Source organism: Paenibacillus sp. SAFN-054 (genome assembly GCF_051966755.1).
Lineage (GTDB): Bacteria > Bacillota > Bacilli > Paenibacillales > Paenibacillaceae > Paenibacillus_AQ.
In genome coordinates, this window is record NZ_JBQCKS010000005.1 from 1 (window position 1) to 115,343 (window position 115,343).

Annotated in this window: 99 protein-coding genes, 2 tRNA genes and 2 other annotated features (1 of these 103 running past the window's edge); of the genes, 14 read left to right on the forward strand and 87 right to left on the reverse strand. The window is 52.1% G+C overall.

All coding sequences use genetic code 11. From position 1 onward, the window contains the following. Positions 1-551 precede the first annotated feature (551 nt). The 52 genes from ACTHPM_RS21020 to ACTHPM_RS21275 form a co-directional block, all read right to left on the reverse strand. Positions 552-2,150 (reverse strand): hypothetical protein, encoded by a 1,599-nt coding sequence (locus tag ACTHPM_RS21020; RefSeq protein WP_440398189.1) that lies wholly within the window; start codon positions 2,148-2,150, stop codon positions 552-554. Positions 2,151-2,574: 424 nt separating this feature from the next. Next, a complete protein-coding gene (gene ilvE / locus ACTHPM_RS21025; protein ID WP_440398183.1) occupies positions 2,575-3,459 on the reverse strand; it encodes a branched-chain-amino-acid transaminase in 885 nt (294 codons plus the stop codon). 3 nt (positions 3,460-3,462) lie between these two features. Then, positions 3,463-4,353, reverse strand: a complete 891-nt coding sequence (gene pheA, locus ACTHPM_RS21030; RefSeq protein WP_440398182.1) for a prephenate dehydratase — start codon at positions 4,351-4,353, stop codon at positions 3,463-3,465. Beyond that, a complete protein-coding gene (thrB, locus tag ACTHPM_RS21035; RefSeq protein ID WP_440398181.1) occupies positions 4,350-5,318 on the reverse strand; it encodes a homoserine kinase in 969 nt (322 codons plus the stop codon). Before thrB ends, pheA begins: the two co-directional genes overlap by 4 nt. Further along, positions 5,315-6,385 (reverse strand): threonine synthase, encoded by a 1,071-nt coding sequence (gene thrC / locus ACTHPM_RS21040; RefSeq protein WP_440398180.1) that lies wholly within the window; start codon positions 6,383-6,385, stop codon positions 5,315-5,317. The genes thrB and thrC overlap by 4 nt, the downstream gene beginning before the upstream one ends. A gap of 58 nt (positions 6,386-6,443) precedes the next feature. Beyond that, complete coding sequence (locus tag ACTHPM_RS21045; RefSeq protein WP_440398179.1) at positions 6,444-7,730, reverse strand: homoserine dehydrogenase; 1,287 nt, start codon at positions 7,728-7,730, stop codon at positions 6,444-6,446. 44 nt (positions 7,731-7,774) lie between these two features. Beyond that, on the reverse strand, positions 7,775-8,212 hold the full coding sequence (locus ACTHPM_RS21050) for an ACT domain-containing protein (RefSeq protein ID WP_440398178.1): 438 nt from the start codon (positions 8,210-8,212) through the stop codon (positions 7,775-7,777). A gap of 177 nt (positions 8,213-8,389) precedes the next feature. Then, positions 8,390-9,703, reverse strand: coding sequence for a GTPase ObgE (obgE, locus tag ACTHPM_RS21055; protein WP_440398177.1), 1,314 nt, complete (start codon positions 9,701-9,703; stop codon positions 8,390-8,392). A 13-nt stretch (positions 9,704-9,716) separates the two neighbouring features. Beyond that, entirely contained in the window at positions 9,717-10,454 is a 738-nt protein-coding gene (locus ACTHPM_RS21060; RefSeq protein ID WP_440421676.1) for a Spo0B domain-containing protein, read from the reverse strand. Between the two features lie 286 nt (positions 10,455-10,740). Then, positions 10,741-11,052, reverse strand: a complete 312-nt coding sequence (rpmA, locus tag ACTHPM_RS21065; protein WP_076174421.1) for a 50S ribosomal protein L27 — start codon at positions 11,050-11,052, stop codon at positions 10,741-10,743. Between the two features lie 5 nt (positions 11,053-11,057). After that, positions 11,058-11,402, reverse strand: coding sequence for a ribosomal-processing cysteine protease Prp (locus ACTHPM_RS21070; RefSeq protein WP_440398175.1), 345 nt, complete (start codon positions 11,400-11,402; stop codon positions 11,058-11,060). Positions 11,403-11,417: 15 nt separating this feature from the next. Next, on the reverse strand, positions 11,418-11,729 hold the full coding sequence (gene rplU / locus ACTHPM_RS21075) for a 50S ribosomal protein L21 (protein WP_136608255.1): 312 nt from the start codon (positions 11,727-11,729) through the stop codon (positions 11,418-11,420). A 13-nt stretch (positions 11,730-11,742) separates the two neighbouring features. Next, positions 11,743-11,824, reverse strand: a sequence feature (ribosomal protein L21 leader region). Between the two features lie 57 nt (positions 11,825-11,881). After that, on the reverse strand, positions 11,882-13,126 hold the full coding sequence (locus ACTHPM_RS21080; protein WP_440398174.1) for an Rne/Rng family ribonuclease: 1,245 nt from the start codon (positions 13,124-13,126) through the stop codon (positions 11,882-11,884). Between the two features lie 106 nt (positions 13,127-13,232). Further along, positions 13,233-14,087, reverse strand: coding sequence for a M50 family metallopeptidase (locus ACTHPM_RS21085; RefSeq protein ID WP_440398173.1), 855 nt, complete (start codon positions 14,085-14,087; stop codon positions 13,233-13,235). Then, a complete protein-coding gene (locus ACTHPM_RS21090) occupies positions 14,080-14,916 on the reverse strand; it encodes a peptidoglycan DD-metalloendopeptidase family protein (RefSeq protein ID WP_440398172.1) in 837 nt (278 codons plus the stop codon). Before ACTHPM_RS21090 ends, ACTHPM_RS21085 begins: the two co-directional genes overlap by 8 nt. A 168-nt stretch (positions 14,917-15,084) precedes the next feature. Then, positions 15,085-15,783: an ABC transporter permease gene (locus ACTHPM_RS21095; RefSeq protein ID WP_440398171.1), complete on the reverse strand. Its 699-nt coding sequence runs from the start codon at positions 15,781-15,783 to the stop codon at positions 15,085-15,087. Between the two features lie 12 nt (positions 15,784-15,795). Then, on the reverse strand, positions 15,796-16,698 hold the full coding sequence (locus tag ACTHPM_RS21100; RefSeq protein WP_440398170.1) for an osmoprotectant ABC transporter substrate-binding protein: 903 nt from the start codon (positions 16,696-16,698) through the stop codon (positions 15,796-15,798). Positions 16,699-16,745: 47 nt separating this feature from the next. Beyond that, a complete protein-coding gene (locus tag ACTHPM_RS21105) occupies positions 16,746-17,405 on the reverse strand; it encodes an ABC transporter permease (RefSeq protein ID WP_440398169.1) in 660 nt (219 codons plus the stop codon). 1 nt (position 17,406) lies between these two features. Continuing rightward, entirely contained in the window at positions 17,407-18,570 is a 1,164-nt protein-coding gene (locus ACTHPM_RS21110) for an ABC transporter ATP-binding protein (protein WP_440398168.1), read from the reverse strand. Positions 18,571-19,187: 617 nt separating this feature from the next. After that, positions 19,188-19,703, reverse strand: coding sequence for a DUF2179 domain-containing protein (locus ACTHPM_RS21115; protein WP_440398167.1), 516 nt, complete (start codon positions 19,701-19,703; stop codon positions 19,188-19,190). Positions 19,704-19,907: 204 nt separating this feature from the next. Further along, positions 19,908-20,702, reverse strand: a complete 795-nt coding sequence (minD, locus tag ACTHPM_RS21120) for a septum site-determining protein MinD (protein WP_440398166.1) — start codon at positions 20,700-20,702, stop codon at positions 19,908-19,910. A gap of 3 nt (positions 20,703-20,705) precedes the next feature. Beyond that, positions 20,706-21,362 carry a septum site-determining protein MinC gene (gene minC / locus ACTHPM_RS21125; RefSeq protein WP_440398165.1) on the reverse strand — a complete coding sequence of 219 codons (657 nt, stop codon included), beginning with the start codon at positions 21,360-21,362 and terminating at the stop codon, positions 20,706-20,708. A 78-nt stretch (positions 21,363-21,440) separates the two neighbouring features. Further along, entirely contained in the window at positions 21,441-21,971 is a 531-nt protein-coding gene (gene mreD / locus ACTHPM_RS21130) for a rod shape-determining protein MreD (RefSeq protein ID WP_440398164.1), read from the reverse strand. Continuing rightward, entirely contained in the window at positions 21,972-22,844 is an 873-nt protein-coding gene (mreC, locus tag ACTHPM_RS21135) for a rod shape-determining protein MreC (protein WP_440398163.1), read from the reverse strand. It lies immediately after the preceding gene. A 57-nt stretch (positions 22,845-22,901) separates the two neighbouring features. Then, a complete protein-coding gene (locus ACTHPM_RS21140; RefSeq protein WP_036713014.1) occupies positions 22,902-23,936 on the reverse strand; it encodes a rod shape-determining protein in 1,035 nt (344 codons plus the stop codon). Between the two features lie 39 nt (positions 23,937-23,975). Continuing rightward, the gene (gene radC, locus ACTHPM_RS21145) at positions 23,976-24,665 is read right to left on the reverse strand and encodes a RadC family protein (RefSeq protein ID WP_440398162.1); all 690 of its coding nucleotides are present in this window, start codon (positions 24,663-24,665) and stop codon (positions 23,976-23,978) included. Positions 24,666-24,705: 40 nt separating this feature from the next. Next, entirely contained in the window at positions 24,706-25,308 is a 603-nt protein-coding gene (locus ACTHPM_RS21150; RefSeq protein ID WP_440398161.1) for a Maf family protein, read from the reverse strand. Positions 25,309-25,333: 25 nt separating this feature from the next. Then, positions 25,334-25,576: a DUF4321 domain-containing protein gene (locus ACTHPM_RS21155; protein WP_440398160.1), complete on the reverse strand. Its 243-nt coding sequence runs from the start codon at positions 25,574-25,576 to the stop codon at positions 25,334-25,336. Between the two features lie 188 nt (positions 25,577-25,764). Further along, entirely contained in the window at positions 25,765-27,021 is a 1,257-nt protein-coding gene (locus tag ACTHPM_RS21160; RefSeq protein ID WP_440398159.1) for an SPOR domain-containing protein, read from the reverse strand. Positions 27,022-27,251: 230 nt separating this feature from the next. Continuing rightward, complete coding sequence (murC, locus tag ACTHPM_RS21165) at positions 27,252-28,670, reverse strand: UDP-N-acetylmuramate--L-alanine ligase (protein ID WP_440398158.1); 1,419 nt, start codon at positions 28,668-28,670, stop codon at positions 27,252-27,254. After that, a complete protein-coding gene (locus ACTHPM_RS21170; protein ID WP_440398157.1) occupies positions 28,621-29,991 on the reverse strand; it encodes a bifunctional folylpolyglutamate synthase/dihydrofolate synthase in 1,371 nt (456 codons plus the stop codon). Before ACTHPM_RS21170 ends, murC begins: the two co-directional genes overlap by 50 nt. Positions 29,992-30,063: 72 nt before the next feature. After that, entirely contained in the window at positions 30,064-32,730 is a 2,667-nt protein-coding gene (locus ACTHPM_RS21175; protein ID WP_440398156.1) for a valine--tRNA ligase, read from the reverse strand. 62 nt (positions 32,731-32,792) lie between these two features. Then, positions 32,793-33,078: a binding site (T-box leader), on the reverse strand. A 206-nt stretch (positions 33,079-33,284) separates the two neighbouring features. Then, positions 33,285-34,589, reverse strand: a complete 1,305-nt coding sequence (locus tag ACTHPM_RS21180; protein ID WP_440398154.1) for a LysM peptidoglycan-binding domain-containing protein — start codon at positions 34,587-34,589, stop codon at positions 33,285-33,287. Between the two features lie 226 nt (positions 34,590-34,815). Next, positions 34,816-35,718 carry an RluA family pseudouridine synthase gene (locus ACTHPM_RS21185; protein WP_440398153.1) on the reverse strand — a complete coding sequence of 301 codons (903 nt, stop codon included), beginning with the start codon at positions 35,716-35,718 and terminating at the stop codon, positions 34,816-34,818. Continuing rightward, complete coding sequence (gene hemL, locus ACTHPM_RS21190) at positions 35,715-37,013, reverse strand: glutamate-1-semialdehyde 2,1-aminomutase (RefSeq protein ID WP_440398152.1); 1,299 nt, start codon at positions 37,011-37,013, stop codon at positions 35,715-35,717. Before hemL ends, ACTHPM_RS21185 begins: the two co-directional genes overlap by 4 nt. A 23-nt stretch (positions 37,014-37,036) precedes the next feature. Next, the gene (hemB, locus tag ACTHPM_RS21195) at positions 37,037-38,038 is read right to left on the reverse strand and encodes a porphobilinogen synthase (RefSeq protein WP_440398151.1); all 1,002 of its coding nucleotides are present in this window, start codon (positions 38,036-38,038) and stop codon (positions 37,037-37,039) included. Between the two features lie 50 nt (positions 38,039-38,088). Beyond that, the gene (gene cobA, locus ACTHPM_RS21200; protein WP_440398150.1) at positions 38,089-39,639 is read right to left on the reverse strand and encodes a uroporphyrinogen-III C-methyltransferase; all 1,551 of its coding nucleotides are present in this window, start codon (positions 39,637-39,639) and stop codon (positions 38,089-38,091) included. Between the two features lie 11 nt (positions 39,640-39,650). Next, complete coding sequence (gene hemC, locus ACTHPM_RS21205; RefSeq protein ID WP_440398149.1) at positions 39,651-40,607, reverse strand: hydroxymethylbilane synthase; 957 nt, start codon at positions 40,605-40,607, stop codon at positions 39,651-39,653. Next, positions 40,592-41,257: a precorrin-2 dehydrogenase/sirohydrochlorin ferrochelatase family protein gene (locus ACTHPM_RS21210; protein ID WP_440398148.1), complete on the reverse strand. Its 666-nt coding sequence runs from the start codon at positions 41,255-41,257 to the stop codon at positions 40,592-40,594. Before ACTHPM_RS21210 ends, hemC begins: the two co-directional genes overlap by 16 nt. Positions 41,258-41,263: 6 nt before the next feature. Then, entirely contained in the window at positions 41,264-42,085 is an 822-nt protein-coding gene (ccsA, locus tag ACTHPM_RS21215; protein ID WP_440398147.1) for a cytochrome c biogenesis protein CcsA, read from the reverse strand. A 20-nt stretch (positions 42,086-42,105) separates the two neighbouring features. Then, positions 42,106-43,500 carry a glutamyl-tRNA reductase gene (gene hemA, locus ACTHPM_RS21220; protein ID WP_440398146.1) on the reverse strand — a complete coding sequence of 465 codons (1,395 nt, stop codon included), beginning with the start codon at positions 43,498-43,500 and terminating at the stop codon, positions 42,106-42,108. 228 nt (positions 43,501-43,728) lie between these two features. Continuing rightward, positions 43,729-44,253 carry an S-adenosylmethionine decarboxylase gene (locus ACTHPM_RS21225; protein ID WP_440398145.1) on the reverse strand — a complete coding sequence of 175 codons (525 nt, stop codon included), beginning with the start codon at positions 44,251-44,253 and terminating at the stop codon, positions 43,729-43,731. A gap of 131 nt (positions 44,254-44,384) precedes the next feature. Beyond that, positions 44,385-44,783 (reverse strand): adenosylmethionine decarboxylase, encoded by a 399-nt coding sequence (speD, locus tag ACTHPM_RS21230; RefSeq protein ID WP_244727709.1) that lies wholly within the window; start codon positions 44,781-44,783, stop codon positions 44,385-44,387. A gap of 344 nt (positions 44,784-45,127) precedes the next feature. Further along, positions 45,128-45,715: a non-ribosomal peptide synthetase module gene (locus ACTHPM_RS21235; protein WP_440398144.1), complete on the reverse strand. Its 588-nt coding sequence runs from the start codon at positions 45,713-45,715 to the stop codon at positions 45,128-45,130. A gap of 340 nt (positions 45,716-46,055) precedes the next feature. Next, a complete protein-coding gene (gene yihA / locus ACTHPM_RS21240) occupies positions 46,056-46,688 on the reverse strand; it encodes a ribosome biogenesis GTP-binding protein YihA/YsxC (RefSeq protein ID WP_440398143.1) in 633 nt (210 codons plus the stop codon). A 15-nt stretch (positions 46,689-46,703) separates the two neighbouring features. Continuing rightward, the gene (lon, locus tag ACTHPM_RS21245) at positions 46,704-49,040 is read right to left on the reverse strand and encodes an endopeptidase La (protein WP_440398142.1); all 2,337 of its coding nucleotides are present in this window, start codon (positions 49,038-49,040) and stop codon (positions 46,704-46,706) included. Between the two features lie 88 nt (positions 49,041-49,128). After that, on the reverse strand, positions 49,129-50,898 hold the full coding sequence (gene lonB / locus ACTHPM_RS21250; protein ID WP_440398141.1) for an ATP-dependent protease LonB: 1,770 nt from the start codon (positions 50,896-50,898) through the stop codon (positions 49,129-49,131). Positions 50,899-51,140: 242 nt separating this feature from the next. Beyond that, on the reverse strand, positions 51,141-52,238 hold the full coding sequence (gene ispG / locus ACTHPM_RS21255) for a flavodoxin-dependent (E)-4-hydroxy-3-methylbut-2-enyl-diphosphate synthase (RefSeq protein ID WP_440398140.1): 1,098 nt from the start codon (positions 52,236-52,238) through the stop codon (positions 51,141-51,143). A 124-nt stretch (positions 52,239-52,362) separates the two neighbouring features. Continuing rightward, positions 52,363-53,619: an ATP-dependent protease ATP-binding subunit ClpX gene (gene clpX, locus ACTHPM_RS21260; RefSeq protein WP_440398139.1), complete on the reverse strand. Its 1,257-nt coding sequence runs from the start codon at positions 53,617-53,619 to the stop codon at positions 52,363-52,365. 12 nt (positions 53,620-53,631) lie between these two features. Continuing rightward, the gene (gene clpP, locus ACTHPM_RS21265) at positions 53,632-54,222 is read right to left on the reverse strand and encodes an ATP-dependent Clp endopeptidase proteolytic subunit ClpP (protein WP_440398138.1); all 591 of its coding nucleotides are present in this window, start codon (positions 54,220-54,222) and stop codon (positions 53,632-53,634) included. 380 nt (positions 54,223-54,602) lie between these two features. Next, complete coding sequence (tig, locus tag ACTHPM_RS21270; protein WP_440398137.1) at positions 54,603-55,928, reverse strand: trigger factor; 1,326 nt, start codon at positions 55,926-55,928, stop codon at positions 54,603-54,605. A gap of 141 nt (positions 55,929-56,069) precedes the next feature. After that, the gene (locus ACTHPM_RS21275) at positions 56,070-56,915 is read right to left on the reverse strand and encodes a hypothetical protein (protein WP_440398136.1); all 846 of its coding nucleotides are present in this window, start codon (positions 56,913-56,915) and stop codon (positions 56,070-56,072) included. A 368-nt stretch (positions 56,916-57,283) separates the two neighbouring features. On the opposite strand from ACTHPM_RS21275, the gene ACTHPM_RS21280 reads away from it, so the two are divergent. Continuing rightward, a tRNA-Arg gene (locus tag ACTHPM_RS21280) sits at positions 57,284-57,357 on the forward strand. Positions 57,358-58,041: 684 nt separating this feature from the next. Here ACTHPM_RS21280 and ACTHPM_RS21285 read toward each other — a convergent pair. Then, positions 58,042-58,608 (reverse strand): TetR/AcrR family transcriptional regulator, encoded by a 567-nt coding sequence (locus ACTHPM_RS21285; RefSeq protein WP_440398135.1) that lies wholly within the window; start codon positions 58,606-58,608, stop codon positions 58,042-58,044. Between the two features lie 158 nt (positions 58,609-58,766). On the opposite strand from ACTHPM_RS21285, the gene ACTHPM_RS21290 reads away from it, so the two are divergent. Continuing rightward, entirely contained in the window at positions 58,767-59,708 is a 942-nt protein-coding gene (locus ACTHPM_RS21290; protein WP_440398134.1) for a ketopantoate reductase family protein, read from the forward strand. Positions 59,709-59,832: 124 nt separating this feature from the next. On the opposite strand, the gene ACTHPM_RS21295 is transcribed toward ACTHPM_RS21290, so the two are convergent. Both ACTHPM_RS21295 and ACTHPM_RS21300 read right to left on the reverse strand, forming a co-directional pair. Further along, entirely contained in the window at positions 59,833-61,650 is a 1,818-nt protein-coding gene (locus ACTHPM_RS21295; protein WP_440398133.1) for an ABC transporter ATP-binding protein, read from the reverse strand. After that, positions 61,643-63,388 (reverse strand): ABC transporter ATP-binding protein, encoded by a 1,746-nt coding sequence (locus ACTHPM_RS21300; protein WP_440398132.1) that lies wholly within the window; start codon positions 63,386-63,388, stop codon positions 61,643-61,645. The genes ACTHPM_RS21295 and ACTHPM_RS21300 overlap by 8 nt, the downstream gene beginning before the upstream one ends. A gap of 306 nt (positions 63,389-63,694) precedes the next feature. Here ACTHPM_RS21300 and ACTHPM_RS21305 point away from each other — a divergent pair, with 306 nt between their 5' ends. Next, on the forward strand, positions 63,695-64,477 hold the full coding sequence (locus ACTHPM_RS21305; protein WP_440398131.1) for a class I SAM-dependent methyltransferase: 783 nt from the start codon (positions 63,695-63,697) through the stop codon (positions 64,475-64,477). Positions 64,478-64,552: 75 nt separating this feature from the next. Here ACTHPM_RS21305 and ACTHPM_RS21310 read toward each other — a convergent pair whose 3' ends face one another. The 5 genes from ACTHPM_RS21310 to ACTHPM_RS21330 form a co-directional block, all read right to left on the reverse strand. Continuing rightward, positions 64,553-65,443: an AraC family transcriptional regulator gene (locus tag ACTHPM_RS21310; protein WP_440398130.1), complete on the reverse strand. Its 891-nt coding sequence runs from the start codon at positions 65,441-65,443 to the stop codon at positions 64,553-64,555. A 157-nt stretch (positions 65,444-65,600) separates the two neighbouring features. Continuing rightward, the gene (locus ACTHPM_RS21315; RefSeq protein ID WP_440398129.1) at positions 65,601-66,818 is read right to left on the reverse strand and encodes a CynX/NimT family MFS transporter; all 1,218 of its coding nucleotides are present in this window, start codon (positions 66,816-66,818) and stop codon (positions 65,601-65,603) included. Next, positions 66,811-67,527, reverse strand: a complete 717-nt coding sequence (locus tag ACTHPM_RS21320; protein WP_440398128.1) for a FadR/GntR family transcriptional regulator — start codon at positions 67,525-67,527, stop codon at positions 66,811-66,813. Before ACTHPM_RS21320 ends, ACTHPM_RS21315 begins: the two co-directional genes overlap by 8 nt. A gap of 193 nt (positions 67,528-67,720) precedes the next feature. Further along, positions 67,721-68,392 (reverse strand): phosphatase PAP2 family protein, encoded by a 672-nt coding sequence (locus ACTHPM_RS21325; RefSeq protein ID WP_440398127.1) that lies wholly within the window; start codon positions 68,390-68,392, stop codon positions 67,721-67,723. 147 nt (positions 68,393-68,539) lie between these two features. Beyond that, entirely contained in the window at positions 68,540-69,748 is a 1,209-nt protein-coding gene (locus ACTHPM_RS21330) for an ROK family transcriptional regulator (RefSeq protein WP_440398188.1), read from the reverse strand. Positions 69,749-70,179: 431 nt separating this feature from the next. Here ACTHPM_RS21330 and ACTHPM_RS21335 point away from each other — a divergent pair, with 431 nt between their 5' ends. From ACTHPM_RS21335 to ACTHPM_RS21345, 3 genes are all read left to right on the forward strand, one after another. After that, the gene (locus tag ACTHPM_RS21335) at positions 70,180-71,439 is read left to right on the forward strand and encodes an ABC transporter substrate-binding protein (RefSeq protein ID WP_440398126.1); all 1,260 of its coding nucleotides are present in this window, start codon (positions 70,180-70,182) and stop codon (positions 71,437-71,439) included. Between the two features lie 120 nt (positions 71,440-71,559). Then, complete coding sequence (locus ACTHPM_RS21340; protein WP_440398187.1) at positions 71,560-72,429, forward strand: carbohydrate ABC transporter permease; 870 nt, start codon at positions 71,560-71,562, stop codon at positions 72,427-72,429. A gap of 18 nt (positions 72,430-72,447) precedes the next feature. Then, positions 72,448-73,281 carry a carbohydrate ABC transporter permease gene (locus ACTHPM_RS21345; RefSeq protein WP_440398125.1) on the forward strand — a complete coding sequence of 278 codons (834 nt, stop codon included), beginning with the start codon at positions 72,448-72,450 and terminating at the stop codon, positions 73,279-73,281. Between the two features lie 90 nt (positions 73,282-73,371). Here ACTHPM_RS21345 and pstA read toward each other — a convergent pair whose 3' ends face one another. From pstA to ACTHPM_RS21365, 4 genes are all read right to left on the reverse strand, one after another. Beyond that, the gene (gene pstA / locus ACTHPM_RS21350) at positions 73,372-74,253 is read right to left on the reverse strand and encodes a phosphate ABC transporter permease PstA (RefSeq protein WP_440398124.1); all 882 of its coding nucleotides are present in this window, start codon (positions 74,251-74,253) and stop codon (positions 73,372-73,374) included. Positions 74,254-74,270: 17 nt separating this feature from the next. Next, entirely contained in the window at positions 74,271-75,176 is a 906-nt protein-coding gene (pstC, locus tag ACTHPM_RS21355; protein WP_440398186.1) for a phosphate ABC transporter permease subunit PstC, read from the reverse strand. A 121-nt stretch (positions 75,177-75,297) separates the two neighbouring features. Next, a complete protein-coding gene (locus ACTHPM_RS21360; protein ID WP_440398123.1) occupies positions 75,298-76,152 on the reverse strand; it encodes a phosphate ABC transporter substrate-binding protein in 855 nt (284 codons plus the stop codon). Positions 76,153-76,182: 30 nt separating this feature from the next. Then, positions 76,183-77,625, reverse strand: coding sequence for a stalk domain-containing protein (locus ACTHPM_RS21365; RefSeq protein ID WP_440398122.1), 1,443 nt, complete (start codon positions 77,623-77,625; stop codon positions 76,183-76,185). A gap of 222 nt (positions 77,626-77,847) precedes the next feature. Between ACTHPM_RS21365 and ACTHPM_RS21370 the strand changes: the two genes are divergently transcribed. Then, positions 77,848-78,795 (forward strand): MraY family glycosyltransferase, encoded by a 948-nt coding sequence (locus ACTHPM_RS21370; protein ID WP_440398185.1) that lies wholly within the window; start codon positions 77,848-77,850, stop codon positions 78,793-78,795. Between the two features lie 217 nt (positions 78,796-79,012). Here the strand turns inward: ACTHPM_RS21370 and ACTHPM_RS21375 are convergent, their stop codons facing one another. The 7 genes from ACTHPM_RS21375 to ACTHPM_RS21405 form a co-directional block, all read right to left on the reverse strand. Beyond that, positions 79,013-79,993: a LacI family DNA-binding transcriptional regulator gene (locus ACTHPM_RS21375; protein ID WP_440398121.1), complete on the reverse strand. Its 981-nt coding sequence runs from the start codon at positions 79,991-79,993 to the stop codon at positions 79,013-79,015. A gap of 92 nt (positions 79,994-80,085) precedes the next feature. Next, positions 80,086-83,445, reverse strand: coding sequence for a GH36-type glycosyl hydrolase domain-containing protein (locus ACTHPM_RS21380; RefSeq protein WP_440398120.1), 3,360 nt, complete (start codon positions 83,443-83,445; stop codon positions 80,086-80,088). A 51-nt stretch (positions 83,446-83,496) separates the two neighbouring features. Continuing rightward, positions 83,497-85,680, reverse strand: a complete 2,184-nt coding sequence (gene bglX / locus ACTHPM_RS21385; protein WP_440398119.1) for a beta-glucosidase BglX — start codon at positions 85,678-85,680, stop codon at positions 83,497-83,499. Positions 85,681-86,028: 348 nt separating this feature from the next. Continuing rightward, positions 86,029-87,624 carry an ABC transporter substrate-binding protein gene (locus tag ACTHPM_RS21390; protein WP_440398118.1) on the reverse strand — a complete coding sequence of 532 codons (1,596 nt, stop codon included), beginning with the start codon at positions 87,622-87,624 and terminating at the stop codon, positions 86,029-86,031. A 52-nt stretch (positions 87,625-87,676) separates the two neighbouring features. After that, positions 87,677-88,579 (reverse strand): carbohydrate ABC transporter permease, encoded by a 903-nt coding sequence (locus tag ACTHPM_RS21395; RefSeq protein WP_440398117.1) that lies wholly within the window; start codon positions 88,577-88,579, stop codon positions 87,677-87,679. An 18-nt stretch (positions 88,580-88,597) separates the two neighbouring features. Then, entirely contained in the window at positions 88,598-89,557 is a 960-nt protein-coding gene (locus ACTHPM_RS21400; RefSeq protein ID WP_440398116.1) for an ABC transporter permease, read from the reverse strand. 21 nt (positions 89,558-89,578) lie between these two features. After that, positions 89,579-90,295 (reverse strand): alpha/beta hydrolase, encoded by a 717-nt coding sequence (locus ACTHPM_RS21405; protein ID WP_440398115.1) that lies wholly within the window; start codon positions 90,293-90,295, stop codon positions 89,579-89,581. A 543-nt stretch (positions 90,296-90,838) separates the two neighbouring features. Here ACTHPM_RS21405 and ACTHPM_RS21410 point away from each other — a divergent pair. Then, the gene (locus ACTHPM_RS21410) at positions 90,839-91,750 is read left to right on the forward strand and encodes a serine hydrolase domain-containing protein (RefSeq protein ID WP_440398114.1); all 912 of its coding nucleotides are present in this window, start codon (positions 90,839-90,841) and stop codon (positions 91,748-91,750) included. A gap of 1,286 nt (positions 91,751-93,036) precedes the next feature. On the opposite strand, the gene ACTHPM_RS21415 is transcribed toward ACTHPM_RS21410, so the two are convergent. Further along, positions 93,037-93,110 (reverse strand) — tRNA-Arg (locus tag ACTHPM_RS21415). 154 nt (positions 93,111-93,264) lie between these two features. Here ACTHPM_RS21415 and ACTHPM_RS21420 point away from each other — a divergent pair. After that, positions 93,265-93,558 (forward strand): DUF4870 domain-containing protein, encoded by a 294-nt coding sequence (locus ACTHPM_RS21420; RefSeq protein ID WP_440398112.1) that lies wholly within the window; start codon positions 93,265-93,267, stop codon positions 93,556-93,558. Between the two features lie 107 nt (positions 93,559-93,665). On the opposite strand, the gene ACTHPM_RS21425 is transcribed toward ACTHPM_RS21420, so the two are convergent. Continuing rightward, positions 93,666-93,797, reverse strand: coding sequence for a hypothetical protein (locus ACTHPM_RS21425; protein ID WP_440398111.1), 132 nt, complete (start codon positions 93,795-93,797; stop codon positions 93,666-93,668). Between the two features lie 310 nt (positions 93,798-94,107). Here ACTHPM_RS21425 and asnB point away from each other — a divergent pair, with 310 nt between their 5' ends. After that, positions 94,108-95,952 (forward strand): asparagine synthase (glutamine-hydrolyzing), encoded by a 1,845-nt coding sequence (gene asnB / locus ACTHPM_RS21430; protein WP_440398110.1) that lies wholly within the window; start codon positions 94,108-94,110, stop codon positions 95,950-95,952. 86 nt (positions 95,953-96,038) lie between these two features. Here the strand turns inward: asnB and fucU are convergent, their stop codons facing one another. Next, entirely contained in the window at positions 96,039-96,464 is a 426-nt protein-coding gene (gene fucU, locus ACTHPM_RS21435; protein ID WP_440398109.1) for an L-fucose mutarotase, read from the reverse strand. A 143-nt stretch (positions 96,465-96,607) separates the two neighbouring features. Further along, positions 96,608-97,447, reverse strand: coding sequence for an AraC family transcriptional regulator (locus tag ACTHPM_RS21440; RefSeq protein WP_440398108.1), 840 nt, complete (start codon positions 97,445-97,447; stop codon positions 96,608-96,610). 152 nt (positions 97,448-97,599) lie between these two features. Here ACTHPM_RS21440 and ACTHPM_RS21445 point away from each other — a divergent pair, with 152 nt between their 5' ends. Then, positions 97,600-98,409 (forward strand): histidinol-phosphatase, encoded by an 810-nt coding sequence (locus tag ACTHPM_RS21445; protein WP_440398107.1) that lies wholly within the window; start codon positions 97,600-97,602, stop codon positions 98,407-98,409. Between the two features lie 71 nt (positions 98,410-98,480). On the opposite strand, the gene ACTHPM_RS21450 is transcribed toward ACTHPM_RS21445, so the two are convergent. The 5 genes from ACTHPM_RS21450 to ACTHPM_RS21470 form a co-directional block, all read right to left on the reverse strand. Beyond that, entirely contained in the window at positions 98,481-101,003 is a 2,523-nt protein-coding gene (locus ACTHPM_RS21450) for a discoidin domain-containing protein (RefSeq protein ID WP_440398106.1), read from the reverse strand. A 54-nt stretch (positions 101,004-101,057) separates the two neighbouring features. Beyond that, positions 101,058-102,149, reverse strand: coding sequence for a peptidylprolyl isomerase (locus ACTHPM_RS21455; protein WP_440398105.1), 1,092 nt, complete (start codon positions 102,147-102,149; stop codon positions 101,058-101,060). Positions 102,150-102,275: 126 nt separating this feature from the next. Beyond that, positions 102,276-103,127 carry a carbohydrate ABC transporter permease gene (locus ACTHPM_RS21460; RefSeq protein WP_440398104.1) on the reverse strand — a complete coding sequence of 284 codons (852 nt, stop codon included), beginning with the start codon at positions 103,125-103,127 and terminating at the stop codon, positions 102,276-102,278. An 11-nt stretch (positions 103,128-103,138) separates the two neighbouring features. Next, on the reverse strand, positions 103,139-104,047 hold the full coding sequence (locus ACTHPM_RS21465; RefSeq protein ID WP_440398103.1) for a carbohydrate ABC transporter permease: 909 nt from the start codon (positions 104,045-104,047) through the stop codon (positions 103,139-103,141). Between the two features lie 125 nt (positions 104,048-104,172). After that, the gene (locus ACTHPM_RS21470) at positions 104,173-105,621 is read right to left on the reverse strand and encodes a carbohydrate ABC transporter substrate-binding protein (RefSeq protein ID WP_440398102.1); all 1,449 of its coding nucleotides are present in this window, start codon (positions 105,619-105,621) and stop codon (positions 104,173-104,175) included. 477 nt (positions 105,622-106,098) lie between these two features. Here ACTHPM_RS21470 and ACTHPM_RS21475 point away from each other — a divergent pair, with 477 nt between their 5' ends. Beyond that, on the forward strand, positions 106,099-107,697 hold the full coding sequence (locus ACTHPM_RS21475; RefSeq protein ID WP_440398101.1) for a response regulator transcription factor: 1,599 nt from the start codon (positions 106,099-106,101) through the stop codon (positions 107,695-107,697). Between the two features lie 42 nt (positions 107,698-107,739). On the opposite strand, the gene ACTHPM_RS21480 is transcribed toward ACTHPM_RS21475, so the two are convergent. The 4 genes from ACTHPM_RS21480 to ACTHPM_RS21495 all read right to left on the reverse strand — a co-directional run bounded on the left by ACTHPM_RS21480 (position 107,740) and on the right by ACTHPM_RS21495 (position 111,338). Further along, entirely contained in the window at positions 107,740-108,615 is an 876-nt protein-coding gene (locus ACTHPM_RS21480) for an endonuclease/exonuclease/phosphatase family protein (protein ID WP_440398100.1), read from the reverse strand. Positions 108,616-108,765: 150 nt separating this feature from the next. Beyond that, on the reverse strand, positions 108,766-109,401 hold the full coding sequence (locus ACTHPM_RS21485; RefSeq protein WP_440398099.1) for an XTP/dITP diphosphatase: 636 nt from the start codon (positions 109,399-109,401) through the stop codon (positions 108,766-108,768). A 2-nt stretch (positions 109,402-109,403) separates the two neighbouring features. Further along, positions 109,404-110,162 (reverse strand): ribonuclease PH, encoded by a 759-nt coding sequence (gene rph, locus ACTHPM_RS21490; protein WP_440398098.1) that lies wholly within the window; start codon positions 110,160-110,162, stop codon positions 109,404-109,406. 105 nt (positions 110,163-110,267) lie between these two features. After that, positions 110,268-111,338 (reverse strand): GerMN domain-containing protein, encoded by a 1,071-nt coding sequence (locus tag ACTHPM_RS21495; RefSeq protein ID WP_440398097.1) that lies wholly within the window; start codon positions 111,336-111,338, stop codon positions 110,268-110,270. A gap of 327 nt (positions 111,339-111,665) precedes the next feature. Between ACTHPM_RS21495 and ACTHPM_RS21500 the strand changes: the two genes are divergently transcribed. Beyond that, on the forward strand, positions 111,666-112,232 hold the full coding sequence (locus ACTHPM_RS21500; protein WP_440398096.1) for a phosphatidylglycerophosphatase A family protein: 567 nt from the start codon (positions 111,666-111,668) through the stop codon (positions 112,230-112,232). A 59-nt stretch (positions 112,233-112,291) separates the two neighbouring features. On the opposite strand, the gene ACTHPM_RS21505 is transcribed toward ACTHPM_RS21500, so the two are convergent. The 3 genes from ACTHPM_RS21505 to ACTHPM_RS21515 all read right to left on the reverse strand — a co-directional run bounded on the left by ACTHPM_RS21505 (position 112,292) and on the right by ACTHPM_RS21515 (position 114,689). Beyond that, positions 112,292-113,275, reverse strand: a complete 984-nt coding sequence (locus ACTHPM_RS21505) for an MBL fold metallo-hydrolase (protein ID WP_440398095.1) — start codon at positions 113,273-113,275, stop codon at positions 112,292-112,294. A 16-nt stretch (positions 113,276-113,291) separates the two neighbouring features. Beyond that, the gene (locus ACTHPM_RS21510; protein ID WP_440398184.1) at positions 113,292-114,047 is read right to left on the reverse strand and encodes a class I SAM-dependent methyltransferase; all 756 of its coding nucleotides are present in this window, start codon (positions 114,045-114,047) and stop codon (positions 113,292-113,294) included. A gap of 114 nt (positions 114,048-114,161) precedes the next feature. Beyond that, a complete protein-coding gene (locus tag ACTHPM_RS21515) occupies positions 114,162-114,689 on the reverse strand; it encodes a GNAT family N-acetyltransferase (RefSeq protein ID WP_440398094.1) in 528 nt (175 codons plus the stop codon). A gap of 177 nt (positions 114,690-114,866) precedes the next feature. Here ACTHPM_RS21515 and ACTHPM_RS21520 point away from each other — a divergent pair, with 177 nt between their 5' ends. After that, positions 114,867-115,343 carry the 5' portion of a hypothetical protein gene (locus ACTHPM_RS21520; RefSeq protein WP_440398092.1) on the forward strand. 51 nt of this gene lie beyond the right edge of the window, so 477 of the gene's 528 nt are visible here — the first part of the coding sequence; its start codon is at positions 114,867-114,869; the stop codon falls past the right edge of the window.

A 115,343-nucleotide genomic window follows, 5' to 3' on the forward strand; every position in this document is an offset into this window, starting at 1 on the left:
CCAAGAAAGACCAAACGAAGTTTGGTCGACCGATTGAAAATGGGTCAAACTCGGCTGAGTCGATCATTTTCAATCTTCATCTTCGAAAGAGCGATTCGCTCATTTTGAAACTGACGATATGTTACATCTCATTGTTTTGCTCAATAATCCATTCAGACAGTTGTCATGAACCGGATGATCTCGCGGTCGGTTTCGTTACCGAAACCTGTATCTCACTCGTTGTTCAGTTTTCAAAGATCAAATTCTTTCAAGCTTCTTTCGAAGCTCTCTTTCACTCATCACCGCATCTCAGCGGCAACTTTTATAATATACCATGATTTTTCGAGAATTACAAGCTTTTTTTAAAAATCTTTTTTCTCTCAAACCCGTCGGCACTTACTAGATTTCTTGGCCGGAATAATAATATAACATATATTCAGGTTATTCAGCAAGCAATTTTTAAAAATTCTTTTAGTTAAAGCTCTCCCCCGCTTTTACATGTCGAAAAACAAATGAAAGCAGACATACGCACGTACGCCTGCTTTCGAATTCAACCAACATCTTTGAAAGTGTTAACCCTTAATCCATGGATTCTTGCGCTTTGTAGAAGTCATTTGCTTCTTTGGCTTCTTCGGCTCACTCTTTTCTCGTGAAGGCGTTGTGTTGTTTTTACTGCTGCTTAAAGTTTTAACATTTTGGACGCTATCCTTGACGGGTTCTTCGTTTTTTTCATCTGTCTCTACCGTATGAAAAGAAGCTTCTGTCCCCTGCGCCATATTCACTGTGGCCGTCGGTTCCGTTACAGTCTCCGCAGTTTGTGGCGGATAGGCATAAGCCTGGGTCCGATCCCAATGGGGATACCCCATGCCTCCCCAACCCGGAAATGGACCGTTCGGATCATGGTAAGGTTTGTTGGCTTCATGATATGGCATATTCGGTTCCTGGCCATAAGCAGCTAGCTGGGAATTCGGTGCTGTTCCATAAGGGCTTACCATAGGACCAGGGTATGGATAACACCATGGCGGAAGCGCAAAATGCGGATAACCCCCCGGGTGGTAGTACATCGGTTCCTCATAAACGGGTTCTGGCGCATGATATGCCGGTGAAACACCCGAACAGCCACATGGGTTATAAGGAGGATATGGGGCTTGAACAGGCTCGTAATACATCGGCGAAACGCCCGAAGGTTGGTAGGGCTGATTAGGATGATAGCTTGCAGGAGACTGCATTTGGGGTTCATACGGCACCGGGGACTGATGGTTTTCCCAATGATGACCTCCCAGTCCTCCGCCGGGTGCTTGAGCATAAGGACTTACCAGGGATTGATTCGGCAAATAATCGACGTCCTCCGCGCTCTCGACGATACCTGGATAATGAGATGATTTTCCCGAATAAGGCATGTTGTCGTAAGTATGTTCCGCCTGCAACTCATCACCGCATGGCATGCTGTAAAAAGAGCCCACTTCTTGCGCAGGAGTCGGAAATTGCATAAACGGATGGTGGGCACTACCCACAGAATACTTATCATCACAACCCCAAGGCTCTTCTGCTATAGGCAGAACTTCCATCGGCTTATTCTCTGTAGCCGGCATGATATTCGGTTTCATGTTCGGCATGGTCATCTCCGGCATCACATTCGGCATGATATTCGGCATTGTCATTTCCGGCATCACATTCGGCATGATGTTCGGCATGGTCATCTCCGGCATCACGTTCGGCATGATATTCGGCATGGTCATCTCCGGCATCACGTTCGGCATGATATTCGGCATGGTCATCTCCGGCATCACATTTGGGATCTCATTAGGCTTGATCATTTCGGGCATTACGTTAGCCTCAGGCATCATATTAGACGTATTAGGCATCACGTTCGGGAGATTCGGAAGCATCATTTCGGGCATAATATTCGGGAGGTTCGGCAGTTCAGGGAGCTGCTGTGGCGGCTCTATAGTGGTCGGAGAGGTCATCTCCTCCTTCGGAGCAGTCATTTCTTCCTTAGGACCTGTGTAAGCTTTCCCTCCAGGAAGAACCTTGTCTGGATGTGCATTGACGTTTGCGTTCGTGTTTGCATTTTCATTGGAGTTCTGGCTTCCGCTGGTTTTGGGAATGTTAACGACTTCGCCCACCAGCAGGGCGTTCGGATTCTTGAGCTGGGGATTGGCATCGATCATCTCTTTCAAAGAAACTCCCCATGCTTTCGACAGCTTCCAGAGGCTATCCCCTTGTTTGACGACATGCTTATGGATAATTTGATCATTGCTTGGCACTTGAACGGGCTCGGAAGGGATCTTCACCTTTTGTCCGATCTTCAGCTCATTCGGGTCGGAAATTTGCGGATTGGCGTCGATTATTTTTTGCAAAGGGATATCATACTTTTTGGAAAGCTCATATAAAGTGTCACCACTTTTTACGATGTGTATCTTCACGCGGCAATTACCTCCTAAACTTCTTATAGGCGCATAAATCGTCCGCCTTCGTTACTACATCTTATGCACAGGATAGGCGGATGACATCCCTAATGACAAAAAAATCCTTTCATGAGCTTGTCATGAAAGGATTTTTCGGTAACCAACGCGTTTGTGCCGGGCTATTATTTTACGATTCCCATACCTTGAAGCCGTCTACGCTTACCGCTTTGCGGAACTCTTCGAGCAGTTTCAACGTGACGGGGCCTGCGTGTCCTTCGCCAATGACTCGTCCGTCGATCTCACGGGCAGCAATAACCTCGGCAGCAGTCCCTGTGAAGAATACTTCATCGGCTATATACACGTCATGCATGGTGAACGGTACTTCCTTCAGTGGATATCCCAGCTTCTCGCACAGTTCGATAATGGCCAGGCGCGTAATGCCTTCAAGCGCGCCCAGGTAACATGGAGGCGTGTATACGACACCTTTTTTGACGAGGAAAATATTGTCGCCGGAGCCTTCCGTCACATATCCCTGCGCGTTCAGCATGATCGCTTCATCTGCTTCTGCAAGATTGGACTGGATTTTCACCAGGATGTTGTTCAAGTAATTCAAAGATTTGATCTTCGGATTCAGGGCATCCGGCAAGTTGCGGCGCTGAGAAACGGAAACGGCACGCAGACCTTTCAGGTAAGCCTCTTCCGAGTAAATGGCCAGCTGCTCCACGATAATGAGGACCGTCGGTTTCGGGCAGCGTCTCGGATCCAGTCCGAGATTGCCTGCTCCGCGGGACACGACCAAACGAATATACCCGTCTCGCATATCGTTGCGGCGGATCGTTTCCGCCATAGCTTCGCGCATTTCCTCAAAAGAGAGCGGAATAACCAGATCGATCGATTTTGCGGAGTCGTAGAGACGCTCCAGATGCTCGTCGCATTTGAAGATATTGCCCTGATAAATGCGGATTCCTTCAAAGATGCCATCCCCGTACAAGAAACCATGATCAAAAACGGATACTTTCGCATTTTCCTTGGTTACATATTCGCCATCCAAATAGATCCATTGCTCTGACATGAACTACAGCACCTCCGAAATGAGTTCCTGATACGTATAGCTTGGATAAGACCCGAGAATGCGAACCTGACAACCGAGCGCTTCAATTTCCTCGAACGCTGCGGTCAACAGGACCGAATCCACGGACTCCAGAACATCGATATAAAAATAGTAGCTGCCCAGCTTCTTCTTCGTTGGACGGGATTCAATGCGCGACAAATTCAGCCTTCTCCATGCAAATGTCGCTAACACCTGATGAAGTGCTCCGGCAAAATCCTCAGGGAGCGTAACCAGAACGCTCGTCTTCATCTGCTTTACCGGCTTCGGCAGCTTGGGCAGCTCCTCCTTGCCGATCAAAATAAAGCGCGTGTAGTTGTTGTCATGGTCGGTCACGCGTTCAGCCAGTACGTCCAGCTTATGCGTGGCAGCGCCAAGCGCCGTTCCGACAGCAGCCAGCCCTTGTCCCGGATTAGCCTTCACGATTCCGACGGCTTCCGTGGTACTGCCTGCGTTCACCAGCTCCGCCTGCGGAGCATGCTTGCGGATGAACTGCTGGCATTGAGCCATTGCCACCGGATGAGACATAATGGTCTGGATCCGCGAAAAGTCGACTTCCCCGGATTCCGAGATGAATTCTTCGCGGTCTCCGATCAGATTCTGAATCGATGGATACACCCATTCAATCTGCATCGGAATATCCACTTCGTTAACAAGCCAATCCATATGAAGGCTCACCGAGCCTTCGATCGTATTTTCAATAGGAATGACGCTATAATCCGTTTTGCCATGTACCGTTGACAGGAACACGTCGGAGATCAATTTATGGTACACCAATTCTACCGGTTCATCTCCGAGCAATTGGGCGACAGCCTCGTGTGACACCGACCCTTCAGGCAATAATGCAATTCGTATCATGCTTTTACTTCCCCTTTAATGAATTCCAAGAATGAGCCAGACGGCATACTGCCGATCAGCCGGGTCCCTTCGAGGGACGGATTCAGCCAGCATGCAGATGCGCGAATGCCCTCGGCCTTCATCGTATTCAAAAAGTATGACTTCAGTTCCTCTTTCCGGTCGGAGCACCGGTCAACCAATGCAAGCAGCGTTGGTCCGGCACCGCTAAGCGCAACGCCTAAGGCTCCGTGATTCACACCTTGTTCCAGAATCTCCGTCATTCCGGGTACCAGTTTGGCGCGGTACGGCTGATGAAGACGATCCGACATGGCTCTGCTGATCATATCCAATCTGCCCTGGGCCAACGCGGCAACCAGAAGCGAGGATCGGCTGATATTATATACGGCATCTTTGCGGTCCAGCTGCGCTGGCAGCGCTTTTCTCGCATCGGAGGTCGCCAACTGGAAATCGGGAATCACAACGAGAACTTCCAAATCCCCATGAGGCTCGAGACGGATATAATCCGCCCGCTCGCCGTCCCACACCGCCGTAATCAGCCCGCCGAACAGCGAAGCTCCGACATTGTCGGGATGATCCTCCATAGCGCTCGCCATATCAAAGAGCTTCGCTTGCGAGAGAGGCGAACCAATCAATGCATTCGCTGCAAATAAGGCGCCAACGATGGCAGAAGCGCTGCTGCCAAGCCCCCTCGTCAGCGGAATTTCCGAGTACATGGCGATTTCAAGCTCAGGCACTTGCACTCCCGCTTCGCGGAATACCATTTGGGCTACCTTATACACGAGGTTATTTTTGTCCGTCGGTATTCCTTCCATCTCGGTTCCGTATAACCGGATCACCGTCTCCTGCGAAGCTTTCATGCCGATCCATGCGTACAAGGACAGGGCCATGCCGAGCGTATCGAAGCCGGGACCGAGATTCGCGGTGCTTGCCGGTATTCTTACGCATACGCCATCCGGTTTGATCATGCCCCGGCCTCTTCCAGCTTGGCGATCGCTTCCATGACGGCCGCCTCCGTGTCAGGAACAACGAGCGGATCGGCATTTACCGTTTTGAGAGCGACGTTCGGATCTTTCAAGCCGTTGCCTGTCAGTACGCAGACGACGGATTCGCCGCCTTGGAAATAGCCCTCGCGCTTCAGCTTGAGCACGCCCGCCACGGAAGCTGCGGAAGCTGGTTCCGCAAATACGCCTTCGCGGGAAGCGATCATGCGATAAGCAGCCAAAATCTCCTCATCCGTTACATAATTGATCTGTCCGCCCGATTCCTCTGCCGCTGCCACAGCCGTTGTCCAGCTGGCCGGATTGCCGATGCGGATCGCCGTTGCAATGGTTTCAGGTTCCAGGATCGGCTCGCCTTTGACGATGGCCATCGCGCCTTCCGCCTCAAAGCCTACCATTTTCGGCAGAGACGAAGCTTTGCCTGCTTCGCGGTATTCCTTAAAGCCTTTCCAATAAGCCGAGATATTACCTGCGTTCCCGACTGGGATGGCCAGTACGTCAGGGGCTTTACCAAGCTGGTCGACCACTTCGAACGCTGCCGTCTTCTGCCCTTCGATCCGGTACGGATTGACCGAGTTCACGAGGGTGATCGGATGCTTTGCCGTAATTTCGCGGACAATTTCCAAAGCACGGTCGAAGTTGCCTTCGATGGCGATTACCTTCGCTCCATAAATCATCGCCTGAGCCAGCTTGCCAAGCGCGATATTGTTGTTAGGGATGAGCACAATGCAGTTCAAGCCGGCTCTTGCTGCATACGCCGCCGCCGCTGCGGAGGTGTTGCCCGTGGATGCGCACATGATCGTCCGGCTGCCTTCCTCGATCGCCTTGGCAACGGCCATGACCATGCCGCGGTCCTTAAAAGACCCGGTCGGATTCAATCCCTCATATTTGAAATACAGATCAAGTCCCAATTCCTCCGAAAGATTCTCCGCCCGGATCAGCGGGGTGTTGCCTTCCTTCAGGGTAAGGAGTGGCGTGTTTTCATTGACTGGCAGGTATGATTTGTACGTTTGAAGTAGTCCTTGGTATGACATGGGTATGGCTCCTTTTCGCTTTATATATAGAGATGAATGGGAAATATAACAATATGAGTTAACCCTCTACTCGGTATACGCTCTTGATTTTGCGGATGACCGACAGACCTTCGAAATGCTGGAGCACTTTATCCATGCTCGCTTTAGTCGCATTATGCGTCACGATAATGATTTCCGCTTCCGGATTCAGTTCGTTCGGCTGCTGCACAACCGACTCCAGGCTGACCCCAAACTCGGCGAATACCTGGGTAATCCTGGCGAGCACGCCCGCCTTGTCATCCACATGAAGCAGAATGAAGTTTTTGAAGGAAATCTGTTCGTCATTCTTCAGCTTCTTCGGCTTGTAAGGAACAATGGCCTTCAGACCGTTGACGCCCAGCTTGAGGTTTTTAATCACGGCAACCAGATCCGCTACCACGGACGTCGCGGTTGGCATTTCACCTGCTCCGGCGCCGTAGAACATCGTCTCGCCCACCGCTTCACCATATACATAGACAGCGTTGAATACGCCATTCACGGATGCGATCGGGTGACCCTTGCGCACCATGGTCGGTTGTACGCTGATGCTGACATGATCGTCTTCCCGGTCGGCAATGCCGAGCAGCTTCATCTCATATCCAAGACGCTTGGCGTACATGATATCTTCTTTGGATACCTGAGAGATGCCGCGAACGCTGACATCTTTCAGCTCTACGTTCGTACGGAAGCCCAGCGTGCCGAGAATGGCCATTTTTCGTGCGGCATCCAGCCCTTCCACATCAGACGTCGGATCCGCTTCCGCATAACCAAGCTTCTGAGCCTCTTCAAGCACACTCTCATAGGAGGCGCCTTCCTGGCTCATTTTCGTTAAAATAAAGTTCGTCGTGCCGTTCACAATCCCCATGATTTTCAAAATCCGATCCGACGAGAAGCCCTCGATCAACGTTCGGATGATCGGAATGCCACCGGCAACGCTCGCTTCATAGAATACGTCGCACTGCTTCTCCTGGGCTTTAGCCAGAATTTCCGAGCCATGAAGCGCCATTAGATCCTTGTTGGCGGTAACGATATGTTTGCCCCGCTCGAGCGCCTCCAGAATGTATGCCTTGGTATCGTCGATTCCGCCCATCACCTCGACGATCACGTCGATTTCCGGGTCGCGGATCACTTCCCACGGATCCTCTGTAAGCTTGCTCTTGTCCACTTGGATGCTGCGGGCCTTTTCGCTGTTCTTGACGGCGAGTTTCTCGATAATAATCGGAGAGCCGACCTGACTGCTCAAATCTTCTTGATGCCCCTCCACGATTCTTACGACGCCCGTACCTACGGTGCCAAGCCCCAACAATCCCACTTTTACCGGTTTCATTCCCATACCTCCCGTTTCGTATGATGCATTCTCTTGCTTTCTTGTTAGCCTTGACCGATCAGATTGGCGCGTTTGACGCCGGCGCAATCCCGAAGGCTTTCCAGCATGTCACCCAGCTCATCGCTCATTCTGGATACCTCAACGGATATGACCACATTCGCAATTCCCTGTAAGGGTATGCTTTGGTGTATGGTCAGCACGTTCCCTCCAAATCCCGCAACGAGACTAAGTACTTTGGACAGCATGCCGGAGCGGTGCTCCATATCGATGGAGATCGTCACAATCCGCTCCCTCTCCAGCTGGTTGATCAGGTGGATGCCGTCCTTATATTTGTAAAAGGCGCTGCGGCTCATCCCAACCTGCTCCACAGCTTCATGCACCGTCTTCGCGTCCCCGGCCGCAAGCAGCTGCTTTACCTGCATGGTTTTGACCACGGCTTCCGGTAAAATATCTTCACGGACCAAATAATAGCGTTCTTTCACGAACGTCCTCTCCTCAAAGACTGATGTATTCATATAGTGGACATTATAAAGAAATGTGCCGGATGGGTCAATAGATTTCAGCCTTTTTATCCTGCGAAATCCAAGGAAGCGCTTACGCTGTCTATGTACAAAAAAGCCGCCCAAGGTACATAACCGTACCTTAAACGGCTTTTCGATTTAATAGTAGCTGCTGCCTTCTACGAATTCAAATTCGAAATCGGCAATCCGGACGATGGTGCCTTCCACCGCTCCGCGTTTGCGCAGCTCGTCATCGATGCCCATATGGCGCATCGTACGCGCAAGCTTCAGGATGGCCTCGTGCGAATTCATTTGAATCCGTTTCAGCATCCGCTCGATCTTCACGCTGTGCACGACGTAAGCTTCATTATCCCGCGTAATGGTAAATGCGTTGTCTTCGTCCTTCTTATCCAGCTTGTATACTTTTCTTTCGTTCGTCTCGGCGACTTCCTCGACATGAGTCTCCTGCGGGTTCGCATCCAGAATGTCCGCCGCGCGGTAAAGAAGCTCCTGAACACCTTTGCGCGTAAGAGAAGAGATCGGCATGATTTCAATATCCGGTCTCAGTTTCTGCACCTGTTCACGGAACAGGGCTAGGTTTTCTTCCGCTTCAGGCATATCCATCTTGTTCGCTGCCACTATCTGCGGACGCTCGGCCAGCGCTTCGTTATAAAGCTTGAGCTCCTGATTGATTTTCTCCCAATCCTCAAACGGGTCACGGCCTTCCGATCCCGCCATGTCGACGACGTGAATAATAATCCGCGTGCGCTCCACATGCCGCAAAAACTCGTGTCCCAAACCTACGCCTTCATGAGCACCTTCAATCAGTCCCGGCAAATCGGCCATCACGAAACTGCGGCCATCCCCGACCTCGACCATGCCCAGATTCGGTGTTATTGTCGTAAAATGATAGGCACCGATTTTTGGCTCAGCCGCCGAAACCACAGACAACAATGTCGATTTGCCGACGCTCGGGAAGCCCACGAGCCCCACATCCGCCATTACTTTAAGCTCCATGAGCAAATAGCGCTCCTGGCCCTCTTCACCGTTCTCGGCAATTTCCGGCGCCGGATTTTTCGGTGTGGCGAAACGGGTGTTGCCGCGTCCGCCGCGTCCGCCGCGGGCGACGACAATCTGCTGGCCATGGCGTACCATATCCGCCAGCACCTCGCCTGTGTCATCATCGATCAGCACGGTGCCCGGCGGGATCCGCACGATCATATTCTCCGCATTAGCGCCATGCTGGCTCTTATTCCGTCCCTTTACACCGCGGTCTGCTTTAAAATGCCGCTGGTAGCGGAAATCCATCAACGTCCGCAGTCCTTCATCAACCCGAAAAATGACGTCTCCGCCTTTTCCTCCGTCTCCGCCGGCCGGCCCGCCTTCAGGAACGTATTTCTCCCGCCGGAACGCGACGAGACCGTCTCCGCCGTCTCCGCCTTTGACGTAAATCTTCGCTTTATCTACAAACATGAATTCACCTTCCTCATGACTCACACGGCAAGCGCAGCTGAAATGAAGCCTGGGAGGGATGAAGCTGCTCCGCTTTCATTCGCTTGCCTTGTACCACTTTATAAATTTGCTGCTTTAATAATTCAGGATCTCCCATGGAGCCGTCCTCTTCAAAGCTCACGATCACGTCCGTATCCTCCTGCCGAAGGGTCAGCAGCAGTTTGCGCGTATCCCCCCAGGATACTCTACCGCTATATTGATAAGCACGAACGGTTTGCATGATGACCGCGGCCAGGTCCGCTCCGTCCTCAGGGCTCAGCTTGTCCAGCTGAATATCCGGATCCACCGTAATTTCAAGCTCCAGACTGCTGCCCGATGTCCGAAATGACTGGAGATAGAACACGAGCGAAGGAATGCCGAGCTTCGAGATTTTGCTTTCCTGATTCATCCGCTCTTTTATTCTTTCCACACATTGAACCGCTTTATCAATTTTTCCGAGCTGAATGTATCCGTACAAGATCTGCAGATCATTCATCCAGTCATGCCTATGATGGTTCAGCGTCCGTATCGCCGCCTGCTCAAAGCTTCGCAGCAGTGCCTGCTGCTCCTTCTCATGAAGGCGCGTAAGCAGTATAAAGCCTCCGGCAAACACGGCCGCCACCCAAAGCACCAGCAGAATGCTCCAAACCACCGATCTGTATTGAATCACGAAAAATAAAGGCACGGCCACGGATATAGCGAATATAGCCAATAGGGTCTTCCAGGATTTCAATAGACTCTCCCCGTTCCTGATCACCGATCATTCTTACATCAATTACCAGTATACCACAGCTATCCTTGATTGATCATCCACCAGCTGCAAGAAAAAAGCAATTCTCCTGATCCCGCCGCTGCCGATCCTGGATGGACGCCCGGGGAAAGGCCATATTCCACTCAAAAGAGCCCTATTTGCAATATTCGCTTTCGAGCCTATAGCATACCTGCCTATATATTTAAAAAAAGCCTCCGGCAAGCACTGCCGAAGGCTCTTCTCGTTAATCCAACCCGTTTCGTGAAACTTAAGCTTCCACTGCTGCCGCTACCGGAGCGACATCAACAGGGTAGACGCTCACTTTTTTGCGGTCGCGGCCCCAACGTTCGAATTTCACAACGCCGTCCACTTTTGCAAACAAAGTATCGTCTTTGCCGATGCCCACGTTCGTACCAGGATGAATTTTAGTTCCGCGTTGACGAACCAAAATGCTTCCGCCAGTAACGGTTTGTCCGTCAGCACGCTTCACGCCGAGACGTTTCGCTTGGCTGTCGCGTCCGTTCTTTGTGGAACCAACACCCTTTTTCGATGCGAACAATTGAAGATTCAACTTTAACATGTTGTCTACCTCCTTCTTTGAGTAATAACTTCTTTTATTTGAATATACTTCCCGTATGATTCTGCAATCGAATTCAGCATCACGACCATGGACTCGAGCAGCAGTTGCACTCCGCTTCCTGCATCCCCATTCCCGTCAACGGGAAGGTAGGCGCTTAAAAAGCCATCGTTCATTCTGCTGTCCATAACGGTTCCGGTTAAAGCTTCCAAGGAATTCACAGTTCCGACCGTGACCGTCGATACGCCGGCACACACAATGTCCTCACCATGCTTCGCAAAGTTCGCGTGACCCTTCACCTCAAACCCATGAATGCTGCCATTCTCCTGACGTAGTATGCGCACATTAATCAAATCAAGTGCACCTTCTTACGCCTGGATTTTTTCGATGGTTACTTTAGTGTAAGGTTGACGATGGCCTTGTTTCTTGTGGTAGTTCTTCTTAGGTTTGTATTTGTATACAACAACCTTCGCACCTTTGCCATGTCTCTCCACTTTTGCGGTTACGGCTGCGCCGGAAACCAGTGGCGTACCTGCTACCAAACCGTTGTCATTGGATACGGCCAATACACGATCGAAAGTCACGCTTTCGCCGTCGCCCGCATTCAATTTTTCGATGTACAATACGTCGCCCTCTTGAACTTTGTATTGTTTACCGCCAGTTTCGATAATTGCGTACATTTGCTTGCACCTCCTCATGTCTCAGACTCGCCTGATCCAGGTGGCCGCCCTAAGGCATGCGCTTGACAACCCGACCGGAGCGGTTACAGCATGTGACAAGCATAAATACCGGACACATACTCATAGATATTAACATAGAGAGACTATCCGAGTCAATGGATGCCCAGCAGATTTATTTTACCTGTGCCATCGCAGGCATCGCATGGTTTCGTGAACAGCATGGCGGTATCGTCGCGCACTTTCTTGCGAGTCAATTCCAGCAGCCCAAGCTTCGTCCACCCGACGACATGGCTTTTCGTCCGGTCTTTGCTCATTCCGGCCTCCAGCTTGTCCACCACGTCCTGCCGGTGCTGGTCCTGCTCCATATCAATAAAATCGACAACGATGATGCCGCCCACGTCGCGAAGCCGGATCAACCTGGCGATCTCCTCGGCCGCCTGCATATTGGTGCGGGTCACCGTATCCTCCAGACTGTCTCCGCCAATGTACTTGCCGGTATTCACGTCCACTACCGTAAGAGCCTCCGTCTGATCCCATATGATCGAGCCCCCGCTTTCCAGGATCACCTTGCGCGCGAAATCCCGCTCCAGCTGTTCCTGGACCCGGAAGTGCTTGAATATATGCTCCTGTCCCTGATATACCTTGACAGGCAGATGGCTGCCGTGGGCGATTTCCTCCAGAAAGACTTCCGCTTCCCTGGCCTCCTTGGCGCTGTCGATCTGCAGCTCGTCCTGCTGAGGGTCAAACACATCCCGGATAAACCTCTGCACGATGCTCAGATCCTGATGCAGAAGGGACGGCGCACTGCAGGCTTCCGCCCGCTTTTGGATTGACCGCCACTGCTCCCGCAGCAGACTGAGATCGCCCGCGATCGCATCCGGGTGCTCCTCTTCCGAAACGGTTCTCATGATGATGCCTTCCCCGTCAAGGCGTATCTCTTCGCCCAGCATTTTGAGGCGCCCGCGCTCATGTTCCTTGCTGACCTTCTTGGATACCGCCACGTAATCGGCATTCGGCATATATACCACCCAGCGCCCCGGAAGGGAATAATGCGTGGTGACGCGGGGACCCTTGCTTCCAAGAGGCTCCTTCATCACCTGCACGACAACCTCCTGGCCCGCGCGAAGCAGATTCTCGATCGACGGTTTCTCTTTCGGCTGCTTATCCAGATGAGGATGAAGAACGTCGTCTACGTACAAAAAAGCATTCTTCTTGTGCCCGATATCCACGAAAGCCGCCTGCATGCCTGGAAGCACATTGACGACGCGTCCTTTATAAAAGCTTCCCACAAGACTGTGGTTATGACTGCGCTCAACCGCAAACTCCACCAGCTTGCCTTCCTCCATGAGGGCCATCTGCGTCTGCTTCGGTTCACAATGAACTATCATTTGTTTCATGGCTTCACCCCTGTTAGAAGACATTTCCATTCCATTTTACCATGAAATCCCCTTTTTTAGCGTATCGCTTGCACTTGAATTTCGATCCCATTGTCAATGATGTATGTTATAAATGGTGCCCCGCAAAATAAGCCGAAATGAGGCGCTGCTCCGGAAGCATGGCAACGAGGCTGCCCTGCTTGTTCATCACATAAATGACATGAACCTTCTCTCTTTTAAATAGACGCAAAATACTCTCCAAATGTTTCGTCGGATCTGCAATGATCGGCTGCGCATGCGCGCTCGTCCGGAGCGCCTTTTCATATCTTCTTTCCCGGCTCATGAGGAATCTCGCGAAACGGTAGGGCACGTGCCGATAATCAATCCAATTGGAATATAGCAGAAAAATACCGATCAGCAGCAGATTCAGCTGGATACGCCCTTCCCCCTGCAAAAGCGGCAGCACCGCGAAAAGGACGACGCCCGCGCTCCCCGCGATACTGATTCTGGACGACCAAAGCAGCGTTTGGTGATAAGGGAAAATCAGGCTGGCCGCAGCCTGCAGAACCTTGCCCCCATCCAGCGGAAGCACGGGCAGCAGGTTGAACAGGGCGATCATCATGTTCCCATAAATTACATAGTTCATGAAGGCTTCTCCACCCGGATCCAGCTCACGGCACAGCATGGCTGCCAGGATCATGAGCACATTCTGAAGGGGTCCGGCCAGCGCGATGACCATGTCTTTCCATGCCGTCAGCTGTCCTTGATCCTCCATTTCCACAACGCCGCCGAACGGAAGCATCTGAATGGAGCGGATCCGCACGCCAAACAGCAGCGCTGCCGTCAAATGCCCAAGTTCATGGATAAACACGATCGTGAATAACACGATCAGCTCCAGAAAATGCCCGGTAATGACCGAAAACAGCATCAGAATGACGAAAAAGGGATGAAGTGACAGTTTAATGCCCCTAATATTAATCAAAAGGGATCACATCCGCAGGGTCCACGTAGTCACCGTCCTTTTTCATGGAGAAGAACAAGGTTGGGGTCTCCTCACCCGCCACGGCCTGCACCTGTCCGATCGTATCTCCACCCTCAACCCAGTCGTTCTTTTGCAGCTTTGTCCCCGTTAAATGGCCATAAGAGGCCACCATTTTCCCGGTATGCTGAATGGTTACGGTAATACCCGTTTCAGGCTGGTTTGAAACGTCGATGACGCGTCCTGTTTCTACACTTTTCACCTCAAGCGGGACATTTGAAACTTTGCTTGGAGCAATTTCCACGCCTTTCAGGTTCACGGCAAACGCCTGCACGATTTCTCCCTGCAGCGGCGGAACCATGGATTTGGAGGCATTCACTTTCAAAGGATCAGTCTGATTTTGCTTAAAAATTGGAATGAACGTCGGTGCTTTGCCGAAATGGGACTCGTACCATGCTTCAGCCGCCTGGAAATCCATCTCGCGGTTCAGAGACTGCATCACGTAATCCTGCGCCTTGATGCTCCATGGCTGCGGGAATTTAAACAAGCCCCAGATAAGGCCGAATACGATCACGCTGAAAAATACCCTCCACATAAAGCCCGAAACGAAACGCGTTTTATGATAAAACGGGCCGCTGCCCTTTGCATGCTCTTTTTTCCATATCCTCTCCGGATCCGGCTCAGGCGCAAAAGACTCCGGCAATTTTCCTTTATTCCACAACTGGAGGGGCTCCTGAACGGGCTGCGGCTCCCGCTTGACCGGATCCTCGCGGAGCAATAGATCCCTGATTCTCTCTTCCCGGCGCTGCTTGATGGAGGATTTTGTATCCATGTGGGTTTTCCCCTTTCAGGCTTGTTCTTTTAACGTATTTTATGAGGGGATGTCCCCGGTTTAGAACAAGCCTCTAGCCTTCAGGGATGCTGATGAGCCGGTAAAACGAGTAATAAAAAAAGAAGAACCCCTCACGTCGGAGGAGTCCTTCTTTAGGGCAAGTGCCCATTATAAAATATTTTGCACTTTAGACGGAGCAGGGGCACCGCCGGATTTGCGCTTGGCCAAATCCATCTTGCGCTGCAGCATGCCGAGCACGACATCTGCTACGATGGCAAGCAGGGCAGCCGGTATGGCGCCTGCAAAAATGCGCAGCGAGTTGTTGCTGTTCAGCCCCGCATAAATTTCGCGTCCCAGCCCCCCTCCGCCAACAAGCGGCGCGATTGTAACGACCCCGATCGCGATGACGGCCGCAATGCGCAGCCCGGACATGATATAAGTCAGCGAAAGCGGAAACCGCACCTTAACGAGCAGTTGAAATGCGCTCATGCCAATCCCTTTTCCCGACTCGAGGTAACTGGGATTCACCTGTTTTAACCCGACGTACGTGTTGCGGGCAATCGGGTTGAGCGAATACAGGAACAATCCTACCATTACGGTCTTGGTTCCCAGCCCAAGCCACAGCATAAGCACAACCAGCATCGCAAGGCTTGGTACAACTTGCAGGATGTTGGTGATGAACAAGATGACCTTGGCCGCCCATTTATTTTTGGAGCAAAGAATGCCGAGCGGGATCCCGACGATCACCGCCAGTCCAAGCCCGATCACCACCATCACCAGGTGCTGGATGAAATATTCCCACAGCATGCCGCTGTTACGGGATACGTAGGACAGAAAGTCCGAAAACGTTAAATGTGTATTTTCCATGCTTACCCTCCTTTAGCTTTTCAAGAGGCCCTGCTGCTTCAAGTATGCCAGCGCAACCTCCCTCTCGCTTTTCTTCTCGATGTCTACCTGGTAATTAAGGGATATCATCGTGTCCGCATCCAGATGTCCGATTAAAGGCGCGATGGCATCCTCAATTTCGGGGTGCTTCTTCAGAAGGTCCGAACGCAGCACCGGGCTGGCATCATAAGGAGGGAAGAATTGCTTGTCATCCTTCAGCGTTTGGAGATTGTAAGCTTTCAGCCGGGAATCCGTCGAGTAGGCAAGCACGATGTCCACTTGTTTATTGGCGACGGCGCTGTATACCAGACTGATTTCCATCGGGAATGTTTGACCGAACTTGATGCCATAAGCTTTGGAGAATGCCGGATAACCGTCCGTGCTTCTTTCGAGCCAGGTAGTATCCACTCCAAGCTTCATGTTGGCCATGTCTTTCTTGACGTCGGAGATCTTCGTATAGCCATTCGCTTCCGCAAGTTCCTTGCGCACCGTAAAGGCATACGTATTTTCGAATCCGAGCGGATTCATCCAGGTGAACTGGAATTTCTTCTGAAACCCTTCCTGAGCTTCCTTCAGCACCTTCTGCCGGTCCTTTGTGCCGCTGATCGGAAAATAGTTATTGAAAATTTCGCCGGTATATAACGTTGCCATTTGCACATCATCGCGCTCCATCGCATTGATGACCAGCGAGCTGGATGCCAAATCCGGAATAATATCCACGCTGAGACCGGTACGGTCTTCAATCAGGGCTCTGTACATTTCGGCTAAAATCTTGGATTCGGTATAGGTTTGAGTGCCGATCGTAACCTGGCTCTGGATCCCGCAAGCCGAAGTGATTCCGGCAAGGATGATCGCGCAGGCCAATATCGCTATCCATCGTAATCTTTTCAGTTTCATCACGCCTCCCTCTCTGCGTCTCGGTCGCTGTTTCGGAATGAGCCCGCTCATATGGCAGATTCCCGCGTCTGATGATAATGTCGGCTGAGCCAGCCTTCGAGAAGACCAAGCAAACCGTCAGCGATTAGAGCAAGCAGAATGGCGCCGATGCCGCCGATAAATATCATCTCCGGTTTGTTGACCCCTAGTCCGGATACGATAAGCTGGCCCAGCCCGCCGGCGCCGATCAGGGAAGCAAGCGTTGCCCAGCTGATGATATAAACCGTGGTGATCCGGATGCCTGACATAATGTAGGGAAGCGATAAAGGGAGCTGAATCCTCAGAATGGTCTGAGCGGTGCTGTACCCCATGCCTCTCGCGGAGTTCAGCACGCCTTTATCGACGGAATGGAAGCCGTCATAAGTATTCCGAAGAATTGGCATCAGAGAATATAAAAGCAGAGCCAGAATGGCCGGCTTCGTCCCGATCCCGAGCAGCGGGATCAGGATGGCCAATAACGCCAGACTCGGAACTGTTTGAAACAGGTTGGCAATAAAAAACACAATGCTGTTGACCCAGCCCACACGGTTATACACCAGCAGAATACCGATAGGAACTGCGATGATCGTACCGAGAATGACCGCGGAGAAGGATAAAACGAGATGCTCCTGCAAAGCCTTCAAAATATCCGGATATCGATCCGTGATGAAGCTCCAGAATGCATTCATATCACTCACCCTCTCCGTCCGGCAGCGGAGGGACCATGGTTGGATAGACTTCGGCCAAATGTTTAACTACACTGCCTCTTGTGATGAGCCCGAGAAACCTGTTGTTGCTGTCGATGACGGGGAGGTTGCTCAGCTGATGGCTGTCCATGATTTCGATCGCCTGCGGAAGCGTGCTTCCGGAAGCCACGGAAAAACGGACCGGATGCATCACGTCCGCCACGGTTTTGCCTTCTTCGCCGTATTGATCCAATACCCGATAGATGGAAACCGCTCCCTGCAGCTGCTTGTTGCGATCAACGATCAGCAAAGAGTCCACCCGTTTCATTTCCATCATCTTGATGGCTTCTGCGAGCCCCCTGCTTGGGAAAGCGGTGACCGGATTGGTAATCATGACTTCATCCACCAAAGGAATTTCGTAGGTGCTTTCACTTTCGTCCTGCAGACGCTTCGAACCGATGAAATTACGGACGAACTCGTTAGCCGGGTGGCGCAGGATCGCATCCGGTCTGCCGGTTTGGACCACTTCGCCGTCTTTCATCAAAATGATGGTATCCGCGATCTTGATCGCTTCATCCATGTCATGCGTCACGAAAATGATGGTTTTATGGAGATCCTGCTGCAGCCGAATCAGCTCATCCTGCAGCTGCTCGCGGCTGATCGGGTCGAGCGCCGAGAACGGCTCGTCCATCAAGATAATATCCGGATCGGCCGCAAGCGCCCTTACGACGCCGACGCGCTGCTGCTGCCCGCCGCTGAGCTCCGAAGGATAACGGGTACTGTAGATCGAATGATCCAAACCGACCATATCCAGCAGTTCTTTCACTTTTTGATCCGTCTTGTCTTTATCCCATTTTTTCAGACGAGGGACGACACCGACGTTTTTAGCGATATTCATATGCGGGAACAGACCAACGCTTTGAATGACATAGCCGATATTGCGCCGCAGTTCAACCGGATTCATTTCCGAGATATCCTTACCATCGATCAACACCTTGCCGGATGAAGGCGTGTTAAGCGCATTGATCAGCTTCATCGTCGTCGATTTGCCGCAGCCGCTCGGTCCGATCAGGACGGTAATTTCTCCCTCCTTGAATTCGAGATTAATGTCCTTCAACGCGTGAAAGCCATTATCATAAACTTTGTTCACATGCTCCAGTACTATCATTCAATCGCCCCTTTGCAAGCATTATCCATATTATGCGGAGCATTTGGCATATCATCCATGAGGCAACCAAAAATCTGGCGTAAGAAGCAGCAAAGCTAACGGAAGGCAGCAGCCTTATTATGTAGGAACGGAAATAAAACTAAGTAAGATGGCCTTTAATAACAAATGGAATGGGATTAAGCGCATTTTAGGGTTGTAAACCGATGAAAGAGGAAGCCCTGTGGGGGACTTACGTTTGAAGCCAAAAGTCATCGTTACGGCATTGACTTACATACCTTGAATTCCACCTTTATATGCAATGAAGCTATCCGGAACCTGTGCAATCACCCTGTTCATATCCATGCCATCCATCCGAAACATTCCAAGCCGGACAAGCCCGTGTTCCTATAGAAAAAGGTATGCGCTCTCAAGTGCAACAATCTTCTATATCTGCGAGAAGTTTAAATGTCCATGAATACACTGTTCCATGCTTCTCCCAGCCCAATGGATATATGCAAAATGCGTATGCAGGCAACATTCACCTAAAGGATTAGGTCTGTATACCTGCAATAATATGTTTAATACATTTACCCATTCGGCTTGGGGATGAACCATGCATATAGAAGGAACTGCTGATGTTATCTTTTGGTACCCCGGGTCCAAAACCCTCCATGAAGCAGGACGGGTTCCGTTACAACGATAAAAGCCTTGGGATCCAGCTCCAGAATCGAATTATACAATTTTTTCTGATTTTTGCGCTTCGCCAATACCTCGAAAACCAGCCGGTGTCCGTCCCGGCCGCTTCCGATCCAGGATGTGACCCCATACCCATGATCCCGCAGCCTGTTGGCCATATCGCTTTGCGGGTCGTTCAAGATGACCTTCATCGTAATGTACCCTAGTGCGATACGTCCTTCAATCCAGGAACCGACAAGCACGCCAAGCCCGTAACCTAACGCGTAGACAATAAGGCTGATCGGCTGGTTCACATACTTCAGGACAATGCTGAGGCCTAGCACGTAGATGGTAATCTCGAACATGCTGAGAACCGCGGCCAGATACTTCTGGCCCTTCAGCGTCAAAATCATGCGCAGCGTGAAAAAGGTGACGTAAATAATTTGAATAACAAAAATGGATGCAAGAATTCCTAGCATTCCGGTTCACTCCTTTGTGGGTCTGGTTGATATGGCCTTACGGCTGTGCCGGTCAAAAACGTCCGTATGATGTAACTTAACCGAATTTGAAGCCTCGTTATACATTCCCGTCAGATCAGAGGTGAAGCATTCTCTGACTTTAATGAGTCGTTTATTCCATCTAAAAAAGCCGCTGCTTCTAAGCAGCGGCTTTCGTCGTATGGGTTAACCTATACCAAACAGCTTTTTAAACTTGGAGAACATGCCCTTCTTCTGATCCAGCTGCATCAAAGGCACCGTATCCCCCAGAATGCGGCGGGCGATGTTCCGGTAAGCGATGGCCGCCCGCGAATCGGGATTCATCACCGTCGGCTCCCCGCTGTTCGCGGCTTTGATGACATACTCGTCATCGGGCACGATCCCGATCAGGTCAATATTCAGCACCTGCAGCACATCTTCAATGTCCAGCATGTCCCCGGTTTTCACCATATTGGGGCGAATGCGGTTTACGACAAGCTTCGGCGATTCGATATCCGAGCTCTCCAGGAGGCCGATAATTCGGTCGGCATCGCGAACGGCTGCATTTTCCGGTGTCGTTACGACGATCGCTTTATCCGCCCCGGCAATCGCATTCTTAAAGCCCTGCTCGATGCCGGCCGGGCAGTCGATAATGATGTACTCGTATTCTTTTTTCAATTCAAGTATGATGTCTCTGACCTGCTCTGGCGACACGGCGTTTTTATCCTTCGTCTGGGCAGCCGGCAGCATATACAGCTCATCGAAACGTTTGTCTTTTACAAGCGCCTGATTCAAGCGGCAGCGTCCTTCCGCAACATCACATAAATCGTAGATGATCCGGTTTTCCAGCCCCATGACCACATCCAAATTGCGCAGGCCGATGTCCGTATCCACCAGACAGACCTTTTTGCCAAGCAGCGCAAGCGCAGTCCCGATATTCGCGGATGTGGTCGTCTTGCCCACACCGCCTTTACCGGAAGTAACGACAATAGCCTCTCCCATGTGCTACACCCCTTTAAACACGTTAAAATCGCGCCGTATCCGTACAATGTTGCTAATTTTATCGATTTGCATCGCTCCGTTTTGCAAAAACGCAAATTCCATGCTGGTTTCCCGCGTCTCCCACTCATCCGGCGGACGGCTGATTTGCTCAGCAATCCGCAGCTGTGTAGGAGCAAAATGTGACGCCGCGATGATGGCCTCTTCATTGCCCTCAAACCCCGCATGCGCCATTCCCCGCAAAGCACCCAGAATATAAATGTCTCCCGTGCACAGAATGCTGCCTCCCGGGTTCACGTCTCCTAGAAACAATAAGTCCCCATCATGGTGCAGCACCTGCCCGGAGCGCACCATGCCGCTCATAATCGCGTACACAGGAGCCTGCTTCGGCTCCGATTCAGGAAATTCGACAGAACGGATGAGCAAATTCCCTTTTTGTTTTAAAATGTCGAGCATGTCTTGCTTCTGATCTTCCGTAATACGCCTTGAGCCCATCTTTACATCCACATGAATGATGGGGCCGGTCAAAATATTTTGATGGCTGTGCTCCAGCTTGTAACGGAGTTCAGCCAGCAGTTCCTCATATTCACATTCATCGTCAAGCAGGAATACCAGGCCATCTTTGATGCCCTTGATCGTGACATGATTCGATTTTACTGCCATGCCTGTCCCCCCTATCTCATTACATTTCGTCTTCCAGTGGCAAAGTTCCTGCCGGAAAAGAAAAATGGCGGGCGAGGATTACGCCGCCTTCTCCTTTTTCTCCCGTCTAGCAATCTTTTCAAGCTGCTTGCGGAGAGGAACATATATAATGAGCCCGAATACGAAATGGACGACAAGATCGGGTAATACATGATGCAGCAGATTCCAGTCATACGAAACCTGCGTTAACGAGAATACGCGGTAAATCGCGAAAAGCATGCTGTCAAACAGCAGGCTTCCCAAGATGACGACCGTCATCATCAGCGGCATAGGTGCCCGCGGAACGCGGAAAATAAAACCCATAATGTAAGTAGAAAATCCCATGACAAGGGAATAAGTGCCGATCATGTCTCCATAGTAGACCACGTCATGGATCATTCCGAAGATGATGCCGAGGACGAGTGCCGTATGGCGATGATGATAGACCGATACAAATAACAAGACGATAAAGACCAGGTTCGGACTAATGACGTTCTGCCAGGAGGGCGGCAGCAGCCACGGAACGATCGCCCCTTCCAGGATGAACAGGAGAAACAGCAGCAGCACGAGAACTTGCTTGCGAATCATCATTTACTCCGGTAACTCCGGGGTAAAGACGACAAACAGCTGCTTCCAGTCCTGGAATTCAGCTTCAGGCTTAATGGTAGCCGTCTTTGTTTTGCCGAACTTGCTCACCTGGACATTTTGCACCGTTCCGATTATCAAGCCCCGCGGATACTTATCCGTATCGCCCAGAGAGACGATGGTATCCCCTTTTTTGATCGGGTCCTCCTGCTTGATTTGGTTCATGATCAGCATGCCGGACGCCTCATCATAGCTTTCGACGATACCGAAGGTTTTGTGATTGCTCATGGAAGTAACGGCTATGCCGTTAGAGTTCGGATCCTTCGCGTCCATCGTCGTAATCAGCTTCACGGTGGAGGTGAAATTGCTGACATGGCTGACCACACCGACCATGCCCTTTATAGAAATAACCGACTGCCCAACCTTAACCCCGTCGCGGCTTCCTAAATCAATGACCAATGTTTTGTTGACCGTATCGGTGTTAACGCTGATGACTTGGGCGATATGATAGGAGTAATCAAATTTTCCTTCTTGCTGCCTTGTGAACTTCAGATCTTCCATTAATTCTTTGTTTTGCTTTTCTATGAAATTATAATTTGCTTTTTCGCGCGTATACTGCGCCAGCGCGATTTTTAACCGCTCGTTCTCCTTGTATGTCTCGCGCATATTGCCGATATCTTTAAACAAGCCCGCTACATAGCCAGCGGGCTTATAAAAAATATTCTGGGCAAAGCCGACGGTATCTCTGAGGAACTTCTCGGGCCAGGTGAGCGTAGCTCTGGGCCCGAGCGTGAAACCCATCAGCGCAATAAACATGACAAGGGCGATTAAAATCACAAATAAGCGTTTGTTTCCAAGCAGCTTAAACAGTTTCAACACCCTCTAACTCTACTGATTTCTCTCCCAATATCAGGGGTTGAGCCACAAAAGTCGGCCTTAGCGTTTCGAGCGTACGGCCGAGCTGCTGCGGGATTTAAACAGATGAATGTTCTCAAGCGCTTTCCCTGTACCGATCGCAACACAGTCCAGAGGATTCTCAGCCACGATGACAGGCATGCCCGTTTCTTCGGCCAGCAGCTTGTCCAGGTTGCGCAGCAGGGCTCCGCCGCCTGTAAGCACGATCCCGCGGTCCATAATATCGGCCGCAAGCTCCGGAGGACATTTCTCCAGCGTAACTTTGACTGCTTCGACAATGGCATTGACCGTATCGGAAAGCGCCTCGCTGATTTCATCGGACGTAATGGTGATCGTTTTCGGCAGACCTGTTACAAGGTCGCGGCCGCGAATTTCGCTCGTTTCCACCTGCTCGAGCGGCAGTGCAGAGCCGATTTCCATTTTGAGCTGCTCGGACGTTCTTTCACCAATCATCAGATTGTACTGGCGTTTGATGTATTGAATGATGGACTCGTCCATTTCATCGCCCGCAACGCGAACGGAGCGGCTCGTGACAATACCGCCAAGAGAAATAACGGCCACTTCCGTCGTACCTCCGCCGATATCAACGACCATGCTGCCTGTCGGTTCCCATACCGGCAAATCAGCACCGATCGCAGCCGCAAACGGTTCTTCGATCGTATAAGCTTCGCGGGCACCGGCTTGCTTCGTCGCGTCTTCAACGGCGCGCTGCTCAACGGCGGTAATCCCCGACGGCACGCATACCATGACATTCGGATGGCGCTGGAACATCGAGCGCTGTTTCTGAGCTTGACGGATGAAATATTTAATCATTGTTGCCGTCGTGTCGAAATCAGCGATTACGCCGTCTTTCATCGGGCGAATGGCACGGATGTTGCCAGGCGTGCGTCCGATCATTTTCTTCGCAGACTCACCGACAGCCTCGATGCTTTTCGTATCCGTACGAATCGCAACAACGGAAGGTTCTCTTACAACAATTCCTTTACCACGGACATAGACGAGCGTATTCGCTGTCCCCAAATCAATTCCCAAGTCTTTCGTGAAACTTCCTAACATGCTGTAATCTCCCTTTCTTCGTCAATCTCAACTATTATATTACATCAAGCCTTGCTCCTTCAAACTGACGAATTCCCCGTCACCGATAATCAGATGATCCAGCACTTCGATGCCCACGATTTCCCCTGCTTCCTTCAAACGTGAAGTCAGGGAAATATCTTCGGGACTCGGCGTCGGATCTCCGCTCGGATGGTTATGCGCGCAGACAAGCGATGCACTGCTGCACTTGATGGCTGCACGAAACACCTCGCGCGGATGGACAATGGAGGCGTTCAGACTGCCGATCGAAAGCGTCTCTTGAGCAATAATGTGATTTTTCGTATTTAGAAATAAACAAACAAAATGTTCTTTTTGCAGGTAACGCAGCTGTTCCGTCAGAACTTCAGCCGCATCCCGCGGACTGCGGATAATGACCGGTTCGTCCATACGGGTGCGTGCCAGCCGCTGCCCAAGCTCGATTCCGGCTTTGAGCTGAACGGCTTTGGCGCTGCCGATTCCTTTGATGGCCATCATTTCCTCAATGCTCATGTCCACAAGCCGGCGCATGCTGCCAACCTGCTTCAAGATACGCTGGGCCAAGTGCACGGCGGATTCCTGCCGCGTACCCGTCCGGAGTAGAATAGCCAACAATTCTGCGTGGCTCAGTGCGCCCGCCCCATACTGCAGCATGCGTTCTCTGGGTCTTTCCTGATGGGGGATGTCGCGAAGCATGTACGTTTGCGACTCCATAAGTTCCCCTACTTTCCCTTCACTCAAATCTCATCCACGCTTACAGAACGTCTATGCCAAATTCCGACAGCATGTCGGAAAGCAGCGAAATAGGCAGTCCAACGACGGTAAAATAACAGCCCTCAATCCGTTCCACCAAAGTGGCGCCTAAACCTTGAATGCCGTATGCGCCAGCTTTATCGCCGGGCTCCCCGCTTTTTACGTAAGCATCTATTTTCTCATCAGAAAGCTTCTTCATGGTTACCTTCGTCGAACGGTGGCGTACAAGCGTTTCGCCGCTTGCCGCATCAATGCACGCGATTCCCGTGTACACAAAATGAGTGTTGCCCTGCAAAGATTTCAGCATTCGAAAAGCATCCGCGTCATCCGCGGGCTTGCCGAGAACCTGCTCATTCAGGACAACGATCGTATCACTGCCAACAATGACGGCATTCTCGGAAGGATCCGCTATAAGGGCATAAACCGCCTGCGCTTTGCGAAGCGCCAAGCCCTCTACGATTTGCTGGGGCGTCCAGTCTTCCGGAGTATGTTCGTCTGCATGGCTGGGATGGATCTCGTACGGTATATGTAGAGAAGCGATCAGCTCCTGCCTTCTGGGTGAGGTCGATGCCAGTACGATCCGGCGTGAATGGTTTGATTTCAATGAAAGGATCTCCTTTTTCCGGTAGTTACAGCCTGCGATACAGCCACACGGAGACGATGATGCCGATCAAACTCAGCAGGCTCAGTTTCATTTGAATGGTGATGTCGTAGCTGATAATGTCCAAATTAGCTTGTGGTGACCACTTAATGAGTGTTGATGCAGTCAGAAAAGAAAGGGCTTGTACAGGTTCCAGGGCCTTTGCGATCCAGGCACCCGCCAGCCAGCCAAGCAGTATAAACAAGAGCAGTATTCCTACGTTCTTTTTCATCCTTCTCTTCCCTCGCCATAATTTGACACCCACATTATTATACGGTTATTTGGACACCAATACAAACACAAATCCGGTATGGGGAACTATTTCCAGTTCCATACCGGATATGCATTGACTTACAAAATGAACCGCCATCCGGCCTTCCACCTTCTTCCTGAAAAGGTTCCGGACCCGCGATGATTCGCCTATGCTTTCCCCAATTTCCCGATCAATGCCTTCTGGCCTTTGATGTACTCCAGCATGCTGGACTGCACTTCCCACAAATGCCCTTTCGAATGGTTGCGGTTGTATTCCGTGATCGCCGAAACTGCGCTGTTCATCGACTGCTCCATCCGGGCTCCGAGCTCCTCTTCATCCTGTCCAAGGCCGGTTTGAAGCGATTTGATCGACTCCAGCCAGTGGCTGTGGAGGTCGGTCAGGACAGCGTTGTTATCGGCGTCCAGCGCCGGAGGGTTCTCCTGGCCGAGAAGCTCAGCCGAAATTTGGCTCAGCTTGGATACAAGCTCGGAGCTGACGGCGAAATACTGGTTAACCGTGTCCGCTTCACCGCCAAAATTCATCTCCGTTGCTGCCGGAAGCTTGATTTCTTTGACGTAGAGCTCCAGCCCCTCGCCCTTCATCTGATTGCTGAGGAGCTTGGCCAGGTCGCGGTCCGTGGACACCCCAGCGTATACACGGTTCTCCTGATCCGGATCCCGGCCGGCGGCAACGCCGAGCTGCTGCAGCTCTTTTTGCGCCTGTTCTGCCCGTTCCTGACTGCTGAAGACGCCATACTGAAGCATATAGTATGATTGTCCCTGGACCTGCACCGTGACCGGGGCGGCCTTGGCGGCTTCGGTCTGTGCCTGAGTCACGGATTCCGTGCCCGGACTCCCCGGGAGAATAGAGCCCTCGGAGCCATCCTTAAAGAAGGAAAGAACCACGAATCCGAATAACGCTCCCGTCACGACCGCGCCTGTAATGGTGCCGACAATCTTCCAGAGCGAAGCCGGACGCCGCGGGCGGTAAGATCCGTCCCTAATCTCCGGATAGACGGAGTCGGCGAGATTCATCCCTTCCGCTGCATAATCATCCTTCACGATCTCGCTGCCGTATGCATCGAGATCATAAAGATCCTCAAGCCTGGAATCCGTCTCATTCTTCAAAGGTGGCTGCTGACCGGCCAGCATCTCGCCCCAAGGGTCTTCTTTCTCGAACGGATCCGACCATCCCGGCATCGGTCCGGAAATCACCGTCAGATGATCACGCGTTTTCTTCACGGGTTCATGCAGCTCATAATCATACCGGAAGGAATCCATGATATCGGTATGTCCTTGCCCCTGAGCTTCCATCTCCTGCTTCTCTTCGGCCTGCCGCGGTGCAGTCTTCTGCTCGTCCTGATCAGCCTTAAGCTTGTCGGATCTCTCCTCATTGAACCGGAAAGTCATTCTCGCTTTATTCACCGTCATACACCTCGCCCTTGTCTCATTACAAAGTATATATGACAGATTGTCCGAAGTTATGCCGCAAGAAGTCGGCTTACCTGCTAAAGACTGATTCCATTCCCTTCTCACCTTCTCTGGATTAGAACAAATGACAAGCCAAAAAAAGGATAGTTCCATCCGCAGTCTAACTTGCGGTTGGAACTATCCTCTGAAAGCAGCCTATGTAAGCCGCAGATCTTAATAGAAACCTAAAGCTCTTTCGCCAGCTGATAGCCGACCTTCCAAATATCTCCGGCTCCCATCGTAATGACGAGCGTCCCCGGCTGAATTCGCTGCTTCAGATCCGCCAGGACGTCTTCCTTGGTTGGAAGATATCTTGCGCCGGCATTGCTGTTCTGGATAATCAGCTCCACCAGCTTCGAGGAATGAACGCCTTCGATCTGTTTCTCTCCCGCGGGCGAATAGATGTCAGTAATAATGACTTCGTCCGCTTCGCTGAACGCCCGGCTGAATGCATCCAGCAGGAAGAACGTACGGGTGTACCGCTGCGGCTGGAATACCGCAATAATCCGTTTGCCCGTCGCTTTTGCAGCACTGATCGTTGCCTCGATCTCCGTTGGATGATGGGCGTAATCGTCGATGATGAGCATATCGTTCTTTTCACCGAGCACTTGGAAGCGGCGCTTGGCTCCATGGAACTTCGAGATGCCCTCGGCAATGCTCGCGAACGGAATCCCTGCCAGAAGACAGGAAATCACCGTCGCCATCGCGTTATACACGTTATGGCGTCCCGGTACAGACAACTCGACCGTTCCGAGCGGGTTGCCCTTGTGATTCATCGTAAACGATACGTGCCGGTCTCCAAGCACCAGATCGGTTGCGGTATACTCCGCGTCCGTATCGATTCCGTATGTGGCCACCTGGCAGCGGATGCCCGGAATGATCGCCTGAATGTTGGCATCGTCTCCGCACACCACGGCCGTGCCGTCCTCGCGGATTTGATTCAGAAACTGAACGTATGCTCCCTTCAGCTTCTCGAAGTCGCCGTCGTAGTTCTCCAGATGGTCGGCTTCAATGTTGGTCACGATGCCGAGCCATGGATGATACTGAAGGAAAGAACCATCGCTTTCATCCGCTTCAGCGACGACGAAGTCGCCTTTTCCGGCCTTCGCGTTGGTACCGACGTTCATGATCTCGCCGCCGATAATATAGGTGGGATCCACGCCGCATTCCTCCATGACCAAAGCGATCATGGAAGACGTCGTCGTCTTGCCGTGGGCACCGGCGACCGCTACACCCTTGCGCTCATTCAGCAGTCTCGCCAGCATCTGTGAGCGGTGAAGAATCGGAATGTTCAGCTGCTCCGCTTCCACCCGTTCCACATTGTCTTTGGACAAAGCTGTCGAGTACACGACCAAATCTGCACCGTGCACCTGCTCCGCCGTATGTCCGATATAAATTTTGGCGCCTTTGGCAGCCAATTTCTCCGTTAATTCCTGGGAAGCCACATCCGAGCCCGTGACCTTATATCCCATTTCAAGCATAACCCGTGCGATGGCGCTCATCCCGTAGCCACCAATACCGATAAAATGAACATGTTCCGTATTCAACAGATTTTCACCAACCTTTTTCAGAATCGGTCTGACCCAGCAGAGCGGCCCGCACATCCGATATTAAATAAAGCGTGCCGGATACCACCGCCAAATCCTCCGCTTCTGTCCGTGACTTAAGTAGTTCTAGCGCGTTCTTCCAATCCGGTTCTACGATGATTTGCAAACCTGGTTTGCCGTAGGAATGCTTCAGCCCCTCTGCGATGTCATGCAGCGCAGCGGCGTCCATTTTTTTCCGGAAGTCCGGCTCGGTCAGGATAAGCGTATCCACTATAGGAAGTATATGCTTCAAGTAGGATTCATGATGCTTATTCGACAGCATTCCCATCATCAAATTTAAACGTTCATGCGGATAGTGCCTCTCAATGCTTTTCCGCAGGGATTCCGCTCCCTCCGGGTTATGGGCCCCATCCAGTACGATCCGCGGCGTGGATGGAATTTCTTCCATGCGCCCAGCCCAGAACGTATCGCGGAATCCTTGTAAAATATCCTCTTCATCCATGACGAAGGCCATGTATTGGCGAAGGACTTCTAGTGCCATCAGCGCACCGGCCGCGTTGGCGATCTGATGCTCACCCTTCATGCCGATTTCAATGTCGTACTCACGGAACGGACCCGAAAAGTGGAACGTCTGGTACGGCCCCTTTTCGCCCGTATACTCGTAGCTGAACTTTTCACCCGCCAAATACAGGGTGGTCCGGCATTCCTCCGCTTTTTTGCGGAGCACCTGAATGGCTTCCGGCTGCTGCACGCAGCTGACGACAGGTACACCCGGTTTAATGATGCCTGCCTTTTCAAAAGCGATCTGCTCAACCGTGTCGCCAAGCACGTCCGTATGATCCATGCCCACGTTGGTGATGACCGACACCACCGGGAATACGATATTGGTTACATCCAGCCTTCCCCCAAGCCCGGTCTCCCATACGACGATGTCCGGTACGCATTCCTCTGCATAATACACGATCGCTAGTGCCGTCGACACCTCGAACATGGTAGGCGATCCGAGCTCCGTTGCCGCAATGGCTTCCACGATCGGGTACAGACGGTTTGCAATCGCGAGCAGCGTCTCTTCCGGAATGTCCTCCCCGTTATACTGAAAACGGTTCGTGAATTTGGTGATGTACGGGGAAGTGAAGGTTCCCACCGTATATCCGCTTTGCAGCAGAACCCGGGTTAAAAACGCGCAGGTCGAACCCTTGCCGTTCGTTCCCGCGACATGGACGAACTTCAGGCGCCGATGAGGGTTGTGCAGCATTTCCATCATCTTTTCGATTCTTGACATGCCCGGGCGGATTCCAAAAGGAATCAGCCCGTTAATCCAGTCTACAGCTTCTGTATATGTGTTCAGGTATGCAGAGGCTTCAAATTGATCTCCCATTTACCATTTCACCTTCTGAATTTATTTGGTCGTTGGATGTCGTTGATCCCCGGTCAATCGGTTTGCCGCTAATCAGCCCTTCAATTCCTCGATGCGCGCGATGACCTTGCTTCGCTTATCGGAGTAATCGGCCATCTTCGCCTTTTCCTCCTCAATGACCTTCGCCGGTGCCTTCGAGACGAAGCCTTCGTTGCCGAGCTTCTTCTCGACGCGCTGCACTTCGCCGTTCAGGTTCTGAAGCTCTTTTTCAAGACGGGCAATTTCCTGGTCGATATCGATCAGGCCTGCCAGCGGCAGGTAGAGCTCCGCGCCTGTAACGACCGCAGTCATCGCTTTGTCAGGGGTTTCAAGCCCGAGCCCTGCTTCAAAGCTGGACGTATTACAGAAGCGCTGAACGTAAATTTCGTTGCGGTTTACGATCTGAAGCAGCTGATCATCCCCGGCCTTAAGCATCAGCTCAACCTTTTTGCTCATCGGCACGTTCACTTCGGCGCGAATGTTCCGTACCGAACGGATGACGTCCATCAGCAAGGACATCTCGCGGGCAGCCTCGGCATTCTCAAGAGCAGGATCGAATTCCGGCCAGGAGGCCAGCGTGATCGACTCGCCCTGATGCGGGAGATGCTGCCAGATCTCTTCCGAGATAAAAGGCATGAACGGATGAATCATCCGCAGCGTGCGGTCAAGCACGTAGGAAAGCACCGACTTCGTCGTATTCTTCGCTGCCTCGTCTTCCCCATACAGGGACAGTTTGGAGAATTCGATATACCAGTCGCAGAGGTCATCCCAGATGAAGTTGTACAGCAGGCGGCCGGTTTCACCAAATTCATAGGCATCTATTAGACGCGTGATGTCGCGGGAAGTTTCGTTCAACCGGTGCAGAATCCAGCGGTCAGCCGTGCTGAGCTCGCCGCTTATGTCTATGTCGTCATAAGTGAAGCCCTGCAGGTTCATGAGCGCAAAACGCGAAGCATTCCAGATTTTGTTAGCGAAGTTCCGAGCCTGTTCCACGCGCTCCCAACGGAAACGGAGATCCTGTCCCGGGGTGCTGCTCGTCGAAATCATGTAACGCATGGCATCCGCGCCGTATTGTTCGATCACATCCAGCGGATCTACGCCGTTACCGAGCGATTTGGACATCTTCTTGCCTTCCGGATCGCGAACCAGGCCATGCATCAGCACGTCCTTGAACGGAATTTCCCCGGTGAATTCCAGCGCCGTAAAGATCATGCGGGCCACCCAGAAATAAATGATATCGTATCCGGTAACCAGCACATCCGTCGGATAGAACCGCTTCAGATCCTCCGTCTGGTCCGGCCAGCCGAGGGTCGAGAACGGCCACAGCGCCGAGCTGAACCAGGTATCGAGCACGTCCTCATCTTGGCGAAGCGAGGTCGAGCCGCATTTCGAGCACTTCGTTACGTCCTCATGGGCCACATGGATTTCACCGCAGGATTCGCAGTACCATGCCGGAATGCGATGTCCCCACCACAGCTGACGGGAAATGCACCAGTCACGAACATTTTCGATCCAGTTCAAATAGGTCTTTTCAAAACGGTCGGGCACGAAGTTTACGCCCTTGCCGGATTTTTGGGCTTCGATCGCTGCTTCGGCCAGCGGCTGCATTTTTACGAACCACTGCGTGGACAGATAAGGCTCTACAACCGCTCCGGTGCGCTCGCTGTGTCCAACCTGGTGAAGATGGTCTTCGATCTTGATGAGTACACCCTGATCTTTCAAATCCTGAACGATTTGCTTGCGGCATTCGCTGCGGTCAAGCCCCTCGTATTTGCCCGCCAGCTCATTCATCGTGCCGGTCTCGTCCATTACCGTAATTTGCGGAAGGTTATGGCGCTGGCCTACCTCGAAGTCGTTCGGGTCATGGGACGGCGTAATTTTCACAGCGCCGCTTCCGAATTCCTTGTCAACGTATTCGTCGGCGATCACCGGAATTTCGCGTCCGACGATCGGCAGCACAAGCATTTTCCCGATCATGTCCTTGTAACGCTCGTCTTTCGGGTGAACGGCAACGGCCGAATCGCCCAGCATCGTTTCCGGGCGCGTCGTCGCGACCGTAATATGTCCGCTTCCATCCTTCAGCGGGTACGACAGATGATACAAGTGTCCCTGTACCTCTTTGTATTCAACCTCGATATCGGAAAGCGCCGTACGTGCCGCCGGATCCCAGTTGATGATGCGCTTGCCCCGGTAGATCAGGCCTTTATCGTGCAGCTTGACGAACACCTCGCGCACAGCTTTGGACAAGCCTTCGTCCAGCGTGAAGCGTTCTCTGGAGTAATCGAGGGAGAAGCCCATTTTTGCCCACTGCTCGTGAATGGTATCCGCATATTTATCCTTCCATTCCCATACCTTCTCAAGGAACTTCTCCCGGCCCAGGTCATAGCGGGTCACGCCTTCCTCGCGAAGCTTTTGCTCAACTTTCGTTTGGGTCGCGATGCCCGCATGGTCGGATCCCGGGAGCCACAATGCGTCGTAGCCCTGCATCCGCTTCGTGCGGATCAGGATATCCTGCAGCGTAAAGTCCAGCGCGTGCCCGATATGAAGCATCCCCGTTACGTTCGGGGGCGGAATGACGATGGTGTAGGGCTTGGCGTCTTTGCGCTGGCCTGCCTTGAAAAATTCGCCCTCGATCCAGTATTTGTACCATTTCTCTTCCGCTGCCTTCGGATCATAAGTCGTCGGCATTTCGGTCGTTAATTTGTTGTCCTGCTCTGTCATCTTTCATTCCTCCATCACAAGATCAGCTGTTATTCCGAAAAAAACAAAAAAGCCCTTCGTCCTCAAAGGACGAAAGGCTGTTCTTTCGCGGTACCACCTTTGTTTCGCGTATGCCGATGCAAAAACATCCTCGCCCTCGGCTGGCCACACTTAAGCGGCTGCCTGTACGTACGCGACACTTCATGCAGATAACGGCTGCGGCCGGTCATGCCCTAACCCGATTCAACAGGCTCAAGCAGACAACTCCCGGGCGACTTTTGGCTGTATGCATCCTGCGGAATCTCACAGCGCAGCAATTCCGCTCTCTGAAGGGCATGACATCCTACTCTTCCCGATCATCGTTCTTGACAAAATATATACACATCATAACTTGGTTGTTGACTTAAGTCAACATTACCTGAATGCTGCCGTTTTTCGGAGAATTTACGCTACAGCTATATTATTATCATATGTATCGTTCTTAAACGGGTGTCCCCGGCGAAAACACAAAAAAGCGCCCGGGCTTCTCTGTAAAGCGCCGGACGCCTCCATTTATCGTTTTGTCGGTTCGATGCTCACGGAATATAGAGGACCTGACCTTCCTCGATCGTCTGTTCAGCCAGCCGGTTGTACAGCAGAATTTCACGGGCGCTAAGCTGGTAACGGTCCGCGATGGTCTCAAGCGTTTCCTCCCGCTGTACGATGCAGAGCCGCACTTTGCGGAACTGATTCTTCTCCGAGCTGCTTCCGAGAAACAGATTCTGCCACTGGATATCGTCGCCGGCGGTCGTTTCGCGTTCCGCTTCCTCCCTTTGCGCCTCTTCCGACACCGCCTGCTGCTCCTGCTCCTTAAGGGTACGGCTTGAAGCCAAAAGCGAAGAAAAGCCGATGGCTTCCTGAGGTGCGGACTGCGTTTCCTTCTTGCTGCTGAGCGCAATCCGCGGTTCTCGTTCGTCCGCCGCTTCTTCCTTGTGAACGGATTCCTGCTGGAAGGCGCTGAACGGGAAAGCGGGCTCCGAAGAAGCGGAGGTGAGGTAGATATCCTTCTCCTGATCCTCTTCTTCATCTGCAGGAATGGCGGTGTTCTCCGGATGAAGCAGCTCTGCTTCATCTTCATGCTCAAAGTGCCAGGAATTCGAAGACGCCGCTTTGTTCCCGCTGCGCTCTATGGATTCCTTGTCCGCATGAAACGCGGCTTGTGCAGATACCTCCTCAGGCTCCGGCGCCTTTGCATCTTCCCGCTGCTGGTAAGAAGGCTCGGGTTCCGGCGCAGCCTGCGGCTGGAATTCGGAATTAACGGCTTGGGCGGGCTCAGAAATGGCGTAGCTCTCCGCCGCATAGGCCTGCGATTCGTTATACGCTGAAGCAGTGGCTTCATTCGTTTCCCTGATCTCGGACTCATCCGCGCTTTCCTCCTCCTCTAAAAACGCGGCCAGCACCGGATCCTCCGCCGGATTGTCGGAGGCATGCACGACCGTAAATTCATCCGCATTCCAAGCCCCTGCCGGCTCATTCACCGCCGTTTCAATGCCCCGGAGTGAGAGCACGCCCGTAATGTTCAAGCTTCGCTGAGATAGAAGATCCACGTCGAAGTTCTCGATTTCAACGGCAATCTCGTCCAGAGAAGACACGCGGTTGGTAGGAACGGTGATCTCAACGGGAATAAAATGCTCGAGCCGCTGCGTATCGTCCTCCCCGTCTCCTCTGTATAATCCGCTGAGCAGCAGATGGCCCCGAAGCGCAACCTGATCTCCCTGGCTGATGACCTGAATGTGAGGCAGCAGCTCGATTTCTTCCAGCTCAGCAATACCTGCTACATCTTCCGATAGATGAATTCGTTCATAAATATCAAAGCGCAAACCGTAGGACTGGTCAAACACAGATAATGTCCTCCTTTCGGCATATTTCTAACCGTGAGTCTGCTCACGGCATGAGCCCTTCAATGCGTTACTCATTCTATCTATATGCTCCAAATAGGAGGGCATTCCAGTTTTACTCCAGCCTTAGCGGATTGCGCCAAGATTTTCTTTGGGAAAAGCTAGCAGTACGCTTCCTCAGAACAATTCCGTACTCTACGCTCTTCTGCTTCCCCGTATGCTTATTCGCTTATTGGGTTTGACTCAGCTTGTCCTGCAGGTTCTGCAAATCATCCGGCCAAGGATCATAAATTTCGATCCGCTCTCCCGTGAAGGGATGGTTGAACGCCAGCCGTTCACCGTGAAGCGCCTGCCTCGGAATTAAAGCAGTACTGCCGCCATACAGCGAATCCCCCAGCAGCGGATGTCCGGCATGGCTGAGATGCACGCGGATTTGATGCGTGCGCCCCGTTTCCAGCTCAAGGCGGACCCATGAGGCGTTTCTATAAATCTCCCCGACGGTAACGTGCGTTATGGCATGTTGTCCAGTACTGGACACCCTTCTTCGCTGCTTATGATGCCGATCCTTACCAATCGGCTGATCGATGACGGAGAGCTCGCGGGAGACCCTCCCTTGCACGAATGCTACATAGCTTCGGGCAATACGTTTGTGCCGCATATCTTCATCCAGCTTCAGCTGTGCCCAGTCGTTCTTGGCATACAGGACCGGACCCGACGTATCCTGATCCAATCTGTGGATATGCCGGACGGCAATCTCCTCCCCCTGCATCTGAACATGCGCCGCAACCGCATGATCAAGCGTAGGAACGGTCACGCCTTTGCTGCCGTCAGGGTGGATGTTTATGCCTGCAGGCTTATGCACGACAAGGCAGAAATCATCCTCGTACAAGATCTCAAGCTCCTGCCAAATCGGTTCAATGCCTGCCGGTTGAACGGGAAAGAGGGCCAGCCGAAGCCGGTCCCCCCTCCATTCCATTCCTTTATCGGCACGCAGCCGGTTTAACAGCTTCTCCGGCATGCCAAGCGTGCCCAGCAGCCAAGCCGCCGCTGCCTCGTCCCGATCCGGGGCAGCACTCAAACTTTTTCCGGGAGACAGCTCCAGCCACTGCCCGCGCCGCGTCCAGGTAATCACAGGTTTTTCAGGGCGTTGTAGTTGGCGTCGATAGTCGCATCGATATCCTCGACGCTGTGCGCGGCCGATACAAACATCCCTTCAAACTGGGAAGGGGCTACGCTGACGCCCTCTTCCACCAGATTGGCGAAGTACTTGGTAAAGCGCTGCAGATCACTTGCTTTGGCCGTATCATAGTTCACGACAGGGCCCTCCGTGAAGAACGGGCATACCATGGAACCGACGCGGTTCAATGTCACCGGAACGCCAAGCTCCTTGGCGTTCTTCTCGAAGCCTGCTGCCAGGCGCGAAGCACGCTCTTCAAGCTGCTCGTACACGGCTGGCGTGAGCAGTTTCAAAGTCGTATACCCCGCAACCATTGCCAGCGGATTGCCGCTAAGCGTACCGGCCTGGTAAATCGGTCCGGACGGAGCGATCTGCTCCATGATTTCGCGTTTGCCGCCATAGGCACCGACCGGCAGGCCGCCGCCGATGACCTTGCCGAGGCAGGTCAGGTCAGGCGTGATGCCGAACATTCCCTGCGCGCAGTGAATGTTGACGCGGAAACCGGTCATGACTTCATCGAAAATCAGCAGGCTGCCGTAGCGCGTCGTAATATCGCGCAAGCCTTGCAGGAAGCCCGGGAGCGGAGGCACGACGCCCATGTTGCCGGCAATCGGCTCGACAATGACGCAGGCAATCTCCTCGCCGAAGCGTTCAAACGCTACTTTAACGGATTCCAGATCGTTGTAAGCCACCGTAATGGTGCTCGAAGCGACGCTTTCCGGTACGCCCGGGCTGTCCGGCAGGCCGAGCGTAGCTACGCCCGAACCGGCTTTGATCAGCAGGCTGTCCGCATGGCCGTGGTAAGAGCCCTCGAATTTCAGGATTTTGCCCCGGCCCGTATATCCGCGGGCCAGCCGGATTGCGCTCATTGTCGCTTCCGTGCCTGAGTTAACCATCCGCACCACATCAATCGAAGGGACGCGTTCGCACACCAGCTTAGCCATTTCCGTCTCGATCAAGGTCGGAGCGCCGAAGCTCGTGCCTTTCGCGGCCGTCTCCTGAATGGCCGATATGACTTCGGGATGGGCATGGCCCATAATCAGGGGACCCCAGGAACCGATGTAATCGATAAAGCTGTTGCCGTCGATATCGTAAATCCTCGAACCTTTGGCGTGGTCCACATAAATGGGCGTGAGGCCGACCGATTTAAAGGCCCGTACCGGGCTGTTCACCCCACCGGGCAAATAATGTTTGGCTTCTTCGAACGCGGTGCGGGAAGCCTCTTCGTTACGCTTTCCAGACATACTCATGAAAGTCACTCCGTTTCTATATTTTAGCGCTCCTGCATCCAGCGGGCGGCGTCTTTGGCAAAGTAAGTAATGATGATGTCAGCCCCGGCGCGCTTCATGCCAATCAGCATCTCCTGCACGATCGCTTTTTCATTGATCCAGCCCTGCATTGCTGCGGCCTTCACCATCGAGTATTCACCGCTCACATTGTAAGCAACAAGCGGCAGATCGAACTGATCTTTGAGCGTACGCATAACGTCCATGTAAGCAAGAGCAGGCTTAACCATCAGCATGTCCGCGCCTTCCAGCACGTCGGTTTCCGCTTCCCGCAGCGCCTCGCGTGCGTTCGCCGGATCCATTTGGTACGTTTTGCGGTCGCCGAACTGCGGCGTGGAATCCGCCGCTTCGCGGAACGGTCCGTAAAAAGCGGAAGCATATTTTACAGAGTACGACATAATCGGCACGTTCTCGAATCCGGCTTCGTCCAGACCCGCACGGATCGCCTGTACGAATCCGTCCATCATGTTGGATGGCGCGATGATGTCCGCGCCGGCTTTGGCCTGGCTAACAGCTGTCTTCGTTAGCAGCTCCAGCGATTCGTCGTTCATGACGTCGCCGTATACTTGTCCGTCCACTTCGAAGGTGTGAACCATGCCGCAGTGGCCGTGATCGGTAAACTCGCACAAGCAGGTATCGGCTACAACGAGCAGGTGAGGATACCATTTTTTAATCAGACGCGTGGCTTCCTGTACGATCCCATCCTCAACGTAAGCGGAAGAGCCCACGCTGTCCTTCGTTTCGGGAACCCCGAACAAAAGCACGGCCGGAATCCCCAGCTCTACGATTTCGTCCACTTCGGACTTGAGTGTATCGAGCGAGAAATGGTAGACTCCCGGCATCGATGAAATTTCATTTTTCACGCCTTGACCATAAGTCACGAAAATCGGCATAATCAAATCATTCACGTTCAGTACGGTTTCACGCACAAGATTACGCATACCTGTAGATTGACGCAAGCGACGATGTCTTATAATTGGAAAACTCATATCTATAACCTCCAGTATCGCATTTCATTCATAGTTCAAAAAAAGCTGCATCATTGGTGTTGATGCCGATTTGTCATGTGTGAGCACAACGACTCCACCAAACCGTCAATGGTAGCTTGATCAGCAACCATGCTTACCCTAAGTCCTGCATCGCGGGCCGTCTTCGCGGTTATCTCCCCGATACATGCAGCCTCCGATCGGCTGAGCAGTTGAACCGGATCCTGTACACCCATACGCTTCAGCTTTTCGAGCAAATGGGTCACGGTCGAGGAGCTGGTGAAAGTCACGGCATGTATTGCCCCTTCCGTAAGCAGCCTGATCAGCTCATGATCCTCTTCCTGGCTCATGACCGTCTGATAGGTATCGACAGCCGTAACCTCAAGTCCCATTTCCTCAAGCTTCTCAGGCAGCCAGCTCCGGGCCAGATCACCGCGCGGAAGCAGCACTTTCTGGCCAGGCAGCAGCTCCGCGCCAAGCGTTTCGATCATGCCCTCAGCCTGAAACCTCCCCGGCAGCTCGACGGGAATAATCCCGCGCTCCTTAAGCGCTTGTGCCGTGGCCGGGCCTACGGCAGCAATCTTCGCATGGTACAGGCTTCGTATATCCTTGCCCTGTTCAGACATATGCCGGTAAAAGTATTCAACGCCATTGACGCTCGTGAAGAATACCCAATCGTAGCCTTCAAGCCGGGAAAGGGCCTCCTGAATCCTGTCCAACGTATCCTGGTCCTGCGGATAGACCGTTTCAATGACAGGAAATTCATAGGACTCTCCGCCGAGCTCGTCAATCCGGCTCACAAGCTCGGACGCCTGAGACCTGGTACGAGTCACCAGAATCCGTTTGCCGAAAAGCGGAAGAACCTCCGCCCATTTCAGCTGTTCCCGCTGAAGCACGACATCGCCGACGATGATGACGGCCGGAGGTTGAAAGTTTGCTTCCAACACTCTTTGTTCGATGTCCTCAAGGGTTCCCGTCAGCGTATCCTGCTCGGCGCGGGTTCCCCACCGTACCAGGGCGACCGGCGTATGTCCAGGCCTTCCGTGCTCCATAAGCTGATTTGCGATATATCCGATTTTGGACACGCCCATCATAAAAATGAGCGTCCCCGTCGCGTTCGTGACCTTTTCCCAATCAATCATGCGGTCTAGCTTATCCGGGCTTTCGTGTCCGGTAATGATCGACAGTGATGAAGCGAAGTCCCGGTGAGTGACAGGAATGCCGGCATAAGCCGGAACGCTGATGGCAGCCGTAACTCCGGGCACGATTTCGTAAGCAATCCCGTTCTTCTTCAGCAGTCCGGCTTCTTCGCCGACCCGGCCGAAGATCGTTGGATCTCCGCCTTTCAAACGCACAACCGTGTTTCCTTCAAGCGCCAGATCCACCAGAAGCTGATTGATTTCTTCCTGCTTCATCGTATGGCGATCCGGGAGCTTTCCCACGTAAATTTTACGGGTTCCTGGTTTTACCGCACCAAGGAGCTGCGGCGCGGCAAGACGATCGTAGACAACCACATCCGCTTTTTGCAGGCATTCCAGACCTTTCACGGTTATTAACTTGGCGTGGCCCGGGCCTGCACCAACCAGATATACTTTTCCCGCCATCTCCTCATCCCCTACTCCCTGACTTGTTCGAGAATCTTTTCCGCACCCCGCTCAATCAGCTTTCCGGCTACTTCTTCCCCTAACTTCACCGGATCTGTGCCAAGCAGCGTTTCCTTCAAGATGACATCTCCCTCAGGAGATCCCACCATTCCGGTCAATTCCATAACGTTTTGTCCCGCAAGAGAATGTCCTTCCGGCGCCGTAACCAGGACTGCATGCGCACCGATCGGGACTTGGCAGCCGCCGTTCAACACGCCAAGGAATTTGCGTTCTGCGGCTATGGTCAGCTCGGACTCCTTGTCATTATATAGCGCCAGCAGCTTGCGCAGCTCCTCGTCATCTTCACGGCACTCAATGCCAAGCGCTCCCTGGCCGACCGCGGGCAGGCAGGTTTCCACAGGAAGATAAGCCGTAATCCTGTCTTCCCAGCCCATCCGGAACAGCCCGGCCGCAGCGAGCAGTATCGCTTGAAAGCCTTCGGTCTCAAGCTTCTTGAGGCGGGAATCGATGTTGCCGCGGACCGGTTCCAACTGCAGGTCAGGGCGGTAAGCCTTGAGCTGACTGGAACGGCGGAGACTGCTCGTCCCTACCTTGGCGCCTTGCGGCAGATCATCGATACTCTTCCCATCTAGCGTAATGAGGCAGTCGCGCGGATCTACCCGGCGAGGCACCGCACCGTTCATGAGGCCATCCGGAAGTACGGAAGGCATATCCTTCATGCTGTGTACCGCCATATCGATTTCACCGTCCAGCATCGCCTGCTCAATTTCTTTGACGAACAGTCCCTTGCCCCCAACTTTGGAGAGCGACACATCCAAGATGCGGTCGCCTTTGGTGACGATTCGCTTCACTTCGAAATCGAAATCGAAGCCATGCTCCTTGCTGAGCCTCTTCAGGTCTTCAATGACTTGTCCCGTTTGTGTCAGTGCCAAGGCACTTTGTCTGCTGCCTACTACGATTGTCCGCATTCCCATTCCTCCTGATTGTCGTTGATCCACTTCCTGATTTCTTCCGCATCGCCTGGCTTAAAGCCCCCCTGCCGCACGGAATCAAGAACCTCCGGACCGCTAGCCTTTCGTAATAAGGCTTGCCGCATTGCCGGATCGCTAACCTGCTGCTGGATCATCCTGCGCATTGCATATAAATGATCGAGGTATACCTCGAATTCGTTTCCATAATCGTCCTCCAGCTTTCTGCGGATCGCTCGGGCGGCCAGCGGCCCCGCTCCCGAAGTCGATACGGCGATCACAAGCCGGCCGCGCCGGAGAACGCTGGGATGTATAAAGCTGCCCATCTCGGGCTGATCGGCCACATTGGCAAGAATCCCTTTGGCCTTGGCTTCCGCAGCTGCAAGCCGGTTCGCTTCGGAATCATCCGCTGCGGCATACAGCATAAACGCGCCATTCAGATCGCCTTCGGCATACCTTCGGGGAAGCCACTCCAGCTTGCCCTCCTCATGATACTGCTGTATAGGCGTTGTGACTGTTGGACTGATGACCGTAATGCGGGCTGAAGCCGCAAGCAGCTCCTTTATCTTCCTCTCGGCAACTCGTCCGCCTCCGATTACCACGCAAACCTTGCCTTCGCAGTCCAGCATGATCGGCATGTACACAGCCATCCCGGTTCACTCCCCGCTCCAATGGTGGAAATCAGACCATGTATTCAGCACGAAAATGATAATAATAAATATATACCCCGTTAAAATCCATTTAGCCATCCTCGTACCCGAATGCTGCTGCGAGCGCTTCTTAAAAAGGTAGAAATAATAGAAGCTAAGACCCGCGAAAGTTGCCAGCACCTTCAAATCCAGAAGCAGGTTCAGCCTTCCTTCCGATATTACGGATAAAGCCGCGACGATAAATGAAACCGTCAGCACCGGCGTACCGATAAAAGCCAGCGAGTATGCATATTTATCGAGCAGTTCAAGGCTGGGCAACCGCCGGACCGTGTCCGTCCATTTCTTTCCTTTCAATTTCCGGTGAAGGAAAAGATACATCACCGCAAATACCGCGGCAATCGTATAAATGACGAAGCTAAGATTCGCAAGCGTAATATGCAGAATGAGGAGGCCATGCACCGTCTCCCAGTGCTTAAGCGGATTGTTTCCCGGGGAGAACCACAGCCTGTCCAGCACCTGCACGCTGAAGCCGATGATACTGAGCAGCAGCACGGCGAATTCCGCCCGCTGCAGCAAATGAACAATCAATGAGGCAACGACAAGACTGAAAGCAAGCAGGAGGAGAAAATCAAAAGGCGTAAAGATCGGAAGCGTCCGCTCCTCGACAGCCCTGATGATTAAAGCCCCTCCCTGCAGCATTCCGACTACAGCAAGAAGCCCTGTACCCATCCGCTTCGCGCTCCGATTGCGTCGTATGCAATCCGAGATAAAAAACAGAAGGCTCAGGGCATAGATATAAATACCGGCATCATAAAATCCCGTAAGCATGTCCACTCCCCCTGTCAGCCTTACAGGCCAGCTGGTGTCAGCGAACCTTTAATGGCAAACGGTTTGTTTTCATGCTTCTCTCTGCTGAGTTCATTTTTGGCTGGGGCGGGCGGCTTCATCCGTCCCGGCTCCGCTCCGGCTTCATTCAAATCGTCTTCCAATGCAAAAATCTGTGTGAAGTACTCCAGCGCTTCATTGCCGTCTTTGCCTGCCGTCAGCTCTTTGATCCGGTTAATCGGATCATGCATCATCTGGTTGACGATGCTCTTGGTCAATCGGCGGATGACCTTACGCTGATGTTCGTCCAGTTCCGGCAGCTTGTTAAACAAGCTTTGCAGCGTTTCTTCGTGAATATTCGAGGACTTTTCCTGCAGCGCACGGATCGCCGGTCTTACGCCCAGCGTCTTCAGCCACGTATAAAACTCGTCCATTTCTTCGGAGATCATTGTTTCGATTTTGGCCGCCTCGGCTCTGCGCATCTCCAGATTGCTTTCAACGATTCCTTCCAGGTCATCAATATCGTACAGGAAGACGTTGTTCAGTTCCGCAATGGCTGGATCGATGTCGCGCGGAACGGCAATGTCGATGATAAACAGCGGCCGGGATTGCCGCTTCTTCATGCTCTCGCTGACCTGTGTACGGTCCAGGACGTAATCCTTCGCGCCCGTGGAGCTGATCAGAATATCCACTTCATGAAGACGCCCCAGCGCCTGTTCCATCGTGCAAGGCGTCCCTTTGAATTTGCTTGCCAGCTCCTCGGCGCGGGCGAGCGTCCGGTTGGCCACGATAACTTCTTCCGCGCCGTTTGCATACAAGTGCTTCACCGTAAGCTCGCTCATTTTGCCTGCACCTAGAATCAGTACCTTCTTATCGTCGAACATGCCAAAAATCCGTTTGCCCAGCTCTACGGCTGCATAGCTGACGGAAACGGCGCTTTCGCCGATCGAAGTTTCGGAATGTGCTCTTTTGCCAAGCGTTACGGCCTGCTTGAACAACATGTTAAACCATGTTCCTGTCGCCTTTTCCTGCTGACTTTGCAGAAATGCGGTACGAACCTGACCCAAAATTTGCGTTTCTCCGATCACCATGGAATCGAGTCCGCATGTGACGCGGAAGAGGTGGGAGATCGCCTGCTCGTCTTCATATATATATAAATGCTGGGTGAATTCCTCGCGGGGAATGTCAAACCACTGCTCCATAAAGCTCCGGATAAAGTATCCGCACATATGCAGGCGGTCCACCACAACATATATTTCCGTACGGTTGCAAGTCGCCACGATGACGCCTTCCATCACGCTTTTGGTCAGCATAAGCTGGCTGAGCGCTTCCGGCATTTCATTTTGTTCAAACGTAAAACGTTCCCTTACTTCTACAGGCGCTGTGCGATAGTTCAATCCGACAACGACGATATGCATTTACATGTTCACCTGCCTAAGGTTCATTTCAAAAAAAAAGATCCAATTCAGGATTAACTTTTTTGGTTGCTATTCATTTTCATTATGTTAATTATATCACAGTTGTAAAGTAACCCCGACATATTTTATGAAATGTTTATGAAAATACATCGTTTCGACAAATAGGGTCTTGCATTTTATTATTTTGCCTTAAACATCCCAAGAATATACCGCTTTATTAACCATCTCCTACTCACCTTTAACCAAGGCCTCGAGCCGCTTCCCCGCTGTTTCCAGTTCATCGTTCCTCGAAGCGATCACATGGCCGCTTTCGCTAAGCAGCTGTTGGTACGGTTCAACCACCCCGGAGAATACCTCGCTGTAACTGCCGAGCAGCTCCTTTTCCGCATCGCTTAATGGACGCTTACCGCCGATCTGCCAGGTCGTGAGGGACTCCACCAGCCCGTTTAACGCCGGAAAAGAGTAGAGTTTATCCTTGCCAAGCGATTTCATCAGCCGTTCATGGGTAAAGGCAGCCGAATATGCCGCAAGCTTCAGCGCATCCAAGTCCCCGGTATTTGCCGCATCGGCCGTATCGAGAAGCGATGTATTCAGCACCTGTATTTGGAAAAGCGATACTTCATACAGCATCTGCTTTGCATCGGCATGACTTGCCTGCGGACGCATCATGCGGTATGCCTGGTATGCCAGTATAATGACCAGCAGCGCAATCAGAATTACAAACAGCAGATCTCTTGATTTTCGTCTTCTCATTTGTCCCGGCCCCCTATTTGTCACGAGCTTGTTCCACCCGTATAGTATATGGGACCCCCAAAAAACAAATAACCATGGAGACGGATCTCCATGGTTATGAATTATTTATCAATGATTTAAGCGCCAAGCCTTTATACCAGCTCGACCTGTTTCATTTCCGGCGTTTCCACCTTCAACTCGCCCAAACCGCGTACCAGCTTCTTCGCATACGTTTTTTCAGGTTTCAATACGGATACCAGGTAATCAATAGCCAGTTGTGGATCTACTGTTTCGCCACAGGTGTAGCAATCAATCGCTGCAAATCCTCTCTCGGGATACGTATGAATCGAGAGGTGGCTTTCTGACAGCAACACAAGAACTGTCGCTCCTTGAGGTTCAAACTGCTTGGATTGAACCGACATAACGGTTGCTCCGCACGCTTCCGCAGCCTCAACCATGTGGGCCTGCAAAAACTCGGCGTCGTTCAGCATATCAAAGTCGACTCCCCAAGTATCAACAGCAACGTGTCTTCCGAAAGTTGAGTATTCCATCTTCCGGTTTCCCCCTTCCTAGGAATAAAATGTTTGAAAATTTCATCCGCTAGGACCTACGTCATTCACTTCCCGAGGGAATAATCTCTCGCAACATTCAATGTCCTGAGTGAATCCTGGTTCCTAATATATTCTTTTCAACGAGATTAAAAATAACATCTATCAGGGCGAAATGCAATACTTTTTTACAGGTTTCCGGGTGTTTTATTTTCTCATCTTTGTCCCATCAAAAGTGCGGCTAAAAGCTCATATACACGCTTTTGCATAACTCCTCATTCCTATCCCTTTTCACAAAAAAAGAACTCCTTCATATTTCGAAGGAATTCCCTGATTCATATATGAGTTCAAGCTTCTAATGCAAACCATTTGGCGGCGCTTTGCCGCAATTTTTGATCAATGCGGGCAATTTGCTCCTGGGTTACCGCTTTGTTGCGCTCATCCAGCCAGTAGTTGATATCCTGATAAAGCCGGGATATTTCCTGCTCTACATCGTCGAGCTGATAAACCCGCTGCAATTCACCTGCTGTATGCTTATACTCGTATACCAGCTTGCTCTGGGATGGAGTCACTTCTTCAATTTTTCGAACCGAGCCGTTCTCATAATAATACATCATTGTGAATCCTTGATAAATACGGTTAACAACGCCTCCGCCTTTGCAGGCCACAAACAGCTTGCGCACCAGGTTCGTCATACGGGGGTTCACCAAGCGGCATGACAACTCACAGAAGTACAGGCCATCCTTACTTTCAAGAGGGAAATGAACCTCCTCGCCGCTTTCGTCTTCCAGCACAATTTCTTGTCCTCCGCTGTCCAGCACCTTGACGATCACGTGCATGTGACAGCATTCAGCCGAATGCATAAACTGGTTCAATTGAAGCTCCGTGATTTGTAAAGTGGCTTTAACATACTCCGTGGCTAACCGCTGAGCCATAAAAATCTCCTCAATTCTTTTTTATGATTACAGAACTTCCGCTAAAGCTACCCGGATCGATTCCGTAATCGCAAGAAAAATTTCCGCCGTCAGGCGGTCCGGCTTTTGTGAATGTACGTCCATGACGTTCTGCAAGAATCCTTAGTATTATTATACAGCACAATTCAAAACCATTGCCTGCGGACGAAAGCTTGAATTTTCTTCATATTTCATAAAAAAACGGATTAAGCCGGATTTTTGAGCAAACTTTTCACGGGATGCTCACTTTCCTGCCGGATAAAGTCTGAATCCCTACGCGACACGTCGAAAATCCATCATTCTAATCGACCCGCATGCTCGCTTATTCGGCGGGATGCTCCGATTCGGGCAGCACGTTTTCCTGCTGGTTAAGTCCGGCAATGGATTGGATCTGAGCCCATAATTCTTCTTTGCCCAATCCGGTTTCGGACGAATACATCACAAAAGCGTCTGTCTTGCGCATGAGCAGCGCTTCCTTCATCTGCTTTACATGCTTTGGCCAGCGGCTCTTCGGAATTTTGTCCGCCTTGGTCGCGACCACGCAAATCGGAATGTCATAATGCTTCAGCCAGTCGTACATCATTTCATCGTCTTTCGTCGGCGGATGGCGCAGGTCCACGATGAGCAGCACCATTCGGAGCGTCTCCCGCTCTAGCAGGTATTTCTCGATCATTTTCCCCCATGCCTGACGCTGGGTTTTGGATACCTTCGCATAGCCGTAACCGGGAAAATCGACGAAATAAAGCTCCTCATTGATCCGGTAATAGTTAAGATGCTGGGTTTTGCCCGGGGTGGAGCTCGTTCTTGCTAAATTTTTACGGTTGATCATCCGGTTAATAAGGGATGACTTGCCTACATTCGAACGCCCTGCCAGAGCAATCTCCGGCAAGGCGTCCTCAGGATATTGGTCAGGGCCAACGGCGCTGATTACAAACTCCGCTTGGGTTACTTTCATGTCAATGGTTCCTCTCTAGTGCACTCCCGCCTGTTCCACAAGCGCATGCTTCAGCACTTGATCCATGTGGGCCACAGGAACAAATTCCACTTCATCTTTAACGCTGTCCGGAATGTCTCTCAAATCCCGTTCATTGTCTTTCGGGAGCAATATTTTCTTATAGCCTGCGCGATGCGCTGCAAGCGACTTTTCTTTCAGGCCGCCGATCGGCAGCACCCGTCCGCGAAGCGTGATTTCCCCGGTCATGGCCACGTCCTTGGAAACATGCTTTTTGGTAAGGGCCGAAATGAGAGCTGTGGCGATCGTGATGCCGGCCGAAGGACCGTCTTTCGGGATCGCACCCTCAGGAATATGAATATGAATATCGTTCTTTTCATGGAAATCCGGATCGATGCCGAGCTCCGCCGACTTGCTGCGGGTGTAGCTGAACGCAGCCTGTGCGGACTCTTTCATCACATCGCCCAGTTTACCGGTGAGCGTGAGCTTGCCGGAGCCGGGTACGACCGTGACCTCGATCACCAGCGTTACGCCGCCTACCTCGGTCCACGCGAGCCCGGTAACCGTGCCGATCTGGTCTTCCAGGTCAGCTACGCCATGCCGGAATTTGGCTGCTCCAAGGTAATCCTTGATATCGTCAGGCTCCATCGTTATCGTTTCGTTTTCAGCGGACACGATTTTTTTGGCAGCCTTGCGGCATAACGCCGCGACCTGCTGTTCCAGATTACGGACGCCCGATTCACGCGTATACTCGCGAATCACTTTAAGCAGCGCTTCTTCATTGATCTGAAGCTGCTCCTCCTGCAGGCCATGCTCCCTCTTCTGCTTAGGCAGCAGATAGCGATTGGCGATCTGCAGCTTCTCGAGCTCGGTGTATCCGGGAATGTTGAGCACTTCCATACGGTCCAGCAGCGGCCGCGGAATATTGTGTATCACGTTCGCGGTTGTTATGAACATGACCTGAGACAGATCAAACGGAATCTCAATAAAATGGTCGCTAAACGTGTTGTTTTGTTCCGGATCCAGCACCTCCAGCAATGCCGAAGACGGGTCCCCACGGAAATCCGAAGCCATTTTATCGATTTCGTCCAGCAAAAAGACCGGATTCATGGCACCTGCGCTCTTCATGCCCTGAATAATGCGTCCCGGCATGGCCCCGACGTACGTACGTCGATGCCCGCGAATTTCGGCCTCGTCACGGACTCCGCCAAGCGAGATGCGGACAAACTTGCGATTCAGCGATCTTGCGATGGAGCGCGCAAGCGAGGTTTTACCTACGCCCGGAGGACCCACAAGGCAAAGAATCGGCCCCTTCATCCTTTTGACCAGCTTCTGCACGGCCAAATATTCGAGTACCCGTTCCTTCGGTTCGTCCAGACTGTAGTGATCCTCGTTCAATATCTGCTCTGCTTTGTGGATGTCCAGATCATCCTCGGTTTTATTGCTCCAAGGAAGACCCAGCAGCCAGTCCAGATAATTGCGGATGACACCGCCCTCTGCGGAGCTTGCAGGCATTTTCTCAAGCCGGTCGATTTCTTTGTCAACCTTCTCCTTCACCTTCTCAGGCAGCTCCTGCTTCTCCATCAGTTCGCGAAGCTCTTCCACCTCGCCGGCGCGTCCTTCCTTTTCACCCAGTTCTTTTTGGATGGCCTTCATCTGCTCGCGCAGGTAATATTCCTTCTGCGTCTTCTCCATCTGCTTCTTGACGCGCTGATTGATCTTGCGTTCAAGCTCCAGCACTTCCCGCTCGTTGTTCAGAATATCCAGCAATTTCTCAAGACGCTTGCCGACATCGACGGTCTCGAGAATCTCCTGCTTATCCTTGATCTTAAGCGACAAATGACTGGTAATGACATCGGCAAGGCGCCCCGGTTCTTCAATGTCGGAAACCGCAGCAAGCGTCTCCGGGGTCACCTTCTTGGATAAATTGATATAATGCTCAAACTGGCTTAATACGGTACGCATCAGCGCATCCACTTCCGGATTGTCGCTGTCCTCTTCATGCAGCTCACGGGCGAGGACTTCATAATATTCCTCATTGTCCGTGTACTGAATAATTTCGGCGCGTTCCATCCCTTCCACAAGGACTCGGATCGTACCGTTCGGAAGCTTAAGCATTTGTCTTACGTTGGCAACGGTGCCAATACGGAAAATATCTTCTTGGGTCGGTTCTTCTATGTTCACCTCGGATTGAGAACAAAGGAGAATCAGGTTATCTTCCACCATCGCTTTTTCCAGAGCCTTGACCGATTTCTCCCGGCCTACATCGAGATGCAGTACCATGCTCGGGTAGACTAGAAGGCCTCGCAAAGGCAATAACGGAAAACGGCGGCCTTTCGCTTTACTAAGCCCCATCGCTTTCGCACCTCCAGCCGTTCTCAGGTTATAACATCCGGTTATATTTTAGCAAATGTTCACAGAAAACACCAATAATTAAGCTGCTTCAGCATGTCCCCGCATCGGTAATCTGTCCGGATCGGCCCGGATTAGCCTGCAAATACGGAGCGGAAGGCGACTGAGGGAAGATCTCCGGTGCAGCGCTTTTCTCCAGTGCATCGTTCCGCAGCTCCTCGTGCACATGGATATGCTGGGCCGGCTTCAGCTCGCTGCCGAAGACATGGACGAACACCTCCTGCACGTTTTCCACGGGAATGACCTTCAAACTGCCGAGATCCTCGAACAGCGTCTGCCAGTTCTCTTTTGGAATGATCACCGTCGTTGCTCCCGCCTGGAATGCCGCTTCCACCTTGGCGATGACGCCGCCGATCGGCTTAACCTTGCCGTGGATGCTGATTTCGCCTGTCATGGCGATTCGGTTATCTACAGGCACGCACCGGATCGCGGACATGATGGCCGTGGCCATAGCGATGCCGGCAGACGGCCCGTCAATCGGCGTACCTCCGGGGAAGTTGATATGAAGATCATAGTCACCGGGCTTAAGGCCGAGGGAGCGAAGCACCGTCAGCACATTCTCGACCGACCCCTTCGCCATGCTCTTGCGCCGGAGCGTTCTCGAGCTGCCGCCAATCTCCTCTTCTTCAACGACACCCGTTATATTGTACTTCCCTTCTCCCGGAGCCACCGGTACAGCCGTCACTTCAATTTCAAGCAGGGTGCCCATATTGGGGCCGTACACGGCCAACCCGTTCACAAGACCGATTTGCGGCTGTTCCGGGATCTTCCGGTCCGGACGCGGCTGCAGCTGGCTGCTGCTTGCCACCCACTCCACATCGGATGCCGCCAGCAAATCTCTTTTCTCTGTCAGAGCAAGACCTGCCGCGAGCTGAATGATGTTGACCGCCTCGCGCCCATTCGTCGCGTACTGCTTCACAACCTCGACAGCCTCGGGACAAGGCTTAAGTCCGATCTTCTGGATGGCATCCTCGGCAATCCGCCCGATCTCGTCAGGCAGCAGCGGCCGGAAGTAAATTTCCATGCAGCGGGACCGCAGTGCAGGAGGCAATTCCTGCGGCGAACGTGTGGTAGCTCCCACCAGACGAAAATCCGCAGGCAGACCATTTTGAAAAATGTCATGCACGTAAGCAGGCGTATTGCTGTCCTCCGAATTGTAGTATGCGCTCTCGAGCAGGACTTTACGGTCTTCGAGTACTTTTAACAACTTATTCATCTGGATCGGATGCAATTCACCGATTTCGTCCACGAACAAAATACCGCCATGCGCCTTTGTCACCGCTCCCGGTTTAGGCTGCGGAATACCGGCTACGCCCATCGAACCGGCCCCCTGATAGATCGGGTCATGCACGGAGCCAATCAGCGGATCGGCGATGCCGCGCTCGTCAAAGCGTGCTGTCGTCGCATCGATCTCCGTGAACTTGGCGTCAGCTTTAAAGGGGGAAGCCGGGTTGCGCTTCGCTTCTTCCATGACCACGCGCGCTGCGGCGGTTTTTCCGACCCCCGGCGGACCATAAATAATAACATGCTGCGGGTTTCCGCTGCACAGCGCAGCCTTCAGGGCCCGCAAGCCGTCCTTTTGACCGACAATGTCCTGAAGCGACTGCGGCCTGGTCTTCTCCGCCAGCGGCTTCGTGAGCGAAATGGAGCGAAGCTTGCGCAGCTTATCCATTTCCTTGCGGGACTCCCGGTCCACAGCGGTCCGGTTCGTTTTTTGTCCGCGCAGCAAATTCCAAAAATAAATGCCGATGATGACGGCAAAGAAAAATTGTACAAGCATCATTACCATGCTTAAATTCATTTCAAAACCCTCCCGTTTCTCTTATGCGGCCAGTTTTCCCTTGAACTCTACTTCGGTTATACGACGGGTTAGCCTGATACATGGTAGTATAGCCGTTTCACACCCAGGTAAACGCCTGAAGCAGGATTTATGGTAAGGTTTTTCAAAAAAAATGATAAGCGAACTGGATCAACTACGGATTCTAAATAAAAAAGCTGCATGCCTTATTGAAAGGCAATGCAGCTTGGGATTATGCATTTGATTTAATGCTTGCGACCGGGAATGGTCCCCGTCTCTTCATATACACGTACGATAGAGTCAATTTCTTTTTTGAGCTCCTCTACCATCTCGGCTTCCGGCACCTTACGGATCATTTCCCCGTAGCGGAACAGCAGGCCTTCGCCTCGTCCGCCGGCGATGCCGATATCCGCCTCGCGGGCTTCACCGGGACCGTTCACCGCGCAGCCGAGCACCGATACTTTAATCGGCACTTTCAGCTTCGAAATGTACTCCTCGACCTCGTTGGCGATCGAGAACAGGTCGATATCGAGCCGTCCGCATGTAGGGCAAGATACGAGCGTAGCCGCGTTAGAGATCAGGCCGAAGGTTTTCAGCAGCTCGCGCGCTACCTTGATCTCTTCTACCGGATCCGCACTCAGGGAAATCCGAACCGTGCTGCCGATGCCCATGGACAGCAATGCACCGATGCCTGCAGAGCTCTTAATCGTCCCCGAGAACAACGTTCCCGATTCGGTAATCCCGAGGTGGAGCGGGTAAGGAATGACTTCCGCCGCTTTCCGGTAAGCTTCGATGGCCATCGGCACATCGGAGGCTTTGAGCGACACGATGATATCGTGGAAATCAAGCTCCTCCAGAATGTTGATGTGGAATAATGCGCTCTCCACCATCGCCTCCGGAGTCGGATAGCCGTACTTCTCAAGCAAATGGCTTTCCAATGAACCGGCATTGACCCCGATGCGAATCGGAATACCGCGCTCCTTGCAGGCCTTCACTACCGCTTCAACCTTATCCCGGCTGCCGATGTTGCCTGGATTGATACGTACTTTATCTATGCCGTTTTCAATCGCTTTGAGGGCAAGCTGATAGTTAAAATGAATATCCGCAACAAGCGGGATATGAATGCGTTTCTTGATTTCCTTGATTGCTTCCGCAGCTTCCTTGTTATTGACCGTGACGCGAACCAGCTGGCAGCCGGCTTCCTCCAAACGGAGAATTTCGGCAACCGTCGCCTCCACGTCTGCTGTCTTCGTCGTACACATGCTTTGAATGACGACTTCATTGCTTCCGCCGATCGTCAAATTACCGACTTTAACGGGTCTTGTGTCTTGTCTCAAAAACATGATCTTTTCTCTCCCATAACGCCAAGACTCCACCCCATCCCCTCAAAAAGACGAACAGCCTGAGGGGTGAAGTGGAGAAACGGCAATGAATTTCCGAAAGCCGCCTCACCTTACAATAAAAGGATTAGGCGCTTTCTTCCTGTTTATTATCTTTCTTGCTGATGAGCTCAGGAACGATTTTCTCCTTCACAACCTGTTCCGTGATGACGCAGTCTTTAATGTCATCGCGGGAAGGAACCTCGTACATCACGTCAAGCATGATGCCTTCGATGATCGCTCGGAGGCCACGGGCGCCGGTATTGCGCTTGATGGCTTCTCTCGCAATGGCTTCGAGGGCTTCCGGCTCGAACTTGAGCGCTACGTTATCCATTTCCAGCAGTTTTTGGTACTGCTTGGTCAGCGCATTTTTCGGTTCGGAAAGGATTCGTACAAGTGTCTTCTCATCCAGCGGCTCCAGTGTGGAGATGATTGGAAGACGACCTACGAATTCCGGAATCAGGCCGAATTTCAGCAGATCTTCCGGAAGTACCATGCCCAGGTATTCGCCTGGTTTGAGATCCTTTTGATTCTCGCCCACGGCATTGAAGCCTATCACTTTTTTGCCGATCCGGCGCTTGATCATTTGCTCGAGGCCGTCAAAGGCACCGCCGCAAATGAACAGAACGTTCGTCGTATCGATTTGGATGAATTCCTGGTGAGGATGCTTGCGTCCGCCTTGCGGTGGAACGGAAGCCACGGTTCCCTCCAGAATTTTCAGAAGCGCCTGCTGTACGCCTTCTCCGGATACGTCGCGCGTAATCGACGGATTCTCGGACTTGCGGGCTACTTTATCGATTTCATCAATATAAATAATGCCGCGTTCGGCTTTTTCCACATCGTAGTCTGCGGCCTGGATCAGCTTCAGCAAAATATTCTCGACGTCTTCGCCGACATAGCCGGCTTCCGTCAGAGATGTCGCATCCGCAATCGCAAATGGCACGTTCAGAATTTTGGCCATGGTTTGTGCAAGCAGCGTCTTACCGGATCCGGTAGGGCCCAGCAGCAGAATGTTACTCTTCTGCAGCTCCACGTCTTCGATTTTACTGCCTGTATTGATCCGTTTGTAGTGGTTATATACCGCAACGGACAGCGATTTCTTGGCTTGTTCCTGGCCGATGATATATTGATCCAGAATATCGCAGATTTCCTTAGGCTTCGGAATATCCTTGAGATCCAGCTCTTCGTCATGACCCAGCTCTTCCTCTACAATTTCCGTGCAGAGCTCGATGCACTCATCGCATATATAGACTCCAGGACCGGCCACAAGCTTGCGCACCTGCTCCTGGGATTTCCCGCAAAAAGAGCATTTCAGCTGCCCTTTTTCATCGTTGAATTTAAACATGTAAACACCCCTTTAAGATTTAATCGGTGAAGTGAGAACCTGGTCGATAAGGCCATATGCCTTCGCTTCCTCCGCGCTCATGAAAAAGTCGCGATCGGTGTCCCGCTCGATTTTTTCAAGGGGCTGACCTGTGCGTTCCACATATATTTGATTGAGCTTTTCTCTTGTTTTGATGATCCAGCTCGCGTGAATCTGGATGTCTGCTGCCTGCCCCTGAACTCCTCCCAGCGGTTGGTGAATCATCACTTCGCTGTTAGATAACGCAAAACGTTTCCCCGGCGCACCTGCAGTCAGCAGCAGGGAACCCATGCTTGCCGCCATGCCCACGCAGATGGTTGATACATCCGGTTTAATGTATTGCATCGTATCGTATATACCCATCCCTGCCGTGACAGAACCACCAGGAGAATTGATATATAAATGAATATCCTTCTCGGGATCCTCCGCAGCAAGGAACAATAACTGTGCTATGACGAGATTGGCAACATCGTCGTCGATTGCGCTGCTGAGAAAAATAATGCGATCCTTCAGCAATCTGGAGTAAATATCGTAAGATCTCTCGCCTCGGCTTGTTTGCTCTACAACCATAGGTATCAGACTCATGTGTCCAACCTCTTTTCCGTTTAAAAGATGTAATGCCTGCTTGGATCAGTCTTACAGCATTATTCTAACATGTTCAAAGCATGATGTCATTTTTCACTTTATACCCTGCAATACAGTGTATGAACCTGGCTGCGAAATATAGCCCAAACGAAAACTTCTACTAAAGCGGTCTGTCTTCTGTGAAGGTGTGCTTCGGTAAACGTTTTTTAATATGTATGGAAGAAAAATTTATCCATTTTATACTTTAATTAGGAATAAAATGGATACTTCCAGTTAAAAATAAGGCACGCAATGGAATATACGTGCCTTATCTCTCTATAGATTCATATGTTCGGCCTCACAACCGCGAAGCCTGCATTTGAATGCTTAACTTTTCGTTATTATTCGGCTTTTTCTTCCGCAGCTTCTTCAACACCTTCAACTTCCTTGCTGTTGTCAACGAGGAGTTCAACGGTTTTGCGAAGGGAAATTTCGTCACGCAGGCTTGCAAGCGATCCGTTGGCTGTCAAAATGTTACGGATTTCGTCAGCAGAACGTTTGTAAGCTTCAGCCATCGTTTCGAGTTCCTTGTTGATGTCTTCTTCAGTAACCTCGATGTTTTCTTCTTTGGCGATTTGCTCAAGCACAAGGTTGTTGCGAACGCGTTTTTCAGCGTCATCCTTCATTTGCTCTTGCAGATCAGCCGTTGTTTGTCCGGAGAAGCTCAGGAACATTTCAAGGTTCATGCCTTGGCCGCGCAGACGGTTGTCAAAATCACGCATCATGTTCTGAATTTCACTGTCGATCATCGCTTGTGGAATTTCCACTTCAGCATTTTCGGAAACCTTGTCTACGACAGCGGATTCCTTTTTGCCTTTCGCTTCTTGTTCCTTGCGAGCCAGAAGTTCTTTCTTCAGATCTTCTTTGTACTCGGCCAGCGTTTCAAATTCACTTACGTCTTTTGCAAACTCGTCGTCCAGCTCAGGCAGCTGTTTGCGTTTGATTTCGTGAACTTTCACTTTGAATACCGCTTGCTTGTTAGCCAGCTCTTCAGCATGATAAGTTTCTGGGAACGTCACTTCAACATCTTTGAAGTCGCCTGTTGCCAGACCAACAACCTGCTCTTCGAAACCAGGGATGAACGTGCCACTTCCAAGTTCGAGAGAGTAACGTTCAGCTTTTCCGCCTTCGAAAGGAGTGCCGTCTACATAGCCGTCAAAGTCGATAACAGCGATGTCGCCGTCTTGAGCTGCGCCTTCGTCGATCACGGCGAGTTCAGCATGACGCTCTTGCAAACGGTTCAGCTCTTCGTTCACTTCTTCTTCGGATACTTCCACTTTCTCTGCAGCAACTTCTACGCCTTTGTAGTCGCCAAGCTTAACTTCAGGCTTAACGGTAACTTTGGCTTTGAATTTAAAGGCTTGTCCTTTTGCAAATTGATCGATTTCAACTTCAGGACGGTCTACAGGGAAAATATCCGTTTCGTCAACAGCTTCTGTATATACCTCTGGAAGCAAAATGTCGATGGCGTCTTGGTACAGAGCCTCTACCCCGTAACGAGCTTCAAAAATCGGCCGAGGTACTTTACCTTTGCGGAATCCAGGTACGCTCGCTTTTTTAACGACTTTATTAAAGGCTTTGTCTAGCGCATCGGAAACACGATCCGCCTCTACTTCTACTTCAAGAACGCCAAGGTTCTTCTCTATTTTTTCCCAGGTTGCTTTCATTTTATGCCTTCCCCTCCAAAAATATTTCACATGGTCATTAGTTTTAACACGCACAGAATAACCACTATAGTATAAACAAGATCGCACCCTTTTTCAAGGGCAACCCTCTGGCAAGTCAGCAACCAGAGCTTCCTCTATTTTCTACCCGTTCGTACCGGCTGCGACAAACTGCTTCATCGTGCGGTACGCCTGCTCGAAGCAAAAGCGCATCGTATCCGTTACTCCGTACATGTATCTGATATCTTCATCGCTGCGGCTGCCGGTCAGACTCTCGGAAACAATCTGATGTAGCGATGCGGCCCAGATGTCGATCGTTTCGTCGTTCTCGTCAATGATGGAAAAGTAATCGTCCGTTCCGTAAATGGCCATGATAAATTGCGTCCACAGCTCCTGCGCAAAATAAAACAGCGTCGGTTCCTGGACTTCCGTCTGCCCGGCTACCCGTTCGGTAATCAACCCGACCTGCGGCGGAAATTCCTCCGGGCTCAGTGGCACGGCTTCCACGTCGATGCGAGCCCGTTCCTGTCCGCGGGTAAGTTCGATGTTCCCCTGCATTCCGCGTTTGCGCAGCGTCTGCAAGACTCTGAATTGCAGCAAGGGATGGAGCGGCTTGTCCTGCAGCCATTTGACGAGTGCTTCGTCGATCACAGCACCTTCCAGATAGGACAGCTGCTCCAGCGCAAGCATGTTCTGTTCGCTAAGCGGCTCCTGCATGGCGGTCTCCAGCAGTTTGTCCGCATAGAAACGGTCCTCCGCAAGCCTTGCCTGCACGTTCTGACGCTTCATCTCATCTTCGTCAGGCTCCTCTTCGTCAGACTCCGGCATATCATCAGCGGCCGAATTGCCGCGGTTGTACTGCGGAAATGCAGCTTCGAGCCATTCCAGCAGCGCCTGCCATTCGTCGTAATGCCGCTGATCCTGACCTTGGCACTGCAGCAAAAAACGCAGAAGATCCATGGCTTCCCCGTATCGTTCGTTTTCCAGCATGACTGTCAGCTGAATCTGATAGAAGTCGAGTGTCTTTGGAAATAGGACTAAGTTGTCTTTGGCTGGGGAATTGGAATCATTAATAGGGGGTTCCTCCTTTCTGTCCGGGTATGTTCAATTAATTGTTGATTATAGCATACCCGCTTTGCACATGAAAAAAAACAGCCTGCATATGTACAATCCTCTCTCGTATAATATATAAAGCCGGCCGCAAAATCAGATACAAAAAACATTAATGAAGATTGAATCTATTGAAACAGTTTCGGGAGATTTTGTAGGCGCTGCTGCCCTTTTAATTAACCTTGTTAATTTGTTGTTGTAAAATTTCCACCCATATGCTATGATATTTCTTGCTTGAAATTTTTCATGTCCCAGTAGCTCAGCTGGATAGAGCAACGGCCTTCTAAGCCGTCGGTCGGGGGTTCGAATCCCTCCTGGGACGTAACATAAGCCACTCTTCGGAGTGGCTTTTTAAATTCCTCGGAGGGTTGAGAACCCATCAGGGGTTCGTCGGAGCATATGCATCGGGAGCATACACTTCGCAGTCAGCCCGCAGGGCTGTATCCCTCCTGGGACGTAACATAAGCCACTCTTCGGAGTGGCTTTTTAAATTCCTCCGAGGGTTGAGAACCCATCAGGGTTCGTCGGAGCATCCGCATCGGGAGCATACGCTTCGCAGTCAGCCCGCAGGGCTGTATCCCTCCTGGGACGTCATTAAAGCCACTCATTGCGAGTGGCTTTGTACATTCTTTAAAATTTTTTTTGTAGGTGAACCGCTCCGCAAACGAACCATTCCCCCGATCCTACTGGCCCCCATTTCCCGATTTTTTTCAAGGGTTAAAATTCGGGGACAAAGGCGACCGCTGCCGTTTCTACACCATATCCAGACCTGAATCCGGATTCTCATTTCCAATCCAATATCTCAAAAGCACTCCCCTACTGTTGAAAGTAGCATTAGTGTTTTTAACCTTACAGAAGGAACATGAACATCAAAACTCTGGGAATTGTCAATGGGTTCAGCACGGCCAACAATCCAGTTCCTCAGCTTCCATCCAGCCTCAGTAAGATTGCCCAAGCTATATACGACCGGACTTCCGCAAGCAATACAGTTGAATGGGAATCTCATTTAACATGTTTTGAGTGGAATCATACGATTTATCTCGAGAAGGGACCATAACCGGTCCGTCAATTCTTCCGCAGAACATGGCATGGATTGGTTAAACCACCATTCGATAACGCCGACGATCGCCGAACTCATGAATTGCGCAAATATCGTTTTGCTCAAATCATCTATGTTTATATTGATTTCATTCATATGTACCATGATCTGCTTATTTATCATTCTGTCCAGATGAACCCTGAAGGAGGAAACGTCTTTAATGCTGAGCAAGATCTTATATAATGGAGCGTTTTGTTTGATTTCTTGAATCGTATCAAGCAAGAGGGTTTTCGTCGGAAAAGATTCCGTCATATCCGGGGAGTAACAGCTTTCCATCAAATGAGCCAGTTGGGCTTCTATGAACTTATCCAACAGATCGTATTTATCCGAGTAATGCGAATACACGGTGCCCCGATTGACGTCCGCACGCTCTGAGATATCATTGATCGTTATTTTCTCGAATTCTTTCTCCGTTATCAATTGCATGAAAGCATTCATGATGGCAGCTTGATTTTTTTTGATTCTTCGATCCATGAAAAAGTCCACCTTTATTAAACAATTCATATTCAACTGTTGAAAAACAAACAAAACCGATAAACTTAGCGATTGCTGACCGTTCGGTAGGCTGCTATTTTTATTTTATTCAATGAATGATCAAAAATCAACAGATGTTGAATAAAGGGGATATAAAGATGAGGATATTGGTTTATGGAGCGGGCGTTATGGGCAGTTACCTTGCACATGTATTGGTACGCGGAGGAAATGAGGTTACCCTGCTGGCAAGAGGAAAGAGAGCCATGCAACTGATGACGAATGGGCTTGTTATCCGACATTATTTTCAGCGTCACAACACAGTCGATGAAGTAAACGTTATTCAAGAGCTTACTGCCGACGATCTTTACGATCTCATTTTTGTCGTTATGAAATACAATGATTTCCCATCCGTTCTTTCTTTACTAGCCGCGAATCAGTCTTCCAATATCGTCCTCGTGGGGAATAATGCGGATGCCCGCGGGATGTACAATGAAATTCAAGAAAAGAGTAAAACGAAGAAAAACGTCATTTTCGGATTTCAGATTAGCGCCGGAATCCGAGAGGAGAGCGGACGCATAATCTGCATCCGTGGAGGCGGGCAAATGATATTAGGCAGCTTAGACGGCGAAATTACAATAAAACCTGTCCTGGAGAGCGCATTTAAGAAAGTGAAATATAGAATCGTTTATCATGAAGATATCGATGCCTGGCTTAAAAGCCATATTGTCACGATCGTTGCCTTGAATTCGGTTAGTTATCTATACGACGGCGATTTAAAGAAAGCATCGAAGGACAAGAAACTCTTTAATCAGGCCATTTCTGCAATGGACGAAGGATTTCATCTATTACTGAAGCTAAATTACACGGTTACTCCTGTCAGTCAGGTTAACCTTATCCGTAAGCATAGACGGATCACACATCTGGGTCTAACCTTCATTCACAAATTGCCGTTTATGAAATTGATAGATGGTTCTTTCAGTGAAATTGCAGCTTTGTTCGATTCATTTAACAAACTAAAAAAAAATATACAGATCTCGACACCCTATTGGGATGAATTGGAGAGACAAACGATGTCCAAGTTTGCTGGCCGTTTAAATTAGCACCGCGGCGGAGCGTCGCCCTTCCTTATTAGAGGCATTGTTTTCGCAGAGTGTTACTCTTGCTTAAACCAAAGAACCAGCCATAAAGATGGCTGGTTCGGATTCATGCGGCGTGCATGCACGTCTATTCCTCCTCCGACGCCTGCCGCGCATGATTGTAGAGCTGCTCATAATAGCCATGCATGGCGAGCAGCTCATCATGCGTGCCCTCCTCCACCGCTCTTCCGTCCTTCATGACAAGAATACGGTCGGCGTGCATCACCGTGGATAGGCGGTGGGCGATGATCAGCGTCGTCCGTCCTTCGGATACGGTTTGCAGCGCGTTTTGCACCAGCTGCTCGGTCTGCGAATCCAGATGAGCCGTTGCCTCGTCCAGGATCAGGATCCTCGGCTCGAACACCATGATGCGCGCAAAAGAGATCAGCTGGCGTTCGCCAGCGGACAAGCCGCTTCCCCGTTCGGATAAGAGCGAATCGTATCCCTGTGGCATCCGCATGATCATGTCATGCACTCCGACATGCCGGCACGCTTCTGTCACCTTTTCCCGGGAAATGTCGGTTTGGAACAGCCTTACATTGTCCAGCACGCTGCCCGAGAACAGGAACGGTTCCTGCTGGATCAGGCCCACCAGACGGTGAAGCTGCTGCTGCGGTATGTCCCGGATGTCGATATCGTCGATCCGGATGCTGCCCCGGTTGACGTCATAGAAGCGGTTCAACAGGCTGATCAACGTGCTTTTACCAGCGCCCGTCGTGCCTACGATGCCGACCATTTCCCCGGCGTCCAGATGGAGGTCGAGATGGGGGATAACCGGCTTTGACGATGAATAACCGAAGGTAATGTGATCAAAATCGACTTTACCGCGGGCTTCGTCCACCTTCAGCACGGTTTTCTGCTCAGGCAGCGGGTCTTTGACATCCGGCTCGGTGCTGAAAATTTTCCAGATCCGGTCCATGGACACCATCGTGGATTGGAACGTATTCCACTGCATCGTAATCTGGTTGATCGGCTGAAAAAACTGCCGGATATAGCTCGTGAAAGCGTACAGGACGCCGACCTCCATCGCATTATGGAACACCGCCATGCCGCCGAGCCACACGACCAGCACAAGGGCAAGGTTACCCAGAATATCGAAAGTCCGGTTGAACAGTACGTTAGCCCGTACTTCGCGCATGTTTCCTTCCCAGTAGCTTTGGTTGTGCTCATTAAAGCGCCGGGTTTGTTCCTCTTCCTGCCGGAAGGCCTGAATCAGGCCCATGCCGGAAAGATTCTCCGCAATGAAGCCGATCAGCCGCGAGAGCCGGCTCCGGGTAACCTGATAAGCCTGGCGCAAATAACGCCGGAACATGAAAGCCACGAGGGCGATGACAGGCAAGATGATCAATGAATACCACGCCAGCGTCGTATCCAAACGAAACATGAAATAGATGATCAGGACAAGCGTCATCCCGTCACGGATCAGGCTCAGGAGCACTTGGGTAAAAAACTGGCTGATCGTCTCCGTATCGCTCGACACGTTCGTGACCAGGCTGCCGCGATGGACTTTATCAAAATACGACATGGACATCCTCGAGATATGATGAAACAAATCTTTGCGGATCTTCGCTACGATGCCCTGTCCGGCAAACTGGAGCAGGTTGTTCTGCAGATATGTGAATATAAAGCTGATGAGCGAGATCCCAAGATAAATTCCCGCCATCATGGCGATAAAGCCGAACTCCGCTTTGCCTTTGGCCAAATGGTCGTCAATGACGATCTTGACCAGATAAGGCTGGAGCAAATCCGCTGATATGCCGAGCAGCGCGCAGAAAAAGATGCCTACAAACGTAAGCTTATGCGGCTTGGCGTACTTCAATATATGTTTAAAAGCGTCAAAGGACTTGCCTTTGTCCTCGCCGGACGGCTGATTTGCGGGCAGCGCGGCGGTCTGAATATTAGGCATGCTGCAGTCCCTCCTGTTGCATCCGATATAAGGAAGCGTACAATCCGTCCCTGCGGGCCATAAGCTCCTCATGGCTGCCGCGCTGCACGATCTTTCCTTCATCCAATACGATGATCTCGCTCGCATGCTGCACGCTGCTGATCCGGTGTGCGATGATCAGCGTCGTCTTGCCTTTTCTTTCTTTGACGAGGTTGCCCAGTATGCCGGATTCCGTCAACGTATCCACCGCGCTCATGCTGTCGTCCAGAATCAGCAGCTCGGGTCGTTTCATCAGCCCCCTCGCCAGGCTTGCGCGCTGCCTTTGACCGCCCGAAAGCGTAAGACCGCGTTCTCCGAGCTTGGTCTGAAAGCCTTCCTGGAATGTGTTCACGCTGTCCAGCAGTAAAGCCTGATCCGCCGCGCTTCTGATCTGCTGCAAATTCGCAGACCGGTCGCTGAAGGCAATATTATCCGCGATGTCCGTACTGAACAAAAAGCCATCCTGCGGCACATAGCCGATTTTGCGGCGCAGCGTCTCGAGCGAAACGTCCGTAATATCCTCGCCGCTGACGCGTATGCTGCCCGCAGGCGGCTCATAAACTCGCAGCAGAAGCTTGGCCAAGGTGGACTTCCCGCTGCCCGTTCGGCCGATGAGGCCGACCGTATGCCCTTTGCGAATCGTAAAGCTCACATCCTCGAGAGCTTTCTCCGAGGTACCCGGATAGGAGAAATTCAAGTGACTGATTTCAATATCGCCGATGGAATTCAGCGGGATGGCCGCATCATGATCCCTGACGCTCGGCACCTCGGCGAGCAGGCGGTTGACCCGCTCCAGCGATGCCCCTGAGCGCTGCATCATATTAATGACGTTGCCGATCTGTTGAAGCGGCCCGGTCAGCATCCGCAGGTAAAAGGTCAACGCCACGAAGCTTCCCAGCGTCAAATGGTTCTGAATGGTCATGTAGCCGCCAACCAGCAGCGAAACGACGAGGGATAATGCCCCGAGAAACGGCAGGATAGCCTGAAAAAGGGACGACATCCGCACCAGACGCAGCTGCGAAGCCCGAACCCCATCGACGGTATCATCGAATCGGTGCTGCGCCGTTTCCTCCGTGGCAAAGGTTTTCGTGACCCGAATCCCGCCGATTTGTTCGTCGGCCGATTCCGTCATCGTCGCCAGGTCTTCCTGCACATGCATGGATCTTTCGCGAATGCGCGGCCCGAAGTATATGACCAGAAATGGAATCATGATCAGCGGGCATACGCTTACGACGATTAGCAAAACAGGAATGCCGGTAATCAGCATCATCGCCACGCAGGAAATGACCATGAACACGGCGTTCGTCGTCTGCGTCACCCCAAAGGAAATGGCCTCACGTACCGACGTGACGTCATTCATGACGTAGCTCAGCAGCTTGCCTGTCCCCTGTTTAGAGAAGAAATCCTCGCTCAACCTGGAAAACTGGGTAAAAATCCGGCCACGCGTCAAAAACTCGAAACGCCGCCCCAGCCTCATGATCGTAAATTGTCCAAGGCCGAACATCAAACCGTAAGATACGGCGATCGCCAGCAGAATGAGGCTGTACCGGATAATTCCGTCCCGTCCCAGCGAGCCATCCTTCAGCCCGTCCGTGACCTTGCCCAGCACCTGCGGCAGCAAAGACTGATCTACGTTCGATAAGATGATCAGAACCACAGCCGTCAGATAGAGCAGCTTGTTTTGCTTCACATAACTGGTGAGAAGCTCAAAATTCTTCATCGCGTTCATCCCCTCCTTATGCTGAGACTTCATACTCCCATACCCGAAACGTTATCTAAAATATAGCATATATAACAAAAATCCGCGGCATGCGAAACGGGAACGAAGAGCACAAAACCCTTGTCACATCTGGGTTTTGCACACAATAAAAAAAGGATTTCATCCTTGCTCAAAGTATAAGAAGAGATGGAAAGTCCGCTATTAGTTATAGTTTATTCCTATATGTTCTATATCATTAATATATTTCACATATAAGGCTACTCATGTGACAATAGGGGCAGCCAAATAAACCGGAGGTGTTAGGACATGGATTCCAAAAATCAGTGGCAGCCGGACTCGTATGATCAAAAGTTAGGGTTTGTATCCGAGTACGGAAAAGACCTGTTGTCTTTGTTAAACCCGGGGGAACACGAAGTCGTTCTCGACTTGGGCTGCGGCACAGGCGATCTCACCCGCGATATTGCACGGACCGGGGCAAAGGTAGTTGGAATGGATGCTTCCGCCGAGATGATAGCCCGGGCAAAAGAAAAATATCCCGAAATGGTTTTCCAGGTCGGCGATGCGCAATGCTTCAGTCTGGACATTCCATGCGATGCCGTATTTTCCAACGCGGCACTCCACTGGATGCGGGATGCCGGCGGCGTCGTCCGGAGCGTCTGGAATGCGCTAAAGCCCGGCGGCCGCTTCATTGCGGAGTTCGGCGGAGCAGGAAACGTAGGTACGATCGTCCAGGCCATTACGGAAGTTTTAACCGCAGAATACGGCATTGACGCTGAGGCAAGAAATCCGTGGTATTTTCCGAGTCCGGGGGAATACAGCTCACTCCTCGAGCAGCAGGGTTTTATCGTTCGACTGGTTTATTATTTCGACCGCCCTACCAGGCTCCAAGACGGCAGGGACGGAATGCTCAGCTGGCTCGCCCAGTTCGGGGGCGATTTCTTTCAAGGCCTGAAGCCGGAAGAAATCCAAGAGGCTTGCCGAAAGATTGGAACGAAGGTGCAAGGGGACTTATGGAGGGACGGAGCCATCTACGCAGATTACAAACGCCTCCGGGTTGTAGCCGAAAAGCCTGCGGTCATGGGAGGCTGAGATCTCCCCGATATTTCCCCAGCACTACATTTGCGCCGAAAAAAAGAGCTGCTTCCGCAGCTCTTTTCACGCGCATTAACTCAGCGCGTCAATTTTCCTTTTCGTAACGGGAATCCAGATTTCGCTTTTAAATAGAGGCGAGGTTACATCCTTATTCTCGTTCCACAATATTTCCGGTCCGGGAACCGCCTCATAACTCGATGAAGGAAACCATTCCGAATAGATGCGTCCCCATATGTTCTGGAGCGTAGCCGGAAACGGACCGACCGCTTCGAATACAGCCCAAGTCATGGCGGGCACCTCCAGCTTAGACAGATGTTCCGGACAAGCTTCCGTGGTTGCGGCACCAATATAATGATCGAGCTCTCCCTGCTCCTCCATCCGCCCTTCCGAAAAGTTGACGGACGCGCTGATCAATCCCCGCGGCTCCACGTTGGACAAATCCTTTAACAGCTTGATCTCTTGTTCAGTCAGCCCCTCCCACATGGATGCAATTTCCGGATTGACGCCGCTGAACTGGATCGGCACCCTTTTCTTCAAGCCTGCAATGCGAAATGCGCTTTTCTCAACGATACGGTAGTTCATGCCTTCTCCTCCTTGAATGGACAACTGGAAGGCCATCGGCGGATAAGCTTTGAGCGAGTGTCCATGCTCCCGAGCCTCGGAAGGCGAAATGCCGTGCAGCTGCATAAAGGCCCTGGCAAACGAATCCGGGGATTGATACCCGTATTTCACCGCCGCATCCACCACTCTGACCCGGCTGTCGGCAAGCTCGAATGCGGCCAGTGTCAGGCGTCTGCGCCGAACATACTCGGAGAGCGGGATGCCTGCCAGAGAGGAAAACATTCTTTTAAAATGATATTCGGAGCATAACGCCCTTCTTGCCGCTTCCTTGTAATCCATTTCGCCCGTCAAGTTCTCTTCGATATATCGAAGTGCCTCGTTCATGCTTCTCAACAAATCCATTCCTTTGACCTCCTAATGGCAGCATAACAGGAGAGGAAGACCCCTATCCGACATTCCGTGCACCGATATGCAGGATCGCCTTTAACGCAAACCAAGTCCGCTCGAGAAAAAAGGCAGTCGGAAGGTCGTATGCCGACCCACCCGGGCTGCCCCTTGCTTATTTTTCACCGACGTAGCGGTTATTTCCTGCACCCCAGCCTGCCAACATATAAATGATGCCTGCCGCAATGAGGAGAAGGATCGCAGCGGTCCAGCTCCCCGTCATGTCATGGACTAGGCCGAACAGAAGCGGACCGACCGCTGCCAGCAGGTAACCCACGGACTGGGCCATGCCGGACAGCTCAGCTGCCTGCTGGGAATGGCGGGTACGAAGCACGAAGAACATCGTAACCAGACCAAAGGCGGCTCCCGTGCCCATGCCGATCGGTATGACGGCTGCCGGCACGAGTGCCTGAACGCCTGTCAGCAGCAGCAGAAAGCCGACCATCAAGCATAAGAATGTGAAAAACACCAGCAGGCGCTGATTTTTAAACCGGGCTGCCAGGATCGGTACCACAAAAGTAACCGGCACACTGAACAGCTGCAGCAGCGAGAGCATCCAACCCGCCGTGGACGGGCTCATGCCGCGCTGGGTCAATATTTCCGGCAGCCAGGCCACCACGGAATAGAACACGAAGGATTGCAGTCCCATGACGATAGTTACCTGCCAGGCGAGCTTCGAGCTCCAGATGCTGCTTTTACCCGATACCTGGACACTTGCCGCTTCATGGCGATATCGAAGCTGGGGAAGCCACACGAGCAGCGAGATGACAGCCAGAATGCTCCACATGACCAGCGATCCTCGCCAGCCGGAATGCAAATGGCCTGCCACCGGGACGCTGATACCCGAAGCAATCGCCGCAAAAACGTTCATCGAGACGGAATAAATGCCCGTCATGACTCCCGTGCGGAGCGGAAAGTCGCGCTTGATGAGGCTGGGCAGCAGCACGTTGCTCAGCGCGATGCCAAGCCCAAGCAGAATGGTCCCGCCAAACAAAGCGGTCAACGAAGGAATAAAGCGCAGAATAATGCCTGCGGTCACGGCGCATACGCCAACGAACAAAGCACGTTCCATCCCCCAGCGGCGTGACATTCGCGGAGCAATCGGTGACATGAGTGCAAATGCCAGCAGCGGGAACGTCGTCAGCAGTCCGGCTAACGTGTGGGACATCCCCGTGTCGCTGCGGATCGTTTCAATTAGCGGTCCTACCGCCGTAATCGGTGACCGCAGGGTCGTTGCGATCATAATGATGCCGACGAGCAGCAAAGCCGCCTTCATCCCCGTGGATACGGGGTCGCCGTCCGTCTTTGGTTTTACCTGAGTTACGTTATTCATGATGCCATTCATTGCCTCCTTCAATTTGCTTCAAAAGCATGTCGCGGGATATATCGATATAGCTGCGGACAGCTTCCGCAGAGCCTTCGGCATCTTGCGCGGCAATCGCCTGCATAAGACGTTCGTTCATCTCGGTATGATATTTTAACAGAGCCAGATGGGCGCCGCCGTAAGTAACCACCTGCTGAACCGCCTCACGGATCGATTCGTAAAGGTCGCTCAAGATGGAATTATGGGCCGCTGCGATCACAGCGTTGTGAAAAGCATAATCCGAGCGAATCAAGCGCTCGACTTCCTGTTCCCGTTCAGCACGGCAGTAGTCTTCGAAAGCGGACCGAATGCGGCCCATGTCTTCCGGCGTCCGGCGCAGGGCCGCCAAACGCGCCCCTTCCTGCTCCAAGGCGGAACGAACATCCAGCGTATCGCCAAGCTTGGAGCGTTCCAGCCGGCGCGTCAATGCCGGAGCAAGGCTGCTGGACGAGCATACATAAGTTCCGTCCCCCTGCCTTGTGCGCAGCATGCCGGCATGGATCAGCGCGTGTACGGCTTCACGGATCGTATTGCGGCTGACGCCAAGTTCCTTGACAAGCTCTGGCTCCGCAGGAATTCGTTCCCCCACCTGCCAGGTGCCATTTTCAATCAGCCGTTCCAGTTGGGCTACAATTTGTTCAACCAGCGTTCGTTTTGTCAGACGCTGTAAGTTCGACATCGCAACTCCTCCAAACATCGGATGTTTGGTTCAGTATAGCACAGATTTTACATATGCTTTTGCATTTTCATCAAAAATGTTCGCACGTAAATGTTGGCACCTCCTCAAGGAACACCAAAAAAGCTGCCCTGGAAGGGGCAGCTTTCTCTACTACTATTGAACCTATTTATGCAATGGAAGAATTAATGAAGAATTAAGACTGCAACTCGCTGCGCTGCGACGACGCCGTTTTGTTCCGGTAAAGGGCAGGCATTTTGAAAAATAAAAAGCTGTAAATCTCCACGATCGCAATGGCTCCGATGACATCCATAATGACATGCTGCTTCATAAAGAGCGTCGAAGCGATAATCAAAAGGGACATTCCGCTGATCAGCGTAACATTGATCCGGCTTCGGGCCGGACTTTTCCAGATCATCCGCATCACCATATAGCTGGAGAAGCAGTGGATGCTTGGAAAACAATTGAATGGCTGGTCGCGGTTATAAATAAATCGTGTCAGCTGGTCAAAGGGATCGTTGCCGATAACGACAGGCCGCGGTACAGTCGTCTGGAATACCAGGTAGACGCCGTAGCATGTCAAAGCGCATACCGTATAGATGAGCAGCGAACGGTAATACGACGGCCGGTCACGGAAGAAAAAGTAGACCAGGCAGACGTAAATATAAAATATCCACACGCCGTAGGGCAGAGCGAAGTATTTAATAAAAGGTGTCGCTTGATCGAAAGGCGTCAGGAGGGAGTATACGTTATCCGTCGGCCGGTTAACCAGATGATATAAGCTCCCGAGAACGGGGAAAATAAGCATCAGCAATAAAGGTGCCCAGCGCAGCAGCTGCTTGGGTGCCCTGTTTTTAAGCCATGTCATGTCATCATTACCTTTCTTCTTATCTGCTTTCAGAAATCAGTGCGTCGGCAACGCCCTCAGGCCTTGCCGCTGCCATCCTTGCTGAATCATTGTACCCCGCGATCCTCCATCATTCAACACCAATGTATGTAGAACCTTCTTGAGGAATCAGCTCTCTGCCAGCGAAAACCGGAAAATATGACGCAGAACGACCGCCGCCCCTCCAATCAGTCCTGCATCGGGTCCCAGCAATGACGGCGCGATGACAATACCATCCTTGGAAATACGCATGCCATGTTTGTGAACATGATCACGGACCTGTCCAAGCAATGCCGGATTATCACATACAAGGCTTCCATCCAAGATGATGACGCCGGGATTCAGCAAATTGACCATATTCATGATGCCTGCGCTTAGGTGCCCGGCAATTTCTTCGTTGATGTCTAACGCGAAAGGATCTCCAAGTCGAATCGCTTCTTTATATATAGACGGACGAATCTCCGATATGTTACCCCTGCACAGCTCATTCATCAGCGTGGATCGACCGGAAGAAATCCCGGCTACGATCCTCGAATATACCGCCGGCCAGCTGATCTCATTTTCAAGGCAGCCGACGTTCCCGCATTCGCACCGGATTCCGCTGCGGCTGATACTCGTATGTCCGAATTCCCCCGCTCCTCCGCTGCTTCCTCTCAGAACTTGATCGTTGACCAGAATGCCAGCGCCGACGCCCTCATCAACGACAATATACATCAAATCCTGATGTTCTCCCCAGCCCCCGAATCTCCGCTCCGCAAGCACGGCTGCATTAGCGTCATTCTCGATCCAAGTGCGTAGACCAAAGCGGCCTTCAAGGATTGCCTGCAAAGGAACATGGTCGAGGCGAAGCTTGGAATTATAATTCACGATACCCTGCTCCACGTTGACGATGCCGGGGACGGTAACCGCAATGCCCACGCAGCTATCCAGAGAAACGGTTTCCTTCATAAATAAATCTAGTTCTTCCGTCATAAGCCGAATGACCTGATCACCCTTGGCGCCACCCGTCAGCTTCACGCGCTTGCGTCTTAAACGTGCCTCCAGATTCAGCTCGGCGATCTCGATGGAGCTGTTCGTTACGGCTGCCGCAATGATGAAATGGTTGTCGGGTGCGAACTGCAGCAGGATCGGTTTTCTTCCGCCGCTTGACTCGCCTTCCCCCAGCTCGGATACGTATCCTTCCTTTATAAGCTCCTGTACGGCGGATGCGACGGTAGAGGGGCTGATGCGGCATTCCTTGGCCAGGCTAATCCGGGAAATCGGACCCTTGCTGCGGATTTGGTTCAAAATGATCGAACGGTTCAGCTCCTGGACAAGCTTCAAATCACCTTTCCTCATCTGTTTCAACCATGTTCTCCTCTCTTCACCAGAATACGATCAACACACTTCCATCCTATTCCATTCAGGCCATAAAATATAGTTCGTTCTACACGGATCGCAAGACTTATTCCAATGAGAATAATATGTAAGCTTTTACCGAGTCCCCAAACTCAAACTTATTCCACAAACTGAACTTACCAAATTAATATTTAAACTTTTTTGTAATCGCTTACTTGAAAAAAATATACTGCAAAGCTATAATCTTACGCAACAGATGTCATAGTTTTCCTGAATTGCTATTGTGGAGACAGGAATGAATCATTTTTACTTTTTTCGATGAATGGAATAACTATGACAAAATCATACGGGAAAGGAGGAAGTTCTACATACGAGGCAGCGTTTACTGAAGATTAAATCCGTACTAAAAACTAAATTAGGAGGAAATGTCGATGAGAAAAAGAGCTAGTGTACTCATAACGATTCTGTTCCTGTTTACTACGGTTTTAGCTGGTTGCGGTTCTTCCTCCGGGGATGCAAGCGGAAAAAAGGTCATCAACGTCGCCCTCTGGGATGAAAATGTCAGGGATACGCTCACCAAAACCATCCAGCTGTACAACAAAAGTCATCCGGATGTCGAAGTAAAGGTCACCTATACACCATGGGCGGATTACTGGACCAAGCTCAAAACGAGTCTTGCGGGCAACAGCGGACCGGACGTGTTCTGGATGAACGGCCCCAACTTCTATGCGTATGCCTCGAACGGCTGGATCAAGGATCTTCAGCCTCTGATCGATTCAAGCAAGCTGGATACTTCCGTCTATACCGACGCGCTTGTGGATCTCTACTCTTACAACGACCATCTGTACGGCCTCCCTTATTTCCTCGATGCCGTAGGTCTTTACTATAACAAGGAATTATTCGACAAAGCCGGAATCGCCTATCCGGCCCCAACATGGACGTGGAATACGGTGGAAGAAAACGCGGCCAAATTGACCGACAAAGCAAACGGCACCTACGGGTACGCAGCCCTCATCGACAGCCAGTCGGGATATTACGATCTGATTCACCAGGCTGGCGGCCATATCATTTCGGAAGACAAAAAGAGCTCCGGCTTCAACTCTCCCGAAGCCTTGTCCGCATTCAAGTGGGAACAAAACCTGATGGAACAAGGGTACTCCCCGAGTGCGCAGCAGCAGCTCGAAACGAAACCTCTGCAGCTGTTCGGTTCAGGCAAAATTGCCATGTTCCCTGCCATTTCCGTCAGCGCTCCCGAGCTGTATAAGCTGCTTGGAGACAAGCTTGGCGTCGCCCCGCTTCCTGCCGGGAAACAACAAGCCACGATCGTCCACGGCCTCAGCTGGGCCATGAACGGAAAGACCAAGCATGAGAAGGAAGCCTGGGATTTGATTCAGGTCCTCTCCGGCAAAGAAGGCGAGCAGCTGCTCGCAGACTCCGGATTCAGCATCCCGGCCTACAAAGGAACCGAGGAAGGCTGGCTGAAGTCCATCCCGTCCTTGGACCTCCAAGTATTCGTGGACAGTCTCAAGTTTGCCGTACCGTATCCTGTATCCGAAAAGACCGCCGAATGGCAGGACGTCGAATCGAAGGAAATTCAAGACGCCTTCCTCGGCAAAAAAACGTTTGAGGAAGCGCTCAAAACGATCGCGGACAAAATGGACGGCATTCTCGCCACAGAAGGCAAAAAGTAGCTGGCCATACGAACCCATGACAACGAAAGGAAGGTGCTGCCCGTGAGTTTCCCGGCGGCTTCAGCGAAGCATCAGCCCGACGTCCCATTGAAGAAAAAGCGCAAGGCCTCCAAGCTTTCCATGCGGGAAGCAGCTTGGGGTTACCTGTTCATCCTGCCGGTTGCTCTGGGACTCGCCATATTCTATATGGCGCCCTCTGCCGCATCCCTGTTCCTGTCCTTTACGACCTGGGACGGCATGTCCTCCCCCGTGTTTAACGGACTGGATAATTTCACGCAGCTCGCGGGGGATGAGAAATTTACGCGTTCCCTCCTGAACACGCTGCTCTATACCGTTGCGACCGTTCCGATTTCGATTGCCTTGGCCGTCATTCTGGCCGTGCTTCTGAACCAAAAGATCAAGGGTATGGTCCTGTACCGGACGCTCTACTTCATCCCCGTCATCACGATGCCCATTGCCGTCGGCATGGTCTGGAAATGGCTTTACAATTCGGAGTTCGGTCTCATCAACTTCGTGCTCGGTACGCTGCATCTGCCGCAGCCGAACTGGCTGTTCGACGAGAAATTCGCCCTGTTCTCGATTGTGATCGTGAGCGTTTGGACCAGCATCGGGTATAACGCCGTTATTCTGCTGTCCGGACTGCAGGGCATATCGGCAAGCTACTATGAAGCCGCTTCTTTGGACGGGGCCGGGACGCTCTACCGGTTTTTCCGGATCACGCTGCCCCTTCTGACACCAAGCCTGTTCTTCGTGCTGGTCATGTCCTTTATCAATTCCTTCCAGGTCTTCGACCTCGTCTTTATCATGATGGGACAGCAGACCTCGCTGCTCGATTCGACCCGCACCGTCGTATACAGCATTTGGGAGGATGGCTTCAAATACTTCAATATGGGCTATGCGTCGGCTGAAGCCTTCATCCTGTTTATCGTCATTCTCGTGATTACGGCGTTCCAGATGTATTTCCAGAAGCGCTGGGTTCATTACCAATAGGAAAGGAGGGGCACATCAATGACAAGCTACGCTGCGGACAAGCCCCGCCGGATCGCGGTTCACATTTTGCTGATTGCCGGCGCGGTACTCATGATCATGCCTTTTTTATGGATGCTGTCCACATCCTTCAAATCGTTTCCGGACTCCATGAAGGTGCCTCCGACCTTGCTTCCGACCGAGTGGCATTTCGACAACTATGCGAAGGTGCTGAGCACGATCGATTTCGGAAGGTATTACGCCAATACGCTTATCGTGACCGTGGGCAGGACGGCAGGGCAGCTGCTCCTCTGCTCGCTTGCGGCGTATTCCTTTGCCTGCCTTAAATTCCCGGGCAAGAACGTCATCTTTCTGGCGCTGCTGGCGGTTCTGATGGTTCCGTCCCAAGTGGTCATGATTCCAAGCTTCGTCATTATGCGCGAGCTGAACTGGCTCGATTCGTTCTATGTGCTGATTATCCCCGGCATCTTCAGCGCCTTCGGCACCTTCCTGCTGCGCCAGTTCTTCATGACGCTGCCCAAAGACCTGGAGGAAGCCGCCAAGATCGACGGATGCAGCTATTTCCGCATCTACTGGAACATTTACCTTCCGCTGTCGAAGTCGGCGCTCGTGTCGTTGGCCATATTCACCATTCTCGCCTCCTGGAACGAGCTGCTCTGGCCGCTGATCATGACCAGCTCCGAGGATATGCGCGTGCTGTCCATCGGCATTTCCACCTTCCAAGGCCAGCATTCCACCGATTATCCGCTGCTGATGGCGGGCGCAGTCATGGCGACGCTGCCGATCATCATCCTGTTCATCTTCCTGCAGCGCTATTTTATTGAAGGAATCGCGATGAACGGAATTAAAGGATAAGCCCGATTGGCAGAAAAAAGAAAAAGAACCTTCTTTCCCTTGGGAGAGAAGGTTCTTTCGCGTAGTTTCGTACTGTTGCCGGTCAGTCCGTCATTTCCTGAGCCTGCGGTTATTGATCCAAAGCGGGATACGGAATAGCAGATTGATGAGCAGAACGATGATGACGAGCACGGCTGCCGATCGGTCGGCAATCTGCGCCGCGTCTTCAACAATGGCCTCCGATTGGACGTACCACAGGTGTACGGCCAGCGTCTCGCCCGGCGAGAACAAATTAAAGTCCCACATGTCTCCCGACGTGCTGAGACCTGCGGTCAGCAGAATGACTGCCGACTCCCCGAAAGCGCGCCCCGCCACCAGGCAGATGCCCGTAATGATCCCCTGCAGCGCCATCGGAATGACTGCCGTGCGGATGCATTGGAATTTCGTCATACCAAGCGCATAGGAAGCGTTCTTCACGTCGCCGGGAACCGCCCTCACCGCCTCCTCGGTTACCCGTGCCAGCATCGGCAGGTTCAGGAACGCGAGACTGACGGCGCCGCCCAGAATGGTGAGGCCGATCTGAAAGTATTCGGCGAAGATCGCAAGCCCCAGCATGCCGAATACGATTGAAGGCACCGAGGACAAGCTTTCCACGCAAATGCGCAGCACTTCTGTGAATTTGTTCTCCGGCGCGTATTCCGCCATATAGATCCCAGCCCCTACGCCAATCGGGATGGAGAGAAGCAGCGACAGGAACAATATATAGAAGGAATTGAACAGCACGGGCCCGATTCCGCCTCCGGCATCCATATCCTCGGGGAGATCCAGCAGAAAAGCCGGTGTGAGTCCGGGAAGCCCTTTGCCCAGAATCGTGAAGAGGAGCCACAGAATGAGGAGCGCGACCAATGCTCCGAGTCCGTAAAAAGCGAAGGTTGCCAGCTTGTTATAGATGATCGAGCGCTGCATCTTGCCGCTACGCTTCAGATTCATCATGCCTTGTCACTCCCCTTTCAGCCCAGGTAGCGGATCAACAAAATTAAAACGAACGAGATGACAAGCAGCAGGAAGGCCATCATATGCAGGGCATCGTTCCAGGCGGAATCAAACTCCACATTGGAAATCTGCATCACGATATTGCTGGTGAGCACCGAGGCCGGGGTAAAAAGCGTCTTCGCCAGCTGCGCCGTATTTCCGATAACCATCACGACCGCCATCGTCTCGCCGATCGCACGGGTCATCCCCATGATAACGGCCGCAACGATCCCTCTGCCCGCTGCCGGAATCACCACCCTGAAGATGACCTGAAGCCTTGTCGACCCGAGTGCATAGGCGGCTTCCCGGTATTTCTTCGGTACCATATTGATGGCTTCATCGCTGATGCGGCAAATCGTAGGCAGGACCATCAGCGCCAGCACCAAGGCTGCCGCAAGCAGGCCGTCCCCCAGATTCTCGCCGCTCAGCCTGCGCAAGAAAGGAATAAGGACGGTCAAGCCCAAATATCCATACACGATGGATGGAATGCCAACAAGGAGATCCAGCACGGGTCGGAGCATGTTTTTGATCCACGCCGGTGCGATCTCGGCAATCCATACCGCCAGCGAAACGGCGACCGGAACCGCCAGCACCAGCGTCAGTGCTGTAAGGGAGAGCGTGTTCACGATAATTCCCGCGGCTCCGAAGCGGTTCTCCTCGGGCGTCCAGTCAAACGATAAGAAAAATTCCTTGAAGGAAATATGCTCAAAGGTCAAAAGCGCAGTTCTGCCGATAAAAAAGATGACCAGGCCGAGCACGAAGCATAAGGCAAGAATGCTGGACAAAAAATAATACTTAAAAAACCGGTCTGCCATTCTCGCGCGCATATAACGGCTAAGCCGCCGTTTGCCGGATGGCCTGGAAAATACGAAATCTTCAGGCATGGCCTGCGGGGTGGACGTGCTCACAAGGTTTCCTCCTGTAAAGCAGCCAGCTCCCTATCCGTTCGGGGCTGGCTGCAGCATCAATACGTTGTAACATACAGTTTCATGGCTCTAAAATTTCTTAACGCATCGCGGAGATCGGAATAAATTTCAGCTTCTTGAGCGAACCCTGCTGGAACTTTTGGCTTTGCACATATTCGATGAACGCTTTGGTAGCGCCGGTAGGCTGGCCCTTCGTCATGTAATAGCCGTAAGCCCAAATTTTGTACGTGCCGTTGATGACGTTGTCCGTCGTCGGTGCTACGCCGTTGTGGCTGATGGCTTTGACGTCACTATTCACGTATACAAGGTCGATATAGCCGATCGCGTTTGGCGTCGTGGCAACAGCGGTTTTCATGTCCCCGCTCGAACCGACCTCCTTGTAATTTTTGGACTTCTTGACGATATCGCCGCCTGCCAGTGCCTTCGCCTGGTAGTTGACGCGGGTGCCGGAGCCGAATGCTCGCGTGATGACCACGATGTCCGCATTGTCGCCGCCGACTTCCTTCCAGTTCGTAATTTTGCCCGCATAGATGCCCTTGAGCTGTTCGGTAGTCAAGTTGCCCACCTTCACGTTTTTGTTGGCAATGGTCGCGAACGGTATGACTGCAACCTTGTTCGCTACCTGCCCGTCAAAAGCTTTGAAGCCGGGAACGTCCATGCTGGCGTCCCAGTCGCAGGCGCCGATATCGGCGATACCTTTTTTTACGGCCTGGGGTCCTGTAACCGAGCCTTTGCCGGAAGCTGCAATTTTCACCTTCGGATTCAGCTTTTGAAATTCCTTGGCCGCCTGAAGGGTCAGGGGAAGCAGCGCCGTGGAGCCGTTAACGTTGATTTTGCCGGACAGGTTCGAAGCCGCAGAAGCGGATCCGACAAGGGTGGAGACGGCTACCAGGGATGCGGCCGCCAGCAGCGATACTTTCTTGAATAATTTCATGTGAATAATCTCCTCTCATTTTGCGGTACATTATTTGGTAAGCTGACTTGCCTTGCCGTCTTGAATCAGGAATACCTTCCCATCAGCCAAGGCCGCCACCCGGCTGCCGTCTGCTGAAATCGCGAGATCGGCAATGTCGCCATCCGTGCTGAAGATTTCCTTTTTCGAGCCTGACACAACGCTGTATACCTTCGTGCTTCCGTCTGCCGCGATGCCTGCGGCAACCAGATGCCCGCTCGCGTTAACCGCGCTCAAAGTTACATCGACATCACCGAGCAAATCCTGGATTTGACCATCGGGAAGGATCGCTTTGATAATGCCCCTCGAACTGCTGCTGCCCGGATCAGCGCTCAGATAAGCGACGCTGCCATTGCTGAGAAAAGCCGGATACAGCTTGTTGTCGCCGGTGCTTGTTGCCTTGGCCGGTTTGGCGTCCTTCACGCCAAGGTCAAGCGTATAGATTTGTTCCCCGGCAGCGGAATAATCGATCTGAAGCGATTCTTCCGTGCTGTCCTTGTCGTTTTGGGCCACGCCGGTGATGTTGACGATATATGTGATTTTCTTTCCGTCTGCCGAGACATGAACCTCGGATTTATTTTCCACCTTGTCGGCTACGACCTCAGTGATTTTGCCGGTATCCACGCTTATGTAAGAGACTTTCTCCTGCTTGTCGCCTTGAATGAAATAAATGTGTTTGCCGTCCGCTGTCCATGACAGATCTGTTTTGACAGAGGTGTCGGCGCCGAGTTTAACCGGCTCTGCTGCTCCGCTCCATCCCAGCAGGTAAAGCTGCCCGGTCTCATCCGTGAAAGCGGCGGTGTCGCCGTTCGGAGAAATTGTCATATTGAGCACGCTGCTGCCGGCAGATAATAAATGAGAGCTGTAGTCGGCTTTCAGGCTCAGCAGCTGTGGCGGATCCGCATCATCCTTTACGGCGATCACTTGGCCTTTAGCGTCAAATTTCACGGAGGCGAAGCTTCCGGAAATTCTTTCGGCCGTCAGGATTTGCAGGGTTTGTCCGCCATCCAGCACCTCGCCGCCGAGTGCAGCCACGACCGGCATCCATTCGACGAACGAACGGTTATCCTGAAGAATGGGCGCCACCGTGAACGAATAATCCTCGCCGTCCAGCTTGAATGTTTTGGAGGCTGCTTGAATCTGCAGGATGTGACCGCTGTGTCCAGCGGTGATCGTAATGATTCCCTTGGACGAAGATACGGAGGCGCCGAACGCTTTGACCAGATCGCTTACGGCGATCAATTTTCCGTTACCTGCTTGGATCATACGCACAGGCATGCTCTTTCCGTTTACCAAAATCTGTGCGGTTGCAACCGGGCGTTTTGCGGCAGGCACCTTCGTTACGGTACTTTTGGCAGGGGTTATGGCTGCGGCTGCCTCGATATTGCCTGCTGTCATGGCCGAGGATACAATCGCTGCGGCTGCAATGATCTGGAACATTTTAATGTTTTTCAAATGGCTCACCCTTTTCTCATCGCTTCGTGGATCTAGGCCTATTTTCGTATACGATTGTTAAAAGCGTTCCGTTGGTATGTTATGGAAACATTAAATATTTACCGTTGTCTTTTGTAAAAATAGGTATTATCCTAGTTAGAAATAGAGCTTATCCCAGAAAAATGCCTGATTATGGATGTTACCTTGCAATTCCTTGTTAACTGAAGTTATGGAGGCCAAAAAATCGTGTATGTTATCGGATTTATATTATCGCTTGTCATTGTGCTTGCACTTATTCCGCCGCTGCGGAAGCTGGCGATCCGGGTCGATTTCGTCGACCGGCCGACCAGCCGCAAAATTCATAAGGAGCCGGTTCCGCATCTGGCGAGCATCGCCATCTTTCTTGGCTTCATGATTCCGTACCTGATTCTTTCCCGTCATTGGGACCGCGAAATGGCGGGCATCATCGCGGGCTCGCTGCTGATCGTGGGAATCGGCATGGTGGATGACTGGTACAAAACCCGGGGCAAGGATTTCCCCGCCCTGCCGAAGACGATCGTACAGGTCGCCGCGGCCGTCATCGTGTACTACTCCGGAATATCCTTTGCAGGCGTTACGATCCCTTTTGCCGGCCACATGATCGTATTTCCGGATTGGCTCCAGTTTATTTTAACCATCCTGTGGATTTTCGGCGTAACGACGGTCATCAATTTCATGGATGGACTGGATGGCCTTTCCGGGGGTGTCGCCGGGATTTCGGCATTGACGCTGTTCGTTGTAGCGATCGCTAAAGGCCAATCCCATTCCGCCATCATGGCCATTATTTTGGTCGGCGTTGCGGTGGGCTATCTGAAATACAATAAACCGCCTGCCAAAATTTATATGGGCGATGCCGGGGCAACGTTTATCGGATTCATGCTGGGCATCATCGCGCTGGACGGCGCTTTCAAGCAGGTAACCGTCATTTCCATCCTGGTGCCGGTGCTGGCGCTTGGCGTCCCGATTTTCGACAATATTTACGTCGTGATCAAGCGGTACCTGAACGGACAACCGGTATACAAGGCGGACCGGAGCCAAATCCATTATCGCCTTATATCGTGGGGCCTCAGCCCGAAGCAGGCCGTCGTGTTTATTTATCTGATCAGCGCCTGCCTGTCGCTTTCCTCTATTATTCTGATGCTGCTGAGTTAAGTTTCAAAGTAAATACAAAAAGCTCCACAGACCTGTACCCAGGCAGATGGAGCTTTTTTGATGATTCATTATCTTTTTCAACCGCCGGATGGCTTTACTTCACAGAGAGCTTCGTCCTGAAAGATGTCTGCGGGAAGCGATCTATACATGAAACAAAAGGCCCGAAATGAGGACATCGCTAGGAAGTGTCCCTTTTCAGGCCTTACTTGCCGGTAACTTAATGGGGAATTCTGTTCCCTTTTCCCACGGACTCTCCCGGAACCAGGGTCACGTAAATGCGCTCATGGTCCACCTTTTCCCCTGCGAGGATTTTAATCAGCTGCTCTGAGGCCAGAGCTCCCCATTTGCGCTTGGAGTAGTCAATCGTGGCAAGTCTCGGCTGCATGTACCGGGTAAGCTCGATATTATCAAAGCCGATCAAGTGGATCTGCTCTCCGATGGTATAGTCCGTATCCGCCAGCCGGTTACATAAGCCGATCGCCATCTCGTCATTAAGGCAGAACACGGCGACCGGTTCGGTATACTCCCGGATGATCTGCTCGGCTGCCTTTTCGCCGCCGCTCTTCTTGAAGTCGCCCTGAATTTCAATCCATTCCACGTCGTCAGCCCGGTCCGCCACCATCTTGACGGCTTTCATCCGCTGGTTCGAATCGTATGAGCCCTCAGGTCCGGATACGACATAAATTTTGGAATGACCCTGCTCGACCAGATATTCCGTAGCCAAGGTTGCACCGGCCTTGTTATCCAGCAATACCTGGTTGATATTCGGATGTGCCAGTTCACGGTCCAGGACGACAATTTTATGGTTGCGCTCCGCGTATTTGAGCAGCTCTTCGCTTGAGAATGTATGATCCAGAATGACCGCGCCATCGATCATGCGCTCCGGAAGCATCCGGTGCGATTGTTTGCCGCTGCATACGATCAGGTCATAGCCCTGTGAATTGCAGACTTCCTTCATCCCATCCAGCAGTTCCCCGTACACATCGCCCTTAAAATCCGTCAAGAAGACGCCGAGAATTTTGGACTCTCTCTTTTTCAACGTTCTTGCCGCTGCGTTAGGGACATAGTTCAGTTCCTTGGCGATCGCCAGTATCTTGGCGCTTGTCTCATCCGTTACCTTGCTGCTCCCGTTCAGGGCATAAGATACCGTAGAAATCGAAACCCCCGCTTTTTTAGCGATATCCTTTATACTTACCAATGGTCCTCGCTCCTTACGTTAAACCGATTCGTTCTCTATATGGCAAAATAATTGCTTATGGAAAATGGCGATCCCTAAAGATCGCCTAAAATTTACATAAAAATGTCAATTGTGTTCTGCTGATCGTTCATCGCTTGTTCGAAGGCTTCCTTGGAAATCCGGAGCCCGCCTTCGCGATACGGGTTAGCCAATCTTTCCGCATCCAGCGTCTCTCCGTTCAATACGATCTTGCTGACAGGCGCACCCGTAATATGGTAGACAAACGTTACATTCACCGCGTCATATTGGAAGTCGAAGCGCATCCCGTCAAGGGCAGGCGGCAGCACCGGATCGATGACGAGGCCTTCATGATCCTGACGGATGCCAAGCGCGTTCGAAATCAGCTGATTCATGTAGATCCCCGGTCCGCTGGAGTAAATTCTCCAGCCGCCCTTCACCTGAACCTCGCCGCTGCGAAGCTTGTCAAAATTCGTCTGGGCATCGTACCGGTTGTTAAACTTTCCGTCCGAGCTGCTAAAATAGGCATTGCTCTGCCGGATTTCCGCATTTGGAACGACATTGCGGATACCTACCGGGTTAATGACGTTCAGTCCGTTCCACACATCGTCGGCATGCCCGAGCTTCGCCATCGCTTCCACGAAGCGGATATGCGCGTGCACGTACTGGAGTCCGACCTCGCGTCCGAAGTTCGAAGCCTGCTCCGCCCGTTTGAAATGCGTGCTGACTCCGCCCGCGTATTGGGCAGGACGGTTCATCAGACGGACGCCGTCCGGGAAGAACAGCTTCTCCTTGATCAGCTCGTAATGTGATTTCGCGCGTTCCGGATCCAGGAGCTCGGCAATCATGCTGCGGGTCATTGGCAGCAAACGGTACTGGATGCCGGTCTCGGTATCGGTCGGATGCAGCATCAGCTTGGTGTTCTCCGGATCTTCCATATAGAGGAACCCGGGAATGACGTCCGTTTGCAGCATGTATTCGTTGAAATCCCGTTTGATGCCGGATGCCATCTCCTGAAGCTCGTCCGCAAGAGCAGGCTCCTCGGAGACCAGTATCGCGGAAAGCTGAGTCAGCGTCTGGTACGTGAGCGCAACCGTCCAGCTGCTGACCATATACTGCTTAAGCTGCGCGTTCGCCGGCTGGAGGGTATCATCCCAATCCCCGTCGCCATAAGCAGACAAGTACGTGTCATGAAGAAAATGACTGCGAATGTAGCCGATTTCCTTGTTTACATGCTCCAGCAGGGTATGCTGCTGCTCCGTAAACCGGAAGCTTCCCTTCGTCGTATAGGAAACCTTTTCCTTCAAAATACTGTAATCCTGAGTAGCCGTCAAATAATCGCTGAGCACCTTCAGCGGCCACACGATGATATCGCCATGGCTTTCTTCCTGCTGCACAGGAGCATAATTATCGAACATGAACCATTGCGGCCAGTTACCGTCATCCTCGTACTGATGGGCGTATACCGTCAGCAGAATATCGCGGACTTGTTCGAATTTCTGGGTGGCCAGGAAGTATTCCGAAGGTCCCTGACATACGTCCCGTGTTCCCCAAGCCGCACCGCCATACTGCTCCAAGCCGTGTGGTACCGAGTAATGGACGAGCATGTTGTGGGTATACCACCACGCCAGCGCGTTGACCTTGAAGAAATCTTCCTCTTCTTCCCCGCTTGCGCCGGTAAGGCGGAAATGGTTCATAACCTGCTGATAGAATTCATGGTATTTGGTAATCTCTTCTTCTATATTCTTGCTCGATGCCGGAAGTTCCTCTCCGTCCAGCAATCCTTGTATCGTAAGTGTCCATTCCGGCGCCGATTCGATCTGCATGGTCACCAGCGACGCGCACCCAGCCTGAACACCATCCGCAAGGACGGTTTCATCGCCGATTTCGGCTCCGGCTCCGTCAACCCACATGCGGTACCTCAAATTCGGATAGGCCTCCATCCGGATCGCATCCTGACCGCCAAAGAACGTGAGGACGCCATGATCGTTCTGCATGCGAACCGGCGACTCATACTCGTTCACATCCATGATGACCTGGTTTGTGACCAGGTAACGATAAGCCTTGCCGCTTTCGGAGCGCACGTTCAATCGAACCTCCGGTGTATCGACAGTCGTAAAGTTCGTAATAATCAGCGTATCTGCTTCCGTTTTATAATACCAGCGCACGTAGTTGAAGCCGATCTCATACAGGGAAGGCATCGTCAGCAGACGGTACTGTCCGTCCACTTCCACATAAATCCGTTGTCCGGCTGTTTTCGGCACATTAAGCGCATTGCGGGCATTGCTCATCATTTTGTTGAAGTTGGTGTTGCCTACGACAAAATGAGAGTTGAAAATGCCATACATATAAGAGGTGGTCGTTACGACCTGGGCTCCGAATTTCACATTATTCCCGCTCATGAGAATATGTCCATGCGGACGTTCCACCAGAAGCTCCTTCTCTTTTAAAACGACATGCTCATACTTATCCGTGAAAAAGGCGAGCAGTTGTCCCTCTTCCCGCTCTTCCTGATGACGGGTTTGGCTAGGATAACGTTCATTGATATCCGCTTCGGTCATGGACAGCGTCTGCAGCGGACTTCCCATTACAGGCTTTAGCCGAACAGGCGCAAGCCCGCGAAGCGGCTCTTTGCTGTCCTCCGCCTGGATTTCTTCCCATGCCAGCTGAACCTCGTCCTTGAATTCAAGCTCGGTCACCGCCGCAGCATGGTCTGCCTGAATCAAACCGTAAAATACAAAGCGTGCTTCCCCGTTCAGGGATACCCGTTCGGACTGAAGTGCCGTGTAGGCGAATTCGTATTGATAGATTTCGTTGGCCAGCTTCTCCCGGGTTAAGCAGGAGGGCACATTCGTTTCCTTGTAGGACAAACCGAAGAATTGGAAACCGTCGGTGGAATATCCGGCCGCGCGTGTCAGAGAGCCCTGCTGGATATACGGGAACGCCCCGCCTTGAGGCTGATTCTGACGGGAACAGACGACATAGCCGAGCTGTTCATCCTCATATACAGAATGGTCGATGTATTGCGAAAGATAGGCTTCGTTGCTCCGTACGGCTCCGATATCCGCATTGCCGAGATCTTGACCGTAAATGACGTCGATTTGCACGCCTTCGCCGCGGGTCACAACATCCCAGAACCACACCCCTCGTGCAGACAGCATGAAGGTTACGCGGTAGTCAACGCCCTCTACGCTTCCTTCCCATACCATGCGATTGCTGCTTGCACTGACTTTGCTGTCCGAATGGATGCCCAGCAGCGGATGAAAGGAAATGCCCGAGTCACGGTGAATACGCAGGTATACATTATTTAAAGACCCCTCGAGTGGGCTTGTCATCAGTTGGTTGATCATGGTGCGGCCGCTCACGGCCTGGTACAGATCTCCGCTTTCCCAGAAGGTAAAGCGGAGATCGCCAGCTTGAATACTAAGCTTGGAATTCGTCATCGTGGCTGTCATGTGATTGATTATTCCTCCTATCCAATGAACGAGTCGGCTGCTAGGCCGTCGTTATGAGATGCTTGATTTGACGTCGATCAATTTGAAATGCTGTTCCAGCGTATCGCGGCTGTTCGGGCCTACGAACACCTGGAAGCTTCCCGGATCGCTTCTATAACTGAGATCCGAATGGTGATAACGAAGCTGTTCTTCCGTGATCGCAAAGGTTGCCGTAGCGCTTTGCCCCGGCGCAAGCGTCAGCTTCTCAAAGCCTTTAAGCTCGCGCATCGGGCGCACCACTTCTCCCGCTACATCGCGAATGTACAGCTGGACCGTTTCTACCCCTTCCCGTTCTCCCGTATTCGTCACTTTTACCTGTACCTTCAATGTCTCGCCCGCTTTCATCTCCGGATTTGACACCGTCAAATCGCTGTATTCAAACGTGGTATAGGATAAGCCGAAGCCGAAGGGAAGAAGCGGATCATTCGGGCTGTCAATATACTTGGACACATAGCGTTCTTCGTTCTTCGCCGGATTGAGCGGACGCCCCGTGTTGAAATGATTATAGTAAACCGGAACCTGACCCACCGACCGCGGGAAGGACATCGTCAAGCGGGCCGAAGGGTTGATGCGCCCAACCAAGATGTCCGCAATGGCCGCTCCGCCTTCGCTGCCCGGGAACCAGGCCTCCAGCAAAGCATCCGCTTCGTCAAAGATGCCGCTCAAGTCAAGCGGACGGCCATTGAAAATAACAGCGGCCAGCGGTTTGCCCAGCTTTTTCAGCTGTTTGACCAGCTCAAGCTGTGCTTCCGGGAGACGAATGCTCGTACGCGAACCTCCCTCACCGCTCATCGACGATTCTTCGCCAAGAGCCAGCACGATGACATCCGCATTCTTAGCGGTTGCCAGCGCGGCTTCCAGCTGCTCCGGCGACATGCTGTCCGTGCTGCTGCCTTCGGCAAAGCTGACTTGGCCGCCGGACAGACGGTCTTTCAGCGATTTCCCAAGCGAGGCCGCATCTTCCTTGACGCCTTCACAGGACCACCAGCCCAAAATATCGTCGCTTTGCGCAAACGGTCCGATGAGCGCGATGTTCGCATCCGGCCGAAGCGGCAGGACGCCGTTATTTTTGAGGAGCACGCTTGATTTGGCGGCAAGTTCATACGAAACGTTTCGATGTTCAGTGCAGTAAACAATCTCGCGCTCTCGTTCCGGGTCTGCTGCACGCAGCGGATTTTCAAAAAGTCCGAGCTTATCCTTCAGCTGAAGGATGCGCAGCACCGCTTCATCGATCAGCTTTTCGTCGACTTGGCCGCTCTCGATGAGCTTAGGTAGATGATGGACGTAGCAAGGTGTCATCATTTCGATATCCACGCCTGCACGAATCGCCCGGTAAGCCGCTTCGCGGTCGTCCTCGGCAGCGCCGTGCGCTATCATTTCCCGGATCGATGCCCAGTCCGATATCAGTACGCCGTCAAAGCCCCATTCATCGCGGAGTATTCCGCGCATCAGCTTTTCGTTGCCGGTAGCCGGTATACCGTCCACCGTATTGAAAGAGGTCATCACCATTTCGCAGCCTTCATCCAGCGCTGCCTTGTAAGCCGGCAGGTATTGTTCGCGCAGCTGCCGTTCGGACATATTCACCGTGTTATAATCCCGTCCGCCTTCCGGAGCACCGTATGCCGCAAAGTGCTTCACGCATGCTGCGAGCCGCTCCGGATTATCTTTCAGCTGATCGCCTTGATAACCGCGGACGAACGCTTTGGCAAACAGGCTGTTCAGATAAGGGTCTTCCCCGGTCGTTTCCATCACTCTGCCCCAACGCGGGTCGCGAACCAGATCCACCATCGGCGCGAACGTGACATGAATCCCCGAAACCGCCGATTCCTTGGCGGCGATTTCCGCGCTTTTCTCAGCCAGCTGCACGTCCCACGAGCAGCCGATCGCAAGCGGAATCGGGAATATCGTCTTGAACCCGTGGACGACATCCGCCATGAACAGCAGCGGGATGCCAAGACGGCTTTTTTTCAAATATGCATTTTGAACATCTATAACAGCCTGGGCTCCCGAAAGGCCGAGTACGGAACCGCTGGCGGTTACCATGGACTCGGTAATCCCCATTTCCTCCATCGGACCTGTCACTTGTCCTTCGTGATCCGTGCCTTCATGAAAATGGGCGGTAAGCTGCAGCAATTGGGCGATTTTTTCTTCAAGCGTCATTTGGGCTATCAGACCTTGTAATTGCTGATTGTCCATACAGTTCCCCTCCACAACCTATTAAGATTCTGATCCAGAATCAAAGAGAAGCACTTTCTCTTTCCCTTTTATTCTTTCTCCTTTCTCAGGAGCTTGCACAAAGTCTTCCATCATTCAATGGATAGAATCGAAGCCTCTTGCTTCGCCTTTTGTGCAAATTCCTCATTCAGAAGAATCCTGCTGACTCCTCTTCCTTATGGAACAGGACCGGTCCTTGGGAATCAAAGCTCGATCCTGAACACATGTTTGGAAGAGAAGAACCCGGCGGCATCCAACATCCTGCACACCGGGTTCCATGAACCAGGACTGAGGCATAACCTTTCGTCCGGTCCGTTTGAAGCGGTATCCTTACTTGGCAAATTTGCTGTTCAATTCATCCAGTACCGGTTGAACGAGGGATTGCTTGCTTTGTACCCATTTCTTCCAGTTCGCTTCCAAGTCGCCATTTTGGAGAATCAGGTTGGCATACTCGTTTTGGTACTCGAAAGATGCCTGGCTCTTGGCTTTGGAATCATACAATTGAACGTCCCAGTCATACGTAGCCAGCTTGCCGCCTTCTTTACCCAGCTTCGCTTTGTCTTGGAAATGTTTCACTGCCGTATCCCGGTATTCTTTCTTGATCGCCGGATTCACGACACTGAAGTCATCGCCCAGGACGTACATGCCTTCAAAGCGTGCAGGATATTTTTCTTCGAGCGTCTTGCCTTCCGGAAGCAGGCTCACCAGCTCTTTATTCTCATTATACTTCCAGTCTTTTCCTTCAAAGCCCATATTCACGAGCAGTTGTCCTTCTTCGCTAGTCGAGTAGTCGATCAAGTCCATGATGCGCTCGAATTTCTCTTCACTGATGTTCGGCGAGAAGATCAGGGACGACCAGAAGTTAACTTGCTCCAGGTTGCGATACTTGCCGTCGTCGCCGACAACGATCGCGGTATGAACCAGATCATCGCTGTTTACGCCGAGGTTTTTCTTCATATTCGTATCCATGTCTTGTCTGTAGGAAGCCAGGCCGCCGAGGGACGTAATGCCCGCCACGCCTTTAACTCTGAAGTTGTCGCTGCCTTCGTTATTCTTCCAGGTGTAGAATTCCGGATTCAGCAGTCCTTCTTTGTACGCTTTTTGCATCAATTTCAGGCCTGTAAGCGTCTCGGGATCTGCTGGACCCCAGTGGAACTTGCCGTCTTCGCCTTTATAGAATGCGGATTCCACGCGGGAGTGCTCGCTGTTGGCCATGATGATGTTGGTCAAAGCGTCGTCAGCGTTATAGGACATTGGAACAAGCTTCGAACCCACTTTGCCAGGGTCCTTTTCTTTGATCAGCTCTGCGTATTTCATGAGTTCGCTTGTCGTGTACTGATCTTTGAGTTCAAATCCGACCGCTTTCGCCCAGTCCTTGCGCAGCGCGATAACGCCGATTTGGTTCACCAGCGGATCAGCAGGCTTGTTCTGGTAGTACACCGGTTTTGGCAGAATGTATGTGCCGCCCGTCAGTTCTTCCAGCTTGTCGCCAAGGCCTGTCAGCTTATAGGCTGCAGCGACGTTCGGCCAGCGTTCCTTCCAGTCGTCAGGGAATTTATACAACAGTCCTTGGTCCACGTAGTTCATGAAATCGCCATGCACGTAGTTCCAGCTCGCTACGTCCGGCAGGTCCCCCGAGTTGATCCACAGGCGAAGCTTCTCTGCCCAGGAATCCCACTGGATATAGTTGTAGTCCCATTCGATATTGAATTTGTCCATCCAGAACTTGTGGAACTCGTTGTTCAGTTGGCCGTCCTTCAGTTCCGTCGTTTGCGCGAAGGAAATCTTGAGTTTGTCCTTGTAGTTTCCATCCGCGTCCTTTTCGTTGCCGCCAGATGCCGAATCTTTGGAGCAGGCAGTAACCGTCAGCATAACCGCCGATAATGCGACAGCCAGAAGAGGTTTAAGCAGCTTTCTCGTTTTCATGTTTTATCCCCCATGTTGTTCAGATTTTTGGATTAAAAATCTATTGCATTAATCAGGTCTTGATAGCCCCTGTCAATACCCCTTTAGCGAAATGCTTTTGCAGCAGTGGGAAGAAGCACATAATCGGTACCATCGATACGAATACAGACGCCATTTTCATCCCTGTCGAGAAGCCGCCTTTGTTGAGGGAGTCGACGCTCGCGGCGTTCGATACGTTCGTCGTCGATTCCACGATGATGGTCCTCAGAACATTTTGCAGCGGCAGCATTTCCGATTTTCGGAGGAAGATCATGGCATCATACCATCCGTTCCAGAAGGCGACGCCATAGAACAGCGTTATGGTCGCCATAATCGGCGCAGCCAGCGGCAGCACGATGGAGAAAAGGATTTTCCATTCACCTGCGCCGTCGAGCCTTGCGGACTCCATCAGCGATTCCGGCAGGCCCTGGAAGTAGTTCATCATCAGGATCATATTGAAAGCACTGAAGCTTCCCACCAGAATGACGGACCATAAGGTGCCGGTCAAATGCATCGATTTCATGACCAGATACAGCGGCACGATCCCGCCGTTAAAGATCATCGTGAACAGTACCAGGAAAAAGATCAGTTTTTTGCCCGGGAATTTGTTGCGGCTCAGGCCATAGGCCATCGTGCTTGTCAGGAACAAGCTGAGCGGCAGCCCGACCACCAGAATCTTAATCGTATTCCAGAAGCCCGTAAGGATCCGTCCGTCATTGAACAAGGCCTTGTAAGCTTCCAGCGTCGGATGTTTCGGGAACAGCATCATCGGATTATCCGCATATTCCTTTTGGGAAGCGAATGAGATCATAATGACGTTCCAGAACGGGATGATAATCATCAAAGACAAGATAATCAGCATCACCAGGAGGATGTAATCCAGGATCGTCATTTTGCCGACCCGGTATTTATGCTGTTTCACAGCTTTGGTACTCATCTGTTTGCACTCCTTTCCTTAACGGAATAAACCGTCTCCGCCCATCAATTTGGCCACTCTGTCGGCAGCCAGCAGTAGAATCATATTCACCAGCGAACGGAACAAGCTGACAGCCGTCGAGAACGAGAAGTCCGTGGAAGACTGGAACGTAATCCGGTAAATATATACATCCAGTACCTGGGACACGTTTTGCGTCGCCGCGTTGGCCAAGTTGAAAATCTGGTCAAAGCCTGCAGACATGAGTCCGCCTACATTCAGGATGAACATAACGGTTACGGTTGGCAGAATGTTCGGCAGCGTGACCTTGAAAATTTGCTGCATGCGCGAAGCGCCGTCGATCTGCGCCGATTCATACTGGTCCTGGTCGATCCCGGAAATGGCGGCCAGGAAGATAATCGCGCCCCAACCGGTCGATTTCCAGACATCCGTCAGAATCAGCATCGGCAGGAACATTTTCTCGGAGCCGAGGAAATTGATCGTCGGCAGTCCGAACAGCTGCAAAGCGCTGTTCAGCAGTCCGTCATAGGAAAGAACGTTGATGACGATCCCGGAAACGATGATCCAAGACAAAAACTGCGGAAACGTAAATACCGTTTGAAACAGCTTTTTCGTCTTCTTCATCCGCAGCTCGTTCAGCAGCAGGGCCAGAAGAATCGGGAATGGGAATGTGATGACGAGCTTGATGATATTAATGTACAGCGTTCTCCACACCGCTTGCGCAAAGGTAGGATCCCGAAATACGTATTTAAAATTTTCAAATCCTACCCAAGGACTGCCCCAGATGCCCTCGTTGGCCTTGTAATGCTTGAAAGCCAGGGATAGGCCGCCCATCGGCAGGTAAGCGAACAAGATCAACCAGATCAGACCGGGTATTAGCAGTGTGTAGGTCATCCGGTGCTTCCAGATTTCCTTGTACCAGGATCCGGAACCCGAACTTCCTTTTAATTTTTTGTCAGGCCCTAAGGCTGCGGGTTTCAATTTGCATCGCCTCACTCTACTTTAATTCTTTTCGTCAAACAGGAAGCTGAAAGCCGTTTTCAAATGCTTTTCCCAAAAAAGCCAATCATGCGTTCCCGGACCCTCCACGTATTCGAAGTCAAACGGCGTTTGCCGCATGTAGTCCGCGAATTCGCGGTTCATCCCGATAAACGGGTCTTCGGTTCCGCAGCAGCACAGCACCGGGGGCAGTGAACCGCCCTCTTCGATTCGTTTCGCAGCAAGCGCATATAAATCCTGATCCGGCTTGATCACAAGCTCCGTCCCGAATACCGCCTGCATCTCCTTCGCCATCCCCGGTTCCATGTTCGGATCGCGAAGACGCTGCTGGATATCGGTTACACCGGATAACGACACCGCCTTGGCATATTGCTTCGGATATGTCAGTGCCGCCTTTAATGCTCCGTACCCGCCCATCGACAACCCTGCTATGAAAGTCCGACCCGGATTGTCGTCTAACCGGAACAGGCGACCACAAATTTCCGGAAGCTCCTGTGTCACGTAGTAGAAGTAATCGAGTCCGTATGCCATATCCGTGTAATAGCTTCGGTTTGCTTCCGGCATGATGACCGTACATCCATACTTCGCCGCGTACTGTTCAATGGTCGTCAGACGGTGCCATGTACTCGCGTTATCGCCTGCGCCATGGAGCAGATACAGTGTGCTGCTGGTCGGTTGGCCGGTATCTACGGGAGAGACCACATGGACACTTGTTGTCATTCGCAAAGTAGGCGATCCTGTGTCTATCGTGATATGCGCCATTTGTAACCCCTTTCATATTGAGCGTTTTCCGGTAGGTCTGAGAAGTAGTTGCTACATATATACCATCGAAGCGCAGGATTGAAACGAAACGTTTCTTTAATTTCCATAAAAAAACGAAGAGGAAGAAAAATCAAGCCTTATCGCTTATAACATGTGGCCTTATAGCCTATACGCTTAAGTAATAAAATTATAAACTCGGTCTCTTTCTTCACCTTGTAAGCGATTAATTCGAATCGTTTCGATAACATCATAATCCTCGTGACAAAACATGTCAACTATGATTTCGAAATTGCTGACATGTGCCGGTGCAATGTTCACTTTTTCGCAGAAATTTACCCTTTTAATCCCAAAACTGTGATAGGAAAACGCTTCCAAGTAAAGGTTGACATGAAAACCGAATTGTACTACATTCGAGGATGTAAAGAAAATCATGGAAACGTTTCTATTGGGTGAGGACAATAAAATAAAAAGAAGAACAGAAACAGAAAGAAGGTTACTTCGATGTCTATCTCATTGAACGGGTTTGTGCAGCATGTGGCCGCGCAGAACTTGAATGTCCTGTCCGCCCGCGTTCTGCAAAAGGGAGAGCCGCTGGCCACATGGGATCTGACAGTGGACGAACGCAGGCTGCAGCATTCCGTCAGTAAATCCTTTACATGCATGGCGGTGGGCTTGGCCATTCAGGAGGGTAAACTTTCTTTGGACACGAAGCTCAAGGATTTATTTCCCGAGCATGCGAAGAACAATTCGTCCGAGGACCTCGCCCTTCGTCCGGGAGAGCTCACGCTCTACAATCTGCTGCGTATGGCTTCAGGCCATGACTCCCCTCCGCTGTGGGCGGAAGAACGAGCCTCTCTTCAGGAGAAGGACTGGGTAAAGTACTATATGTCCCTGCCTTTGGACAGGTCTCCCGGGGAAATGTTCACATACAGCAGCGGGGATACGTTCATGATCTCCGCGCTGGTGCAGGCCGCGGTCGGCGAAACGGTGAAGGACTATCTGACACCGCGTCTGTTCGAGCCGCTCGGCATGCACGACGTAAGCTGGGAGACTTCCCCGCTTGGCGTGACGCTCGGCTGCGCCGGGTTGTCCATCAGCAACGAAGAGCTGAGCCGCTTCGGCCAGCTGCTTTTGCAGAAGGGCATGTGGGAAGGCAAGCCGCTCATTCCGGCGGAGTGGATCGATTTCGTGACCCGGAAACAGATCAACAATCAGGGCAGCCCGGATTGGAGTCAGGGATACGGCTGCCAGTTCTGGATGTGCAGGCATGAGGCGTACCGCGCGGACGGTGCGCACGGCCAGCTGTGCATTGTCATTCCCGGCAAAGAGGCCGTCATTGCGGTGAACAGCCAGGAGGATAATATCCAAGGCATATTGGATGCGGTGTGGGCGGAGATTTTGCCTTTGCTTTAGGTTTTAATCCGTGCTGGACGCTCCTCTCCCTCCGATCGCTGTTGTTTGACGCTCTGCATGCGAATCATCCCTCCGATCGCTGTTGTTCCCGGATTTATTTGAATGATCAAATTCAATGTTCAAATCCGGGAACAAAGGCGACCGCTTCGCTTCTTCGGGATTGATTCGCCTGCTCCGCTGCTTCGATGTTTTAAAACCAAACGCAAAAGCAAAAGCCACTCCGCGGGGTGGCTTTTTACGACTTACAGGCTGCGCTACTTCCAGTCTTGATTATTATACCTCTAATTATTGTCATCGTTGTGAACACGGTGCCGCTGCAATGTTTGCTCTATTGGCAACCTGTGTAGGAAGGCTTGTGGTCAGTTACCAACTTTATGGGAACCGAGAAAATTGCCGACAATAGTTCTGTTATTTTTAAAGGGAATTCGGATTTTATGGTGGTCATACCAGTAGTGAACGAAATGTGGTTGATTGGTTTAATAACCATATTACTGAAGGCTTATTATAGGGGACAACTAAAGCCAGCCAATTCTGTATGAGAATGACTGGCTTTTATTCATTTGGAGTTGCGATCCATTTTTCTCCCCATTCGCGCATTTGAAGGAGTATTGCCCTAAAACTTAAAGTTATGGAGTAAGAAGTTATATAACTATGTCAACTTCGCTCAACGCTTTAAATGCCTCGGTGGAGACTTTCAAGAAGCTTTTGTGGGTAAACCGCTCCGCTAACGAATCATTCCTCCGATCGCTGTTGCCCCAAATTTTCTGAATGTTTTTTCAAGGGTTAAAATTCGGGGGCAAAGGCGAGCGCTGCCGCTTCTTCAGAATTGATTCGTCCGCTCCGCTTCTTCGTAGGAAGGATCAAACAAAGCCACTCACATGAGTGGCTTTGGACGTCCCAGGAGGGATGCAGCCCTGCAGGCTGACTGCGAAGCGTATCCTCTCGATGCTTATGCTCCGACGAACCCCAGTGGGTTCTCATCCCTCCGAGAAAGCCACTCACATGAGTGGCTTTGGACGTCCCAGGAGGGATACAGCCCTGTGGGCTGACTGCGAAGCCTATCCTCCCGATGCCGATGCTCCGACGAACCCCAGTGGGTTCTCATCCCTCCGAGGAAATTTAAAAAGCCACTCGTAATGAGTGGCTTTAATGACGTCCCAGGAGGGATACAGCCCTGCGGGCTGACTGCGAAGCGTACCCTCCCGATGCCGATGCTCCGACGAACCCCAGTGGGTTCTCATCCCTCCGAGGAAATTAAAAAGCCACTCACAAGGAGTGGCTTTGGACGTCCCAGGAGGGATTCGAACCCCCGACCGACGGCTTAGAAGGCCGTTGCTCTATCCAGCTGAGCTACTGGGACTTAGTATGTAAGCAATTCATTTATTAAAAATGATGCGTTTATTATTATAACTGATTCCTTCCAAAATTCCAAGAGGAATTTTATAAAATGAATCATCGCAAGGAGCCGGGGGTAATATGATAACACCATACATCATTGTAAAGGAGCGTGTGCTATGCGTCAATTGTTGTCTGCATTATCCTACTTCAGCATATTTTTTGCTCCATTCCTCTTTCCCTTGATCGTTTGGATTGCTTCCGGAGACCGTTATGTCGCCATGCATTCGAAGCGAGCGCTGCTATCGCATATCCTTCCATTCGCTGCTGCGGTGCCCCTGCTGATTCTCACCTTCGGAGCAGACAATCCCGGCTCGGTATTCGGCTATATCCTTTTGTTCGTCATCATCTATTTCGGGACGTTCATCTACAATATCGTTAAGGGCATTCAGGTTTTGCGCGAGTATGCCTAAGTCCATAAAAATAAATCTCTTCCATTATATGTAACAATCAATCAGGTGCAGAGCAAGTGATAAACCTCCGGGCAAACCGGAGGTTTTGTCATTTAGGGGTTACTGGTTTACTTGTTGCCAAAACGCCGCGGGCTTTGCGGAACAGCCATATTCTTGTCGTTTTTGCTCAGGACCTCTTCAGCAAATTCAGTCTGGTGGGCATACTTGTTGCCTTTCGTCTTTTTGTACGTGTTTGCCACTTTCGCTCACCCCCCCTGAAGGATAGTATGGGACGTATGCCGAGTCGTTATAAGCCATAATTATTGGCTTCGTCCAACCAATGAGAAACGTCGTTCAAATTGAGAACAGACACCCACGTTCTATGAAAGGTTCATGACAGCATCCCCCTATCTTGTGACAAGTTTCCTCAAAGGGTCTTCGCCTTCGGACAGACATTTTCTGCCCATCTTCGGCATATAACTGTATCACTTTCACAAATGCAATTCGGCAGTATCCCGAGCAGGGATGGATAGCAGTGGATAAAAAGACAAAAAGAAAGGATGACCCGTCATGTGCGGAATAACCGGTTTTGTTCAGTGGAGCGGCGATTTGACGCAGCATTCGCAAACGCTCACCAAAATGACGGAAACCTTGACCCCGAGGGGACCCGATGCCTATGGAACCTGGATTTCGGGCCCATGTGCCTTCGGCCATCGGAGGCTTAGCGTCATTGATCCGGAAAACGGGGCGCAGCCCATGCTTGTATACGATGATGAGGATTTATACACCATAGTATATAACGGGGAATTGTATAATGCGGCAGAACTCAAAGGGGAGCTGCTGAAAAGAGGTCACCGCTTCCGCACGAATTGCGATACGGAAGTTCTGCTGGTCTCCTACATCGAGTGGGGACCTGCATGCGTCGACAAATTTAACGGCATTTTTGCCTTTGCGATTTGGGACAGCGTGCGTGAGCAGATCTTCATGGCACGGGACCGGCTGGGCGTGAAGCCCTTCTTTTACAGCCTGATCGGAGGCACGCTGATTTTCGGCTCCGAGCCCAAGGCACTGCTCCAGCATCCGAAGGTTGAGCCTGTCGTCGGCGCGGAAGGATTGGCCGAGGTATTCATGGTCGGGCCTGCGCGCACCCCCGGGCAGGGCGTATACCGCGATATTAAGGAACTGCGCGCCGGGAATGCCATGTTGTTCACCCGCGGCGGTTTGAGGTCCTACGCTTACTGGAAGCTCGACAGCTACCAGCATGAAGACGATACGGAAGCTACGGCAGCGCGGCTTCGGGAGCTGCTCCAGGATACGCTCGAGCGTCAGCTCGTCTCGGACGTCCCGGTCTGTACACTGCTGTCCGGAGGCCTGGATTCCAGCGCATTGACGGCACTGGCCGTTCAATATTACAACCGAACCGGACAGGGGCAGATCGACACCTACTCGGTCGATTACGTCGGCAACGACAAGCATTTCAAATCCCATGCCTTCCAGCCCGGTGCCGACGGTCCCTGGATTCAGCGGATGGTGGAAGAGCTAAGAACGAACCATCACTACATCGAGTTCGATACGCCGGAGCTGATTGAGTCTCTGAACCATTCCACCTTAACGCGGGACCTGCCCGGCATGGCCGATGTGGACGGCTCCCTCTACCTGTTTTGCAAGGAAATCAAGAAAGGTGCCACCGTTGCGGTATCCGGTGAGGCGGCGGATGAAATATTCGGCGGCTATCCCTGGTTCCACCGTGAAGACATGTTGAACTCCGGTACCTTCCCCTGGGCGGTGGCCACGGAGATGCGCGCAAGCTTGCTCGCTCCCGATATCCGCGAATGGACCCGGCCGATCGACTACTTGGGAGACCGGTATGCCGATGCCGTACGCGAAGTGCCAAAGCTGCGCGGCGAAGACGGCAAGCAGGCACAGATGCGCGTCATGTCTTATCTGAACATCACCCGCTTCATGCCCACCCTTCTTGACCGGAAGGACCGGATGAGCATGGGCGTGGGCCTTGAAGTCCGCGTTCCTTATTGTGACCACCGTCTGGTCCAGTATGTATGGAATATCCCCTGGGAAATGAAAATGACCGGCGGCCGCGAAAAAGGGATCCTGCGTAAAGCACTGGAAGGCGTACTGCCGGACGATGTACTGTACCGCAAAAAAAGCCCCTATCCGAAAACCCATAACCCGGATTTCCTTACCGCCGTGAAACAGCAAATGCTGGATATCCTTGATGATTCCTCTGCGCCGATTCTCCCGCTGATTAACCAGGAAAAGGTGCGCGAGATCGCCGCATCTCCCGAGGCTTCCTCCAACCTGCCTTGGTTCGGCCAGCTGATGTCCGGGCCACAGCTGTTCGCCTACCTGGCACAGGTGAACAACTGGCTGAAAACCTATAATATCGTCATTAAATAAAGTGATTTCGTCCATCAAAGAACCCCATCTCTCCTGAGACGGGGCTCTTTGTGCTTCGGGATGCGATTCTTCGCAATTCGCAGTTCTTAGGCGATAACGCCTTTGGACAGAATCAGATTTCCGTACAATGCCTTCTCGCCTGTGGCGATGACGGCATAAGCCTTTTTCGCACGCTCATAAAATTCAAAACGCTCAAGTTCAGCGAACTCAATTCCCGCTTCCGCTTGGTCCACCAAGCTCCGGTACACATCCCATACGGGGGTCTCTACCGGATCGCCGGGCACCACCTGCATCAGCATCACGGGATGCGTCAGATACCGGTTCAGCGGAAATAATTCGAGCGTGGCCGCAAGCAGCTCGGGAATGCCGTGGCCGTCAGCGCGGACGAGCCGGTTCGCCATCGAAACCGAAGGGAAATTCGCGTCAGCAAACACGATTTCGTCTCCATGTCCCATTTCGCACAAAATTTTGAGCAGCTCAGGGGACAACAACGGGGAAATACCTTTCAGCATAATGAATCCTCCTTTACATCTCCACATTTCTTATCTACTAATTACGACATCGTCCGAGGCAATCCTGCCCGAACCGTCAATTAAACCTTATTCCGTCGCATCCTGGCATGAAAAAAGCCCGGGCAACAAGTCCGAGCTTCCATTCAAGGGCTATGCTGTTGACGGTATTTCAATGGCGATACTCCCGTCAGCTCTTTGAAAATGCGTCCAAAATGGGTGAGGCTCTCGAAGCCTACCTTCTCCGCAATGACTGCGACTTTGTCGGTACCCCCGGCCAGAAGCGCTTTGGCCTCTTTGACACGCACATTGTTCACATACTCGGTGAACGTAAATCCCGTGCTTTTCCGGAACATTTTGCAAAAATACGATGGGCTGATATAAAAACGGCTGGAAATCTGCTCGATGGTAAGCCGCTCCTCGAAATGGCGGTTGATGTAATCGACGATCTCGAACGTTTTCTTGTGAATGGAGTGGACCACGGTTTGCTCTGCGGCAGCACATAAGGACATCTTGCGGTGGATGAACAGCAGCAGCTGGAACAGAAGGGTCTGCAGGCATGCCTCATATCCCTCCGGCTTTTTTGTGAATTCCAGAATCATTTGGCCCATCTGCCTTTCCACAAAGCTCATTTCCTGTCCCGTCAATTTGACGAAAGGCCGCCCTTGCCGAAAAACGCTCATAACATCGGTGGGTAGTCCGTTCAGATAGAGCGCATCCAAAAACTCTTTTTTGAATTCCAGCGTGATTCTTTCGAAGGTTGCGCCGCTTGCGTTCACCAGCTTATGGATCTCGTTCATATCGACCAGGAGCAGGGCTCCGCTGACAGCCTGATAAGCTTGGCCATTAATGAAATAGCAGATATCGCCGGACACCAGATATAAAATCTCGTATCCGTCATGATAATGCTGCGACGGCATGCTCGATTGAACCTTCCGTTCCCTGTCGATGTAAAACAACGAAGCTTCATAGAAATTGGTCTCCATCCTTCTCCGCCCCTCTGCTTTTCTGTTACAGAAAACACAAGATAAGATATGTAGAAAAACAGGCATAATCAGCCCTATATGGAATGAATATGATCTTATCATGAGGTATAGTGGGTAGCAAGCACCGAAAAAGAACGTTTGGAGGCTCTCCCATGACATTTGATCTGCATACGCATCACAACCGCTGCGGGCATGCTTACGGCTCGGTTCGCGACTACATTATAGCAGCCGTGGACAAAGGGTTGTTGTATATCGGCATTTCGGACCACACACCCTTTTTCGCGGAGGAGGACGATCATTCTTCTCCGGAAGCCAGCATGGCCAAAAGCGAATTTCCCGTTTATGTCCAGGAGGTTTTGGCACTGAAAAAAGAATTCGCGGGAAGCATCGAGGTCCTGCTTGGCGTGGAGGCGGACTACCTTCCGGACAGCCATGACCTTTATCAGCATATGCTCCGTTCGTATCCCTTTGATTACGTCATCGGATCCGTCCATGATTTTGCCGGGGTAAGCTTGTATGACGCCGATTATTGGGAGCGCCTTTCTCCTGAAGGCAGACTGCAGCTAAAGGAAACCTACTACCGCTATATCGCACAGTCGGCGGCCTCCGGCCTTTACGATATTCTGGGTCACGTAGATGCACTGAACCGCTATTTCCCCGGGTATGCCGAGCTTCGCACCGAAGCAGCGGATCAAACCCTGCAGGTGATCGCCAAGCATGACATCGTTATGGAGATCAATTCCTCCGATGAGCTCTGGGTACCGGACGGATGGCTGCTTGAACGCGCCCTTCATTATGGCGTCAAAGTCACCTTCGGCTCCGATGCCCATGAGCCCGCCCGCGTGGGCGAATATTTCGACGACATCCGCAAGCATCTCCTCGATATCGGGTACAGGGAGTGGGCCGTATTCCACAACCGGGAGCGGATCATGCTGCCGCTGGATGCAAGCCTGCTTGCATAACCCCTCACTCCTGAATCACCGCAAAAAAAAAGCAGACCGAGACGAATGTTCTTGGTCTGCTTTGCATTATGCTACCGCATCAGTTTCACCTCCGAGGCTGATGCCCAGCCTCCCGTGCCCGCCACTGCCTTCAGCTTCACGTATTTGGCGGAAATCCCATTCCATGCTGCCGTTTTCTCCGCGTGGTCGTTAGCCCACGTGCCGCTCGCAACCAGGGTGTACGCTGCGCCATCCGTGCTTACGTAAATCTCGTAAGAGGTGATATTTCCGTTGTTCATCCCTGCCCCGCTGGTATCCTGACGGGGCAAGTACAGAAGCGAGGATACCTGAACCGTAGAATCGAGCGTCAAGATCAGCTCGCGGACGGTATCTGTGCCGTCCCACTTCGTATGCCATATGGTTGCCGTATTGCCGTCCAGTGCCTTTGCGGGTTCATGACCGGGCTCATACGACGAAGCCGTCGCGGTAATCGCCGATGGAGGCACCTGCTCGCTCTTGAACACGGAAATTTCCGCTGCCGATGCCCAGCCTCCGGAGCCTGCGGTCGCTTCCAGCTTGATGTAAGCGGCGCTGACCGGCGCAAAGCTTGCCGTTTTTCGCGTGCTGTTGTTCGGCCAGGTCCCCGAGGCTACCTTGGTAAAGTTCGTACCGTCAATGCTCGCATAGACGTTATAGGCCGTAATGTTGCCATTTGAATTCCCGTCCTGGCGCGGGACATATTGAAGACTGCCTACCTGGTATGTTCCCCCCAGCTGAAGCGTGATGGATTGAGGCAAGGGGTTGCTGAGATCCCATTTCGTATGCCAATTCGTCCCCGTATTGGAGTCGATCGCCATCTGCGGAGACTGGCCAGGCTGGAAGCTCGTTGCGCTGGCCGTCATCTGCGACTGGGGAATCTCGCTTGTTACCGGCGGCGATGCGGGAGGGAACGCCGTGCCCGTATATTCGCTCGCCCCGATATCCGGCGCGCCATTGTAGAGCGGCCCGCCGAAGTAATCCTTTCCGCCGTTGTTCGCGATCCACCGGCCGGTGTTGATCGCAGGTGAATCCGGCTGCAGCTTGTAACCGGCGGTCGATCCGATGCCGCTTCCTCCGGTGCCAGGCGCAACCAGCTTCGGATCGGCCGTGATAGCCGTTGCATCTGTGTTCGGAACCGAAGCGAAGCCGTAATATACGTTCGATTTGTAATTCAATGCAGCTGTGCTGAATGAAAGATCGGACAATGTTCCTTCGTTGTAAAAGATGTTGTTGAATACCTGGACCTGATGATCCGGGCCGCCCGAGTAGTTATACACGAACTGACGCGCCACACCCGGTCCCATGTAAACCGTGTTGTTGTAGAACATGGCTCCTTTCATCGATGCCCTTGGCTGGATCAGCCCATGGGACGTATTGTCGTTCTGGCTGATGTTGTATCTGTAGATGCCGTCATAGCTCGGAAGGGTATCCGTATTGCACCACATCGCGAAGCCCCCTGCGTTGTTATGAACGTAGTTGTATTGAACGTAGGTCACGTCGTTCAAGGCATCGATCTCGATGCCTTGGGCATCCCCGGCTGGCTGCGTGTCGTACACCTCGTTGTATTGAATGGTCGTGTTGGTCGAGTTCCAGTTGAAGATGCCGACAGCGTAGGTGCCGTCCAGGGCTGCCCGGTATACGGTGTTATGCTCAACGATGACGTCCTTGCAATCGCGGATAATGATGCCGTCGCCGCCGACATCGTGAATGACGTTGTTGTAAATGTGAATATTGAGCGAAGGCGTGTACGGACCGATGCCCCGCTGGTCGTTAATAGGGAATTTGCCGTCAGGCTGCTGCGTCCGGTTGACCCAGGACGAGTGGAATTTGATCCCCGTTCTGCTCACATGCTCGATCGTGCTGTCGCTGACGGCAATGTCCTCGAACCATGTAGGCTGCCGAAGCGATGGGGTGTCGGGATTGAACTGGACGTGATAGACGATTCCGCCCGACACTTTTCCTTCATTCGTGTCCGGGCCTTTGAATCCTTTGATGTGAACGTTCCGGATGTAAATATGCTTGATGGCTCCGGCATCCTGTGCCTCAATATATATGCCGCGGCGGTATACGTCGGTATTCATCGGATTAATGCTTTCATACTTCGGGTCAAAAAGTTCCAGCCCTTCGATTTCCCAGTACGATTGGTTATACAGCTTAATGACGCTGTTGACCTTCACGTTTCGCTTCACGTAATTGTTCATGGTCATGGTCGGCTCCACCCAGTCATTTCCCGGCTGAAGCACGGGCTTGGCCCCGTTTCCGTACGTGCTGATTTGAATCGGGGCCGCTGCCGTCCCCGAGCCCTTCGGTTCCAGGCGGCCCGTAAAAACGGAGCCGGCTTTGAACAGAATCCGGTCCCCCGGCTGGAAAGTCATGCTGCTGACTTTGGACAGCGACTTCCATGCCTTTGCTTCGCTGGTCCCGTCATTGCTGTCATTGCCTGCGGAGGAATCGACGTAATACGTCTGATTGGCAGCGGCATGGGCCAGATCGGAAGGCATCCCTACAGAAAAGGTTCCCATAACCAATAAAAATGCCAGCATCCATGCAAAAAGCTTGCGAACGCTTCGATGCATCGCCCATCTTCCCTTCATTTGTAAAATGGCTTGCAGCTTGTACGCAGCGCAGCATTACGTGGCCAACCCGGTTTGGAGAATCAGGTTCTCATCCCGGGTAACGACCGCTTGCCGGGTCAGCTCGTCTACAAGCGTTTGATATTTGGCTTCCGTAAGCAGCAGTTTTAATTGGTCCTCCACCTCTTCAAAGGACTGGTAGCCCTGAGGAACCCTGGAGACGCACTTTAAAAGCGTCAGCTCCGTTCCAGTTTCGATCACGGCACTCACCTGTCCCACGGACAGCTTCTCTGCCTCCTCTAGCAGAACCGGATATGCATTAGCGTCGATGCGGCGGTTCTCATCCGTGAATCGCTGCGTCTCCACCCTTCCCGTTCTTCCTAACCGGGCAGCGATGTTGTCGAAAGCCTCGCCTCCGTCCGCATCCGCCAGAACCTGCTGCATCCTCTGATGAGCCTCCTGCGTCGAGCTGTCCGTGATGAGTCCCTTCGGGTCAGCCAAACCAATAACGATTTTCTCGACCTCTAACGTATCCCGCTTCTTGTATACCTCCTTCCTCTGCTTGTAAAGGGTTCGCAGTTCGCCGGTCTCAAGCGAAATAACGCCTTCCGCAAGCAGCTTGGGCTTCAATTCAATGACGGCCTTGCTTAGCGCATAGTCCTCGTAATCCCGGTCGCGCAGCTGCTGAACGCCAAATACGACCTGCCCGTTCTGCTGCTTGTTCAGCCGGTCCTCGTTGTCCTCCTGCCGCATCCGATCCAGAAACCCGATATCCTTCACGATGCCGTACTTTTTCGCCAAGCCCCACTGCACCCTCGATCTCACGATGGCCTCTTCCGCCTTCTGCCGGAGTCGATCGATCGGTCTCTCTCCCCCGTAATGGTCTTGCCAGAAATCCGGACCCGCCAGTGCTCCGTATTCCCGTTCGAAATAGCTGTAAATGCTCGTGCTAGCCTGCTGCATTTCAGCCTGATACGCTTCGAAGGTTACCGGCTGCCTGTTGACGGTCATGATGACCGCATCCTCCAGGGATGCTGCCGACGAATTAAAGTGTGCGCTAACGGCCATAACGGCGGCGATAACGGCCGCCGCTCCCAAGATCGCAGGAAACCACGTTACCGGATGGCTTTTCCAGCCTGCATAAGTCATGCTTTTCCCTCCATTTCGCTTAGAACGTCCGCTTACGGATAAAGGAAAAGGCTGCTCTGATGAATACCGACAGAGACAACCTCCTGATGCCTGCTTGCTATTCATTTGCTTCATGATGAAAATAGCTTAACCTTTCAAACCGCCGACGTTAATCCCCTGCAGCAGCTGCTTCTGCCCGACTAAAAATAACAGCACGGTCGGAATCAGCACCAGCACCAGCGCGGCAAACAAGGCGCTCCAGTCGGTAGCATAGCGCTGTACCTCGAACAAATTGGCAAGCCCTACGGGAAGCGTTTTTTTACTGTCCGACTGGATCAGCACGAGCGCGAGCGGATATTCATTCCAATGTCCCATCGCCGACAGCATCGCCACGGTTACGATGCCCGGCCTGGCGAGCGGGGCAATGACCCGCACCAAAATGCCGATATTGCCGCATCCGTCAATCATTGCCGCTTCCTCGTATTCCCGGGATATGGTCCGCAAGAACCCGCTCAGCACGAAGATGGCAAACGGAAATGACATGACCGCATAAATGACGCCCAGCGCAGCGCGGTTGTCCAGCAGCCCAAACGAGCTGGTTTGCAGAAACAGCGGAACCATGATATACGTTGCCTGGATGAATATGCAGGCCATGTATAGGTTCATGATCGCCCGCGACCCCCAAAATTTATATCGTGTCAACACGTAGGAAATGGGCAGGACGAGCACGATCATCAGGGCAGTTGACAGAACGACCAGCAGGATCGAGTTGAGGAAGTAATCCCCCATCTTGGACTTTACGAATGCCCGGGTGTAGTTTTCGAAATGCAGGGAATGCGGCAGGGAAAACGGGTCGGTCAGAAATTCCGTATTGCTCTTGAAGGATGCAAGAATGTTCCACACGAACGGATACACCAAAACGATTGTCGCCGCGATCATAAACAGCCGGATGGCCCATGTCCACAGCCTGGCACGGAAGATGCTGGATTCATTGCTCATATCGCGTTCACCTACCCTTCCGCCTTGTTCGTCAGTAATCTGGACAGGAATGATAGCACGAAGGATATCGCCAGGGTAAAAATAGCGACTGCCATGGCGTACCCGAAGTTCGAGTTCTGAAAGGCTTGGGTGTACATGTACTGCAGTAAAACGGAGGTGGCCCCTGCCGGCCCTCCTGCCGTCATGACGCTGACGACCACGAAGCTGAGATTGATCGTTCCCGAAAGCGCCAGCACGAAGGTAATCCCGATAATATCCTTTAGCAGCGGAGCCGTAATACTTACCAGCTTCCGGAATTGTCCCGCCCCGTCGATCGTGGCCGCCTCGAATATGTCGTTCGAAATGCCGTCGATCGCCGCGACGTACATGACCATATAGTAGCCTACCGCCTGCCAGACTAAAGTTACCGCCACGCACCAAAGCGCCGTTCCGCCTTCTCCCAGCCAGGGCGAAGCCCAGCTGCCCAAGCCAATCATCGAGAGCACATTGTTCAGAATCCCCATGTTGGGATGAAACACGAATGACCACACGATGCCGACGACGGTCAGCGATACGATGCTCGGGAAGAAAAAGACGGTGCGATAGAAGGCTTTTTCCTTCAGCTTCGTCTGGGTCAGCAAAAAGGCCAGGATCAAGCTGAAGATGAGCGTGATCACGGGAACGACGAGCATCAGCTTCAGCGTGTTGCCCAGCGCAAGCAGGAACATCTTGTCGCTGAACATATATTTGTAGTTATCCAGAAAGATAAACTTGTTATCATCGCTCATGCCTGTCGCGTCGGTAAAAGACATCATAAAGGCCCGGATCGTCGGGATAATCATGATAATCAAGGTTAACAGCAGCGGCGGTATGGTACATACCGCGATAAAAAGCTTCGGCTTCTTTCTCTTTCCCGCCCCAAGGCGTCTTGCTTCCACCATGTCATCCACTCCTCCTCATATGGAATAGGCATCCCGATTAACGACGTGTACCTGCTGCCTTAACCAAGATGCCCTCCACATGGGTGAATAATTGCCAGATTACTTGTGCAAGTTTATTTATTCAACTACTGCTCGGAACGGATTTGGGCAAACGCCTTCTCCACGTTGTCCATCCACTGATCTGTCGTCATTTGACCGTTCATCACCGGCGTTACCGTGTTCTTGAACAGCTCATCGGATACGTTGACCTTCGATCCCTTAGGAAGTGCCTGCCAGTTCTGCAGCAGCGTCGTTGCCCCGTCGTACGCGCTGAACATTTCGTATACGCCTGTGGTCAGATAAGGCTTCGAAAGCTCCTTCGCATCCTTCAGGGCATACGCGCCGTTGGATTTTTCCGCAAACAGCTTCACGGATTCATCCGTGTACAGGAACTTCAGGAATTCCTTGGCCAGCTCCGGATTTTTGGCCTTGGCCGGAATCGAGAACTGCTCATAGCTGGAGAGGACGAAGCGTTCGTCGCCTGCATTGAAGACGGGAACCGGAATCATGCCGAACTCGAAGCCTTTTTCTCGCGGCGAATCCTTCATTTCGTTCTCCATCCAGTTGCCGTTGACGATAAACAGCGCTTTGCCGAGCATCATGTCGGTCTGGGCCTGCGTGTGGTTCAGCGCCACGGTACCGTCCATCAAATATCCGTCCTTGGAAATTTTGGCGAACACATCCAGCACCTTTTTGACGTTGTCGTTCTTGAAGGAGCCTTCTTCATAATTGAAAATCTTGCTCAGCATATCCTTGCCGCCGGCATTGGCCAGAGCCGGATAGAGTATTTCCTCCAGGTATGCCGGATAAATGCCCTGATAAGTGAAAAGCGCCCGCTTGCTCTTCTTCCCCTTCTCGTCCACCAGGTAATTTTCTTCCTTCTTCAGCTCCTCGCCGAGGGCGAAAAACTCATCCCAGGTTTCCGGCAGCTTCCAGCCTTTTTCCTGGAACAGCGTCTTGTTGTAGACGAGTCCCATCGGACCCGCGTTAAACGGCGCCAGATAGACCTTTCCGTCCTGATATGGCGAGAAGCGCGTGCTCTCCAGCATACCCGGCAGAATCATGTCCTTGATGGTCTGGTCCTTGTCCAGTGCTTTGCTCTCGAACACGTCCGAGATGTCCAGCAGTCCCCGCTCCTTGATCAGCGAGTTGATGATGCCGCTCTGCTCGTTGTCGCTGATGGAGAGGAAATCCGGCGGGTTGCCTGCCACGATTTGCGGCCGGATAATTTCGCCGATCTTCGGGTTAATCGTCATATTGACCTTGACGCCCGGATATGCCCCTTCAAATTTGGTCACGATCTCATTCCAGTAGTCAGGCCCATATCCGCCCTGGAAAACGGCAATCTTCAGCTCCTTGTTCTCAAAATCCTTCCCGCCTTCTTTCGGTTCCTCCTTCGCGGCCGTCTCCGTTTTGGGCGGTTCCGTTGTCTTCGTCTCTTGCGTTTGCGCCTCCTGTGTTTTTGCGCCGCAGCCGATCAAGGCGGTGCCGAGCATCATCGTTGTCAGCAGCATGCCAAACCACTTTTTCTTCATACCAATACCCCTTTCGTTTCGTTTCTCTGTTCCCTTGTTTTCGTATCAGGCCATAAAGCCATGCCTCTTAATGATGTAAGCGCATCCATCCGGTAGATCCAATATAATTCGTTTTCTCCGGTCGGAACATGAACAAACCTAGCGTACCTTTGCACGATATTCGCTTTCTTGACGAAATACTGCGAATGCTGCCGGTTTGCAGGGAACGCTTCCCGGAATACGCCGGCTCGTCTATACCGTGTTCGCCCGATGAAGCCTATAGACGATTTTATCGAACTTGTATACGATTTTATCCTCTTCGTTCCCGCAGCTTATGTAAGCGGTTTCCCTGTGATATGATAGACAACAAGCGAAGGAGCCTCAGCCCGCAGCACAGGTTAACCCCAGGCAGCCCTTCGGAATCCATCGACATCTTGGCCTTTGCAAAATCCACGTTCCTTATTCGATTTTCACCCTCAAGGAGGAGGATTAAGAAAGATGTATCATGTCATGCTGGTGGACGACGAGCCGATTGTCAAAGTAGCGCTTCGTACGATGATTCCATGGGATGAGCTGGGCTTTCCGATTTGCGGAACGGCTTCGGACGGGCTTGAAGCTTTATCGATTGTCGATAAGCTTGCGCCGGATATTATCATTACCGATCTGAAAATGCCTAAAATGGACGGGCTTGAACTGATCAAAGAGCTCATAGACCGGGGGTACATGGGTAAAATTATCGTTGCCAGCAATTTCGGCGAATACGAGCTTGTCCGCGAGGCGCTTGTGCTCGGTGCTGTGGATTATTTGCTGAAAATCAGCATCAAGAAGGATAATTTGATCGAACAGCTGCACAAAACGGCTTTGCTTCTTCAGCGGGAGCGTCTGACGATAGAGGAACAGAAAACGAGGGATAAGCTGATCCAAAGCAATTTGAAAAGCGTCAAAAACGCGATTTTGAAAGACTTTTTTACGGATCCGTCATATGAAGAGAGCAGGCTGTACGAGCATGAGCATCTGATTCTCCACAACAGAAATGCCCCCTGCTATTTGCTTTATGTCACCTTTGACCACTCGGCAGCGAGCGAATCGCGGCGGCAGCAGCCAGTATCGGCCTCGTTCATTGAAAACATCATACTCGATGCGCTTGCAAAGGTGGATGGCGCGGAAACCGTCCAGGTGGAAAAAAGCTGCCTGCTTGTGCTCATTCCGAAGCAGCAGCTGCAGGAGCATGCCATCCGGTACCGCGGTTTTATCGATAAAATCGTATCCCTCCTGCAGATGTACGTTTCCATCATCCCTTCCATCGTGTACACCTCAGAGGTTCAAGGATATTCGGAGGCCAAGCGGGCGTTTGTCGCGTGCCGGAATGCGGTGCAGGTCAATTTCTACGTGCATCAGTCGGTTCTCTCCCTGGACACGGTAAGCTTGCAGAATAGCATGGAAGGATTCCAAGCGGCAGAACTGTCGTCCCGAATCATCGCAGCCTGCGAAAATCAGGATATGGCCGAAGCCACGCAGCAGCTGACCATGCTGGTTCAGCAGGCCGGGGTGAAATCGGTGCATCCGGATGCCGTGAAGCGCTTCATCGTCAAATGCCTGGACTATATATCGATCAGCAGCCAGCGGCTGGTCTGGATGGACGATGACAGAGCGGAATCGGGCAAAGCCTCCATCCTTCACGCCAAAAATGCCAAGGAACTCATCGACCGAACCCTCGATACGCTTCAATCGTTCGGCTATCGCTATGGAGGCGGACCAGAGGTCCTGTACAAAAAAGAAGTCCAACTGGCCATCGCATACATTCACAACCATTATCAGGATAAAATCACGCTCGAGATGATTTCCGATCACGTGAATCTGAGCGAAAATTACTTGTGCCGGGTGTTTAAAGAGCAGGTCGGAACAAGCATCGTCAGCTATTTGAATAAGCTGCGGATGGATAAAGCTGCCGAGCTGATCGTCACCGGCAGCAGCTATATGAAGGAGGTAGCATCTTCCGTCGGCATAAGCGACCAGTTTTACTTCAATCGACTGTTCAAAAAATACTTCGGCGTCAACCCGACAGAATACAAAGTCCGTACGCCCTCCCGGCTGTAAATGCCAGGAGAACGTACGGACTTTGTGGGTAAGGGCAATCGTTTATAGGCGGATATCAGCCACGACCGGATAGTGATCCGAAGGCATTTTGCCTTGGCTGTGGTCAGGTATCGATCCATAGCTGAGCACATGCGCATGCTCTGTCACGAATATGAAATCGATAGGGCTTTCAAATTCGATTTCATGCTTCGCCTGCCCCTCCAGAAATGCCGGAAAAGAGCGGGCTGCCACTTCCCGTGAATCAAAGCCCTGGAACGTGAAAGCCGGACCGAAGTGCTTATAGTCGGCGGTCGTGCTGGCATCGCGCAGCAGGGTTGGACCTGCCTTATCCTGCTGCGTGAGCACCCGGTACGGCACGGAATCCGAGGTTACGTTGAAGTCGCCGGTGAGTACAGCCGGACGGCCTTCCGTAATATTGCCGATCCGCTGCAGGATGAGATGGGCGCTTTGCTCCACGGCCACCTGTCCGATATGATCGAAGTGGGTGTTGAAATGAAGGAATCTTTTTCCCGTATATGTATCCTCGAATTCGCCCCACGTCACGACGCGCCGGCAGGCGGCATCCCATCCGAGCGTCCCCGGCTCATCCGGCTGTTCCGACAGCCAGAAGGTGCTTTGGCGCAGCGGTTGCAGCCTGCACTTGCGGTAGAAAATGCAGGAGAACTCTCCATCCTGTTTGCCGTCTTCCCTTCCGACGCCGATCCACCCGTATTCGGGCAGCAGCTGCTCCAAATCCTCCAGCTGGTTATGCAGCACTTCCTGCATCCCTACCAGATCCGGACGGTGAAAGCGAATCACGCCTGCCACCAGCTCCTTGCGGCTGGACCAGACATTCTCGCCTTCCTTATCGTATGCGTTTTTGATGTTATAGGACATGCAGCGCAGGTCTAATTCCGCTTGCATCTTCTCTGCTGACATTCCTCTCACTCCCATTCTGAATAAATAGTAAGTTGAACCCCGATATGCCCCATCATACCAAAAAACGGGAGGCGAATGAGTCCCTGTACAAAAAAAGACCACTCACCTCCCCTGCAAGGGAACGATCGTGGTCTTCGCCGCCGGATCGATTTACAGCTCCGGCTGCTGCTTCAGCATGCTGATCAGGCTCCGGAGCGCCGCTCCGCGGTGGCTGATCGCCTGCTTTTCTTCCATGGTGATTTCCGCCATCGTTTTCTCGTAATCCGGCAGGTAAAACAGCGGGTCATAGCCGAATCCACCGCAGCCGGCGGGCTCGTCCGTGATCCAGCCATCCACGGCTCCGCAGGCTTCCATATGGATGCCCGTTGCCGGATTGTACAGCACCAGCGAGCAGACAAAGCGGGCGGGACTCAGAAGCGGCTGGTCCGTATCCTCGCCCAGCTTTTTGTCTTCCAGCATGCGGAGCAGCTTCTCGTTGTTCTCCTGGTCCGTGGCATGCTCGCCGGCAAAGCGGGCAGAGTACACGCCCGGGCGGCCTTCCAGCTCATCGACGCATAAACCGGAATCATCCGCCAAAACCGGCAGTCCAAGGGCATCTCCGACCGTTTTCGCTTTCTTCAGCGCGTTCTCGGCAAAGGTCACCCCGTCCTCCACGACCTCAGGCAGCTCCGGATAATCGAACATGCTCTTTACCTGCTTGCCGAGCTGGGCGAAGGCGTGCTCAAATTCCTTGACCTTTCCCGGATTCCGGGTTGCGACGATGATCAGATCACTGTCCAGAATCATGTCTAAACCTCTCTTCCCGCCTGGCCGGAGCCAATCATAAGGGAGATCGGTCCAAGCAGCTCCTTCTGCTTCTCAATCAGCCGCAGGATTCCTGTTTCGCCCAGCGCCAGCAGCTGATTCAGCTCCTCGCGGGTGAAAGGACTTTCCTCGCCTGTTCCCTGCAGCTCGACGAAAGCCCCGCCGCCGGTCATCACCAGGTTCATATCCACCTTCGCGCTCGAATCTTCCTCATAATTGAGGTCAAGCATCGGCTCGCCGTTTACGACGCCTACGCTGACCGAAGCCAGGTAGTCCGTAATCGGAAATACCGGGAGCTTATGCTGCTGCGCGATCTTGCTCACCGCGATGGCCATCGCGACGAAGGCACCGGTAATCGATGTCGTCCGCGTTCCCCCGTCGGCCTGAATGACGTCGCAATCGAGCGTAATCGTGCGCTCGCCGAGCGCCTTTAAATCAACGACGGAGCGCAGCGCTCTGCCGATCAACCGCTGAATTTCCATCGTCCGGCCGCTGAGCTTGCCGCGCGCGCTTTCCCGCTGATTGCGGGACTGCGTGGCCCGCGGCAGCATGGAATATTCCGCGGTCACCCAGCCCTTACCCTGTCCCTTCAAAAATGGGGGAACCTTCTCGTCCACCGTTGCCGTGCATAATACCTTCGTATCTCCCATTTCAATGAACACGGAGCCTTCCGCATATTTGTTCACATTCACTGTCAAATTCATCGGTCTGAGCTGATCGCTGCTGCGCCCGTTTGATCTCATCTTTTCTGCCTCCTACATTTACGCATCCTGTTGTATCGTTCGAAAACCATCTATTTCATTAACCATTTTAGCAAAGTGGCGGATCAAAAGCACCCCGCAGGCATTTTATAGCGGAATTTCATTAATGTAATCGGGTCTGGATACCGGTTTGCTGTAGTCCTGGTCGTCATTTCCCATCACTTGGACAGCATCGTTCATGTTGATTTTCACCTTCGAATTGGAGGCATTCTCGGATATGGTCAGCACGACGGATTGCAGGAGCTCGGAAGGAATTTTCTCGTCCTTCTCAAACATGTCATCCTTTAAGGCAACGGTCACCGTGCCGTCTTTGGCTGTTTTTACCGACTCCACTTTCGTTCCGGCCGTCATGACCTGCTCCAGGCCATCGGCCTGCTGCGGTCCCCGGATCAGCTCCTGCAGCGCCGCGGTCAGTCTATTCTGTCCCGGCTGTACCAGACGTGTAACGGGCACATAGTATGAAACGCCGTCCTCGGACAAAGTAGAGAAATATACCGTGACCGGCGTGGAATTCGTCAATGCGACGCCATCCGCTTTCTGAAGGTTGATGCCGAAGCTGCGGGTCAGCGGCTGGTTAAGCGGCGTGCCCGCAAGCGGCATGACCTCCAAGGCTTTGCCGTCTACCATAAGCTGCACCTTCTGCACGCCGGCAAATCCGGTGAGCGTCCAGGTGAGAGCCTCCAGTATTTTGCGTTCATCCGGCGCGTTGTATTTATTGAAGGCGCTATTAAAATCGACGATCGCCGTCTTTTGTTCCTTATCCACCGTCAGCTTGTTGATTTCGGTGCCTTTGGGGAGCAGAGCGGTAAATCCTTTCGGCAAGTATGCTGCATAGCTTCCTTCGGTTACCATCGCTTGAAGCGCCTGCTTCATAGTGTTGGTATCTTTGGCCTCTGGAATACCAATCGAGACGGGAGCCAGAAGCCCCTTCCCATTGGCCAGGTACACCGTCGTTTTCGGGCCGGTTGTCGCGGCTGTCGTTTTCGCTTTGGCTGCTCCTCCACCCGTCATGTTCAGCATTTGCTGCTCGACCTCAGCCGGCGGCTTGTCAATATCCATGGAAGACTGCGATCCGAACAGACTGCAGCCGGACAGCATGACAGGAACTGCGAGCAATCCGGCAGCGGAAATGCCGCGAATTTTACTGATTTTTTTCATATGCATGGTTCCTCCTAATCATTTTGTACAGATTGTACTACCATGTATACGAGCCCCCTTCGTAAAAAATAACAGCCGGTCCAAATAAAAAAACGTTGATCGGCGTTTTCTCAAAGGAGACAGACTGCATTTAGATGTTGTCTTTTTTGCGAGATAAGGATTGCTTGCTAAAAAAACGGCATCCGTCAGGCCGTGCCCTGAATACTGTTCGGGCCGGGAATTTGACCGTATTTCAGCGTATAGGCGATGCGGTTTTGGGTAAAACTGGACAAACTGTATGGGAGAAACGTACAATCTTACTACTACACGATAACGGGGGGATAAAATATGAGTGATCCGAAACCAGACAAGATACCTTACAGCCTGAACAGTCAGAAGGTAGCCCGCGCGACGCGCGAATGGATGCATAAACGAGGCGTGAAGCTGGAGGAAATCGCGGAGCTCGTGATGCTCCTTCAGAAGAAATATTATCCTGATTTGACGATGGAAGAATGCTTGGATAACGTGGACAAGGTTCTCAGCAAACGCGAGGTGCAAAACGCGGTGCTGACGGGCATTCAGCTCGATGTTCTTGCCGAGGAAGGCAAGCTTTTTTCACCATTGCAGGAGATGCTGGAGAATGACGAGGGCTTGTACGGCGTGGATGAAATCCTTGCCTTCTCGATCGTCAACGTCTATGGCAGCATCGGCTTTACGAACTACGGCTACGTCGACAAGTTGAAGCCAGGCATCCTCGAACGCCTGAATGATAAGAGCACCGGCGAAACGCATACGTTTCTTGACGATATTGTCGGGGCCATCGCAGCCGCGGCGAGCAGCCGGATTGCCCACCGCAAGCAGGCCGAACGCGAGCAGCAGGTGGAAGGCGGGGAGCTTGACCAACCCGAAGATTAATATGAAATGAAGAAGGGACAGCTTCCGGGAAGCTGTCCCTTCTTCATGCTCAAGCGGATTTACATCAATCGGTATGTCGATACGCCATCCGCATCGTCAGCTGCCTTGATGCGGCCCCTGCGTTCCAGCTCGCGCGTATGTGCAAGCGTCTCGCACATGGCAAAACGCATTTGATGAATTCCTAGCCTGCTGCCGAACAATGAGGTGCACAGCTCAAAGCCCGTCGCAGGCGCATCGGCAAGCAGCCGTTCGATCTTCGTCAGCCGCTCTTCATGATGCAGCAGCAGCGCCACGATCCGCTCTTGGAAATGCTGGAACGGATTGCGGTGACCCGGGTACGCCGTGCTGACCTCCAGATTTTTCAGCTTCAGGAGCCCCTGCAGAAAAGACTGGAGCGGCTCCGGATCGCTTCCCGGCATCAGGCTCACATTCGGCGAGATTTGCGGCAGGACGGCATCGCCGCACAACAGGATGCCGCTTTCCGGGTCATGGAAGGAAAGATGACCCGGCGCATGCCCGGCGGTCTCCACCGGCAGCCATTCCCGGCCGCCCATCGCGAACGGTTCGGCATCTGGAATCCAGGAAACCTCCGGTTGTGGCGTAATTTGCGGCACAAAGCCGTTCATATGTACTTCCATCTGGCCAGCCCATTCCTCGGGCATTCCCTGACTGCGAAGCAGCGCGGTCAAGTCGGCATTCATCCCGGACTTCGGCCCCCACATCAGCTGCGACTCCTGATAAGACCGCTCCGACATCCACACCTTGCACCCGGCCTGCTGCTGAATCCAGCCTGAGCATCCGAGATGGTCGGGATGGTGATGCGTCAGCACTACATCCTTTACATCACTAAACGAAATGCCCAGATCCCGCAAAGCCCGTGTCCATTCATCCTCATTCTCCGGCGTGTGCGGACCCGGGTCGATGATCGTGTACCCTCCAGAGCCGGGGAGAATATAGCTGTTGACCCAGCGCAGCGGGAAGGACATCGATATTTTGACTTGAATAATTCCATTGTGATGATCTGTTATTTCCGGCATGTTCATGTTACCTGACCTCTTTTCACGTCTCCTTGCGGCTTGGGCAATGCCCCACGAAAATCATCCGTTCGGATGACTCCTCCCGGTAGTCTTCATCCTCGTCGTACCCGCCATGGACCTCGTCGACGGCGAGTCCTGCCGCAGCAAGCATCGACTTCATCTGCTCCAGCGTATACAGCTTTACGCGTTCATGATAACTCCGCTCATCCCCTTGACCGTCGCAGGGAGAGATCGTGATATCTTTCTTTACGAAGTTGTCCTCGATAATGCGTTTCTCCACGATTCGCTGTCCCTCGGCTTCGCGCTCCGATTCCGGTACCAGATGGGCACGGACATGAGGAGAGTTCATAAAATCGATAATAAAACGGCCTCCCGGCTTCAGCATGCGACGAATTTCCCGCAGCACCTTCATCTGTTCCTCATCCTCGCGGAAATATCCGAAGGACGTGAACAAATTCAGCACGGCATCGTAATTCCCTTCCAGCGGAATGTCGCGCATATCAGCCTGATGCCATTCCACGCGTTCTTTCGAATCCAGCTTGCGGGCTTCCCGCAGCAGCACCGCTGAAAGATCCACGCCGGTAACATCGTAACCGGCATCCGCAAGCGCGATGGAATGACGGCCGGTGCCGCAGCATAAATCAAGCACCCGGGCATGCTCCGGCAGATCCAGCCAGGAGATCATTTTCTTGACCTCGCGCACGGCCCCTGCCGCATCCCGGTGTTTATATACGAGCAAATAATCTTCTCCAAAGCTTTTTTCGTACCAGTCTTTGATCATGATGTCCTCCTGAATATGTTGGCTTTGACTATATACTATTACATACAGTAAAAAGCTCTTGCCTGAACCATATTCTGCCCATCCGTGAACAAAAGACCTTCCCTTTCAACGTCAATCATAATCTTGGACCAGAATCGAATACAGGTAAGAGTCCACGAATCCCCCTTTATTGGAAAGGAGATGCTCGCGCAGATGCCCCTCTTTCTGCATGCCAAGCTTCTGCATCACACGTTCCGAGCCCTTATTCCCGGGCCGGCAGGTAGCGTAAATCCGGTGCAATCCGAACTGCCTGAAGCCGAGTTCAAGCATGGCGGCCGCGCTCTCGCAAGCATAGCCCTGTCCCCAATAATCCGGATGGAAGCAGTAGCCGACTTCTCCATTGGTTCCGTTCTTATGCAGTCCGACCCCTCCGATGATCTCTCCGCTTTCTTTCAGCGTAACCGCAAATTCGTGACCCGTGCGCGGCTCCTCCCGCTGCATCGCCAGCATCGCTTCGATATGCGCCAGCGTCTCCTCAGGCGAGTTGGGACCCCATAATGTATATGTTGTCACGAGTGGATTTGAGGCATATCGATGCACGCCGGCATAGTCATCCTGCCGATATTCGCGGATGATGAGTCGATCAGTTTCTATGATCATGACGATCCCTCCCATGGTACGAACCACTGCTCTCAGATTATAGTATATGGGGGGTTCTTGCCAAGACATCACGTCACATCTGCTCGCAGACCACTAATATATAACATTCGAATGAAATGAAACGTTCTATATAAGAAAGACAAAGCGGGGGAGAGATGTTGTATCAAAACGAAAATCATGTGCTTATCATTGTTCATGCTGATCCTGTTCATTACAGGCTGCCAGGACCGCAATACGATGAACGGACCTCTGTATCCAGGAAGGCCTTTGAACATCGGCGTGATCGGGGACGCGCCTGACGTACGGGAAACAACCGTAACCTTCATGCCCCTTACCTTAAACGAGCTGGAAAAGAACTCAGACAAGCTTGCCGGACAGTTCGATGCCGTCTTCATCACGAAGGATTATTTCCGTGAGGCTTCCGAGCAGAAGTACAAGGAGGCATACAAAAAATCCGGCATTCCCATTCTATTCATCAAGCTGGATAAGCTGGGTGTGGCATATACGTTAAATGATTTGACTTATGACGATGTCCCGGATGCAATAAACAAATCACTGGCAACAGGGATTTACTACGCCTCGGCAGCAAAAGAAGCTACGCAATGGGAGTTTGGTTTGTATAATGATGTGGAAAATAATACAAACGTCAAAAGT

What these genes read in the sequence shown, in the direction of transcription:
- ispG (WP_440398140.1), bottom strand. Translation starts at nt 52,238, where the DNA reads ATGTTTTTGAGACAAGACACAAGACCCGTTAAAGTCGGTAATTTGACG.
- rpmA (WP_076174421.1), bottom strand. Translation starts at nt 11,052, where the DNA reads ATGTTAAAGTTGAATCTTCAATTGTTCGCATCGAAAAAGGGTGTTGGT.
- ACTHPM_RS21305 (WP_440398131.1), top strand. Translation starts at nt 63,695, where the DNA reads ATGGATTCCAAAAATCAGTGGCAGCCGGACTCGTATGATCAAAAGTTA.
- ACTHPM_RS21500 (WP_440398096.1), top strand. Translation starts at nt 111,666, where the DNA reads ATGAGTGATCCGAAACCAGACAAGATACCTTACAGCCTGAACAGTCAG.
- thrC (WP_440398180.1), bottom strand. Translation starts at nt 6,385, where the DNA reads ATGTCATACCAAGGACTACTTCAAACGTACAAATCATACCTGCCAGTC.
- ACTHPM_RS21225 (WP_440398145.1), bottom strand. Translation starts at nt 44,253, where the DNA reads ATGAGAAGACGAAAATCAAGAGATCTGCTGTTTGTAATTCTGATTGCG.
- pheA (WP_440398182.1), bottom strand. Translation starts at nt 4,353, where the DNA reads ATGATACGAATTGCATTATTGCCTGAAGGGTCGGTGTCACACGAGGCT.
- ACTHPM_RS21460 (WP_440398104.1), bottom strand. Translation starts at nt 103,127, where the DNA reads ATGAGCAATGAATCCAGCATCTTCCGTGCCAGGCTGTGGACATGGGCC.
- ACTHPM_RS21450 (WP_440398106.1), bottom strand. Translation starts at nt 101,003, where the DNA reads ATGCATCGAAGCGTTCGCAAGCTTTTTGCATGGATGCTGGCATTTTTA.
- mreD (WP_440398164.1), bottom strand. Translation starts at nt 21,971, where the DNA reads ATGATGATTCGCAAGCAAGTTCTCGTGCTGCTGCTGTTTCTCCTGTTC.
- bglX (WP_440398119.1), bottom strand. Translation starts at nt 85,680, where the DNA reads ATGGACAATCAGCAATTACAAGGTCTGATAGCCCAAATGACGCTTGAA.
- ACTHPM_RS21360 (WP_440398123.1), bottom strand. Translation starts at nt 76,152, where the DNA reads ATGAAATTATTCAAGAAAGTATCGCTGCTGGCGGCCGCATCCCTGGTA.
- ACTHPM_RS21470 (WP_440398102.1), bottom strand. Translation starts at nt 105,621, where the DNA reads ATGAAGAAAAAGTGGTTTGGCATGCTGCTGACAACGATGATGCTCGGC.
- ACTHPM_RS21445 (WP_440398107.1), top strand. Translation starts at nt 97,600, where the DNA reads ATGACATTTGATCTGCATACGCATCACAACCGCTGCGGGCATGCTTAC.
- yihA (WP_440398143.1), bottom strand. Translation starts at nt 46,688, where the DNA reads ATGAAAGTAACCCAAGCGGAGTTTGTAATCAGCGCCGTTGGCCCTGAC.
- ACTHPM_RS21330 (WP_440398188.1), bottom strand. Translation starts at nt 69,748, where the DNA reads ATGAGGAAAGGTGATTTGAAGCTTGTCCAGGAGCTGAACCGTTCGATC.
- hemL (WP_440398152.1), bottom strand. Translation starts at nt 37,013, where the DNA reads ATGAGTATGTCTGGAAAGCGTAACGAAGAGGCTTCCCGCACCGCGTTC.
- hemC (WP_440398149.1), bottom strand. Translation starts at nt 40,607, where the DNA reads ATGCGGACAATCGTAGTAGGCAGCAGACAAAGTGCCTTGGCACTGACA.
- ACTHPM_RS21175 (WP_440398156.1), bottom strand. Translation starts at nt 32,730, where the DNA reads ATGACAGAGCAGGACAACAAATTAACGACCGAAATGCCGACGACTTAT.
- ACTHPM_RS21290 (WP_440398134.1), top strand. Translation starts at nt 58,767, where the DNA reads ATGAGGATATTGGTTTATGGAGCGGGCGTTATGGGCAGTTACCTTGCA.
- ACTHPM_RS21515 (WP_440398094.1), bottom strand. Translation starts at nt 114,689, where the DNA reads ATGATCATAGAAACTGATCGACTCATCATCCGCGAATATCGGCAGGAT.
- ACTHPM_RS21295 (WP_440398133.1), bottom strand. Translation starts at nt 61,650, where the DNA reads ATGCCTAATATTCAGACCGCCGCGCTGCCCGCAAATCAGCCGTCCGGC.
- ACTHPM_RS21475 (WP_440398101.1), top strand. Translation starts at nt 106,099, where the DNA reads ATGTATCATGTCATGCTGGTGGACGACGAGCCGATTGTCAAAGTAGCG.
- ACTHPM_RS21020 (WP_440398189.1), bottom strand. Translation starts at nt 2,150, where the DNA reads ATGATCGATGCCAATCCCCAGCTCAAGAATCCGAACGCCCTGCTGGTG.
- asnB (WP_440398110.1), top strand. Translation starts at nt 94,108, where the DNA reads ATGTGCGGAATAACCGGTTTTGTTCAGTGGAGCGGCGATTTGACGCAG.
- obgE (WP_440398177.1), bottom strand. Translation starts at nt 9,703, where the DNA reads ATGTTTGTAGATAAAGCGAAGATTTACGTCAAAGGCGGAGACGGCGGA.
- ACTHPM_RS21310 (WP_440398130.1), bottom strand. Translation starts at nt 65,443, where the DNA reads ATGGATTTGTTGAGAAGCATGAACGAGGCACTTCGATATATCGAAGAG.
- ACTHPM_RS21320 (WP_440398128.1), bottom strand. Translation starts at nt 67,527, where the DNA reads ATGTCGAACTTACAGCGTCTGACAAAACGAACGCTGGTTGAACAAATT.
- ACTHPM_RS21100 (WP_440398170.1), bottom strand. Translation starts at nt 16,698, where the DNA reads ATGAAACTGAAAAGATTACGATGGATAGCGATATTGGCCTGCGCGATC.
- rplU (WP_136608255.1), bottom strand. Translation starts at nt 11,729, where the DNA reads ATGTACGCAATTATCGAAACTGGCGGTAAACAATACAAAGTTCAAGAG.
- ACTHPM_RS21340 (WP_440398187.1), top strand. Translation starts at nt 71,560, where the DNA reads ATGCGGGAAGCAGCTTGGGGTTACCTGTTCATCCTGCCGGTTGCTCTG.
- pstC (WP_440398186.1), bottom strand. Translation starts at nt 75,176, where the DNA reads ATGCCTGAAGATTTCGTATTTTCCAGGCCATCCGGCAAACGGCGGCTT.
- ACTHPM_RS21115 (WP_440398167.1), bottom strand. Translation starts at nt 19,703, where the DNA reads ATGCTAGGAATTCTTGCATCCATTTTTGTTATTCAAATTATTTACGTC.
- lonB (WP_440398141.1), bottom strand. Translation starts at nt 50,898, where the DNA reads ATGAATTTAAGCATGGTAATGATGCTTGTACAATTTTTCTTTGCCGTC.
- ccsA (WP_440398147.1), bottom strand. Translation starts at nt 42,085, where the DNA reads ATGCTTACGGGATTTTATGATGCCGGTATTTATATCTATGCCCTGAGC.
- ACTHPM_RS21440 (WP_440398108.1), bottom strand. Translation starts at nt 97,447, where the DNA reads ATGGAGACCAATTTCTATGAAGCTTCGTTGTTTTACATCGACAGGGAA.
- rph (WP_440398098.1), bottom strand. Translation starts at nt 110,162, where the DNA reads ATGAGATCAAACGGGCGCAGCAGCGATCAGCTCAGACCGATGAATTTG.
- clpP (WP_440398138.1), bottom strand. Translation starts at nt 54,222, where the DNA reads ATGAGTCTGATACCTATGGTTGTAGAGCAAACAAGCCGAGGCGAGAGA.
- ACTHPM_RS21155 (WP_440398160.1), bottom strand. Translation starts at nt 25,576, where the DNA reads ATGAAAAAGAACGTAGGAATACTGCTCTTGTTTATACTGCTTGGCTGG.
- ACTHPM_RS21345 (WP_440398125.1), top strand. Translation starts at nt 72,448, where the DNA reads ATGACAAGCTACGCTGCGGACAAGCCCCGCCGGATCGCGGTTCACATT.
- ACTHPM_RS21110 (WP_440398168.1), bottom strand. Translation starts at nt 18,570, where the DNA reads ATGATAGTACTGGAGCATGTGAACAAAGTTTATGATAATGGCTTTCAC.
- ACTHPM_RS21315 (WP_440398129.1), bottom strand. Translation starts at nt 66,818, where the DNA reads ATGAATAACGTAACTCAGGTAAAACCAAAGACGGACGGCGACCCCGTA.
- ACTHPM_RS21465 (WP_440398103.1), bottom strand. Translation starts at nt 104,047, where the DNA reads ATGGTGGAAGCAAGACGCCTTGGGGCGGGAAAGAGAAAGAAGCCGAAG.
- ACTHPM_RS21480 (WP_440398100.1), bottom strand. Translation starts at nt 108,615, where the DNA reads ATGTCAGCAGAGAAGATGCAAGCGGAATTAGACCTGCGCTGCATGTCC.
- ACTHPM_RS21505 (WP_440398095.1), bottom strand. Translation starts at nt 113,275, where the DNA reads ATGAACATGCCGGAAATAACAGATCATCACAATGGAATTATTCAAGTC.
- ACTHPM_RS21235 (WP_440398144.1), bottom strand. Translation starts at nt 45,715, where the DNA reads ATGGCTCAGCGGTTAGCCACGGAGTATGTTAAAGCCACTTTACAAATC.
- speD (WP_244727709.1), bottom strand. Translation starts at nt 44,783, where the DNA reads ATGGAATACTCAACTTTCGGAAGACACGTTGCTGTTGATACTTGGGGA.
- radC (WP_440398162.1), bottom strand. Translation starts at nt 24,665, where the DNA reads ATGGAGTCGCAAACGTACATGCTTCGCGACATCCCCCATCAGGAAAGA.
- ACTHPM_RS21140 (WP_036713014.1), bottom strand. Translation starts at nt 23,936, where the DNA reads ATGTTAGGAAGTTTCACGAAAGACTTGGGAATTGATTTGGGGACAGCG.
- ACTHPM_RS21170 (WP_440398157.1), bottom strand. Translation starts at nt 29,991, where the DNA reads ATGGGAGATCAATTTGAAGCCTCTGCATACCTGAACACATATACAGAA.
- thrB (WP_440398181.1), bottom strand. Translation starts at nt 5,318, where the DNA reads ATGATCAAACCGGATGGCGTATGCGTAAGAATACCGGCAAGCACCGCG.
- ACTHPM_RS21405 (WP_440398115.1), bottom strand. Translation starts at nt 90,295, where the DNA reads ATGACAACAAGTGTCCATGTGGTCTCTCCCGTAGATACCGGCCAACCG.
- tig (WP_440398137.1), bottom strand. Translation starts at nt 55,928, where the DNA reads ATGAAAGCAACCTGGGAAAAAATAGAGAAGAACCTTGGCGTTCTTGAA.
- ACTHPM_RS21210 (WP_440398148.1), bottom strand. Translation starts at nt 41,257, where the DNA reads ATGGCTGTGTACATGCCGATCATGCTGGACTGCGAAGGCAAGGTTTGC.
- hemB (WP_440398151.1), bottom strand. Translation starts at nt 38,038, where the DNA reads ATGAGTTTTCCAATTATAAGACATCGTCGCTTGCGTCAATCTACAGGT.
- hemA (WP_440398146.1), bottom strand. Translation starts at nt 43,500, where the DNA reads ATGCATATCGTCGTTGTCGGATTGAACTATCGCACAGCGCCTGTAGAA.
- ACTHPM_RS21095 (WP_440398171.1), bottom strand. Translation starts at nt 15,783, where the DNA reads ATGGAAAATACACATTTAACGTTTTCGGACTTTCTGTCCTACGTATCC.
- murC (WP_440398158.1), bottom strand. Translation starts at nt 28,670, where the DNA reads ATGTGCGGGCCGCTCTGCTGGGTCAGACCGATTCTGAAAAAGGTTGGT.
- ACTHPM_RS21325 (WP_440398127.1), bottom strand. Translation starts at nt 68,392, where the DNA reads ATGACATGGCTTAAAAACAGGGCACCCAAGCAGCTGCTGCGCTGGGCA.
- ACTHPM_RS21485 (WP_440398099.1), bottom strand. Translation starts at nt 109,401, where the DNA reads ATGATTCTGGACAGTGATCTGATCATCGTCGCAACCCGGAATCCGGGA.
- ACTHPM_RS21335 (WP_440398126.1), top strand. Translation starts at nt 70,180, where the DNA reads ATGAGAAAAAGAGCTAGTGTACTCATAACGATTCTGTTCCTGTTTACT.
- ACTHPM_RS21300 (WP_440398132.1), bottom strand. Translation starts at nt 63,388, where the DNA reads ATGAAGAATTTTGAGCTTCTCACCAGTTATGTGAAGCAAAACAAGCTG.
- ACTHPM_RS21275 (WP_440398136.1), bottom strand. Translation starts at nt 56,915, where the DNA reads ATGCTGGAAAACGAACGATACGGGGAAGCCATGGATCTTCTGCGTTTT.
- ACTHPM_RS21285 (WP_440398135.1), bottom strand. Translation starts at nt 58,608, where the DNA reads ATGGATCGAAGAATCAAAAAAAATCAAGCTGCCATCATGAATGCTTTC.
- ACTHPM_RS21390 (WP_440398118.1), bottom strand. Translation starts at nt 87,624, where the DNA reads ATGAAAACGAGAAAGCTGCTTAAACCTCTTCTGGCTGTCGCATTATCG.
- ACTHPM_RS21045 (WP_440398179.1), bottom strand. Translation starts at nt 7,730, where the DNA reads ATGAAACCGGTAAAAGTGGGATTGTTGGGGCTTGGCACCGTAGGTACG.
- ACTHPM_RS21410 (WP_440398114.1), top strand. Translation starts at nt 90,839, where the DNA reads ATGTCTATCTCATTGAACGGGTTTGTGCAGCATGTGGCCGCGCAGAAC.
- ACTHPM_RS21080 (WP_440398174.1), bottom strand. Translation starts at nt 13,126, where the DNA reads ATGAAACAAATGATAGTTCATTGTGAACCGAAGCAGACGCAGATGGCC.
- cobA (WP_440398150.1), bottom strand. Translation starts at nt 39,639, where the DNA reads ATGGCGGGAAAAGTATATCTGGTTGGTGCAGGCCCGGGCCACGCCAAG.
- ACTHPM_RS21420 (WP_440398112.1), top strand. Translation starts at nt 93,265, where the DNA reads ATGCGTCAATTGTTGTCTGCATTATCCTACTTCAGCATATTTTTTGCT.
- clpX (WP_440398139.1), bottom strand. Translation starts at nt 53,619, where the DNA reads ATGTTTAAATTCAACGATGAAAAAGGGCAGCTGAAATGCTCTTTTTGC.
- ACTHPM_RS21090 (WP_440398172.1), bottom strand. Translation starts at nt 14,916, where the DNA reads ATGGATACAAAATCCTCCATCAAGCAGCGCCGGGAAGAGAGAATCAGG.
- ACTHPM_RS21395 (WP_440398117.1), bottom strand. Translation starts at nt 88,579, where the DNA reads ATGAGTACCAAAGCTGTGAAACAGCATAAATACCGGGTCGGCAAAATG.
- ACTHPM_RS21105 (WP_440398169.1), bottom strand. Translation starts at nt 17,405, where the DNA reads ATGAATGCATTCTGGAGCTTCATCACGGATCGATATCCGGATATTTTG.
- lon (WP_440398142.1), bottom strand. Translation starts at nt 49,040, where the DNA reads ATGGGGCTTAGTAAAGCGAAAGGCCGCCGTTTTCCGTTATTGCCTTTG.
- ACTHPM_RS21455 (WP_440398105.1), bottom strand. Translation starts at nt 102,149, where the DNA reads ATGACTTATGCAGGCTGGAAAAGCCATCCGGTAACGTGGTTTCCTGCG.
- minD (WP_440398166.1), bottom strand. Translation starts at nt 20,702, where the DNA reads ATGGGAGAGGCTATTGTCGTTACTTCCGGTAAAGGCGGTGTGGGCAAG.
- minC (WP_440398165.1), bottom strand. Translation starts at nt 21,362, where the DNA reads ATGGCAGTAAAATCGAATCATGTCACGATCAAGGGCATCAAAGATGGC.
- ACTHPM_RS21380 (WP_440398120.1), bottom strand. Translation starts at nt 83,445, where the DNA reads ATGACAGCCACGATGACGAATTCCAAGCTTAGTATTCAAGCTGGCGAT.
- pstA (WP_440398124.1), bottom strand. Translation starts at nt 74,253, where the DNA reads ATGATGAATCTGAAGCGTAGCGGCAAGATGCAGCGCTCGATCATCTAT.
- ACTHPM_RS21495 (WP_440398097.1), bottom strand. Translation starts at nt 111,338, where the DNA reads ATGAAAAAAATCAGTAAAATTCGCGGCATTTCCGCTGCCGGATTGCTC.
- fucU (WP_440398109.1), bottom strand. Translation starts at nt 96,464, where the DNA reads ATGCTGAAAGGTATTTCCCCGTTGTTGTCCCCTGAGCTGCTCAAAATT.
- ilvE (WP_440398183.1), bottom strand. Translation starts at nt 3,459, where the DNA reads ATGTCAGAGCAATGGATCTATTTGGATGGCGAATATGTAACCAAGGAA.